This window comes from Coriobacteriia bacterium (genome assembly GCA_016649875.1).
Classification (GTDB): Bacteria; Actinomycetota; Coriobacteriia; order WRKU01; family JAENWW01; genus JAENWW01.
Map to the genome: position 1 here is coordinate 1 of JAENWW010000007.1, position 84,483 is coordinate 84,483.

110 protein-coding genes and 4 tRNA genes are annotated in these 84,483 nt (G+C 53.3%); 98 read left to right on the top strand and 16 right to left on the bottom strand.

The annotated features are described in order from the left end of the window. Window positions 1–43 precede the first annotated feature (43 nt). Complete coding sequence (locus JJE36_03610) at window positions 44–226, bottom strand: hypothetical protein (GenBank protein ID MBK5211383.1); 183 nt, start codon at window positions 224–226, stop codon at window positions 44–46. A 45-nt stretch (window positions 227–271) separates the two neighbouring features. Between JJE36_03610 and JJE36_03615 the strand changes: the two genes are divergently transcribed. The 3 genes from JJE36_03615 to JJE36_03625 all read left to right on the top strand — a co-directional run bounded on the left by JJE36_03615 (window position 272) and on the right by JJE36_03625 (window position 1,006). Beyond that, window positions 272–736 carry an MFS transporter gene (locus JJE36_03615; GenBank protein ID MBK5211384.1) on the top strand — a complete coding sequence of 155 codons (465 nt, stop codon included), beginning with the start codon at window positions 272–274 and terminating at the stop codon, window positions 734–736. A gap of 99 nt (window positions 737–835) precedes the next feature. Continuing rightward, window positions 836–911, top strand: a tRNA-Glu gene (locus JJE36_03620). Window positions 912–931: 20 nt separating this feature from the next. Next, window positions 932–1,006, top strand: a tRNA-Val gene (locus JJE36_03625). Between the two features lie 65 nt (window positions 1,007–1,071). Here the strand turns inward: JJE36_03625 and JJE36_03630 are convergent. Further along, complete coding sequence (locus JJE36_03630) at window positions 1,072–1,434, bottom strand: hypothetical protein (protein ID MBK5211385.1); 363 nt, start codon at window positions 1,432–1,434, stop codon at window positions 1,072–1,074. Window positions 1,435–1,719: 285 nt separating this feature from the next. On the opposite strand from JJE36_03630, the gene JJE36_03635 reads away from it, so the two are divergent. From JJE36_03635 to JJE36_03695, 13 genes are all read left to right on the top strand, one after another. Continuing rightward, on the top strand, window positions 1,720–2,079 hold the full coding sequence (locus tag JJE36_03635; GenBank protein ID MBK5211386.1) for a type II toxin-antitoxin system RelE/ParE family toxin: 360 nt from the start codon (window positions 1,720–1,722) through the stop codon (window positions 2,077–2,079). 5 nt (window positions 2,080–2,084) lie between these two features. Then, window positions 2,085–2,369, top strand: a complete 285-nt coding sequence (locus JJE36_03640) for an XRE family transcriptional regulator (protein MBK5211387.1) — start codon at window positions 2,085–2,087, stop codon at window positions 2,367–2,369. A 94-nt stretch (window positions 2,370–2,463) separates the two neighbouring features. Then, entirely contained in the window at window positions 2,464–2,781 is a 318-nt protein-coding gene (locus JJE36_03645) for a HigA family addiction module antidote protein (GenBank protein ID MBK5211388.1), read from the top strand. Between the two features lie 457 nt (window positions 2,782–3,238). Next, window positions 3,239–3,925: a hypothetical protein gene (locus JJE36_03650; GenBank protein ID MBK5211389.1), complete on the top strand. Its 687-nt coding sequence runs from the start codon at window positions 3,239–3,241 to the stop codon at window positions 3,923–3,925. A gap of 171 nt (window positions 3,926–4,096) precedes the next feature. Further along, window positions 4,097–4,453, top strand: a complete 357-nt coding sequence (locus JJE36_03655) for a hypothetical protein (GenBank protein ID MBK5211390.1) — start codon at window positions 4,097–4,099, stop codon at window positions 4,451–4,453. A gap of 431 nt (window positions 4,454–4,884) precedes the next feature. Continuing rightward, the gene (locus tag JJE36_03660) at window positions 4,885–5,466 is read left to right on the top strand and encodes a hypothetical protein (protein MBK5211391.1); all 582 of its coding nucleotides are present in this window, start codon (window positions 4,885–4,887) and stop codon (window positions 5,464–5,466) included. Window positions 5,467–5,582: 116 nt separating this feature from the next. Beyond that, a complete protein-coding gene (locus tag JJE36_03665; GenBank protein ID MBK5211392.1) occupies window positions 5,583–6,248 on the top strand; it encodes a hypothetical protein in 666 nt (221 codons plus the stop codon). A gap of 429 nt (window positions 6,249–6,677) precedes the next feature. Beyond that, complete coding sequence (locus JJE36_03670) at window positions 6,678–7,997, top strand: transglycosylase domain-containing protein (protein MBK5211393.1); 1,320 nt, start codon at window positions 6,678–6,680, stop codon at window positions 7,995–7,997. Between the two features lie 96 nt (window positions 7,998–8,093). Next, the gene (locus JJE36_03675; protein MBK5211394.1) at window positions 8,094–8,759 is read left to right on the top strand and encodes a hypothetical protein; all 666 of its coding nucleotides are present in this window, start codon (window positions 8,094–8,096) and stop codon (window positions 8,757–8,759) included. Between the two features lie 151 nt (window positions 8,760–8,910). Then, window positions 8,911–9,117, top strand: coding sequence for an AbrB/MazE/SpoVT family DNA-binding domain-containing protein (locus JJE36_03680; GenBank protein ID MBK5211395.1), 207 nt, complete (start codon window positions 8,911–8,913; stop codon window positions 9,115–9,117). Further along, a complete protein-coding gene (locus JJE36_03685; protein ID MBK5211396.1) occupies window positions 9,114–9,494 on the top strand; it encodes a type II toxin-antitoxin system VapC family toxin in 381 nt (126 codons plus the stop codon). Before JJE36_03680 ends, JJE36_03685 begins: the two co-directional genes overlap by 4 nt. 144 nt (window positions 9,495–9,638) lie before the next feature. Then, window positions 9,639–10,478, top strand: coding sequence for a hypothetical protein (locus JJE36_03690; GenBank protein MBK5211397.1), 840 nt, complete (start codon window positions 9,639–9,641; stop codon window positions 10,476–10,478). Window positions 10,479–10,508: 30 nt separating this feature from the next. Further along, the gene (locus tag JJE36_03695) at window positions 10,509–10,646 is read left to right on the top strand and encodes an XRE family transcriptional regulator (protein MBK5211398.1); all 138 of its coding nucleotides are present in this window, start codon (window positions 10,509–10,511) and stop codon (window positions 10,644–10,646) included. 124 nt (window positions 10,647–10,770) lie between these two features. On the opposite strand, the gene JJE36_03700 is transcribed toward JJE36_03695, so the two are convergent. Genes JJE36_03700 through JJE36_03710 form a run of 3 tightly spaced genes read right to left on the bottom strand, consistent with a single transcriptional unit; the run spans window position 10,771 to window position 13,574 of the window. Then, on the bottom strand, window positions 10,771–11,652 hold the full coding sequence (locus JJE36_03700; GenBank protein ID MBK5211399.1) for a metallophosphoesterase: 882 nt from the start codon (window positions 11,650–11,652) through the stop codon (window positions 10,771–10,773). 58 nt (window positions 11,653–11,710) lie between these two features. Then, complete coding sequence (locus tag JJE36_03705) at window positions 11,711–12,433, bottom strand: ABC transporter ATP-binding protein (GenBank protein ID MBK5211400.1); 723 nt, start codon at window positions 12,431–12,433, stop codon at window positions 11,711–11,713. Further along, a complete protein-coding gene (locus JJE36_03710; GenBank protein ID MBK5211401.1) occupies window positions 12,426–13,574 on the bottom strand; it encodes an ABC transporter permease in 1,149 nt (382 codons plus the stop codon). The genes JJE36_03705 and JJE36_03710 overlap by 8 nt, the downstream gene beginning before the upstream one ends. A 145-nt stretch (window positions 13,575–13,719) precedes the next feature. On the opposite strand from JJE36_03710, the gene JJE36_03715 reads away from it, so the two are divergent. The 3 genes from JJE36_03715 to JJE36_03725 all read left to right on the top strand — a co-directional run bounded on the left by JJE36_03715 (window position 13,720) and on the right by JJE36_03725 (window position 16,026). Next, window positions 13,720–13,796 (top strand) — tRNA-Asp (locus JJE36_03715). Between the two features lie 185 nt (window positions 13,797–13,981). Further along, a complete protein-coding gene (locus JJE36_03720) occupies window positions 13,982–15,226 on the top strand; it encodes an aminopeptidase (protein ID MBK5211402.1) in 1,245 nt (414 codons plus the stop codon). After that, window positions 15,214–16,026 (top strand): DUF975 family protein, encoded by an 813-nt coding sequence (locus JJE36_03725; protein MBK5211403.1) that lies wholly within the window; start codon window positions 15,214–15,216, stop codon window positions 16,024–16,026. Before JJE36_03720 ends, JJE36_03725 begins: the two co-directional genes overlap by 13 nt. Before the next feature lie 94 nt (window positions 16,027–16,120). Here JJE36_03725 and JJE36_03730 read toward each other — a convergent pair whose 3' ends face one another. After that, window positions 16,121–16,624, bottom strand: coding sequence for a methylated-DNA--[protein]-cysteine S-methyltransferase (locus JJE36_03730; protein MBK5211404.1), 504 nt, complete (start codon window positions 16,622–16,624; stop codon window positions 16,121–16,123). 132 nt (window positions 16,625–16,756) lie between these two features. Here JJE36_03730 and JJE36_03735 point away from each other — a divergent pair, with 132 nt between their 5' ends. The 19 genes from JJE36_03735 to JJE36_03825 all read left to right on the top strand — a co-directional run bounded on the left by JJE36_03735 (window position 16,757) and on the right by JJE36_03825 (window position 31,864). Continuing rightward, window positions 16,757–17,497, top strand: a complete 741-nt coding sequence (locus tag JJE36_03735) for a hypothetical protein (protein MBK5211405.1) — start codon at window positions 16,757–16,759, stop codon at window positions 17,495–17,497. After that, window positions 17,494–18,714, top strand: a complete 1,221-nt coding sequence (locus tag JJE36_03740) for an AAA family ATPase (protein MBK5211406.1) — start codon at window positions 17,494–17,496, stop codon at window positions 18,712–18,714. The genes JJE36_03735 and JJE36_03740 overlap by 4 nt, the downstream gene beginning before the upstream one ends. Next, window positions 18,705–20,030, top strand: a complete 1,326-nt coding sequence (locus JJE36_03745; GenBank protein ID MBK5211407.1) for a CpaF family protein — start codon at window positions 18,705–18,707, stop codon at window positions 20,028–20,030. Before JJE36_03740 ends, JJE36_03745 begins: the two co-directional genes overlap by 10 nt. After that, the gene (locus JJE36_03750; GenBank protein MBK5211408.1) at window positions 20,012–21,016 is read left to right on the top strand and encodes a type II secretion system F family protein; all 1,005 of its coding nucleotides are present in this window, start codon (window positions 20,012–20,014) and stop codon (window positions 21,014–21,016) included. Before JJE36_03745 ends, JJE36_03750 begins: the two co-directional genes overlap by 19 nt. Before the next feature lie 122 nt (window positions 21,017–21,138). Next, entirely contained in the window at window positions 21,139–22,002 is an 864-nt protein-coding gene (locus JJE36_03755; protein ID MBK5211409.1) for a type II secretion system F family protein, read from the top strand. Window positions 22,003–22,049: 47 nt separating this feature from the next. Beyond that, window positions 22,050–22,229, top strand: coding sequence for a hypothetical protein (locus tag JJE36_03760; GenBank protein MBK5211410.1), 180 nt, complete (start codon window positions 22,050–22,052; stop codon window positions 22,227–22,229). A 10-nt stretch (window positions 22,230–22,239) separates the two neighbouring features. Continuing rightward, window positions 22,240–22,467, top strand: coding sequence for a hypothetical protein (locus tag JJE36_03765; GenBank protein ID MBK5211411.1), 228 nt, complete (start codon window positions 22,240–22,242; stop codon window positions 22,465–22,467). Window positions 22,468–22,495: 28 nt separating this feature from the next. Further along, window positions 22,496–22,945, top strand: a complete 450-nt coding sequence (locus JJE36_03770) for a hypothetical protein (protein ID MBK5211412.1) — start codon at window positions 22,496–22,498, stop codon at window positions 22,943–22,945. Window positions 22,946–22,951: 6 nt separating this feature from the next. Continuing rightward, a complete protein-coding gene (locus JJE36_03775; GenBank protein ID MBK5211413.1) occupies window positions 22,952–25,084 on the top strand; it encodes a hypothetical protein in 2,133 nt (710 codons plus the stop codon). After that, on the top strand, window positions 25,081–25,542 hold the full coding sequence (locus JJE36_03780) for a hypothetical protein (GenBank protein ID MBK5211414.1): 462 nt from the start codon (window positions 25,081–25,083) through the stop codon (window positions 25,540–25,542). The genes JJE36_03775 and JJE36_03780 overlap by 4 nt, the downstream gene beginning before the upstream one ends. Then, complete coding sequence (locus JJE36_03785) at window positions 25,539–25,871, top strand: DUF192 domain-containing protein (GenBank protein MBK5211415.1); 333 nt, start codon at window positions 25,539–25,541, stop codon at window positions 25,869–25,871. Before JJE36_03780 ends, JJE36_03785 begins: the two co-directional genes overlap by 4 nt. After that, window positions 25,868–26,338, top strand: a complete 471-nt coding sequence (locus tag JJE36_03790) for an FHA domain-containing protein (protein ID MBK5211416.1) — start codon at window positions 25,868–25,870, stop codon at window positions 26,336–26,338. The genes JJE36_03785 and JJE36_03790 overlap by 4 nt, the downstream gene beginning before the upstream one ends. Window positions 26,339–26,404: 66 nt before the next feature. After that, window positions 26,405–26,695, top strand: coding sequence for a Veg family protein (locus tag JJE36_03795; GenBank protein ID MBK5211417.1), 291 nt, complete (start codon window positions 26,405–26,407; stop codon window positions 26,693–26,695). Window positions 26,696–26,767: 72 nt separating this feature from the next. Continuing rightward, window positions 26,768–27,733 (top strand): 4-(cytidine 5'-diphospho)-2-C-methyl-D-erythritol kinase, encoded by a 966-nt coding sequence (gene ispE / locus JJE36_03800; GenBank protein ID MBK5211418.1) that lies wholly within the window; start codon window positions 26,768–26,770, stop codon window positions 27,731–27,733. A 49-nt stretch (window positions 27,734–27,782) separates the two neighbouring features. Beyond that, window positions 27,783–28,583 carry an NTP transferase domain-containing protein gene (locus JJE36_03805; protein MBK5211419.1) on the top strand — a complete coding sequence of 267 codons (801 nt, stop codon included), beginning with the start codon at window positions 27,783–27,785 and terminating at the stop codon, window positions 28,581–28,583. An 18-nt stretch (window positions 28,584–28,601) separates the two neighbouring features. Then, window positions 28,602–28,675: transfer RNA gene (locus JJE36_03810), tRNA-Gln, on the top strand. 207 nt (window positions 28,676–28,882) lie between these two features. Further along, window positions 28,883–30,316 (top strand): bifunctional UDP-N-acetylglucosamine diphosphorylase/glucosamine-1-phosphate N-acetyltransferase GlmU, encoded by a 1,434-nt coding sequence (gene glmU / locus JJE36_03815; protein ID MBK5211420.1) that lies wholly within the window; start codon window positions 28,883–28,885, stop codon window positions 30,314–30,316. Continuing rightward, window positions 30,316–31,269, top strand: a complete 954-nt coding sequence (locus JJE36_03820) for a ribose-phosphate pyrophosphokinase (GenBank protein ID MBK5211421.1) — start codon at window positions 30,316–30,318, stop codon at window positions 31,267–31,269. The genes glmU and JJE36_03820 overlap by 1 nt, the downstream gene beginning before the upstream one ends. 25 nt (window positions 31,270–31,294) lie before the next feature. Next, window positions 31,295–31,864 carry an aminoacyl-tRNA hydrolase gene (locus JJE36_03825; protein ID MBK5211422.1) on the top strand — a complete coding sequence of 190 codons (570 nt, stop codon included), beginning with the start codon at window positions 31,295–31,297 and terminating at the stop codon, window positions 31,862–31,864. A 47-nt stretch (window positions 31,865–31,911) separates the two neighbouring features. On the opposite strand, the gene JJE36_03830 is transcribed toward JJE36_03825, so the two are convergent. Next, window positions 31,912–33,144, bottom strand: coding sequence for a peptidoglycan DD-metalloendopeptidase family protein (locus JJE36_03830; GenBank protein ID MBK5211423.1), 1,233 nt, complete (start codon window positions 33,142–33,144; stop codon window positions 31,912–31,914). 181 nt (window positions 33,145–33,325) lie between these two features. Between JJE36_03830 and JJE36_03835 the strand changes: the two genes are divergently transcribed. Together JJE36_03835 and gltA are read left to right on the top strand one after the other, a co-directional pair. Next, complete coding sequence (locus JJE36_03835; GenBank protein MBK5211424.1) at window positions 33,326–34,165, top strand: sulfide/dihydroorotate dehydrogenase-like FAD/NAD-binding protein; 840 nt, start codon at window positions 33,326–33,328, stop codon at window positions 34,163–34,165. Then, complete coding sequence (gene gltA / locus JJE36_03840) at window positions 34,153–35,586, top strand: NADPH-dependent glutamate synthase (GenBank protein ID MBK5211425.1); 1,434 nt, start codon at window positions 34,153–34,155, stop codon at window positions 35,584–35,586. Before JJE36_03835 ends, gltA begins: the two co-directional genes overlap by 13 nt. A 57-nt stretch (window positions 35,587–35,643) precedes the next feature. Here gltA and JJE36_03845 read toward each other — a convergent pair whose 3' ends face one another. Further along, window positions 35,644–37,008, bottom strand: coding sequence for a PFL family protein (locus tag JJE36_03845; protein ID MBK5211426.1), 1,365 nt, complete (start codon window positions 37,006–37,008; stop codon window positions 35,644–35,646). Between the two features lie 72 nt (window positions 37,009–37,080). Then, window positions 37,081–37,383: an ACT domain-containing protein gene (locus JJE36_03850; protein MBK5211427.1), complete on the bottom strand. Its 303-nt coding sequence runs from the start codon at window positions 37,381–37,383 to the stop codon at window positions 37,081–37,083. A 9-nt stretch (window positions 37,384–37,392) separates the two neighbouring features. Between JJE36_03850 and JJE36_03855 the strand changes: the two genes are divergently transcribed. After that, window positions 37,393–37,593 (top strand): DUF951 domain-containing protein, encoded by a 201-nt coding sequence (locus JJE36_03855; GenBank protein MBK5211428.1) that lies wholly within the window; start codon window positions 37,393–37,395, stop codon window positions 37,591–37,593. An 85-nt stretch (window positions 37,594–37,678) separates the two neighbouring features. On the opposite strand, the gene JJE36_03860 is transcribed toward JJE36_03855, so the two are convergent. Beyond that, window positions 37,679–38,845 (bottom strand): hypothetical protein, encoded by a 1,167-nt coding sequence (locus JJE36_03860; protein MBK5211429.1) that lies wholly within the window; start codon window positions 38,843–38,845, stop codon window positions 37,679–37,681. A gap of 84 nt (window positions 38,846–38,929) precedes the next feature. On the opposite strand from JJE36_03860, the gene JJE36_03865 reads away from it, so the two are divergent. The 28 genes from JJE36_03865 (at window position 38,930) to secY (ending at window position 54,591) form a co-directional block, all read left to right on the top strand. Further along, entirely contained in the window at window positions 38,930–39,238 is a 309-nt protein-coding gene (locus JJE36_03865) for a hypothetical protein (protein MBK5211430.1), read from the top strand. Window positions 39,239–39,261: 23 nt separating this feature from the next. Further along, window positions 39,262–39,630, top strand: a complete 369-nt coding sequence (locus JJE36_03870; GenBank protein MBK5211431.1) for a hypothetical protein — start codon at window positions 39,262–39,264, stop codon at window positions 39,628–39,630. 116 nt (window positions 39,631–39,746) lie between these two features. Continuing rightward, window positions 39,747–40,307 carry a nitroreductase family protein gene (locus tag JJE36_03875; protein MBK5211432.1) on the top strand — a complete coding sequence of 187 codons (561 nt, stop codon included), beginning with the start codon at window positions 39,747–39,749 and terminating at the stop codon, window positions 40,305–40,307. A gap of 199 nt (window positions 40,308–40,506) precedes the next feature. Then, window positions 40,507–40,884 (top strand): 30S ribosomal protein S12, encoded by a 378-nt coding sequence (locus tag JJE36_03880; GenBank protein MBK5211433.1) that lies wholly within the window; start codon window positions 40,507–40,509, stop codon window positions 40,882–40,884. A gap of 54 nt (window positions 40,885–40,938) precedes the next feature. Beyond that, window positions 40,939–41,409 (top strand): 30S ribosomal protein S7, encoded by a 471-nt coding sequence (gene rpsG, locus JJE36_03885; protein ID MBK5211434.1) that lies wholly within the window; start codon window positions 40,939–40,941, stop codon window positions 41,407–41,409. A gap of 26 nt (window positions 41,410–41,435) precedes the next feature. Further along, window positions 41,436–43,526, top strand: a complete 2,091-nt coding sequence (gene fusA / locus JJE36_03890) for an elongation factor G (GenBank protein ID MBK5211435.1) — start codon at window positions 41,436–41,438, stop codon at window positions 43,524–43,526. Window positions 43,527–43,592: 66 nt separating this feature from the next. Further along, window positions 43,593–43,901 carry a 30S ribosomal protein S10 gene (gene rpsJ, locus JJE36_03895; GenBank protein ID MBK5211436.1) on the top strand — a complete coding sequence of 103 codons (309 nt, stop codon included), beginning with the start codon at window positions 43,593–43,595 and terminating at the stop codon, window positions 43,899–43,901. Between the two features lie 141 nt (window positions 43,902–44,042). Continuing rightward, window positions 44,043–44,663: a 50S ribosomal protein L3 gene (rplC, locus tag JJE36_03900; protein MBK5211437.1), complete on the top strand. Its 621-nt coding sequence runs from the start codon at window positions 44,043–44,045 to the stop codon at window positions 44,661–44,663. Between the two features lie 31 nt (window positions 44,664–44,694). After that, window positions 44,695–45,321, top strand: a complete 627-nt coding sequence (gene rplD / locus JJE36_03905) for a 50S ribosomal protein L4 (protein MBK5211438.1) — start codon at window positions 44,695–44,697, stop codon at window positions 45,319–45,321. Then, a complete protein-coding gene (gene rplW / locus JJE36_03910) occupies window positions 45,321–45,611 on the top strand; it encodes a 50S ribosomal protein L23 (GenBank protein MBK5211439.1) in 291 nt (96 codons plus the stop codon). Before rplD ends, rplW begins: the two co-directional genes overlap by 1 nt. Window positions 45,612–45,746: 135 nt before the next feature. Continuing rightward, window positions 45,747–46,577, top strand: coding sequence for a 50S ribosomal protein L2 (rplB, locus tag JJE36_03915; protein MBK5211440.1), 831 nt, complete (start codon window positions 45,747–45,749; stop codon window positions 46,575–46,577). 21 nt (window positions 46,578–46,598) lie between these two features. Further along, on the top strand, window positions 46,599–46,871 hold the full coding sequence (gene rpsS, locus JJE36_03920) for a 30S ribosomal protein S19 (protein ID MBK5211441.1): 273 nt from the start codon (window positions 46,599–46,601) through the stop codon (window positions 46,869–46,871). 3 nt (window positions 46,872–46,874) lie between these two features. Then, the gene (rplV, locus tag JJE36_03925; protein MBK5211442.1) at window positions 46,875–47,213 is read left to right on the top strand and encodes a 50S ribosomal protein L22; all 339 of its coding nucleotides are present in this window, start codon (window positions 46,875–46,877) and stop codon (window positions 47,211–47,213) included. A gap of 2 nt (window positions 47,214–47,215) precedes the next feature. Next, window positions 47,216–47,923, top strand: coding sequence for a 30S ribosomal protein S3 (gene rpsC / locus JJE36_03930; GenBank protein ID MBK5211443.1), 708 nt, complete (start codon window positions 47,216–47,218; stop codon window positions 47,921–47,923). Next, on the top strand, window positions 47,923–48,348 hold the full coding sequence (gene rplP, locus JJE36_03935) for a 50S ribosomal protein L16 (protein ID MBK5211444.1): 426 nt from the start codon (window positions 47,923–47,925) through the stop codon (window positions 48,346–48,348). Before rpsC ends, rplP begins: the two co-directional genes overlap by 1 nt. Beyond that, entirely contained in the window at window positions 48,349–48,561 is a 213-nt protein-coding gene (gene rpmC, locus JJE36_03940) for a 50S ribosomal protein L29 (GenBank protein MBK5211445.1), read from the top strand. It begins immediately after the preceding gene. A 17-nt stretch (window positions 48,562–48,578) separates the two neighbouring features. Beyond that, window positions 48,579–48,839 carry a 30S ribosomal protein S17 gene (rpsQ, locus tag JJE36_03945; GenBank protein ID MBK5211446.1) on the top strand — a complete coding sequence of 87 codons (261 nt, stop codon included), beginning with the start codon at window positions 48,579–48,581 and terminating at the stop codon, window positions 48,837–48,839. A gap of 80 nt (window positions 48,840–48,919) precedes the next feature. Next, a complete protein-coding gene (rplN, locus tag JJE36_03950; protein MBK5211447.1) occupies window positions 48,920–49,288 on the top strand; it encodes a 50S ribosomal protein L14 in 369 nt (122 codons plus the stop codon). A 13-nt stretch (window positions 49,289–49,301) separates the two neighbouring features. Further along, on the top strand, window positions 49,302–49,619 hold the full coding sequence (locus JJE36_03955) for a 50S ribosomal protein L24 (GenBank protein MBK5211448.1): 318 nt from the start codon (window positions 49,302–49,304) through the stop codon (window positions 49,617–49,619). A gap of 108 nt (window positions 49,620–49,727) precedes the next feature. Beyond that, window positions 49,728–50,276, top strand: a complete 549-nt coding sequence (gene rplE / locus JJE36_03960) for a 50S ribosomal protein L5 (GenBank protein ID MBK5211449.1) — start codon at window positions 49,728–49,730, stop codon at window positions 50,274–50,276. 54 nt (window positions 50,277–50,330) lie between these two features. After that, a complete protein-coding gene (locus JJE36_03965; protein ID MBK5211450.1) occupies window positions 50,331–50,516 on the top strand; it encodes a type Z 30S ribosomal protein S14 in 186 nt (61 codons plus the stop codon). Window positions 50,517–50,642: 126 nt separating this feature from the next. After that, a complete protein-coding gene (gene rpsH, locus JJE36_03970; protein ID MBK5211451.1) occupies window positions 50,643–51,041 on the top strand; it encodes a 30S ribosomal protein S8 in 399 nt (132 codons plus the stop codon). Between the two features lie 23 nt (window positions 51,042–51,064). Beyond that, a complete protein-coding gene (gene rplF, locus JJE36_03975; GenBank protein MBK5211452.1) occupies window positions 51,065–51,601 on the top strand; it encodes a 50S ribosomal protein L6 in 537 nt (178 codons plus the stop codon). A 54-nt stretch (window positions 51,602–51,655) separates the two neighbouring features. Then, window positions 51,656–52,027 (top strand): 50S ribosomal protein L18, encoded by a 372-nt coding sequence (locus JJE36_03980; protein MBK5211453.1) that lies wholly within the window; start codon window positions 51,656–51,658, stop codon window positions 52,025–52,027. An 8-nt stretch (window positions 52,028–52,035) separates the two neighbouring features. Then, complete coding sequence (gene rpsE / locus JJE36_03985) at window positions 52,036–52,545, top strand: 30S ribosomal protein S5 (protein MBK5211454.1); 510 nt, start codon at window positions 52,036–52,038, stop codon at window positions 52,543–52,545. A gap of 2 nt (window positions 52,546–52,547) precedes the next feature. After that, window positions 52,548–52,748 carry a 50S ribosomal protein L30 gene (gene rpmD, locus JJE36_03990; GenBank protein MBK5211455.1) on the top strand — a complete coding sequence of 67 codons (201 nt, stop codon included), beginning with the start codon at window positions 52,548–52,550 and terminating at the stop codon, window positions 52,746–52,748. 140 nt (window positions 52,749–52,888) lie between these two features. Then, entirely contained in the window at window positions 52,889–53,332 is a 444-nt protein-coding gene (gene rplO / locus JJE36_03995; protein MBK5211456.1) for a 50S ribosomal protein L15, read from the top strand. Window positions 53,333–53,334: 2 nt separating this feature from the next. After that, window positions 53,335–54,591, top strand: a complete 1,257-nt coding sequence (secY, locus tag JJE36_04000) for a preprotein translocase subunit SecY (GenBank protein MBK5211457.1) — start codon at window positions 53,335–53,337, stop codon at window positions 54,589–54,591. An 83-nt stretch (window positions 54,592–54,674) separates the two neighbouring features. Here secY and JJE36_04005 read toward each other — a convergent pair whose 3' ends face one another. Continuing rightward, window positions 54,675–54,950: a hypothetical protein gene (locus JJE36_04005; protein MBK5211458.1), complete on the bottom strand. Its 276-nt coding sequence runs from the start codon at window positions 54,948–54,950 to the stop codon at window positions 54,675–54,677. A gap of 38 nt (window positions 54,951–54,988) precedes the next feature. Beyond that, window positions 54,989–56,266 carry a DNA polymerase IV gene (locus JJE36_04010; GenBank protein MBK5211459.1) on the bottom strand — a complete coding sequence of 426 codons (1,278 nt, stop codon included), beginning with the start codon at window positions 56,264–56,266 and terminating at the stop codon, window positions 54,989–54,991. Window positions 56,267–56,465: 199 nt separating this feature from the next. Here JJE36_04010 and JJE36_04015 point away from each other — a divergent pair, with 199 nt between their 5' ends. From JJE36_04015 to JJE36_04090, 16 genes are all read left to right on the top strand, one after another. Continuing rightward, on the top strand, window positions 56,466–57,095 hold the full coding sequence (locus JJE36_04015) for an adenylate kinase (GenBank protein MBK5211460.1): 630 nt from the start codon (window positions 56,466–56,468) through the stop codon (window positions 57,093–57,095). Between the two features lie 7 nt (window positions 57,096–57,102). After that, a complete protein-coding gene (gene map / locus JJE36_04020) occupies window positions 57,103–57,858 on the top strand; it encodes a type I methionyl aminopeptidase (protein ID MBK5211461.1) in 756 nt (251 codons plus the stop codon). A 52-nt stretch (window positions 57,859–57,910) separates the two neighbouring features. Then, entirely contained in the window at window positions 57,911–58,138 is a 228-nt protein-coding gene (infA, locus tag JJE36_04025; protein MBK5211462.1) for a translation initiation factor IF-1, read from the top strand. Window positions 58,139–58,284: 146 nt separating this feature from the next. Further along, window positions 58,285–58,398, top strand: coding sequence for a 50S ribosomal protein L36 (gene rpmJ / locus JJE36_04030; GenBank protein MBK5211463.1), 114 nt, complete (start codon window positions 58,285–58,287; stop codon window positions 58,396–58,398). A 12-nt stretch (window positions 58,399–58,410) separates the two neighbouring features. Continuing rightward, window positions 58,411–58,785 carry a 30S ribosomal protein S13 gene (gene rpsM / locus JJE36_04035; GenBank protein MBK5211464.1) on the top strand — a complete coding sequence of 125 codons (375 nt, stop codon included), beginning with the start codon at window positions 58,411–58,413 and terminating at the stop codon, window positions 58,783–58,785. A 2-nt stretch (window positions 58,786–58,787) separates the two neighbouring features. Beyond that, window positions 58,788–59,186, top strand: a complete 399-nt coding sequence (gene rpsK, locus JJE36_04040) for a 30S ribosomal protein S11 (protein MBK5211465.1) — start codon at window positions 58,788–58,790, stop codon at window positions 59,184–59,186. A 24-nt stretch (window positions 59,187–59,210) separates the two neighbouring features. Continuing rightward, on the top strand, window positions 59,211–59,837 hold the full coding sequence (gene rpsD / locus JJE36_04045; protein MBK5211466.1) for a 30S ribosomal protein S4: 627 nt from the start codon (window positions 59,211–59,213) through the stop codon (window positions 59,835–59,837). Between the two features lie 33 nt (window positions 59,838–59,870). Then, complete coding sequence (locus JJE36_04050; GenBank protein ID MBK5211467.1) at window positions 59,871–60,809, top strand: DNA-directed RNA polymerase subunit alpha; 939 nt, start codon at window positions 59,871–59,873, stop codon at window positions 60,807–60,809. Window positions 60,810–60,822: 13 nt separating this feature from the next. Further along, a complete protein-coding gene (gene rplQ / locus JJE36_04055) occupies window positions 60,823–61,173 on the top strand; it encodes a 50S ribosomal protein L17 (GenBank protein MBK5211468.1) in 351 nt (116 codons plus the stop codon). A gap of 107 nt (window positions 61,174–61,280) precedes the next feature. Then, window positions 61,281–62,687 (top strand): tRNA lysidine(34) synthetase TilS, encoded by a 1,407-nt coding sequence (gene tilS, locus JJE36_04060; protein ID MBK5211469.1) that lies wholly within the window; start codon window positions 61,281–61,283, stop codon window positions 62,685–62,687. 73 nt (window positions 62,688–62,760) lie between these two features. Beyond that, window positions 62,761–63,315 carry a hypoxanthine phosphoribosyltransferase gene (gene hpt / locus JJE36_04065; protein ID MBK5211470.1) on the top strand — a complete coding sequence of 185 codons (555 nt, stop codon included), beginning with the start codon at window positions 62,761–62,763 and terminating at the stop codon, window positions 63,313–63,315. 155 nt (window positions 63,316–63,470) lie between these two features. After that, entirely contained in the window at window positions 63,471–65,405 is a 1,935-nt protein-coding gene (gene ftsH / locus JJE36_04070; protein MBK5211471.1) for an ATP-dependent zinc metalloprotease FtsH, read from the top strand. Between the two features lie 39 nt (window positions 65,406–65,444). Next, window positions 65,445–66,011 (top strand): GTP cyclohydrolase I FolE, encoded by a 567-nt coding sequence (folE, locus tag JJE36_04075; protein MBK5211472.1) that lies wholly within the window; start codon window positions 65,445–65,447, stop codon window positions 66,009–66,011. Window positions 66,012–66,034: 23 nt separating this feature from the next. Then, complete coding sequence (folP, locus tag JJE36_04080) at window positions 66,035–67,384, top strand: dihydropteroate synthase (protein MBK5211473.1); 1,350 nt, start codon at window positions 66,035–66,037, stop codon at window positions 67,382–67,384. Between the two features lie 133 nt (window positions 67,385–67,517). Continuing rightward, the gene (gene panB / locus JJE36_04085; GenBank protein MBK5211474.1) at window positions 67,518–68,378 is read left to right on the top strand and encodes a 3-methyl-2-oxobutanoate hydroxymethyltransferase; all 861 of its coding nucleotides are present in this window, start codon (window positions 67,518–67,520) and stop codon (window positions 68,376–68,378) included. A 3-nt stretch (window positions 68,379–68,381) separates the two neighbouring features. After that, window positions 68,382–69,266, top strand: a complete 885-nt coding sequence (locus JJE36_04090) for a pantoate--beta-alanine ligase (protein MBK5211475.1) — start codon at window positions 68,382–68,384, stop codon at window positions 69,264–69,266. Window positions 69,267–69,324: 58 nt separating this feature from the next. Here the strand turns inward: JJE36_04090 and JJE36_04095 are convergent, their stop codons facing one another. Next, complete coding sequence (locus tag JJE36_04095) at window positions 69,325–70,398, bottom strand: nitronate monooxygenase (protein ID MBK5211476.1); 1,074 nt, start codon at window positions 70,396–70,398, stop codon at window positions 69,325–69,327. 279 nt (window positions 70,399–70,677) lie between these two features. On the opposite strand from JJE36_04095, the gene JJE36_04100 reads away from it, so the two are divergent. Then, window positions 70,678–72,183 (top strand): biotin--[acetyl-CoA-carboxylase] ligase, encoded by a 1,506-nt coding sequence (locus tag JJE36_04100; protein ID MBK5211477.1) that lies wholly within the window; start codon window positions 70,678–70,680, stop codon window positions 72,181–72,183. Continuing rightward, window positions 72,176–72,763: a biotin transporter BioY gene (locus JJE36_04105; protein ID MBK5211478.1), complete on the top strand. Its 588-nt coding sequence runs from the start codon at window positions 72,176–72,178 to the stop codon at window positions 72,761–72,763. The genes JJE36_04100 and JJE36_04105 overlap by 8 nt, the downstream gene beginning before the upstream one ends. Here the strand turns inward: JJE36_04105 and JJE36_04110 are convergent. Together JJE36_04110 and JJE36_04115 are read right to left on the bottom strand one after the other, a co-directional pair. Beyond that, the gene (locus JJE36_04110; protein ID MBK5211479.1) at window positions 72,730–73,812 is read right to left on the bottom strand and encodes a HAMP domain-containing histidine kinase; all 1,083 of its coding nucleotides are present in this window, start codon (window positions 73,810–73,812) and stop codon (window positions 72,730–72,732) included. The genes JJE36_04105 and JJE36_04110 overlap by 34 nt on opposite strands. 48 nt (window positions 73,813–73,860) lie before the next feature. After that, window positions 73,861–74,568 carry a response regulator transcription factor gene (locus tag JJE36_04115; GenBank protein MBK5211480.1) on the bottom strand — a complete coding sequence of 236 codons (708 nt, stop codon included), beginning with the start codon at window positions 74,566–74,568 and terminating at the stop codon, window positions 73,861–73,863. Between the two features lie 212 nt (window positions 74,569–74,780). On the opposite strand from JJE36_04115, the gene JJE36_04120 reads away from it, so the two are divergent. The 11 genes from JJE36_04120 (at window position 74,781) to JJE36_04170 (ending at window position 84,314) form a co-directional block, all read left to right on the top strand. Further along, the gene (locus JJE36_04120) at window positions 74,781–75,548 is read left to right on the top strand and encodes a type III pantothenate kinase (protein MBK5211481.1); all 768 of its coding nucleotides are present in this window, start codon (window positions 74,781–74,783) and stop codon (window positions 75,546–75,548) included. Next, the gene (locus JJE36_04125) at window positions 75,545–76,171 is read left to right on the top strand and encodes a transcriptional regulator (GenBank protein MBK5211482.1); all 627 of its coding nucleotides are present in this window, start codon (window positions 75,545–75,547) and stop codon (window positions 76,169–76,171) included. The genes JJE36_04120 and JJE36_04125 overlap by 4 nt, the downstream gene beginning before the upstream one ends. Beyond that, complete coding sequence (locus JJE36_04130) at window positions 76,150–77,076, top strand: quinate 5-dehydrogenase (protein ID MBK5211483.1); 927 nt, start codon at window positions 76,150–76,152, stop codon at window positions 77,074–77,076. Before JJE36_04125 ends, JJE36_04130 begins: the two co-directional genes overlap by 22 nt. 164 nt (window positions 77,077–77,240) lie before the next feature. Then, a complete protein-coding gene (locus tag JJE36_04135; protein MBK5211484.1) occupies window positions 77,241–77,927 on the top strand; it encodes a cytochrome c maturation protein CcmE in 687 nt (228 codons plus the stop codon). 19 nt (window positions 77,928–77,946) lie between these two features. Beyond that, window positions 77,947–80,037, top strand: coding sequence for a cytochrome c biogenesis protein CcsA (ccsA, locus tag JJE36_04140; GenBank protein MBK5211485.1), 2,091 nt, complete (start codon window positions 77,947–77,949; stop codon window positions 80,035–80,037). Between the two features lie 41 nt (window positions 80,038–80,078). Beyond that, window positions 80,079–80,795 carry an ABC transporter ATP-binding protein gene (locus tag JJE36_04145; protein MBK5211486.1) on the top strand — a complete coding sequence of 239 codons (717 nt, stop codon included), beginning with the start codon at window positions 80,079–80,081 and terminating at the stop codon, window positions 80,793–80,795. 23 nt (window positions 80,796–80,818) lie between these two features. Next, the gene (locus JJE36_04150) at window positions 80,819–81,571 is read left to right on the top strand and encodes a heme exporter protein CcmB (protein MBK5211487.1); all 753 of its coding nucleotides are present in this window, start codon (window positions 80,819–80,821) and stop codon (window positions 81,569–81,571) included. Window positions 81,572–81,641: 70 nt separating this feature from the next. Further along, a complete protein-coding gene (gene ccsA, locus JJE36_04155) occupies window positions 81,642–82,418 on the top strand; it encodes a cytochrome c biogenesis protein CcsA (GenBank protein ID MBK5211488.1) in 777 nt (258 codons plus the stop codon). A gap of 8 nt (window positions 82,419–82,426) precedes the next feature. Continuing rightward, window positions 82,427–82,624, top strand: coding sequence for a CcmD family protein (locus JJE36_04160; GenBank protein MBK5211489.1), 198 nt, complete (start codon window positions 82,427–82,429; stop codon window positions 82,622–82,624). A gap of 40 nt (window positions 82,625–82,664) precedes the next feature. After that, window positions 82,665–83,513 carry a cytochrome c biogenesis protein CcsA gene (gene ccsA, locus JJE36_04165; protein ID MBK5211490.1) on the top strand — a complete coding sequence of 283 codons (849 nt, stop codon included), beginning with the start codon at window positions 82,665–82,667 and terminating at the stop codon, window positions 83,511–83,513. Window positions 83,514–83,540: 27 nt separating this feature from the next. Then, the gene (locus JJE36_04170; protein MBK5211491.1) at window positions 83,541–84,314 is read left to right on the top strand and encodes an SDR family oxidoreductase; all 774 of its coding nucleotides are present in this window, start codon (window positions 83,541–83,543) and stop codon (window positions 84,312–84,314) included. An 85-nt stretch (window positions 84,315–84,399) separates the two neighbouring features. Here JJE36_04170 and JJE36_04175 read toward each other — a convergent pair. Continuing rightward, a partial coding sequence (locus JJE36_04175) for an IS3 family transposase (GenBank protein MBK5211492.1) occupies window positions 84,400–84,483 on the bottom strand: 84 nt, incomplete at its 5' end.

The following is an 84,483-nucleotide window of genomic DNA, read 5'->3' on the forward strand; positions in this document are numbered from 1 at the left end:
CGTAAATGCAGCATGTAACATCTTAGCGGCCGGGCAGGCCGTACTAGCCTGTGGAGAGATAGTGCAACCAGACTTCTCGATGAATCAGGAACCCGCCGAAGCGATTCAAGCATACGCCTGAACGCCGTAGGAATCCCCGTCTGTTCACGGCGGGGAGGATGTCAAGTCCGCTGAGCCATTCAGCATAGAACTGCACGGCCTGCCGAGCGAAGACCGATGAACTCAAGCGATTCTGATACCTCCTCGTTTCAACGTAACGCTTCCCCTCTTCGTGACTGACACGTTGCACAGTACCGCCGGCGTGTTCACCGTGCTGTATTCGGTTTTCGGTGTCGGGGCGGTCATCTGTGCTTTTATCGTCGCGCGCAGGAGCATGGTGCGCATGCACCACATAATCATCGGTGCCGTCGCTTTGGGAATTTCGATGCTCTTGCTTTCGGCGGTCCCCGGAGTTCTCTTCGCCATACCTGCCGTATTTTTGGTGGGCATGGGGAGCATCCTCTATTTGACCGCCGCAAATGCGATTGTGCAAATCGAGGCTCAATCCGATATGCACGGTAGGGTTATTTCTTTGCAAACGGTCGTCGCAGGTGGAGCCACACTGGTCGGTGCGCCGTTGCTCGGTTGGATTGCCGATACGATGGGCGGGAGGATGCCGATTCTCATCGGAGGGCTTGCGAGTCTCGTTGCGGCCGCTTTCGGCTATTTCGCCCTCAAACGATATGGCGCCCGATAACGAGGAATAATTATTTTTCGGTTGAAATCCGGGTAATGCGTTGTTAGAATGGTTAGGCTTGTTCGACTGCCGAGGTAGCGAAGTCGAAGTCTGCAAAAGGCCCCCATCGTCTAGCGGCCAAGGACTCCGCCCTTTCAAGGCGGCAACACGGATTCGAATTCCGTTGGGGGCACCATCCATCCACTACCGGCACTTGGGCGATTGGCGCAACGGGAGCGCAGGTCCCTTACAAGGACAAGGTTACAGGTTCAAATCCTGTATCGCCCACCACCCGAAATACAAAGAGGACCGCTGAGGTCCTCTTTTTTTGTCGAACATTCCCTTGTCGAGAAAGCTTACGCGTGGCATCCGGAGACGTTCGAGTTCGTCGAGGTGGTGCACGAAGTACCCGAGACGGGACAATGTCCGATTATTTTGCTTGACGTGTTCGTCGAGGAGCTCGTCAGGGCACCGGATCCCGATGCGGAGCTCGACGCCTTCGCCGTTTTAGTCGTCGTCTTCTTTTTCGTTGATTTCGACTTAGACGAAGACTTCGGGCTCGTCGAAGCGGTATCGGCCGCAGCGCTTGCTACGGTGATGGTACTCGGATTAGATGCGGCTCCGGTTGTCGGAGGTATCGTTTTAGCTGTGCTCGCCAGCGCCAAGGCGCCAAACATTATGATTCCTAGCCCGATACTGATTATTCTTCTTTCTTTCATGATGACACCTCTAATCTCTTTCTCATGGGCAACAGCGTGCTCACTTAAAAGGTTCGTTTCCATGCGCACTAACAAGTATTCGGGCGCACAAAGCCGACTGCAATACACCTCATGAAGCGCGCACTATTTTTCTACAAGTTGCACATAGGTTGAGTGGATATGTTTCTATTCCGATGTTTTATACGCGCTGTCGACCCCCGATGTGCCGCGCATCTTATTCGGTCGCGCACTCTCTGCTCGTTCGGCCGTGTTTGCGAATTGCACCAAAAGTGGTACACTCCTTGCATGGTTGATGATGAGAGCAGAGACTTTATCCTGTCCGTGCGGTTTTTCCGCTCGGCTGCTGGGAACGAGCCTGTTCGTGAGTGGCTCTCGGGTCTCAAACGCGAGGACCGCAAGGCTATCGGTCAGGACATCAAGACTGCACAGTACGGCTGGCCGCTCGGCATGCCGCTCATCCGCAAGCTCGAACCGGGGCTCTGGGAGATCCGCTCTCACATCCCGGACGGCATCGCCCGGGTGCTGTTCACGGTGGGTGACGGCGTCATGGCCCTCCTCCACGGTTTCGTGAAGAAGAGCCAGAAGATACCACCGGCCGACCTTAAGACCGCACAACAGCGGCTCGCGGACCTGCGAAAGGAGTGAAACGGATGAAGAAGGAACACATCGGCAGCGACTTCGACGACTACCTGAGAGATGAGCGTCTGCTTGAGGGTGCGGAGGCGACCGCCGTCAAGCGGGTCATCGCCTTCCAGATATCCCAAGAGATGGCGCGGTGCAACCTCACCAAGTCGGAAATGGCTCACCGTATGAAGACGAGCAGGCCTGCACTCGACCGGCTGCTCGATCCGGCCAATCCGGCGGTGTCGCTTTCCACTTTGGAGCGTGCTGCTGCGGCGGTTGGGAAGCGACTCAAGGTCGAACTTTCGTCATAGGGTGGCTGCTCTGACAAGCGCATGTGTTTCAGGTTCATCGATGGGGATGCCTACGAAGTCGAAGTCTGTGACTACCATTGAGATGAGGTGTGATATGAATATCGCCAACACAGGACAGATGAAGCGTCGTCCCACACATCCCGGTGAGATGCTGCGTGAGGATTTCCTGCCGGACTACGAGTTGACCGTCACCGGACTTGCGACGACCGTGGGCGTCTCTCGGCAGTCGATTAACGAGCTGCTCCGTGAGCGCCGCGCGGTGACTACCGAAATGGCGTTGCGACTGTCTCGGCTGTTCGGCAACTCGCCCGAGTTTTGGCTCAACGCCCAGCAAGCGGTCGATTTATGGGATGCCTCTCAGGCTATCAAGGACGATGTGGCACGTATCAAACCACTGAGCGTCGCGAAATAAGTGCATGCAGCAGACGCGGCAAGAGGTAGACTTTGGTGGAATGCATCGGCTCGCAGGTTATACGCAACACGTTAGAGCGACGCGTGATCTTCTCGGTGCCAAAGCATCAAGGTTTACGGGGGGAACGGACCGGAAGTCCTCGGCAAGAGATCGGTCGTCGCGATGTGACCGGGGAGCGAAGCGCCCTTTCGTCTCACGGTCCCGCGAGTGCTCGGCGCGGAGCAGCGTGCGTGTGATGGAGAGTATGGGGATCGGGCTACCTGCGGGACGTGGCCATCTCAGGTATCAAGGTCTGTGGGCGCTGCTCTAACAAGCGCATGCAGCTGACGCGCAAGAGGTATACTTTGGTGGACGGCATCGGCGCGCAGCTGATGCGCAAATACGTTAGGCAGGGTGCGAGCTGGGACGTAGCCACTGCCACTCAGAGAGCATCGATCGGCCTAGGCTTGGGGGAATCATGAATGATGATGTGAACAGCATGCCCACGGATGAGGCTCCTGTGGCGGAGCGGAAGGCTGGGATGTCCTTCCGCAACCCGTGGGTCTTGGGTGCGGTGGCGCTGCTTCTTGGCGCCACATTGTCCTCAGTCGGTAACTCCTCAACCATCTCGGGCTTGCGGCGGGATCTCGCCGCATCCAACTCGAAGTTGGCCACGGGAACAGGAGAGAGAGACGCACTCTCGCGACAACTTGTAGACACGAAGGCACAACTTGTTGCCGCTCAGGCGGCACCGGCTGAGCCCGCCGCGGCGCAACCCGTTGCCGTCGAGGCACCCAACACTCAGGAGGCTGCCTTCCGCTCGGCGTTCACAGAGGGCAGAGCTGAGCTGCTGACTGTTCTGGAAGATGATGACAACGTCGAGAGCGTGGACAAGCTCGCATACGATGCAAAGAAGAAGGTGGTCATTGTCGACATCACTTCTGCTTGGGCTTCCCCCGACAACCAGGAGGATGGGGCATGGGCACTCACTCGTGCGATGGCCGAACTGTGGACGCCAGACACCGGGGCCTGGTGGCAAGATGACTTCCTGCCTGGATTCAAGCTTGTTAACAGCGGCAAGATCTACCAGTGTTCCGGATCCTTCATGGTGAAGCTCGGAGATGCCTCCGCTTCGCGCGGCGACTGGAAGAAGGAGACCAAGTAGGGTGGCTTGCCGATAGCAGCGTTGGCGTTCTTGGTCAGATGATTCCGGCGTGCTCACCTGCCTAACCAAGGCATCAAGCTGACGCGCATAAGTCCTCGGCTAGAATGAAGCCCTGAGGCGCGCAGCTTATGCCTCAGCAGTTAGGTAGAGCGGGTTGGACAAGGGGGGCAAATGTCGACGGTCTCAAATATCAAAGACGGCTTGCAGGTTGCACTCGACCTAGCAAACGCCGCTAACCGGGTCGGTGACGTTGCGATGTTGATTGAGACGCAGCAGCAGGTCCTTCAGATACTCGACGAGAACCGACAACTCCGTGATCGTGTGGCTGAACTCGAGGACGAACTCGCGATGGACTCACAGCTTCACAGGGAGGGACTGTCCTACTACGTTCAAGAGGATGACGGCTCGAAGACGGGACCAGTCTGTCTCGGCTGCTACAAGCGAGATCGCGTGGTGTCCAAGCTCGTTCAGTCGTCACTAAGTGACGTCTTCTGTGGTCGGTGCAAGGAGACCTACTACCTCGACTAGGCCTGCACCCGCCTACCTAACAGGCGCATGCAGCTGACGCGCAAGAGGTATACTTTGGTGGACGGCATCGGCGCGCAGCTGATGCGCAACACGTTAGAGCGACGCGTGATCTTCTCGGTGCCAAAGCATCAAGGTTTACGGGGGGAACGGACCGGAAGCCCTCGGCAAGAGATCGGTCGTCGCGATGTGACCGGGGAGCGAAGCGCCCTTTTCGTCTCACGGTCCCGCGAGTGCTCGGCGCGGAGCAGCGTGCGTGTGATGGAGAGTATAGGGATCGGGCCACCTGCGGGACGTGGCCGTCTCAGGTATCAAGGTCTGTGGGCGCTGCTCTAACCAGCGCATGCAGCAGACGCGGCAAGCGTTAGAATGATGGAAGAAGATGGGCGCGCAGCTGATGCGCAAATACGTTAGGCGGAATCGGGAGGTTTGGTATGAGGGGATTTGTCCGTAGCGTTGCCGTGCTCTCTATCGGTCTGGTTCTCGGTCTTCTGGTGCAGGGTTGCAGTGGCGCCAGTGACCAATCCGATGCGGGTCAGAGTTCCAGTCCTGACCTGTCCTCTTCTGCGACCCCGGTCGAGAATTCCCTCCTCAAGACTGATGGGTGGGGTGACATTCGAATCGGAGCCACCGAATCCCAAGTCAGTGCCGTCCTGGGAGAGCCCGCCTCACAAGAGGATTTCCCAGAGATGAATGGCGAGTCAGCTGTTGTGTTCTACAACTACTTCGACGCAGGCATACAGGTTAGTTTCATCAAGCCCAGCATGACGGTAGGCGCGGTGTTCTTCTATGCGGGCACAGGCGACCACTCGGAATACTCGCGGTTTGCCGGAGACATGGACAAGGGCATGTCCTGGGCAAGTTCGCCGGATGAAGTTCTCGCGGCTTATGGCAGTCCAGTGAATGACTACCAAAGTGATGACGGTGGACTTGAGTGGCGCAGGCTGGCCTATCGCGATATCAGCTTCCGCTTCCAGAACGGGGAGCTTGAGACGGTTGCCGTCGGTGCAGACTGACGCCAGACGATCCGCCTAACAAGCGCATGCAGCAGACGCGGCAGGCGCTAGACTGAAAGCAAGGCATTGGCGCGCTGCTGATGCGCAATCGCGTTGGGCGCACCCAAGGAGGTCTTGTGACTGCGTTGATGTTCGTATTCAGCAAGGATAGCGTCGTCATTGGGATGGATACGCTCGCGGTCTTGCCAGATGACAAGTCGCCTCACAAGTATGCGTCAAAGGCTTTCATGCTGCCTCACCTTGGGGCCGTGATTTGCGGCACTGGGGTCTTCCAGCTACCACTCGACTGGTACGTGGACATCCAGTCGAATTTGATCGCTCGTGACATGGACTTCATGAATGAGATCGCTCCTGATCGCCTCAGGCAGATATGGTCACGCATCGGGGCTCCAGGGACTTCAACCGTCTACCATTTCGGATACTCGCCTGGTGAAGACGCCTACGTCGGTTACGCCTTTCGTTCTACGAATGACTTCATCGGTGAGCGGCTTGAGTATGGGATTGGCATCAAGCCCGCGCTCGATGAGCTGATAACGATTGCCGGCGAAATGGTGGATGAGCCGGATATTTGCGCTGTGATCGTCAGCCTGATCGAGAGCGCTCGGGCGCTGGATGACAACTTGCCCGTCGACGATCGAGTCGGCATCGGTGGCGAAATCCACCTGCTGACACTGACTGCCGGGCGGCAGATTGGCTGGGTCGTGCGTCCGTGGCCGGACTTCGAATCGCTCTACGACCAGATGCTGGACGCGCTTGGCAAATCGAATGCGATGGCTGAATAGTCCTGGTCGGGCGCCCAACAAGTGCATTCAGCAGCCGCGCAGAAGCGCTAGACTTGGTGGAAGTCATTGGCTCGCAGGTTATACGCAACACGCTAGAGCGACGCGTGATCTTCTCGGCGTCAAAGCATCAAGGTTTACGGGGGGAACGAACCGGAAGTCCTCGGCAAGAGATCGGTCGTCGCGATGTGGCCGGGAGCGATGCGCCTTTTCGTCTCACGATCCGGCAAGTGCGCGGCGCGGAGCAGCGTGGGTGCGATGGAGGGTCTGGGGATCGTGCCACCTGCGGGACGTGGCCGTCTCAGGTATCAAGGTCTGTGGGCGCTGCTCTAACCAGCGCATGCAGCAGACGCGGCAAGTGTTAGAATGATGGAAGAAGATGGGCGCGCAGCTGATGCGCAATCGCGTTAGGCAGACCGAAGGGCGGGCAGAGTGGGCGACGACGTTGGGCCGCTTCAAAAGTACTTTGGGCGCTACTCGCTTGAAGCCCGGGATGTTGCGCTCGTCGAACTCGAAGAGTCGTTGCGCCAAGCGGGCAACCAGTCCCAGTTCTACGGGCAACTCGCGAATGTGCTCCTCGCAGTATCAACGATTGTTGGCTCGCTTCTAGCCGCGTCATCGCCTCCCGCGCTCGGGAGTCTTAGCCAACCACAGCGGATGTTTATCACTGTCGCGGCGTCGGCCATCTTGGCGGTCCTGCTGATGTTCTTTGCTGAGATACAGAAGACGATTGTGCTCAGCTCCAGGAAAGTCGTGACGTTGAGATGTGCGCTTGGTCTCGACTACACGCACCTCCAGCTGACGCTCCAGAACTGGAGAATCGAGGGAGCCACCAATCCCTTTGCCATTCGGCTATTTCCCGGATGGGGCTCGCCAGCCGCCTTCCCGTTCTGGGTGGTGTGCGCGATCATCACCGGCGGGTGCTACTTCTTCCTTCGTGACCTTCAATTCACCGTCGAACAAACTCATGTAGTCATCGCCTGGTGGATCAGCGCCGTGCTGGTCTGTGCCGTTCTCGGAGTCCTCTTCCGCCAAAGATTGCTTGATATCCACGAGACTCTGCGGTTGAGAATTATCTACATCATTGCGGGCCTGCTGAGGATTCGGCTCCTTACTGACTTCGCCGGCGTTCTCTTTCGAGGCAAGCTAGCGGTGTCAGAGATGCGGCGCTTGGGTTTTGAATCGAAGTGGCCCAAGAAGCTCGTAGTGGCGTTGGAGGACAATCGCTTCTACGAGCATGGGGGTGTGGATCTCCGGGCTCTCGGGCGAGCAGTTCTCTCCCAGTTCGCTTGCTATCGAAGGTCGCACCACGCTAGTCGAAGTGGCGCGTCGACGCTGACGATGCAGTTGGCGCGGACACTACTTGTGGAGGAGTACAGCAAGACGGCAAGACGCAAGCTGATGGAGATACTGCTGGCCACCTGGCTAGAAGATCAGTTCACTAAGAACGAACTGCTGGATCTCTATCTCGTGTCGGTGCGTTTTGCGACAGACGTCAACGGCCTTCCCGCAGCAATCAAATACTACTTCGGCTCGGCCAAGAAGCGCTCGACTTCCCCGCAAGAGGCGTTTCTTCTCATTGAACGCCTGTCAAATGTTCGAAATCGCATTCTCTCTGACAAGATTGCAGCCCAAATAGGATTGGCGTGTGAACGTGTCGAGGGCTTTGACTCTGAGGGCGTCTCGACACTGTACGAGGTGCTCGTATCGAAGCAGATACTAGATGGCCATTTTGGAAGCGCGGCTGCCTAACAAGCGCATCAACACGACTCGCACGAGGTTATCGTACTAAGAGAGGCGCATCGCTCGCGCGTTATGCGCAACACGTTAGGTGGACCAGGGGGAGACTTGCATTCGCAGACGCTTCAAGAACTCTTGAGCGAGCTCTACTCGGACTCAGAGTGTCAGATCATTCATGCGATGTACCCTGGCAGCAAGCTAGACCTCGCGGTCTTCACTGGCTTCGATTACGCCATAGCTGGCCCAAGCGTTCTCACCATTGCGCAGCCCGGATTCGGCGGCGGCACCCTCAACATGCCAGGTCAAGGTGTGGGGCGCTACACAATTAGCGACCGTGAGGTATTCCGGCCGCTTCAGTACGCATCCGCCCATCTGATGATGGTGCGTGAAGATGCATCGTGGCTTGCCAGGTCAGTTGTCGTGGAGAGCGCCGCCCACATCGAGGCGTTACTGAAGCGCGTTGGTCGCAGGCCGCGCCTGCCCTTTGGCGCTCTGCTTCACGAGAAGTCGGTTGAGGCCGCACTGGACGAGATAACGTACGGGCAGGCTCGTCGTTTCGCACCCATCAACAACTCGGCGAAGCACGATTTCGATCACCCAAAGGACACTCACATGTTCTCGTATGGTGACGCGCTGTCCGCGTATTTCATCTGCAGGCGGCTCGCCATGCAGATTTACCCACTGGCTGCGCTCAGCACCGACATGAGTGTCTTTGAGTGCCCTCCGGCTGGCTTCGACCCAGTGACGGGCCACCTAACAAGCGCATCCAACTGACGGCCAGGAGCGCTAGACTTGTTGAGGGCGCATGAGCCGCAGCTGATGCGCAATCGCGCTAGTCTGAACCCTGTCAGCGTCGCCTTGCAACAGGGGTCTCCCAACGATATACTGTGAGTTGTACGATATTGGTATCGATAAGGAGTACGTCATGACGACGGTCACAATCTCGCCCAAGTTCCAGGTTGTTATCCCCAAGAGAATCCGCGAAAGGCTCGACCTTCACCCGGGCCAGCAGGTGCAAGCCATCGAGTACGGCGACCGCGTCGAGTTCGTACCGGTACGCCCGATTGCAAGCATGCGCGGGTTCCTCGCAGGTATCGACACCACCGTTCCGCGCGATGAGGATCGACTGTGAACGTCGTCGACTCATCAGGGTGGCTCGAGTTCTTCACCGCAGGGCCCAACGCAGGCTTCTTCGCGGTCGCGCTTGAAGCGATCGATGAACTCATCGTGCCCAGCGTGAGCATATATGAGGTCTTCAAGCGAGTCCTGCAACAGCGCGGTGAGGGTCCGGCGCTTCAGGCTGTCGCGCTCATGCAACAGGGCAGCGTCGTTGATCTGACCGCATCATCAGCGCTGGCTGCTGCCCGGTTGAGCGTCGAGGTAGGAATCCCGATGGCAGATGCGATCATCCTATCGGCCGCTCGTGCCAACAGCGCCACGTTCTGGACCCAGGATGGGCACTTCGAGGGGATGGAAGGTGTCGAGTACGTCTCGGCGCGGTCAGACTAACCAGCGCATGCAGCAGACGCGGCAAGCGTTAGAATGATGGAAGAAGATGGGCGCGCAACTGATGCGCAAATACGTTAGGCGGACACCGGTTCATGGCACCGAGATCGTAGAGCATTCGGAATCTTCGAGGCAAAGGGGGAAGCAGTGAGCGACTCAGGAACGAAAGCAGGGGTTCACTCCGACAGTTGGAGCTACCGATTGGGAAGATGGTGGCGTCGACACCCAATAGGTCGTTGGGTTGCTGTCGGTGCGGTCGCCCTCTTGTTTGTTGTTGCCCTGGCTATTCCTGGTACGCCCAACGAGCCGAGCGACACAATCGCGATGCCAGCATCGTCTAGTGACCTTAAGGGCGATAACTACAAGGACGTAGTGACCAAGTTGAAGTCTGCCGGTTTCGCCAGCATTGATACAACATCGATGGATGACTTGGTCACTGGCTGGTTGACAAAGGATGGAGAGGTCGAACGGGTGTCTGTCAACGGCGAGACTGAGTTCGACGCCGACAGCAGATTCCCGAAAGGCGCGAAGATAGTCATTACCTATCACACATTTCCGACGAAGGAACTGGAGAAGGCTGCAGAGAGCAGCCCCGCGCCAGAACCAGGCGAGGCTGCAAAGAGCAGCCCCGTGCCAGACGAACCAACGCCATCGGCGGCGAGCACCAGCGACCTCGCCAAGCGTACTGAAACGGCCTACCTAGCGGCCTTCGGAGTTGATTCGATCGACAAGCTGGGTGAGCTGGGGGGCGTGGAGGACACTCTTGTTCCCTTCATCGTCAGCTTCGAGGATGCGGGATGGGACACGGTCAAGGTTACGGTCCAAACGAACAACGTAACTGAGGGAGAGCTCAAGCAAACTGCGATGGCCATTCACTCGCTAATCGGCGAGCAGATCAAAGACCTCAATAGGGTCGAGGTTTGGACAGCGAATGGTGAGCTGTATGGAGCCAGCAACAGAGCGGAAGTTCCTATGCTGAATCAATGACACCTCAGAAGATTACTCACCAAGTCGGAAATGGCTCACCGCATGAAGACGAGCAGGCCTGCCCTCGACCGGCTGCTCGATCCGACCAATCCGGCGGTGTCGCTTTCCACTCTGGAGCGTGCTGCGACGGCGGTTGGTAAGCGGCTCAAGGTCGAGCTTTCGTCATAGGGTGGCTGCTCTGACAAGCGCATGTGTCAGACCCGTCTGCTCGGGCGTCTCGTGCCATTTGCGTGCCTTGCGCGCACAAGATGCCCTGAACCCCCGCGGGTCAGGTTTTCCAGCCTGATACTGATTATTCGCCTTCGTCGAGGTTGGTGATTTCTTGTGGGCCCCTCGACAGCTCGATGATGTGGATTTCTGCAGGGGCGTAAAACCTGATGGGGAATCCGATGGTCCCGACTCCGTTGGTGACCAGTATCGGCACGTCGTCTTCAATTCGCCAATCTTTCAGATAGCGTTTCCCGTGATCTGTCGGTGCGTACGCCCATTTGCCGAATCCGGTGATTTGTCCCGCATGGGTATGGCCGGCAAGCGCCAGGTCGAATCCGCCGAGATTGTCGTTGGGCAAACCGTCGGCGAATATATCGGGATTGTGGCTGATCATGATGGCGAATTCATTTTGGTCGATGCCGGTGGCCGTCTCCTCGAGGTTCGGCTTTCCCGCCCATAAATCGTCGACGCCGGCTATATTGACTCCTGCCCCGTTGTGCTCGAAACGTATATTGGCGTTGCGCAGAAGTGTCACTCCCGCCTCGGCCATGAGACGATCGGCATCCGCCTCGGTTTCCCAATAGTCGTGATTGCCCATGACGGCATACGTCCCATAACGTGCCTCGAGGTTTTTGATGGCAGGATAGAAATATTCGTTGCCGCGGAAGTGCCCGCCGACGTAGTCGCCACCGAGCAAAATGACATCGGCATGTTGTTCGTTTATGAACGTGACGAGGTTTGCCATTCCCCTATGGCGTAAAGGCAGGCCGGCGTGGATGTCGGCTCCGAAGAATATTTTGAATCCTTCGAGGCGCGGATCGAGATCGGGAATTCTGAGTCGAATGTGGCGGATGCACAGATCCTTGGCTTCGGACACGACACGATAAAGGAAAAGTAAGAGAAATACAACAACTGCCGTCACGACAATGATTGCAACGTGGTAGTGCTGAAAAAAGGCAGACACGGGAGTGCTCCTCGGTATCGTGAAAATCACACATCGGAAATAGGCTGGCTACGTTTCATTATGCCTTGTTTTTATCGTCGACAAGTACTCCGTCGGCAATTTCGATTATACGGTCTGCGCGTCGGGCGATGGTGTAATCGTGCGTAACGAACACAAATCCCGTACCGAACTCTTTGTTGATTTCGCGGAAAAGGTCGTAGACGGTCTCCGTGTTCTTCGAATCCAAGTTGCCGGTCGGTTCATCCGCCAAAATCAAGGAGGGGCGGTTCGCGAGTGCCCGGGCGATGGCGACGCGCTGTTTTTGCCCGCCGGAAAGCTCGTTGGCGTTCTTATGCTCGAGGCCTTTCAAGCCGAGCAGGTCGAGAATTTCCTCGACGCGGCGAACGGCATCATCGGAAGTATCTCTTTGCGCGATTCGCAACGGCATGAGCGCATTCTCGAAAACGGTGAATTCCGGGAGTAGGTAATGGAACTGGAATACGAATCCTATCATCTGATTTCGCAACGCCGATTTCTCGATTTTCGATAGTTTCGAAAGAGGCTTATCTCGGAGAAATATTTCGCCGGATGTCGGTGTGTCGAGAAGGCCGATCATATTCATCAGCGTCGACTTGCCCGAACCCGATTGCCCTATGATCGCGGCGAATTCCCCTTCATGGATGGTGATGTTGGCATCTTTGAGCGCGTGCGTTGCGTTTGATCCCTCGCCATAGGTTTTTTCGAGATGGTCGGTCCGTATGAGCTCGCGTGAAACGCTTGCGTTATTTTGTGCATTATCCATTTTGAATGACCTCGATCGGGTCGAGACGAGTCGTTTTGACGATCGGTACCGCGGAGCTGAGCATTGCGACGAGAATGCCGATGATCCAAGAGCCGACCATGAGCCCCGGTTGCAGAACTATGGTAAAGGTTGCAGGCATGAGACCGAACGCTTTGACGGCGAGGAAAGACAGGATGAGACCCATCGTCGATCCTCCGATTCCGAGTCCGAGCGCTTGGAAGAAGAAAATTGCCCCGGCATTTCTATCCGACATGCCCATCGCCTTTAAAATGCCGATCTGCTTCATTTTCTGCACAGCCGCGACGGCAAGCGTCGATGCGATACCTATGGCTATCGCAATCAGCACGAAACCTTGTATGAGATAACTCGACATGGATTGGCTGGTGAGCCCTTTGAGCAAATCTGCATTCTGTCCCTGCCATTCGGTTATCTTCAATTCGGGAAACTGCGTTTTAAGCCAAGCTACGGTATCCTTCGAAGTAAACGGATCGATGAATTGAGCCTGGACGGCGCTATACTCATCGCTGCGCCAACCCAGCAGGTGCCGGACGGTCTCACCGTTTGCGAATGCTTGTCGCTCGTTGAACACGGCCGATCCGATGTCGAAGATGCCGGCGACGGTAAACGTTTGGGTGCCACCCGTTTGCATTCTCAACACAATGCTATCGCCGAGTTTTACGTTTTGAGCAGTTGCGAAGTCTTTTCCCAGAAAGATGTCTGTGGTGCCCAACTTCGCCTTCGGAGTGATCAGGTGGTCGGTGACACGGTAAACGCCGTCGAGATCTTTGAGCGTGCCTCCGATAAGTGAGAGCGAGGTGGATTCGGTGTCATTGCTGTAGAGGGTCGTGGTCGTTCTGACGGGGAGGATCGAGGACTGCGCGATGGTCTTTATGCCGAGGGCGTTTTTCAAATGGGCGTTCAGGACGATCGGGTCGGAATTCTTCGCAGCTTGCAAGGTGATTTGCGGACTTGTGCCGATGGTTTGGTCTATGAGAGAATTTTGTAGCGATATGATGAGCGTCCCGACGAAGATTTGCGTGGTTATGCCGATGGCGATACCGCCCATGATGAAAAACGACTGAACCGGTTCCGACTTGAGGAACCTCAGCGCAATGAGCAGGGAAAGTTTCAATGATTTCATGCAGATGAGTATACCTGTCCGCGGCCTTTTCGTGGATAGACGAGGGAAAGTATTTTTCATTTTTTTTCATACAAACTAGACATCTATGGCGCAACACGGTATCATTTTCATTCGCTGTTCTTTTATTGACGGCGATGCCTTCTACGGGGGTATAGCTCAGCTGGTTAGAGCGCTGGCCTGTCAAGCCAGAGGTCGCGGGTTCGAACCCCGTTACTCCCGCCACTGCACTTTCAAGCGCCTTCACGGGTGCTTTTTATTTGTCGTTTCCCCAGGAATCGTCGTCATTTGCTGCACATATCGACTCATTCTCTTATAGTAAAGATGTGGCATTGTATGAATTCCGCCTTCGCGTGGATATTTAGAATTTTTTACGACGGATCCGATGTAATTTTTTAGAAAGGATAATGATGAAAAAAGCAGTTTCGAATTTGAATGAACGTCTCCAAGAGTATGCGAAGCTTCTCATCGTGCGCGGGGTCAACCTCCACGCCGGACAAACGCTGATATTGAGCGCGCCGATCGAGGGTGCCGAGCTCGCTAGAATGGTCATGCGCCAAGCCTATGAAGCCGGCGCAAAAGACGTCATCACGCGCTGGAACGACATCCCCGGCGGCGAGCTGCGCATTCGTTACGCCGAGAAGGAAACTCTCACCGATATCCCGCAGTGGTTTGCCGATTCATACAACGACTATGCGAATGAGAACGCGGTTTATTTGCACCTCGATACCGAGTTTCCTCCGCCGGTCGGTCTCGATCCCGAGAAACTCGGCGCCAGTCGCGTCGCGCGCATGAAAGCAACCGAAAAGATGAGCGATGCCCGTATGAAGGGGGTCGTTCGTTGGAATATAGCAAGTGTCGCGACGATTCCTTGGGCCTCACTCGTTTATCCTGAGCTTTCGCAAAGCGAGGGGCTCGCTGCTCTCTGGTATGATGTGCTGCTTTGCACCCGCTGCCTTAAAGGAGATCCCATCGCCGCATGGGATGCACATGTTGCTCGAAACAACACGTATCGCGATAAGCTTAACGAGGCTCGTTTCACCGAGTTGCACTTCAAGAGCGGTTTGGGAACCGATCTGACCCTCGGCCTCCCCGAGGGGTATCATTTCGCCGGCTCGCAAGAAAACGGTGCGAACGACGTGCCGTTTATCGCCAATATGCCCAGTGAGGAGATTTTCGCCGCTCCGCATCGTGACAAGGTCGACGGTGTGGTCGTGGCCTCCAAGCCTCTCTTTTATAACAACGTGCTCGTAGAGGGCCTCAGGTTCGAATTCAAAGACGGCAAGGTCGCACATTTTTCTGCGGATAAAGGTGCCGAGATCATCGAGCATCTTTTGGCCACCGATGAAGGAGCGAAGCATTTGGGTGAGGTCGCGCTGGTGCCTTTCGATTCGACCGTGCAAAACACCGGAAAACTCTTTTTCACCACGCTTTACGATGAAAACGCCGCCTGTCACTTGGCGCTCGGTGAAAGCTATCCGGAGTCGATTGAAAACGGCCAGAGTATGACCAAGGACGAGCTCCTCGCAAAGGGGATGAACCAGTCGCTCGAGCATGTCGACTTCATGTTCGGTACCGCCGATCTCGAAATCATCGGCACGACGGAGCAAGGCGAAGAAATTGCAATTTTCCGAGAGGGAAATTGGACGATATAGAGATACGACCGAGCGCACCGAAGAAGCACACGACCGTTCGCGCCCGCAAAGGGCGCAGAGGAGAACACGATATGGATTCGCTCAACAGGGCAGATATTAAGAAAACGGCGAAATCTGCGTTGCGTGCGCAGACGTCGACCATGGTGTTGGCGTATTTGATACTGACGCTCATCACTACGACGTTCGTTGGTTTGTACGAGGCAATTTTCAGCTCCTCGCAACCCGCTGTGAACCCGACGGCGGGAATGTGGTTGAGCAGCATGGTCTTTAATTTCGTGATCGTCATTATCGCCGGTGTCCTCCGGATAGGCTTTGTGAAGATGTCGCTTGCTGCGTTGAGAGGCGAGCAACAATCGACGTCGGATGTGTTCGGTGTATTTAAGGATTTCGCCCATGTAGCGGGACTCGTTTTTGTGACGTTGGTGAAGATTTTTCTCTGGTCTTTGCTGTTTATCATTCCCGGAATCATCGCGCAGTATCGCTATGCGATGGTCTACTACATTTACTTGGAGAATCCGGAATTGACCTACGATGAGACGCTGAAACTTTCGAGCGATATGATGCGCGGTCACAAATTCGAGTTGTTCGTTTTCCAGCTCAGCTTTTTCCTCTGGGTTCTACTCGGTATCGTGACGTTCGGTCTTGCCATGCTTTGGGTCGGGCCCTACATGCAGATCGGCGAGGCGGAGTTTTACAATCGCTTGAAAGCATCGGCGATACCGGCCCCGGCAGACGATGTGCATCCGGAGGCATTGTCGTCCGAGGAGCCCGTTGTCGCTTCGAACGACAGTGCCGAATAAGCGTTACCGTAGAACTAGTATTTTCACTGTAAGCTGAGCTAAGAACTGCATAAGCCCCGCACTTTTTGTGTGGGGCTTATTTTGTGACTTTACGCTATCGTTGCTCCCGTTCGAGAAGCGCTACCTTTTTCGAAAGACCGCCGGCGTAGCCGATCAATTTTCCATTGCTGCCGATTACGCGGTGACAGGGTACGACGATGGCGATGGGGTTTTTGTTGTTGGCTCCTCCGACGGCGCGACAAGCCTTCGGGTTCCCGATTCTCTCTGCGATTTCTTTATAGGTTGCAGTCTCGCCGTAGGGGATGGTCGTGAGTGCCTGCCAGACTTTTTGCTGGAAATCGGTGCCGGTAGTTATATCGAGATCGAGATCGAACTCCGTTCTCTTCCCGGAGAAATATTCTTCGAGCTGCGAGATCGCCCGATCTACGTGATATTTTTCAGTGGCGGTCCCGCTATTTTTCCAGCAGTTTGCTTCAGCCGAATCTTGAGTAAGCTCGGTATCCCCACCTACAAAAAAATCAAGACAGGTAATCCCTTTTTCGCTTGCAGAGATAACAAGCGGGCCGAGCGGGGATTTCATTATTTTCGTGTAAGACATGGAGGCATACCTTTCTCGTGCTTTCCAGTATCCCCGAGAATTCATCAATTGTTAAGGTACCGCACAGAAAAGATTCAGAGGTGTGAAAGCTGTCCATGGCATCATGGCTGTACTCGATGAAAGGATGCGGTTATGGCTCTTGATAAGCGTGCGACGCTCGGTGTGGTCTTCGGTTTGTGTGCTTTAGTCGCAGCCGGTGGATTCGTGTGGGGGATCACGACTTCCTCCGAACGCGATAATCGCATCCTTTTTGAGAGGTATGGGGGCGATATCGTCGAAGTCTGCGTTGCGACAAAAGACATCAAGGCCGGCGAACTCATATCTGATAAAGAAATAAAGACGAAGTCGTGGGTGGCTTCCCTCCTTCCCGAAAAAGCGGTGCTTGGCCGTAATCGACTCGCTATTCGAAATAAGAGGGCGAGCGAACATATCGTAAAAGGCGAGCCGATTTCCTTGCTTCGCGTAAAAGATAATGCGAACAAAATGGATGAAATACCGGAAGGGTGTACCGCGATTACGCTGCAGACCGACCCCGTACGTGCGCTCGGAGGGCAGGCGAAAGCGGGAATGTATGTGACGCTCTTGGATACTTCGGACACCGATCGTACGAGTATTTTGGCTGAACATGTCGAGGTCTTGGTCTCGAGTACGGAAACCGATTCAAAAAGAAGCGGCACGTTGATCGGGTCTTCTTCGGCTCCGGATATCACATGGATAACACTGTCGATTCCCGACGAACTTGTTGCGCAGGTAGCCGCCGCTTCATCGGCGAACGCGACCTATATCGTCATGCCGAAAAACTCCGATGCCAAGTTATCGTCACTGGTGGAAGCGACCTCGGCAATCGAACTTGCGCCGAGGACAGAAAAATGAGCGAGATAATTGCGATTGTAACCTCCGATTCGCGGGAACGATCCCGCTTGGAATTTCTCGCGAAACAGAGAGGACCCGGTGAGGTCCACTTCTATTCGAGTGGTGCAGAACTTTTCGAAGCGCTCAACACCAAGGAAAGCCGCCGAGAGGGTATAGCGATTGTTGGAAATACGGTGGGTGACATCGCACCGCTCAATCTCGTCGATGCTCTCCGCAATGAATTCACCGGCATGCGAGTCATCGCCATTTTGGCAAACCGTGACGATGGGCTGGTGAATAAAGCGATGCTTGCGGGTGCAAGCGCTGCGGTTGAGGAAGGTTGTAGAGAAGAAGATCTCAACCTTGCGATTGAGAGAGTCTCTCGATCCCGACTGTATGTCCCCGAAACAGCAGGACTTGCTCGGAAACGAGGGGAGGAGCTCGGGAAGCGGGGAAACGTTGTGACTTTCGTCGGTGCAAAGGGTGGGTGCGGACGTTCGACCATTGCGTGCTTGTTGGCGGAGCAGTTTTCTTCCGATGGGGTGAACGTGGCTCTCGTCGATTTCGATTTGCAATTCGGCGATCTCGGCTTCTTATTCAATAGAATACAGGGCCCGACTATTCTGGAAATGATGCAAGGTATTACAGCGACTGTCTCTTCCGTCGCTCGGTATGGTCGACCGATTCATGAGAATCTCACCCTGTTCGCGCCTGATCCCGCTCCTGAAAAGGCAGAGCTTCTGAATGGACTTGTGCGTACATGCATCGCTGCCATCAGACGTGAATATGATCTCGTATTGGTGAACACGGGCGCATTTTGGACGCTATTTCATGCAGAAGTTCTAGATGTGAGCGATCAGGCCGTGTGTGTTTGTGAGCAGAGTATCGTTTCAATGCGCGCGACCGTTCAATTGCTGGGGCTTTGTTCAAAGCTCGGAATTCCTGCTAAGCAGTTCATTTTTGTGGCGAATAGAATGCAAAGCCGAGGATTATCGCAAAATGACATCGCATCCGGAATCGACGTCGAGAAAGTGATTCCCATCGCAAATGCTCCGCAAGAGTTCTCAATGATATTCGAAGGCGGCAATATTGCCGAGGCCTTGGAACTCATGCTCAAGCGAGATGACGGTATTCAGGTGCTTTATGAACATCTTGCCGGGAAAATGGGAATTTCGGTTAGGAATGTTGAGAACATGCGGTCGGCTATGCATAAAAACTCGAGGTGGTTATGGAAATGAACACTTTGCTCGGGCGTATACAGCATGATGACAAGCCCGATTTGAAAAATTCGCTTGTGGATATTGTGACGAATGAGCTCTACAGAATAATCCCGTCTCAAAAAATCGCAAGTCTGATTGTCGAGAACCCAACGGGAGCTCGAAAAGAATTGGAGCATATTTTACATGAGATAACCGTCAAGCCACCGTGCAAAATTATCGATTCGGCACGACGCGGTGAAGTCGTCGGAAAAGTCATTTCGGCAATTCTCGGGTTCGGTCCAATCGATGATTTACTCGATGACCCTTCGGTTACAGAAATAATGGTCAACGGCGGAAAGAAAATATTCTTCGAACGCGATGGACGTCTTTACCAATCAAGTTTTTCTTTTAAGAACGATCAAGAGGTTCGTACGATTATCGACAGGATTATATCTCCTCTCGGGCGCAGAATCGATGAGCGCACACCTATGGTGAATGCGCGTCTGCCGCAGGGGCATCGTGTCCATGCGGTTATTCCGCCCTTATCTTTGGACGGCCCCATTTTGACGATTCGTAAATTTCGGGATGAGATTTTTGATTTCGAAGAGCTTACTCGTCTCGGTACGATGTCTCCTCAACTTTCCCAATTGCTTCTTTGGTTGGTGCAGGCAAGAAAGAATATCGCAGTGACGGGGGGCACCGGTTCCGGTAAAACCACGTTGCTCAATGCCTTGTCCAATGCAATCGACATTCATGAGCGAATTATCACCATAGAGGATTCCGCGGAGCTGAAGTTCGAACGCCATCCGCACGTGATCCGTCTGGAGAGCCGGCCGGCCAATCTCGAAGGGAAGGGCGCGGTTACTATCAGGGAATTGGTGATAAACAGTCTGAGGATGCGTCCGGACAGAATCGTCGTCGGTGAAGTTCGCGGTGCGGAGGCACTCGAGATGCTCCAAGCGATGAACACCGGACATGACGGTTCGCTGACGACTCTTCATGCGAATTCTGCTGATGAGGCGGCGGGAAGGCTCATCACCATGGTCGGGTATGGCGCTCAGTTGCCGCATACACAGATACTCGCGCAAATAGCTTCGGCATTCGATGTTATCGTCCATCAAAGCAGATTCGCGGATGGAGTGCGAAGAATCACTGAAATTGCTCTTGTGAAAGGAGTTTCGGAAGACGCATGTTTGCTCGAACGAATCTGCTCCTATGTTCAAGAAGGAAAAACTCTCGAAGGAAAAATCCAAGGACATTGGGACTTTTCTTGCAATGAGAAGCTTATGCAAGAGTTCATTGTCAAGGGAATTGCTTCGGATTCGGAGGTGGATCGATGGGTTTCACAGTTGTAGCGTGCGGTATTTTGTTCGTCATTTGCATAACTTTCGCCGGGTTTCTTTGCGGTCGGTTTTTGGCAGCTTATTTGCACAATAACGAGATGAAAAAATCTTCGCTTTTACGCGCAGGGAGCACATTTTCCAACGGAGCCGATCAGGATGCTCCGACCGTAGGCGTGCGCAACATTTCTGTACTCGTTTCCCTTCTCGAGCGACTTCCCGAAATATTCCCCGGCAAAAGAGTGGTTCCGGCCACGTGGGAACACTATGTAGATGGCGTTCTCTCTCGTGCCAATATCGATGCTGAAGGTGGGACCTTGCTGAAGTGGTCGTTGGTGCTGATTTCTTGTGTCATGTTGTTATCGATTATTTTGCGTCATGCACTTTTTGGTCTTTTGATTTTGGTGACATTCTACGTGATTTCAGTGCTTTATTTAACGAGGCGTTCAGAAAAGACAGCGCAATTGTTGCGCACGCAATCTATAGATTTTGCCGATGACTTGTCTGATTCGCTGAGCGCAGGTCGTTCGCTTTCCCAAGCGATTCTTGCATCTTGTGAAAATGCCAAAGAGCCTATGGGCGGAATCATCAAAGAAATGGTGGCTTTAGTGAATTATGGGTTTTCTGCCGATGAGGCCTTTGAAAAATGCGCTCGAGAAACCTCCCGGCCCGAACTCCATACGCTGGCGGCTGCAATCAGAATTCAATATCAATCGGGAGGAAATATTCGAAACGTACTTGCTGAGTTTTCTTCTCAGATGAGGCAGAACCTTCTTTTCGAGCAAAATTTGAAGACGCAAACGGCTCAAGGACGACTTTCGGTCCAGGTGGTCGGATTCGTTCCACCCATTCTCGTCGTTGCTATGAATTTTCTCATGCCGGGGTATTTTGCCGCGTTCTTTGCAAACCCTGTGGGCAAGGTCTTATTTTATTTCGCGGTGGGGCTTGATCTCATCGGTTTATTGGCAGTCCGAAATATTATGAAAATTTCGATTTCCTAAAGGACGTGGCTATGCATTTTGATGTGATGACAACTGTTTTCGGAATTGCGGGCTCGCTTTTCTTTGGTTTATTCGTGCATTCGATGTATTCAAATCATACGGAGAAGCATCGATATCATGGCATGGCACTCGAACGAATCCATGGCGGCTTTCACGGAGAGGATCGCGAACGTGCTTGCTCCCATCGGAAGGTCATGGCGGCGCTCCAAGCCGTTTTGTGCTTTTTCGAAAATCATCCGGTTATAGGTGCTCCGGTAGAAGTTCTTGCTCGCGTGCGGGAGGGGCTGCAAACCGAGACTCTGCAAAAGGTAAAGGAATCGCGTGTCCTGCATTCGTATATGGACCCGCTCTCCTTTCGTCAGTACAACACGCTTGTTTCTGCGAGCTCGGCAGGCTTTGGTGTGGTCATCGGAGTATGCGGGCTTGTTTTGGGATCCTTTTACTCGATTTGTTTCTGTGTCGGCGGGATGTTTCTTTTCTCTCAATTGGTTGATCGAGCCCTACTTCGGCTTGCTGATAAAAAGCGAGAAACCTATGAACGAGATCTTGCCGGAATGATGAACATGATTGTTCTCGGAGTAGAAGCCGGAGCGACATTCGATACAGCCTTCGGTTCGTATGTCGATAGTTTCGATGCCCCGCTCGCGCTTGCTTCTCGCAAGACCTATCGCTCCTACATTTCCGGTGTGCGCTCGCGAAGCGATGCGCTTGACGAGCTCGCCAAGGAAATCGATTCGGAAATATTTTTCCGGTTTATCGCAACGATAAAAAGAGCGCTGTATCTCGGTAGTCCCCTATCGCTTGCTCTCGACGATCAGTTGAGCGATATACGTGCCTATAGAAAGGAAAAGGTTGAAGAGGAGATAGCGAAAAAGCCGGTGAAAATCCTCCTCCCACTCGGAGTATGCATTTTACCTGCAATGCTGATTTTGCTTTTGGGGCCGATTTTGATGGAGGTGATGCAAGGAATAAATATGGGTGCTTAGCAAACGGTAAGGAAGTTCATATCCATTGGAAGAGGAAGGAAAGGACCATGCAACTCTATTATTATTTGAGGTCTTACTTCGGGGAAGATTCGGGGCAAGGAATATCTGAGTATCTCATTATCCTTGCAGTTGTCGTAATCGCAGCCATCGGACTGGCGACGAAATTCAACGCAGCGCTCACCGGCTTGTGGGGGTCGATAACCAGCCAGATTTCACTAATCACCTAGTGGCGTCGAGATGAAACGACTTGAGGAGTCCTCCGGGCAGGCGGTTCTCGAATACCTCATCGGATCCTTCTTGGTTGCGATTATTCTTCTTGCACTTGCCGGTGTTTGGCACGGATGGCGTGAAGAAGCGGTAAGACAGGACTCTATGCTGGGAAAAACTTTTACCTCCGCGCCCTATTCAAATTCATCATCGATGGGAGGGAGTGCACAAGGTGCAAAAGACATTCTCATGCATTAGGGTCTTTCGAGCAGAGGAGGGTCAAGCCATGGTCGAGACCCCGATTGTGATTTCTGTAATTTGCCTCATGATTTTCATGCTTCTCCAACCTGCGGTGATGCTGATTGGGAAAATGATGGTCGGCTATACCGTCGGGTGTGTCGCTCGCGTCGCGGCAACCGATATTTCCTACGGGGGTGCGAATCACTCGGCATTGCTTAAAGCATATGCCGCCGATAAGCTCAGCGCCTTGCCACAAACCGATTTATTTTATGTACCGGGCTCTCTCCAAGTGAGCGTGGATGGAAATCCCCGGTCAGATTTTTTTAAAGTATCCGTCTCTATAAAACAAAAGCCTCTGCCACTTGTGGGAGCGGCTTTGAAAAAAGATGCCGCCGGATTGTTGGTGGTTTCCTCCAGTACGAAAATATGGGGCGCTCAGTTGCAGGTCGACCCCTCGTATGGGGAAGGACCGTTGATCGTCGGGGTTCGAAGGTGATGCGAAATGCTGAGATTATTTAAAAACGATGAGGGTTCGACTGCGCTGACGGTCGTCGTATCCATCGTGCTCGTCGTCGTTCTCGTTGCCTTTAGCATGCAATGGTATTGGGTCAATTCGTCATCTGCCGATGTTCAGTTCATGGCAGACATGGGAGCGGTCGGTGCGGCGGATGCCATTGCAAAAACAGTAAGTGTCATACAGGTTATCGATGCGGTGATGATGTCTTTGAACCTGTTCGGACTTGTCATACACGCGACCGTCCTCGTGGCAGGTGTGGCAAGTGTCGTCGGTGCACCCGTCGGGGGTGCTGCAATGGCGCCGTTTTTGGAGCGATCCGTCGCGTTTGATAAAGATTTCGTCGAAGCAAGGCGAAAATTTTCCGATGCGGTCTATGGAGCTGCGCAAAAGATATCCGATGCCGCGCCGTACCTCGCTTTGGGGTATGCTTCGAATCTCGTGGCTCAGAACGCATCCGCACGAGATTCATTCAATAAATCGAGCTACCACGTAATTACGATTCCGTTCCCTGCGAAAGGAGTGGTGACGCGCAGTGATTTTTCCGAGACGGAAGGAGAACTCGTCTCATCAATCGAGAAAACATCGAACAGTAACAAAACGGATGCCACAGATTTAAAAGTTCTTGATGAAAAACTTCAGACTGCCATCGATGAATGTTATTCCGCCGATATCTACAAGGCAATCGGTGTGCCTCGTGCACGCTGGAATCCGTCACAGTCATTGGCCGATTTCAAAGGAGAGTTCGAAAAGGTCGCTGCGCAGGTGCAAGGAGTCGGTTACTCCGCAAACCCCATCGATGAGTCATCACAAAGCGCTCGGTTGAGTTTGGAAGAGATATACAATCGCGATCTCAAGTCTGTGACGGATTCGGTTCGTTCTCGGGTGCAGGATGCCATCGGGGAGGAACCGGTGGCGGATGGACCGATGACATCGGTTCAAGTGGACATCGATGAGCTCTACCGTGTTTGGAGCGAACAACAAGTGTATTTGCTCGAACATGAGACGGGCCGGCGTAAAGCGTACCATTGCGACCAAGAATGCAGCGGTCTTGCAAACGCGAGTGAGGTACTGCAAACAGTGGATATTTCTGCGGTATATGGGGATGCGGATCATCCTCCGTGCTCCGTGTGCCGTCCTTTTTCTTGGGCTGCGGTTCAGTCGTGGCGTCAGAATTCATCGAGCTTTCTGGAAGCGTGGAACTCTGAAGCTTCGGCGATTCGATCCTATGAAGAAATTCGCGCTCTCATCAAAGAAAAGTCGCAAGGAATGCAGGAGCGGACCCGAAATGGATTCGACGAGTTGCTCAAAGCGGCCGAGAAGTATTTAAAAGGTGGCAGACTCACGTATGAACCTGCTGGTTCTCGAGGTATTCTATGCATCGCATATGCAAGCGGTGGGCGCGCGATGCCGGGGTTTACCCTTTCTGAGATCACCAACACAGAGAACGTGGAACTCGGTCCGCAGGTTGCTCTGGCGGCGTCTAAAATAATGCCGGCAAAGGGGCTATACGATATTAAGGCAGGGGTCAGTACGACGAATAATTATTTGAGCTCAGATTCCGGTCGGCTCGGCGGACTCATCTACAATTCGATCGACGGGGATGACTCGATGTTCGGTGCGCTTTCATCGATATGGGTAAAATGCACGCAAGTGTTTACGAATTCGGACAAAAGTCTGTCGCGTATGTTTTCTTCTCTTCCCTGGGGAATCGGAGCGATAGCTGATTCTTTCATGTCGAAACTCATCGCCCTTGCGGGCGTGGAGCCACCCGATATGCGCTCCTATAAACCGTTTTTGGTCAATACGGCGACAATCGGAGATCCGAGCCGCCCTGATGCCGAAGGCAGGTTTTTCACTGCGCTGCGGGCTTCAAAAAAGGCTTTGGAACAATCGGGCGGACTGAATGCGACGGGTTTGAAAGAAGTAATCAGCGAATCGGTGTCGGGCTATGAAACCGATGCGGGGAGTAGGATACGCAATGTTTTGCCCGTAGCCGCTTCTGGAAATGCGATAAATCTTCCCTTCCATATCAATTATTCTCAGGTAGTCCAAACATCGGTCATGTGGCTGAAAAGTAATGTATTGCTGGTACTTTCAGCAATACCTGATGGGTCGTGAAGCATATGAAACCAAGCGCGACGAGCGTATCCGATACGTATCATGGCGATTCCGGACAAATGGTCGCGGAGCTTTTCACGGTCATTCCGGCGTTTCTGCTTGTTTTGATAGTCGCTTGCAATCTCTTTATGTTCGTCAGCATAGCGGCCAAAAGCGATCGGATGGGAAATGAGATCGTGCGTGAATTGTACCAGTCGAATACCAATTCTTATGTTTCCACCCAAGGTATCAAGAAAAATGCTTTGGACTATCCCTGGCCTTCGAAAGTGCAGGTTGTTTGTTCGGTGTTCGGGTCTCCCTCAACCCTTGTTCCTTCGGGAAGGGAGGTGCAGACGGGAATCATTTTTTATCCGTTCAAGATGAGATATACCCAAGGAAAATTGCCCCAGACGGTGCTGAGTATAAAGAGAATCAAGCATTCATATATTCCGGCCTGGTTCGCCGGAGTGCTGCCATGACGGTAACGTTGCGGGTTCGTCAAGCGACGACATTCATATCACGGCTCAAAGGACTGCTGGGTATGAAGGAGTTTCCGCTTGGGGTAGATGCATTACTTCTCTCTCCGTGCAATGCGATACATACCGTCGGAATGGGCTTTGCGATAGATCTTGTATTTTTGGATTCACACAATAAAGTGATTCGAGTTGTAAAGAATATTTTCCCGGGCAAACTTTATGTCTCCGAACCTGGAGCAAGATCGGTATTGGAAATGGCTGCCGGACACAGCAGCTACATAAATCTTTGTGACACGATCATAACGAATACTTTTCAGGAGGATGCATCATGAAAACATGTCCGATTTGCGGAGCGCGTGCGGTTGAAAACGCAACTACCTGTTTCGAATGTCTCTATAGCTTCATCGAGATGTCGATCAGCCCGGTTGAAAAAGAGGAAGAGCGAGAAGAAATCGCCGAGGTCCCATCCAAAAAATCATTTGAGAATGCACTTTCCGGTGAGCATGCGGGCGATATTTTTCTCGAACTGTGGAAAAAGGGCAGACTGCAAAAGAAATTTATTTCCCACAACGGATCCCTCTACATCGGATCGGCGGGTTTCAACGATGTTTTTCTTAAATCGAGTCGCGTGGCTAAGCGGCAGTTGCATCTTTACAGGCAGGACGGAGACATGTACCTCGATATCTTGGATTTTTCGTATCCTGTATTTCTCAACGGACAAGAACTCGATGGGGCAGTCCCCGTGAAAGCCGATGATGCCATTTCCTTGGAAGACGTTCGTCTGGTCGTGTCTTCATAGACCGGACACTCTGTAAGTCTTCTGACCGTGTTATACTGGTTCCTTGTCATATAGGAGGTTTTCAGTATGGAATTGAATCGTCTTGCCGAAGCAGAAGGCGACATTCGCACGGTCCTCGAAGACATGACCGGCTCAATCGTGTGTATTCGCGCGAACATGGGTCGTTCGAAAGTAATGGAGTGCCAAGGTATGATTTTGCAGACTCATCCATCGGTGTTTTTGGTGGAAGTCCGCAAGAAAAGAAATCGTCGTGCACGCGCTTCATACAAATATGTCGATGTATTGACCGGTTCGGTGGAGCTATCGCATCCCGAAAGTGGAGAACCGGTATTTCCTTGGATTGAGTGCTCGAATTAAATCGCAACGAATAAGCGCAAGGTGTCTTGCGCTTTCCTTTGTCTCAAAATTAAACGGTAGAACTGAGGAAGTATGAAGGTATTTTCCCCAGCAAAAATAAACTTGGCGCTCAATGTCGGCGCAAAAATGAGAGATGGCTACCACCGGGTGGATTCGGTGTTTCATACACTCGCTTTCGGCGATGTCGTTGCAGTGGAGCCGTCTGAAAAGCTGAATCTCACGTGCTCGGTGAATCTCGGAATTGCACCTGAAAATAACCTTGCTTACAAAGCGGCGGTTTTGTTCGCGCGTGAAACAGGTACATCGAGCAACTATTCGATACATATCGATAAGCGCCTGCCGCACGGAGCCGGTCTCGGCGGTGGTTCTTCGAACGCAGCTGCAGTTATATATGCTCTTGCAGTGGCGGATGGCATCAACCCGGTCGGAACTCTCTGTATGCGAATCGCCGCTTCTTTAGGGTCCGATGTCCCTGTCTTTCTCGCTCCGACGGGAGCGAGTGTCATGACGGAGCGAGGTGAAGTTCTCGAGGAGTCTTTGCCTCCGGCAACAGGCGTTCCCGTCGTGTTGGCAATGCCTCGCAATCTCACCGTTTCGACGGCTCGGGTGTACAAGGCTTTCGATGAAAGCCCTCTACCGATACGGAGTATGGAGTTGCTTATCGGTATCCTTCATGATTTCGTCGAAGTGGATGCTCAACGCGACTTGCTGATGACGAGCCATGCGGGTATGGCGCGGCTGTTGGCGGGAGAGGTCTATAATAACTTGGCGGCTGCATCCGTTGCAGTCGAACCGAGTATCGGAGATGCGCTGTTGTTTTTAAAAACCCAGCGCGAAAGTCTTTGTGCAGAGGTCTCGGGTTCCGGTTCGTGCGTGTTCGCGCTCTGCGCGACGCCCGAACAGGCGGAAGCACTGCAAAAAAAGTGTGTGGAGTACGGGTTTTTTTCAGTAGCGACATCGTTGCGCTCTCAGGGTGTGACGAAAATAAACGAAGTGAGTACTATCGGTGGAAAGCCCGGCGTGAAACTTCCACAATAGATTGGGATTTGAATAGGGGCCTCATCGGTTTGCAGAAAGCGAATATATTGTGACGAAATATACACTTACACCCGAACATGAAAATACCGTCGATGTGATTGTTCTCGGCGGCGGCGACGGCGAGCCGGTCGATTCGATTACTCCGGTCAAAGGACTTGTCAAAGTACTCGACAAGTCGATGATCGAGTGGGTCGTCGATGCACTGCGCGAAGCAAAATCCGTGAGGGAAATTGCAATCGTCATTCCTGATGCGAAGTATATCGGCGATGAACTGAAGACGAAAGTCAACCATATAGTCGAGTGTGATAAGTCGTTTACCGATAATGCGCTGGCCGGAGCGGATGTTTTGAAAAACGATCTTCATATTCTTGGTGTCACCGCCGATATTCCGGCGCTCACTCCCGAGGCGGTCGATGATTTCGTCGAGCAGACACTCCGAGCGAATGTCGATTTCGCGTATCCGCTTATTCGTAAAGAACACCTGGAAGAACAGTTTCCGGGTTCTGTTCGTACCTATATAAAAATCAAAGGCGGTCCCGTCACGGGTGGGAACTTCTTTTTGGGTTCGCCTGAGTTCAAACTGCGTATCAAAGATACGCTCCAGCAGCTTTTCGAAACGCGCAAGAATCCTTTGAAGATGGTCCGCACGGTGGGGCCTCGTTTTGTGTTCAATTTAGCGAGCGGAAAACTCGATGTCACTGAAGTCGAAAAGAAAATGGGCGAGTTGCTCGGGGGACCCTGCGCAGCGATTTATACCGAATATGCGGCAATCGGAGCCGATGTCGATAAGCCCGTCGACCTCGAGGTGATTGAAGCGGCGATTCTTGCCACACACCGCTCTATCGTGTAAAGTATTATTTTGTCACTTTGGGATATCGTCTAATGGCAGGACTCTGGCTTTTGGTGCCAGCTATCTAGGTTCGAATCCTGGTATCCCAGCCATTGAAATGCGATAGCACCGACCATTTCGGTCGGTGCTATTTTATTGTTGGATAATTGTGCACGTTTTTCTCAAGATATGTATGCGACGTCCAAAAAGCGTTTCGCGAAATGCGGCGCGTTTTCTTTTGCTAGAATGGTAGGGCACGCAACAGTTCGGTTGCATTAATTTATTTCGCAAAGGCGTGTACGCGATAGGAGATTTTCCATATGCCAACGATTGCACTCATCCTCGCCGCCGGCCAGGGTACTCGCATGAAGTCGAAAACGCCGAAAGTGATTCATAAAATCCTCGGTATCCCTCTGGTTGAGTTCGTCATCGATGCCGCGCAAGAGGCCCAGTGCGAGGATATAGTGGTCATCACCGGGCATCAAGCCGAGGAAGTCGAGGCGGTGCTCCCTGCGAGAGTTCATGCTGTTCGCCAGGCGCAACGTATAGGGACGGCGAATGCCGTCGGTGTCTCGAAAAAAATAGTCGAAAAACTTGCCGGGCGCTCATTGATGGCCGATTCAACCGACCCCGATAACGGGATTCTCGTCGTTTTGTCGGGGGATGTTCCTCTTCTCAACGCTCAGACCATCGAGGAGTTAATCAAGCACTGCAAAAAAACCCACTCCGCAATGACCGTTCTGACGGCCATTTTGCCTGATTCAAACGGCTACGGGCGTATCGTGCGAAACGAAGCCGGCGACGTCGAACGTATCGTCGAGGACAAAGATGCCTCCGAAAAGGAACGTTCCATAAAGGAAATCAACACGGGAATCTATTGCTTCGCACTCGATAATTTATACGATCGTCTCGATCGCATCGACAATGACAATGCTCAAGGGGAGTATTACCTGACCGACATCCTCGCTCTGCTTCTCGCAGACGGTGAGCGTGTCACGGCGTTGCCTGTCAAGGAGCCGGCTGAAGTCGGCGGCGTGAATACTCGCGTTCAGCTTGCGCAAGCGACCGCACTCATGCAAGAGCGTATCAACACGCGGCTTATGACTGCCGGCGTCACGATGGTCTCTCCGGCGACTACGTGGATTTCTCCGCGGGCCGTCATAGCGGCGGATACGGAAATTCTGCCGAACACGCACATTCTCGGCGCTTCGTCTATCGGCGAGGATTGCATCATCGGTCCCGACACCCGTATCATCGACTCCACCGTCGAGAAGGGGGCCCGCATCGACTCATCGATAATTCTGGCATCGACGGTCGGTGAGGCGGCCAACATCGGTCCGCGCGCTTACCTGCGGCCGGGGTGCGTTCTCGAAGCCGATACGAAGGTGGGAACCAGCGTCGAGCTCAAAGCGACTCATCTCGGTCGCGGCAGTAAAATTCCTCACCTGAGCTATGTCGGCGACGCCGACATCGGTGAGAACTGCAATCTCGGCGCCGGCACGATAACGTGCAATTACGACGGATACACGAAGTCCAAGACGATCATCGGCGACAATGTGTTTATCGGTTCTGATACAATGCTTATTGCGCCCGTCACCATCGGAGACGGTGCCACCATCGGTGCATCGAGTGCCATCACGAAAGATGTGCCCGAAAATGCGCTCGCGCTCGAACGCAATGAGCAAAAAATCATAAAAGACTGGGCTGCCAGAAGGCGCTTGAAGAAAAATATGAGAGAGGAAGCGAAACAATAATGGATAGGCGCATGTTGCTCTTTTCCGGAACCGCCAATCACCCGATTGCCGAGGAAATCGCTCAGCAGTTGGGGACGGAATTGGGGAATATTAAAATTCGCCATTTCGCAAACGGTGAGATTTATGTTCGCTTTCTCGAGTCGGTGCGTGGCGCCGACGTCTTTTTGATTCAATCCATCTCAGCACCGGTCAACGAATCTCTCATGGAGCTCCTCATCATGATTGATGCGGCGAAGCGCGCGAGTGCCGGACGCATCATCGTGGTCATGCCTCATTACGGTTATGCGCGTCAAGATAAGAAGAGCGCGGCGCGAGAGCCTATCACGGCAAAACTCGTCGCCGATCTCGTTTCGACCGCAGGTGCCACCAGCATCATCACCATGGATTTACACCAAGGCCAAATTCAGGGATTCTTCGATATTCCGGTCAATCACCTGACGGCGATCGGGATTCTCGCCGATTATTTCGAGAGTCTCAAGCTTGAGGATATGGTCGTCGTGAGCCCCGATGTCGGACGCGCGAAGGCATGTAAAAAACTCTCCGATATGCTCGGCTGCGGTTTGGCCATCATGCATAAGGGCCGCCCCGACCATAATCTCGCCGAAATCAATCACGTCATCGGTGACGTCGAGGGCAAGACATGTATCATGACAGATGATATGGTCGATACCGCCGGCTCGATTACCGAGGGAGTTCGCGTGCTCAACGCGAAGGGCGCCAAAGCGATTTATGTCGGCGCGACTCACGGCATTTTCTCTCCTCCCGCCTTCGAGCGCATCGAGAGTGCTCCCATCGAGCAGCTTGTGGTCACCAACACGATTCCCGTACCCGAAGAGCGCCTCACCGGGAAAATCAAAGTGCTCTCGGTCGCGCCCATGTTTGCTCGCGCAATTTCCGCAGTCTATAACTACGGCAGCGTTTCGGATTTGTTCGACCCCGACTTTCAGCTTTAGAAGAAAAGCAGAGGCGATACGTCACATGACCTATTTGATTGCAGGTCTCGGCAATCCCGGCGAGGAGTACGCGCTCACGCGTCATAACGCCGGTTTCATGGTCGTCGATGAATTGGCACGTCGTCATAATGCCCGTTACTGGAAGAGCGAGGGGGGTGCTTTGACGAGCGAAGTGAGCTTCGGAGAGCACGACATCATTCTCGTAAAGCCTCAAACGTTCATGAATCTTTCGGGATCGGCGCTCGCCAATGTGGCGAAAACCCACGGGGTCGAGTCGGACGCCGTAATCGTCGTTCACGACGAACTCGACATCGATGCCGGGACCGTGCGGCTCAAGTTCGACGGGGGACACGCAGGGCATAACGGCTTGCGCTCGATTCACGAGAAGCTGCAAACATCCGCCTATGCGCGTGTGCGCGTCGGCATAGGACGACCGCCGGGACGCATGAAAGCGGCGGATTATGTTCTCGCGGCGCTGCGTAAAGAGGCGGCCGAGGATTTGGCAGTGGCAGTGCAAACCGCCGCCGATGCCTGCGAGGAAATCGTGTGCACTTCGTTTGCCGCGGCGATGAATCGCTACAACACGACAAACTGACCGAACGACATCGCTGCGCAGCGATGCATACATTTAATTCGATAGCACTAATAAGACAGTGGGTTTTTCGGAGTTCCGTTGACGCGGACTTCCCAGTGACAGTGCGGACCGGTGGAGTTTCCGGTGCTGCCCACGGTACCGATGCGCTGTCCGGCTCTCACTTTTTGTCCGACGGAAACTTTGATGCCTCCGGATCGTTGATGGGCATAAAGCGTCGTGACACCGTTACCGTGATCGATGATGACGGTGTTGCCGTAGCCCCCGCGGTATCCGGCCGAGATGACCGTCCCGCTTGCTGCGGCCAAGATTGTCGAACCGGATGGGGCTCCGATATCGACTCCCGTGTGAAGCTCGCGCCCGTGATAGGGGCAAATTCGAGGACCGAAGTTCGACGTGACCCGGTGCGATGCGGGGATCGGCCAAGTCATGCTGCCGTGGAAAACTCCGCTTCCGTTCCCTTTGAGTTGCGAGGCGAGCCTTGCCGCCGTCGCCTCTTCTTCTTCGGCGAGTGCGCGCAATTTCGTGGCGTCGCCTTGCGCATTTTGCATCAAAGTCGTCTTTTGATCTTGGGCTTGTTGCGCGCCGAGTGCCGAGTTTTGCCGACTTGCTTTCAATTGCTTGAGATCGGTTGCGGTTCTGACCGCCTCATCGGTTTTGTTTTGTGCCGACTCGACTATTTTGTCGAGCTGTATTTTATTGTTGTCCAACTTGCGCTTCGACAATGCCAAACCGGCGGCTGTCTCGCTGTTCGAGGTGAGAATCCGGTTGGCGAATTCCGCGCGTGTGATGAAATCGCCCATGTCAGAAGACCCGAACAAGAGATCGAGAAAATAGTCGCTCCCCTGTTTATAGGACTGTACGACACGAGAAGAGAGTTGTTTTTGCTGGGTCCGGTACTCCGCCGTCGTGCTGGCGATTTGGCTGGTGAGCTCCACTTTTTGAGTTTTGAGCGCGCTTAACTCTGCAGTGAGTCGTCCGGCATTTCGAGATGCTTTAGCGATTGCAGAGTCGTAGCCGGCGGCCTGCTTCGCGTAGTTTTCCGCCTCCGCATCGAGCTGAGCAACCTCTTTTTTCAAAGCGGCGGCTTCGTTGTCTTTGGCTGCGGCCTGCATGCGTGCAGCGGCGGCTTTCGATTTGAGGGAGCTCACGCTGCCCCACGCGAAATCCCGTGGAGGGATATATGTCGAAAACAGTGAGGCACATATCAAAATCGCGAGCCCAGAGCGTCGCATCTGCGGCGTGAGGAAGCGAGCATATTTTTTTACGAGGGCAAACGTCATGAAAACAATCCTTTTGCGGTAAATTATCAAAAAACCGCGCTGTGCTGGGGTAGCATGAAGAGAGAATTAATTGACTACCGTCAGTATAATGTCCGATTGGATCCATAAACTACCCCGCGCATTCTTTTGTTGTCGAAAAGTAACCAAAGGGTACTTCTGCGAGTTTTGGAGAAATATTCACATGTTCAACGTTCTTGCCAAGAGGCAACTTTCAGAAGCGGTGTTCGAAATCACCGTCGAGGCTCCCGAAATAGCCCGTAAGGTTCAAGCCGGGCAGTTTCTCATCATCCGCGCGACTGAAGACGGCGAACGTGTGCCGTTTACTTTTTCGGATTGGTCTGCTGAGGAAGGTTGGATAAAGTTCATTTTTATGAAAGTGGGCAAAACTTCCCATCTCATTTCGCACCTCGAACGCAATGACGTTATAGCAGACGTAGCCGGTCCTCTCGGAAACCCCACGGAGATCGAGGACAAGAGCCGCATTGCAGTCATCGGCGGTGGCGTCGGCTGCGCGGTGGCCTACCCGGTCGCGCGCGCGCTGTGCGATGCGGGAGCCGAGGTCACGGTGATAATGGGCGCACGAAAGGGAGAATTGCTCATTCTCAAAGAAGAGTTCGAGGCGTTGCCTCTCAAGGATTTCATCATTATGACCGATGACGGCAGCGCCGGCGAAAAAGGTCTCGTCACAGCTCCGCTCGGTGAGTTGTGCAAAAATGGTGAGCTCGACAATGCTTTCGCGGTCGGTCCGGCCATCATGATGAAGTTTTGCGCGGCCACGACCGGTGAATACGGAGTTCCGACCGCTGTTTCGCTCAACCCGATTATGGTTGACGGAACCGGCATGTGCGGGGCTTGTCGCGTCACCGTTTTCGGGGAAACGAAATTCGGCTGTGTCGACGGACCCGATTTCGATGCGGCGGGTGTCAACTGGAATGAGTTGATGACACGACAAAGGTTATATCAAGAAGAAGAACGCGTTGCCGACGCCGAGTATGCAGGGAGCTGTTCATGCCATATATAGACGGGAAACGCAGGCCTTCTCGTGAGCCGCGTCAGGTGATGGGAATGCAAGACCCGAAAGTTCGCCATCGGAATTTCGATGAGGTCGCGCTCGGCTTCACCGAAGAACAAGCGCGCGCCGAGGCGGACCGCTGCCTCCAGTGTAAAAACCCCACGTGCGAACAAGGCTGCCCGGTCAATGTGAGAATCCGTGATTTCATCGGTGGAATTTTGGACGATGATTTCTGTGGCGGTGTCGCAGCGCTTCGAGAGAGAAACGCGCTCCCTGCGGTTTGCGGTCGCGTGTGTACGCAAGAGACGCAGTGCGAGGCTGCCTGTGTGCTTTCGAAGAAAGGGACACCGGTTGCAATCGGCGGTCTCGAGCGGTTCTTGGCCGATTGGGATAGAAGCCGTGAGCCGGGAATGCGCTGCAAGACGGTTGCGGCTCCCCGCAACGGTAAGCGCGTTGCGGTTATCGGGTCGGGTCCTTCAGGTTTGGCTTGTGCCGGTGAACTGTCGCTTCTCGGCTACGGAGTCACGGTGTATGAGTCCTTGCATACTGCAGGAGGAGTTTTGGCCTACGGTATCCCGGAGTTTCGTCTGCCCAAGTCCATCTTGCAAGACGAGGTCGAGGCGCTGCGCACGGCGCGCGTCGAGTTCAAATTCGACCAGGTCGTCGGGCGAATCACAAACGCGCAAGAGCTTTTGGACGAGCAGGGTTTCAGTGCGATATTTCTCGGCACGGGGGCCGGGCTGCCGATTTTCCTGGGGATTCCCGGAGAAAACCAAAACGGTGTTTTCAGCGCAAACGAGTATCTCACGCGCGTGAACTTGATGCGCGCTTATGATTTTCCCAAGACGGACACTCCCGTGTGGCGGGGAAACCGCGTGGTGGTCATCGGAGGCGGTAATGTCGCCATGGATTCTGCCCGAACGGCGCTTCGTCTCGGCGCCGCCGAAGTTTATTTGGTCTATCGGCGCACCGAAGAAGAAATGCCGGCCCGTATCGAGGAGAGAAATCATGCCAAAGAAGAAGGCGTGATTTTCAAGGAACTTTATGCACCGCTCGAAGTCGTCGGCGACCAAGGCTGGTGCACTGGCTTGCGTGTCCAAAGAATGCGTCTCGGACAGCCCGACGCAAGCGGCAGACGCAGCCCCATGCCGATTGAAGGTGAGGAGTCCGTCATCGAATGCGATACCGTGATTTCAGCGGTTGGGACGCGTGCGCATCATTTAGCCGGTAAGATCAGCGATGTCAAAATGACGGATCGCGGCTACGTCGAAGCCGATGACGACGGGCGCACGAGCAATCCTCGGATTTTTGCCGGGGGAGATATCGTCACGGGAGCTGCAACGGTTATTTTGGCAATGGGTGCCGGTAAAAAAGCGGCGCACGCAATCGATGAGTATGTGAAGAACCGACCCACGGGTGCAAAGGTTTAGCATATGACGCAAGAGTCCGTGGTGAAAATCGCCGTGGTGGATATTTAGAAAGAATCGTCAGTTTTTGAGCGCTTGTAACGGAGCCGGTATCCGCCCGCCTCGGTGCGCGAAAATACTTCCCGCATAAGCGTTGACCGGCATGACCGGCGCATATCCGAGCAACCCTCCGAAATTTACGTAATCTCCGACATTTTTCCCGATGGCGGGAATCAGACGCACGGCGGTGGTCTTGGAGTTCACCATGCCGATTGCGCACTCATCGGCTATGATGCCGGCTATCGTTTCAGTCGAAGTGTCTCCGGGAATGGCTATCATGTCGAGCCCGACAGAGCAGACTGCCGTCATGGCTTCGAGCTTCTCGATGGTCAAAGCGCCGCGCTCGGCCGCCCGAATCATATTCGCATCTTCGGAGACGGGGATGAAAGCACCGGAAAGACCGCCGGCGCTTGATGTTCCCATGGCGCCGCCCTTTTTCACCGCATCGTTGAGGAGCGCGAGTGCGGCCGTGGTCCCGGGCCCGCCACAGGTGCCCACGCCGATGGCCTCTATGATTGCCGCGACCGAGTCGCCTTCAGCCGGTGTCGGGGCGAGAGATAGGTCGACTATTCCCATATTGGCGTTCATCCGTTTTGCGGTTTCCCGTGCGATGAGCTCGCCTACGCGCGTGATTTTGAAAGCCGTCGATTTCACCGCTTCCGCCACGGTGGTGAGGTCGGCGTCTTGGGGGAGGTTGGCGAGCACGGCACGTACGACGCCCGGTCCGGAAATGCCCACATTGATGGAGGCGTCTCCTTCTCCGGCATTATGTACCGCTCCCGCCATGAAAGGATTGTCATCGACCATGTTTGCAAACACGACGAGTTTGGTACAAGCGATGGAATCTCGGTCGGCGGTTGCCTCCGCACACAATTTAATGGTTTCGGCCATGGTGAGCACGGCGTCCATGTTGATGCCGGCACGCGTGGAGGCGACGTTGACCGAAGCGCACACGCGATCGGTTGTAGAGAGTGCCTCCGGCAGTGAGGCGATGAGTTTAGCGCTGCCGGCACCGATGTTTTTGTGGACGAGTGCGGAAAATCCGCCGATGAAGTCGACACCGACCTCATGCGCCGCACGGTTGAGCGCAAGCGCGAAAGGCGTCGCATCGTTCGTGTCGCACGTTGCCATAAGCTGGGCGATGGGAGTGACGGAGATGCGTTTGTTCACAATCGGGACGCCGTACTCGCGTTCGAGTTGTTCGGCGACCGATACGAGATTCTTCGCCGATGCGACGACGTGTTCATATACGCGCTGTGCGGCGACATTGATGTCACGGTCGGCGCAGGTCCGCAGCGACAAACCGAGCGTTATCGTGCGCACATCGAGGTTCTGCTTTTGCACCATTGTCAGAGTTTCGATGATTTCATCCTGGGTGATATACATGGGAGTCCTTGCGTGAGAGGGAGCGGGCTTATCGAGTGAGGCGGGGCCGGTGATTTCGTTCGGCCGAGCGGATCAAATACGATGCATATAACGGAACACATCGCTTTTTTGCAGATTGATTTGTACGCTGAGCTTTTCTCCGCAGGCATTGAGCTCTTCTTGGAGATCGGCGAACGGTTTGATATCTTCGTGCAGAGTGACGATGAGTGTCATGGTGAACATGTTCGTCAATATGGATTGGTGTATGTCCTCTATGTTCGCACCGCCTTCGGATAAAACGCTTGCAACGGAGGCGACGATGCCTTTTTGGTCGATTCCCAATACGGTGACGATTGCCGTGTCATTCATGCGGTCTCCTCGGTACGCTTCGTTTATACTTCTTGTATGGAATATGATACAACAGTGCCCGCTTCGGACTTAAACATCGGCGACACCGTCGTCTTGAAAAAAGCGCACCCTTGCGGAGGACGCGCCTGGAAAATCACGCGCATCGGCGCGGACGTCAGTTTGCAATGTGAACAATGCAGGCACGTCGTCATGCTCTCGCGCTCGGAACTCGACCGCCGTATGGTGCGGCGGAACTGAATTTCTGCGGCACAATCGAAGCTAACCCCTGTAGGTTTAAAGCCACTCTCAATGAGAACCCGTCTCATCGACTCCTTGTGTGGTCTCAGTTGCCTTTGACTGCATGGCGTCGCTTGTATTCGGCGGTTGTCGTGTCGTTGAGTTGGATATGGGCGTGGTTGCCTCCATCGGGCGCATACGTACCGAGCTGATTGCGCACATAGGCCGACATTTTTCTGACGCGCGCAAGGGGGGTGACTCCTCCGACTACGGTCTCGCCCCTTTTTACGTAGGGGGATTTCACATGGATGAGAACGATTTCAAGGCTCGGGTACCCGACGGGTCGTATGTGGATTTCATAATCTTCGACTTTGTTCTCGTAGTTATACGTGCAAACTTTTGTGACGGTGCCTGTGACAGGCGCGAAAACAAGACTGCTCGACGCAGCCCCGCAATCGATGGCGGTCATTGCCGAACCGCTCCTTCCCGTGCGCCAAAATTTGAGGGCGGAGCCGCACAGGAGCGCATTATTCCCCGTTTGTTGAACGGTTTTGTCGCGCTTGCTCCCCGTATCCTTTTCCGCCTTGCTCAAATCTTCAAACGGCATATGCGTGCTCAGCGGCAATGCATAAGAATAGCTTGCTTGATGGAATGCGACCTCGGTGAGATTTTCCACGCTTACGGGAAGGTGAATTATAACGCCTTTGTAAGTTGCGAGTTGCGGCGTCGGATTTGCGCTCGTCACCCCGAGCGCGACCGCTTCTTGCGCGATGCTTTGAAGCCTCGCATCCGCGGTGGAGCCCACCGATGCGACGGCGGAAGTGTCTGTCGACGATGTATCCCCTGCGTAGAGGGAATTCGTGCTCGCATACGCCGCCGGGACCTTATTTTGTGAAACGCTCGACTCCACTCCCGACCGGTTCGCAATTTTTCGACCGATTGCGTCGGTGTGTTTCATCCAGAGTATTCCCGAGAGGAAGAGAAGCACCAAACATATGCCCCCGATAGTCATGAGGCGATTGACGGTCTTGCGCTTTTCGGCTTGACGTATTTCGTGCCTGGATTGGAGTCTGATGCCGGCATCCCGTGTCGGGCGCAGACCGGCGCTCTTTCCGAATGCGTTGTCCCATGCCGGCTTGTTGCTCTTGATGACCTGCGGTTGCTCGTTGTCGCGTCTTTGTGCATTCGTCCGAACGGTGCGCTTTTTAGGCCGGACATGTTCACGGCGCGTCGAAAATTCAGAGGAATGTCTTGAGTGTTTCGATTTGTACATATTATAAGTATAACTTACGCAGTCACATCATGGCTTGTCGGCTATAATCAATTCATCGTCCTACCTATTTTCGTTGGAGCAATTGTGAAAAAAGGATTAAAGATAAAGGCAGCGGAAGAATTCGGGCAGACGCTGGTTGAGGATGCACGGGCTCAGGCACAAGAGACGGTGGATGAGGCGCTTGTAAAAGCAGTATCGATTGTCTTCGAAATGCGCGAAAAGGCCCTCAAAGAAGTACGGACATACGGTTCGAAGTATGTACTTGAAGCTCAAAACGATGCCGAACAGATGCTTATCGACGCTAAAAAGAAATCTGAAAAACTGACGATCCTCGCCGAGAAGAATGCCGATGACGCCATCGGGAAAGCCCTCGCCTTGATAACGCGACGGTAGGGAAGGAAGAACGTTATAACGGTATGGCATTTTCGGATAAAGTTGAAATCATACAGGCAAATGCTCAGCGTGAAGCGCGTTCCATCATCGATGGAGCGCAACTGATTGCTGAAAATAATATCAAACAGGCGCTTCAAGAAGCTGACATCGAGCATGCGCGAATGTTGAAAGAAGCTGAATTTCAGGCGAAACAGGAAGCTCAGAAGATTTCGTTTGACGGCCGCACGGCCGCACGAGAGCATATACTTTCGGTTCGGGCAGCCCTCGTAGAAAACGCCGTGAGTAGGTTCGCGCAGATGCTGAAGGATAGAGAGCCCGAGGAACTCGTGTCGGCGCATCGGCAAGAGCTCGAGACACTTTTCGGTAGGGAACTGTTTCGTGAAAAGAAATAATCGGAGTCCCTCATTTCCGCCGCTTGACGTATCTATCATTCGCGGTTATCGTCGGTATTGGAATCGATTATGAATTCAGGACTGTGCCGTCTCGGTATTGACTGAGGAGATACAAGATGTTGGATGTAATAAAAAACAGGAGAAGCGTCAGAAGCTATCTGGATAAAGAGGTTTCCGAAGAGGATATAACCGCGCTTGTCGAAAGCGCGCGACTCGCACCCTCGGCCAACAATATGCAACCGACGCGTTTCATCATAGTGCGCTCGCTTGAAACGAAGGCGGCTCTCGTCGCCGTGGACCACAACCAGCAATGGATGTTGCAAGCACCGGTCATCATCGTGGCGGTCGCCGATCCGTCCGGTTGGAACGATCGTCCGCTGGGACAGTATGAAGAAGGCACTCCTTCAGATGAACAGACTCCCGGGCTCTATCTGAAATATATAATACGGGATGCGGCGATTGCCATTGAAAACCTCATTCTCGAAGCCGAGGGCAGGGGTCTCTCGTCCTGCTGGACGGGTTGGTTTTCCCAGGCCGACGTTCGTCCCCTGCTCGCCATTCCCGCCGACAAATATGTGTGCGGAATCATCACGGTGGGGTACAGCGACAGTCGCTCGCAACCTCGTCCCCGTAAAGATCTCGCCGAAATCCTCATGTACGAAAAATGGTCCGAATGACAGTGGTTTTTCGGCATTCTGTTTCAGGTTCGGGTTCGCAAGTGGATACGCCCGGTGCCGTGGTGTTTGACAAGCCTGCAAAAAACTAGTATCGTTTTACGTTGCGACTTTCTCTGGGGTCTTTGTGTTATGCTGCGCATCGAGGTGCCCCGGTTAAAAGTTAGAAAAAATTGTATTGTATCGACGAAGGGAACTTAAGTTGCCTACCATTAACCAGCTGGTCCGCAAGGGCCGCCGTAAAGTGGAAGAGAAGAGTAAGACCCCAGCGCTCAAGGGTAATCCTCAGCGCCGTGGTGTTTGCACTCGTGTCTACACAACCACACCGAAAAAGCCGAACTCGGCACTGCGCAAAGTATGCCGTGTTCGCCTGACCAACCAGATGGAAGTTACTGCTTACATTCCCGGTATCGGTCATAACCTGCAAGAGCACTCAATCGTACTCGTACGAGGCGGTCGTGTTAAAGACCTTCCTGGTGTGCGCTACAAGGTTATCCGCGGTGCACTCGACGCCGCATCCGTAAGCGACCGTGCTCAAGCACGCTCACGCTACGGTGCCAAGAAGCCAAAGAGCAAGTAGTAATTAACCGTTCATGAGCCCGAAAGGCTCTTACCATCTGGAAGGATTGCCCCTATGCCAAGGCGCGCACCAGCTGTTCGTCGCGAAGTTACGCCGGACGCCAAGTATAACAACCGTCTTGTCACCCAGCTCACCAACAAAGTGCTTTGGGATGGCAAAAAATCAGTGGCCGAATCGATCGTTTACGGTTCGTTCGACATCATTGAAGAGAAGACCGGCAGCGATCCGTTGTCAGTTTTCAAGACAGCAATGGATAATGTCCGCCCTACGCTCGAGGTTCGTCCCAAGCGTGTCGGTGGATCCACCTACCAAGTGCCTGTTGAGGTGAACGCTCGTCGTTCGACCACACTCGCAATTCGCTGGATTGTCGAATATTCGCGTAAGCGTCGCGAGAACACGATGGCCGAGCGCCTCGCCGCAGAAATCATGGATGCTGCAAATGGCATCGGTTCCTCGGTTAAAAAGCGTGAAGACCTATACAAGATGGCTGAAGCGAACCGTGCGTTCTCGCACTATCGCTGGTAGTTTGAATAGATAAGGCAAATGAGAAAATGGTAAAAACTTATCCACTAGATAAGACTCGTAACATCGGAATCATGGCGCACATCGATGCTGGTAAAACAACCACCACCGAGCGCATTTTGTTCTACACCGGAAAAACTCACAAAATCGGTGAGGTTCACGAAGGTGCGGCTGTCATGGACTGGATGGAGCAAGAGCAGGAGCGCGGTATCACCATTACCTCGGCTGCGACGACTTGTTTCTGGAAAGACCATCGCATTCAAATCATCGACACCCCCGGTCACGTCGACTTCACCGTTGAAGTGGAGCGCTCGCTGCGCGTACTCGACGGCGCGGTCGCGGTGTTTTGTGCGGTAGCCGGTGTCCAGCCTCAGTCTGAGACCGTATGGCGCCAAGCGCATAAATATGGTGTTCCCCGTATGGCCTACGTCAACAAGATGGACCGCACCGGAGCAAACTTCGATAACGTCATCGCAATGATGGACGATCGTCTCGATGCCCATCCCGTCGCCATCCAGCTTCCGATCGGTGCCGAGGAACAGTTCGCAGGTCTCATCGATCTCGTCGAGATGAAAGCCATCTTCTTCGCAGAGGATGACAACAATTCACATCCGATCGAGGGAGATATCCCCGCGGACTATCTCGAGGCGGCCGAAGAGGCACGCCAAGCGATGATCGAGGCTGCCGCCGATTCCGACGAGGGCCTCATGGTGAAAGTTCTCGAAGAGGAAGAAATCACCGTTGCCGACATCAAGACTGCAATCCGTAAGGGCTGCATCGCCTCAGAACTCACGCCGGTCATTTGCGGCTCTTCTTTCAAGAATAAAGGCGTTCAGCAAATGCTCGATGCGGTTCTCGACTATCTGCCGAGTCCGCTCGATATTCCCGCAATTCACGGTATCGATCTGGAAACCGACGAGGACACGACGCGCCCGCCCGATATAAAAGCACCGTTTGCCGCTCTCGCATTCAAGGTCATGACAGACCCGTTCGTCGGGAAGCTTACGTATTTCCGTGTGTATTCCGGTCAGCTCGAGTCAGGTTCTTATGCGCTCAACAGCACAAAGGACAACAGAGAGCGCATCGGCCGTCTTTTGCAGATGCACGCCAACACCCGTCAAGATATCACCGTTGCGCAAGCCGGTGACATCGTTGCGGCCGTCGGATTGAAGAACACCACCACGGGCGACACGCTTTGTGATGAAAATCATCCCGTGCTGCTCGAGTCGATGGTGTTCCCCGATCCTGTCATCGACATCGCCATCGAGCCTGCGACCAAAATCGAGCAAGAAAAGCTCGCCACCGGTCTTTCTCGTCTCGCCGAAGAAGATCCGACCTTCCGTGTGCGCACCGATACCGAGACGGGTCAAACCATCATCGCCGGTATGGGCGAGCTTCACCTCGAAGTCATCGTCGACCGCCTGTTGCGTGAATTCAAAGTCGAGGCAAACGTCGGTAAGCCGCAAGTCGCTTATCGCGAGACCGCCGGTCAGCGTGTCGATCGTCAGGACACCAAGTTCGCCCGTCAGTCGGGTGGACACGGTCAGTATGGCCACGTTGTCATAAACTTGATTCCGCAAGAGCATGGTGGCGGTTATGAATTCGATAACAAAATCGTCGGAGGTTCCATTCCGAAAGAATTCATTCCTTCGGTCGATAAGGGCATCCGAGAGGCTTTGACATCGGGTATACTGTCGGGATTTCCGACCGTGGACGTTAAAGTCGAGCTGATCGACGGTTCATATCACGAAGTCGACTCTTCGGAAATGGCCTTCAAAATTGCCGGTTCGATGGCAATCAAAGAAGCGATGCGCAAATCGCACCCGGTTTTGCTCGAGCCGGTCATGGAAGTCGAAGTCACCACTCCTGAAAATTACATGGGCGATGTCATGGGCGACTTGAGTTCACGTCGCGGACGTATCGAAGGCATGGAGCCTCAGGGCAATGCTCAACTCGTACGTGCTAAAGTGCCTCTTTCCGAGATGTTCGGTTACTCGACCGATCTTCGTTCGAAGACGCAAGGACGTGCCGTTTACTCGATGACGTTTAAGGCGTACGAACCGGTGCCCAAGTCGATCGTTGAGGAAATCGCCGCTAAAAACGGTGGATATTCAGACTAGTTGTTAACCCCGGGAGGGCTCGGCAATCATGCTCGGGTTCACTGGATTAAACGAAAGGTAAGTATAGTGTCGAACCAGAAAATAAGGATTCGCCTCAAAGGTTACGATCACGAGATTGTAGACCAGTCGACTAAGAAGATTGTGGATACCGCGATCAGTACCGGCGCAAAGGTAATCGGACCCATTCCGTTGCCGACTTCTCGTAACCTTTATTGTGTGATCCGCTCACCGCACGTAAACAAGGATTCACGCGAGCATTTCGAGTTGCGCACACATAAGCGCCTCATCGAAATCATCGATGCAAAGCCCAAGACCGCCGATGCTCTGAGTCGTTTGGATCTTCCTGCGGGTGTCGAGATTGAGATTAAAGCGTAAGCTTTCTTTGTGGTATCATATGCACTTGCGTGTTTTGGGGTAGTGAGGACATGCGTGTATCTGTTATAGAGGTGACCCGCTGAGAGCAGCACCATGGGGGTGCTGGAGTGTCTCACGATCACACGAGCAAAAGGATGTGTTATGAGCAAGACTATTCTCGGCCGAAAGCTGGGAATGACCCAAGTCTGGACTGAAGAGGGAAATCTTCTTCCGGTCACGGTCATCCAAGCAGGCCCCTGTGTCGTTACACAGGTAAAGACCATCGTTACGGATGGCTACAACGCCATTCAAATCGGCTTCGGCGAAATCGCCGAAAATAAAGTGAATAAGCCTCGTGCCGGACACTTTGAAAAAGCCGGTGTCGATCCCGTCAAGTATCTTGCCGAGATTCGCCTCGATTCCACTCCGGAGAATAAAGCCGGCGACAGCATCGACGTGGGAATTTTCGCAGATACCAAGAAGGTCAACATCTCGGGCGTCAGCAAAGGTAAGGGCTTCGCCGGTGTCATGAAGCGCCATAACTTCAAGGGCGGTCCCGGCGGACACGGTTCGCACTTCCACCGCGCTCCGGGTTCTGTCGGCCAGGCTTCAACTCCTTCGCGCGTTTTCAAGGGGCAGAAACTTCCCGGTCACATGGGAGTCGATAAAGTAACCGTACAAAACCTCGATGTCGTAAAAATCGATGTCGAGCAAAACTTGCTCATCATAAAGGGTGCCGTCCCTGGCGGCAAGGGTGCATTGCTCACCATCAAAATGGCGTAGCACCTAAGTCAGAGACACAAGGAGAAACACAATGGCAGTAGTAAATATTAAAGATGTAGCAGCGGACAAGACCCGCAACGAAAACATCGACGACGCAGTCTTCGGGATTGAGCCGAACGTTTTCGTTGTACATCAAGTTGTTCGCAGCCAGCAAGCAGCATTGCGTGCCGGTACCCATGAAACTAAAACTCGCGCTCGTGTAAGCGGCGGCGGCAAGAAACCATGGCGTCAGAAGGGTACCGGTCGCGCTCGTCAAGGTACCATTCGTGCCCCACAGTGGGCAGGCGGTGGCGTCGTCTTCGGTCCTCATCCTCGCAGCTATGCGTTCAAGGTTCCGAACAAAGTCGTCAAGCTCGCCATGCGTTCGGCGCTTTCCTCGAAGCTCTTCGATGAGGTTCTCTTCGTCGTTGAGAACTTCAAATTCGACAAGCCTTCCGCTAAAGATGCCTCTGCGATTTTGAAGAATCTTGGTCTCGAGGATCGCAAGATAACCATTCTCGTTGAAAACGAAAACGACAATGCGTATCTTTCTTTCCGCAACCTCGATCGTGTTCGTGTTCTCTTCGCGTATGAGGCAAACACCTACGATCTTGTTGACAATACGGCAGTTCTTTTCTCTGCTGACTCACTAAGCTGGGTTGGGGAGGTGCTCAAGTAATGTACGATCCACGTCAGATTATCATTCGCCCCATCGTATCGGAGAAGTCTTTTGATATCATGGAGGAGCAGAACCGCTATACTTTTGAGGTAGCGAAAACGGCGACGAAACCGCAGATTGCAAACGCAATCGAAACGATTTTCGAAGTCAAGGTCCTCAAAGTCAATGTGATGAATGTTTCGGGAAAGCCCCGTCGCGTTCGTCAAGCTCTTGGAAAGACGCGTAGTTGGAAAAAGGCAATCGTCTCCTTAAAAGCCGGCGATACCATCGAAATTTTCCCCAACGCATAGTCAATGTATGCCTCTTAAGTGGGGGGCATGAGGGTGCTCGCGTCCGCAACTTAATGGACACGCTCGGCACCGTGGTAGTCCGGCGTCAGACCGCAACGTCCCGTACGGTCGGGCCATCGGACGGAAGGAGTTGAAATGGGACTAAAGAAGTATAAGCCGACTTCACCGGGTCGTCGCGGCATGTCAGTTTCTGACTTTGCAGAAATCACGTGTACGACCCCTGAGAAGTCCTTGCTTGAGCCACTACCTAAAAATGGTGGACGTAACAACAACGGACGTATTACCGTTCGCCACCAAGGTGGAGGACATAAGCGTCGTTATCGTGTAATCGATTTCAAGCGTCGCAAAGACGGCGTACCCGCCAATGTTGCAACCATCGAGTACGATCCGAACCGCTCGGCTCGTATCGCCTTGTTACACTATGCGGACGGTGAGAAGCGCTACATCCTGTGCCCTAAGGGACTCGAGGTAGGAGCCAAGGTCGAAAGCGGCCCGGAGGCAGACATCAAGCCCGGCAACACGTTGCCGCTTTCAGCGATTCCCGTCGGTACCGTCGTTCACGCTGTTGAGATGCAGCCCGGTAAAGGTGCGGCTCTCGCTCGTTCGGCCGGAACTTCGATTCAGCTCATGGGTAAAGAAGATACGTACGCTATCCTTCGTATGCCCAGTTCCGAGACGCGTCGCGTGCTTTTAACTTGTCGCGCTACCATCGGTGAAGTAGGTAATGCCGATCACGCCAACATCGTCATCGGCAAAGCTGGCCGTAAGCGTCACATGGGCGTTCGTCCGACGGTTCGCGGTACGGCCATGAACCCCGTCGATCACCCGCATGGCGGTGGTGAAGGCAAGAACAAGTCAGCCGGTCGTCACCCCGTTACGCCGTGGGGCGTTCCGACGAAGGGCCATCGTACCCGTTCGAAGAATAAGCCATCAGATCGCCTCATTATCAGGCGTCGTAAGAAATAACAGACGAGAGGAGTATTTAAGATGAGCAGAAGCCTCAAAAAAGGACCGTTCGTCGAGGCTCGTCTATTAGGACGTATTCAGGCGATGAACGAATCCGGCGACAAGCGAGTCATCAAGACTTGGTCGCGCAGTTCGACTATCTTTCCGGAGATGGTCGGCCACACAATCGCGGTCTATGATGGCCGCAAGCACGTACCTGTTTATGTAACCGAGTCTATGGTAGGGCACAAGCTTGGTGAGTTTTCACCATCTCGTACATTCCGTGGACATGCTAACTCGAAAAAGGAGGTTTGACGTATGCAAGCAAAAGCAATCGCACGTTTTCAGCGTATAGCACCTCGTAAGGCTCGTATCGTCGTCGACCTCGTTCGAGGCAAGTCGGTTGAAGAGGCACGTGGAATCCTGAAGTTTTCAACGCGAGATGCATCCGAGGTTGTTGAGAAAGTCGTCAACAGCGCAACTGCAAACGCTGCGAATCTGCACGACATTAAATCAGACGAGCTTTTCATCAAGGAAATATTCGTTGATGAGGGCCCGACCATGAAGCGCATCCAGCCTCGTGCACAGGGTCGCGCCAATCGAATCAACAAGCGCACCTGCCACATCACCGTGGTCGTTGCAACGAAGGAGGCGTAACTATGGGCCAGAAAGTATGTCCGATCGGACTGCGCCTGGGTATTACCGAGAGTCACCGATCACGTTGGTACGGCGGCAAGGATTACGCCAAGATTCTCGCGAACGATATCAAGCTCCGTAGCTTCCTCAAGACACGCCTCGAGCGTGCCGCCATTGCGAGCATCATCATCGAGCGCAAAGGCGAGAAAACCGAGATTGAAATCTGGACCGCACGCCCGGGTATCGTCATCGGTAAAAAAGGTTCTGAAGTCGACGTGCTCCGCGCGGAACTCGAAGCTATCGCTGGCGGTATCGTTGACATCAAGATTGTCGAAGTGACTCGTCCCGAGATCAACTCCACGCTCGTGGCACAGTCGGTTGCCGATCAGCTTATCGGTCGTGTGGCGTTCCGTCGTGCGATGCGCAAGTCTGTTTCAGCTGCCATGAAGAGCGGCGCACTCGGTATTCGTATCCAGTGCAGCGGTCGTCTCGGCGGTGCCGAAATGGGACGTCGCGAGTGGTATCGCGAGGGTCGTGTGCCTCTTCACACGCTTCGCGCCAAAATAGATTACGGTTTTGCCGAGGCAAAAACCACCATGGGAATCATCGGCATCAAAGTTTGGATCTTCCATGGTGAGGTTCTCCCCGGGCAAAAGTCTCCAAATCCATCGATTGAGGGTACCCGCGCACCGCGCAGTCCTCGTCGCGGTGGTAATAGGAGGGATAAATAATGCTGAGCCCAAAACGTGTTAAGCACCGTAAGGTGCAGCGCGGTTCGATGAAGGGTAGCGCCAAAGGCGGTACCAAGGTGACATTCGGTGAATTCGGTCTTCAGGCTCTTCAGCCGGCGTGGATCACCGACCGTCAAATCGAAGCCGCCCGTGTTGCAATGACTCGTTACATGAAGCGTGGCGGTAAGGTCTGGATTACGATTTTCCCGGACAAGCCTGTTACGAAGAAGCCTGCCGAAACCCGCATGGGTTCAGGTAAAGGTAACCCCGAGTTGTGGGTCGCCGTGGTGAAACCGGGTCGAGTAATGTTCGAGATCGGTGGCGTTGATGAGGCGACGGCTCGCGAAGCTATGCGACTCGCTGCCCATAAACTCCCGATCAAAGTGAAATTTGTTACCCGTGAAATAGCAGACGGGGAGGCATAAATGAAACCAGTAGAAGTACGCGGGCTCGATGAAGCCGCATTGGAAACAAAATTGAAGGAAAGCCGCGGGGATTTGTTCAATCTTCGCTTCCGCCTTGCCACGGGTCAAATGGATGACACCAACAAGATCGGTCGCATCAAGAAGGACATTGCGCGCCTTCAAACTGAAATTCGTTCCCGTCAACTCGCTGCCGCAAAAAGCGCTGAGAACTAAGGGAAGTGAGGAACATTATGACTACCGATCGTAATAGTCGCAAGGTTCGTCAGGGAGTCGTTGTATCGGCTTCCGGCGACAAAACTTGTGTTGTTGAAATCAAAGAGCGCAAGAAGCACGAAACCTACAACAAGATGATTACCCGTACCAAGAATCTTCATGCTCATGATGAGCAGAACGAGGCCGGTATCGGTGACACCGTTTCTATCATGGAAACCCGTCCGCTTTCGAAAATGAAGCGTTGGCGTCTTGTTGAGATTATTGAGAAAGCTAAGTAAGCAAGTATTTGGACCATGTGAGTCGTGAATGTGTGCATCCGCACACCGCTGATGTGCTCACAGTTTTGAGAGGTTGAACGATGATCCAAGCAGAGACCAGGATAAAAGTCGCCGACAACTCGGGCGCACGTAAGCTTTTGTGCATCAAAGTTCTCGGTGGTTCGAAGCGCCGCTATGCTTATGTCGGCGATGAAATTATTTGCACGGTGAAAGAGGCGTTGCCAAACGGCGCCGTCAAAAAGAGCGAGGTAGTTCGTGCCGTGGTCGTACGTACCAAAAAAGAGGTGCGTCGCCCGGATGGTAGCTACATCAAGTTCGATGAAAATGCCGCCGTCGTAATCGATGATCAAGGTAGCCCACGCGGTACACGTATCTTCGGCCCTGTAGCTCGTGAGCTTCGCGAGAAGCGCTACATGAAGATCGTTTCGCTCGCTCCTGAGGTTCTTTAAGGAGACCTGCACAATGACGAAACTAAACATTCGCAAAGGCGATAAAGTAGCAGTTATCGCCGGCAAAGACAAAGGCAAGGAAGGTCGCGTTCTTGCAACGTTCCCTTATAAGGAGCGCATACTCGTCGAGCATGTCGCCGTTGCCAAAAAGGCTACTCGTCCGACGCAGCAAAATCCGCAAGGCGGCATCGTCGACATGGAGTTGCCCGTGCACGTGAGCAACTTGATGATTGTTTGCCCGAAGTGTGGAATGCCCACTCGTGTTTCGATCAAGCGCGAAGATGGCGTACGCACCCGTGTTTGCAAGAAGTGCGGCAACGATATCGACTGACATCGACTAATGACGGTCGATTTGGTAAAATGGCTCCTTGCGTGATTGCAGGGAGGCACAGGTTCAGAAATCCTGTGCTTAAAGCCCCAGAAGAAAGGTTTTGTGAAGATGGTCCCAAGGCTTAAAGAGAAATATGATAAAGAGGTTGCTTCTGCTCTGAAAGAGCAACTTGGTTTCAACAACGTGATGGAGATTCCGCATCTCGAAAAAATCGTCGTCAACATGGGCGTGGGTGCTGCGGTCACCGAATCCAAGCAGCTCGACGCCGCCATGGAGGACCTTCGTGTCATCACAGGCCAGCAACCGATGATTACTCGTGCCAAGAAGTCCATCGCGAGCTTCAAAATCCGTCAGGGAATGCCTATCGGCTGCAAAGTGACACTTCGCGGCGACCGTATGTGGGAGTTCTTCGACCGCCTTTTGGCAACCGCGATTCCTCGTATTCGCGACTTTCGCGGACTTTCTGCGAAGAGTTTCGACGGACGTGGCAACTACTCGATGGGTATTACCGAGCAACTCATTTTCCCCGAAGTCGAATACGATAAAGTCGACCGTACTCGTGGTATGGATGTCACGTTTGTGACGACCTCGCAAAACGATGAGGGCGCAAAGGCTCTGCTCGATGCTTTCGGTTTCCCTTTCAAGGGTGAGAAGTAAGAACGATTCAGTAATTTTCGGCACATTAGGTGCCGTGAAATTGGAGGTTAGAAAGTGGCTAAGAAATCGATGATCGCTAAGGCTGCGAGAACTCCGAAGTTCTCAAGTCGCCGTCAAACTCGTTGCACTCGTTGTGGCCGTCCACGCAGCGTATATCGCCAGTTTGGACTTTGCCGCATCTGCTTGCGCGAGTTGGCAAGTCGTGGCGAGCTCCCCGGTGTACGTAAGGCAAGCTGGTAATTCATTCAATATTTGTTACCGCGACGTACTTACGTATCCCGTAGAGATTCGTATGAGTAGCGCGTATTCCACGGGTTTACGCGAACCTCAGCACGGTATCATCCCGAACCATAGGAGGAAAAAACAATGAGCATGACAGACCCGATCGCCGATATGCTTACTCGCGTTCGTAACGCGAATAGTGCTGTCAAGGCGACCTGCTCGATGCCTTCAAGTAAAAAACTTGTCGACATTGCAAAGGTACTGAAAAAGGAAGGCTACATAATAGCTTTCCAAGTAGCCGAGGGTACTCCGGTCAATACACTTGAGATTACCTTGAAATATGGCTTGAAGAAGGAGCGTACCATCACCGGTATCCGCCGAATCTCAAAGCCTGGTTTGCGTGTATACGCGAAAAAAGATGACCTGCCTCGCGTTCTCGGAGGTCTCGGTATTGCAATAATTTCTACCTCACAAGGCGTAATGACGGACCGTGCCGCTCGCAAAGCGGGCGCCGGCGGCGAAGTCATCGCTTACGTCTGGTAATCGATCCGGGAAGGAGAGCACTTATGTCACGTATTGGTAAGATGCCTATTCCGGTTCCTGCCGGCGTAGAAGTAACAATCAACGGTCAAGACGTTACGGTCAAAGGTAAGCTCGGAGAGCTGTCCCGTACCTTCGTCGACGAGGTCACCATTACACGCGAAGGCGACGAGATCATCGTTGCTCGCAAGGAGGAAACTCGCGAGGCTCGCTCATTGCACGGTCTCAGCCGTTCGCTCCTCAATAATATGGTAGTTGGCGTCACCGAAGGCTACGAACGCAACCTGGAAATCGTCGGTGTCGGTTACCGTGCCGTCCTTAAAGGCAAGGATCTCGATCTTGCGCTCGGTTACAGTCATCCTGTGATCATCACGCCTGAAGACGGCATTACATTCGAAGTCCCTGTCCCCACACAAATTAAAGTCAAGGGCATTGATAAGCAGCGTGTCGGCCAAGTTGCGGCAGACGTTCGTAAGTGGCGTAAGCCTGAGCCCTACAAAGGCAAAGGTATTCGTTATGCAGGCGAGCATGTCCGTCGTAAGTTGGGCAAGGCTGCTAAGTAGTAAAAGCACCCGTCCGGGGTTACAGTCCCGGTAAATGCGAGGAGAAGAGCTTAAATGAACAAAATGAAGGCAAAAGTTGCTTCGTTGGCACGACGCCAGCGACGCGTGCGCGCAAAGCTGACCGGGACCGCGGAACGTCCGCGTCTCCGAGTGGTGCGTGGTAATGCACACATCTCTGCTCAACTGATTGATGATGTCGCAGGTAAGACTTTGGCTGCTGCTGCTTCCAACGAGGCAGAGCTTTCAAAGAAGCTTAAGAACAACGGTAGCAACATTGCGGCTGCAAAGCTCGTCGGTGAGACCGTCGGTAAGCGTGCGGTAGAGGCGGGTGCCACGGAAATTCTTTTCGATCGTGGCGGTCACGTCTATCATGGTAGGGTAAAAGCTCTCGCGGACGGCGCTCGTAGTGCCGGCCTTAGATTCTAGGAGGACTCATGGCGCGTAGAGAAACACAGGTTTCTGAGCTCCAGGAGAAGGTTGTCCAGATCAACCGAGTTTCAAAGGTTGTAAAAGGTGGACGACGTTTCTCTCTGAGCGCTCTTGTAGTCGTAGGAGATGGCAAGGGCAAGGTAGGCGTAGGTATGGGCAAGTCCGCCGAAGTGCCCAATGCCATTAAAAAGGGTATCGATGATGCCAAGAAGAACATGTTCACGGTTCCTGTCGTCAACGGTACGCTTCCGCATGAAGTTATCGGCGAATTCGGCGCAGGACGCGTACTCCTCAAGCCGGCAGCACCCGGTACCGGCATCATTGCCGGTGGTCCGGTTCGAGCTATTCTCGAGCTTGCCGGTGTGACCGATGTCTTGAGCAAGTCGCTCGGTTCCGCTAACGCTCTCAACATCGTCAAGGCTGCGGCTGCCGGTTTGCAGTCTATCCAGTCTGCGCAAGATGTTGCCGATCGTCGCGGTTTGACCGTCGAAGAAGTATACGGTCAGGAGGGTTAATGATGGTTGCAAAGAAAGCTACCCAAAAGACTCTGAAGATTACTCAGGTGAAAAGCTCAATCGGCTACAAATCCGATCAAGGAGCTACGTTGAAGGCTCTCGGTCTGAAGCGAATAAGCGACTCGCGCGAACAAACCGATACGCCGGCGATTCGTGGGATGATTTTTAAAGTGAAGCACCTCGTCAAGGTGGAAGAGCTTTAAAACGGTGTTTTTGCCAACCCGACTTAACCGTCGGGTTTTGGCGTGTTAGAAGTAATGTGTAGGTAGTTGCCAGCGGCGAGCTGCTGGTGTGGGCAAAATGGTTTGCCCTAGAGAAGCGCACACAAGGAGATTAAAAGATTATGCAGATTCATGATTTATTCCCAGCCCCCGGTTCACGCAAGAGCCGTAAACGCGTAGGTCGCGGACACGGTTCAGGCCACGGTAAGACATCCGGTCGCGGTGCAAACGGACAACTTTCACGTGCAGGTGGAGGAAAAGGCCCAGGATTCGAGGGTGGACAACTTCCGTTGTATATGCGTCTTCCTAAATTAGGAGGGTTCACGAGTCGCAATCGTGTCGAATACGCCGTCGTCAATGTCGGGCGTCTCGAAGAATTGTTTGCTAACGGCGAAGTGGTAACCGCCGAGGCCCTTGCGGAGAGAGGCGCCATTCGTTCGGCGCTCAAAGCTCCCGTAAAAGTGCTCGGTGACGGTGAAATCACTAAAAAACTTACTATTAAAGTCGACAAGGTTTCAAAGTCTGCTCAGACTAAAATTGAAGCCGCAGGAGGGACGGTCGGTTAATCGTGCTTTCCGCTATCGCTAATGCTTTCAAGGTTCCGGATCTTCGCAAGAAAATCCTGTTTACCTTGATAATCGTTGCGCTCTACCGGATTGGGTGTTTTATCCCCGTCCCGGGTGTGAACTTGGATGCGATTGCTTCTCAAGTCAGCGGCAGCGCAGCTCTGGGCATGCTCAGCATGTTCACCGGTGGTGCACTTGAGAACTTTGCCGTGTTCGCAATGGGCATCATGCCCTACATCACCGCATCGATTATCATGCAGCTCCTTCAGGCGGCCGTACCGACTCTTGAAGCACTTGCAAAAGAAGGCGAATCGGGACAGCGTAAGATTACCCAATATACCCGTTACCTCACATTGGGTATCGGTCTTTTCGAGGGAGTCGCTTATCTCGGTTTGTTCCGTGGCTCCATTGTGCAATCGGCGGCAATCCCGCCAGTTGTGACGAGCATAATGATCGTCGCTTCGTTGCTTGCCGGTACCGCCTTGATCATGTGGCTCTCGGAGCTCATCACACAGCGCGGTGTCGGAAACGGCATGTCGATCATCATATTCGTGAGTATCGTCGCTCGTTTTCCTCAGGCTTTGGCAAGTTCCTTGACTTTGAAAAGCGTGCCGGCGACCTTGTTCATTTTGTTCGTCGTTTTGTTCGTTATCGCCGCGGTCATTTTCATCGATCGCGGTCAGCGCCGGATTCCCGTTCAATACGCCAAGCGCGTGGTGGGACGTCGTGTATTCGGAGGGTCGGGAACGTATATTCCCCTGAAGGTGAACGGGGCAAACGTCGTGCCGATTATCTTTGCAATCGCGCTTTTGCAGGTTCCGGTTCAACTTGCGCAGTTTTTCCCGAAAGTCGGATGGATCACGACAGTTTCGAATGCCGTCGCCTCCGGCCCGGTCAACTGGACGATTACGTTTGCTCTCATCGTATTCTTTTCATACTTTTACACGGCGCTCATCTTCAACCCGCTCGAGCTTTCGGATAACCTTCGCAAGCAAGGCGGATTCATTCCCGGCATTCGACCGGGGGCGCAGACAACCGCTTACATCGAGCGTGTCATGAACCGCATCGTTTTGCCGGGTGCGCTCTTCCTCGGTATCATCGCAGTCGGAACTTCGATCCTGTTTGCGACGACCGGTAACACGCTCGTTCAACAGTTCGGCGGTACCTCGATTTTGATTATGGTAAGCGTTGCACTCGAAACCATGACGCAGGTCGAAAGCCAGCTGAAGATGCGTCATTACGAAGGGTTCTTCAAATAGGCGAAAGAGTTCTATATACGTAATTGAAAAGAACGGCCTCGGCATTGTGCGGGGGCCGTTCTTTTCTTCCGCAAGATTACATTTCAAGACCATTTCTCCTCGACGAACCACGCGGGATCTTCAAAGTAGAGGTGGGAATCACGTTCTCCGATTTTGCAGAGGTAGCGGATGCCACGGCCACCGACGCGTAGCGACGCCGCTCGCCGCACGTCGAGAATTCGGGTGATTTCGAAAACGCGCCCATCATCCCATGTGATGGAAAGGGGGGTGATGCCGCCCTCTGTGTCGTACCGCGCGACGACCTCGACGTAGTGCTTGCGCCGATTCGGTTCTGTATTATTTTGTGTCCCATCCTGCATTCAGTCGTTCGTTCCCGTCGTCATCGTAGTGCAGCGCGTTAATTATTGAAGAATCCTATCGGATGTATGATGTTATCGCGCTTCACATCGGCCTCGTTTATGCTTGTGTTGCAAAGCGATGTCGCGCGCCTGACGATATGGTTCCCGAAGCGTCTGCGCAATTCATCGATTGCGGTATCCAAACACTCCATGCGGCAGCGATCCGCCTCGGGTAAGAAGAGGTCGAGCTGCATCGGGGCGTCGGCATCGACGAAGTCGGAGGCGCGAATACTAATCGCACGCAACGGGTGGAAATCGTCGATGTGATGGTTTTCTTCCAAAAGCCGAAAGGCGCATGCGGCTATTTCCGCTGTGATGTTGCTCGGCGCGACCAGTTTTGCCTGTCTTGTGAAACTATGCAAATCATCGGAAGTGCGCGGGGATACGCTCACGGTCCGTGCCTTTACTTTGTGCTCGCGCATCCGATGAGCCACTGATTCGGCCAACAGGTACACGAGAGCTTTCGCATCGCTTCGAGTGGTTATGTCGTGCGGTGTCGTGAGGCCGTTTCCGATACTCTTCATCTCATAATCGACGCCGGAGCGCAGAGGGTCGAGAACCTTGACGGGTGAACTGTCCTCTCCGCGTGCAAAGCTTTGCAAAATGTACCCCATTTTTCCCAGTCTGTTCGTCAGGCGCACCGTCGATGCTTGCGCGATTTCTCCTATGGTGAAAATCGCGCAAGCTGCAAGCTTTTTCTTCGTCGCCGGTCCCACATAAAGCATTTCTTCGGCCGGTGCGTTCCATACGATTTCACGATAGTTTTCACGGGTTATGCAGGTTATGGCATCCGGCTTTTTGTAGTCGCTGCCGAATTTGGCGAATACTTTGTTCCAGCTGACGCCTATGGATACCGTCACGCCCAGTTCGCTTTTCACCCTCTGGCTGATTTCTTGCGCGATAGTGAGAGGCGGGCGGCCGAGAAGTCGCATCGAACCGGTGAGATCGAGCCAAGCCTCGTCGGGGCCGAAAGGTTCGACTTGATCGGTGTAGTCGTAATAGATTTCGCGTGCCAATCGCGAGTATTCCAAATAAAGACGATAGTTGGGAGGAACGACTACGAGTGCCGGGCATTTGCTACGGGCCGACCACAGCGTTTCGCCACTTTTAACGCCGCACTTCTTGGCGATTTCATTCTTCGCGAGCACTATACCGTGACGGCTATCTTCGTCGCCTCCGACCGCGACGGGTTTATCGCGGAGCTCCGGGTTATGAAAGCATTCGACATTCGCATAAAAACAATTCATATCTGAATGCAAAATCACTCGATCAGCCAATGGTTCCTCCCCGTAAGCGAACATCTGTTCGTATAGTATGACTCGAAAGAGAAAAGGAGTCAATACGTTTGTGAGCTATTCATGCCTTCTCGCCATCAGAGCACCGCGTACGGGGCGAAAGTTGTTGTATCATTTACGGAGGCCATAAAGCGTGTGCTGAGGTTCGCGCTTACTCTATCGACGTTGAAAGGATTTCTACATGAACATCGTTTTACTCGGCGCGCCTGGTGCGGGAAAAGGTACTCAGGCGAAAAATATCATCGACAAGTACAAGTTGCCACATATTTCAACCGGTGACATCTTGCGCGCAGCCGTCGCAAACAAGACGGAGCTCGGATTGGAAGCCAAGAAGTTTATGGATGCCGGCGACCTCGTTCCGGATGCGGTCGTCATCGGATTGGTCAAAGACCGCCTGTCACAAAAAGATACAGGAGAAGGGTTCATCCTCGACGGTTTCCCCCGCACGACCGCGCAGGCCGTCGCGCTCGATGAAGAGCTCGCCGATTTGGGCAAATCGATTTCGGCGGCAATCGCTGTCGATGTCGATTCCGAGGTCATCATCGGTCGTCTCACTTCTCGTCGCACGTGTCGCGCATGCGGACGTATCACCTCGGAATCGGAAGGAGCCGCCTGTTCCGTTTGTGGCGGCGAGCTCTATCAGCGTGAAGATGATAATGAGAAGACGGTGCGCAATCGTCTCGATGTCTATGCGAAGTCGACGTTGCCGCTTATCGATTATTACGGTGGAAAAGGTGTGCTTCACACAATCGACGGCGATCGTCCCGTCGCAGTCGTGTGGGCAGACGTAAAAGCAGTTTTGGAGGCCTAAGCTCGTTTTGATTATCATCAAGTCGAAAAGTGAACTTGAAGTCATGAAAGAGGCCGGGCGCATCAGCGCTCGGGCTCTTCGCATTGCGTGTGAATCCGCGAAGCCCGGCATGTCGACAGCCGAGGTCGATTCAATCGCTGAAGAGGTGATCAGAGCCGAGGGGGCAATACCGGCTTTCTTGGGGTACGGCGGTTTTCCGGCAACGATTTGCGCAAGCATCAACGATGAGGTCGTACACGGTATTCCTTCGAAACACACGAAACTTCGTGAAGGAGATATCCTTACCGTCGACGTCGGTGCAATTTTCGAGGGCTATGTGGGCGATAACGCCAATACCGTCGGAATCGGGCACATCGATTCCGAGTCGCAGCGACTGATCGATGTGACGAGGAAAGGTTTGTATGCCGGAATAGCGCAGGCCTTCCTCGGCAATCATCTCGGTGATGTGAGCGCCGCAGTCGGTGCCGTCGCCGATGAAGCCGGCCTTGGAATCGTGCGTGAATATGTCGGCCACGGCATCGGCAGAGATATGCATGAGGATCCGAATATTCCCAACTATTACGATCCGTCAATCGGGTCGGGGCCGCTTTTGAGAGTCGGGATGTGCTTGGCAATCGAGCCCATGTTCAACCTAGGCGAGGACGCTGTCAAAACACTTCGCGATGGGTGGACCGTCGTTACGCGCGATCATAAATATTCGGCTCAAATCGAGCACACCATCGCCATTACCGAAGATGGACCCGTTATCTTGACGCAAGAGTGATGATGGTGGTACTATTAACCTTCGCGTGTCCCTGTATGTTTTAATTTAAGGAATGTTTGTGGCAAAAAAAGAAGAGGCAATCGAACTGGAAGGCACCGTCGTCGAGGCCCTGCCTAATGCAACGTTTAGGGTGGAACTTGAAAACGGGCACAAAGTTCTCGGGCATATTTCGGGTAAAATGCGTATGCACTACATTCGCATACTTCCCGGTGATAAGGTGACAGTCGAACTTTCTCCTTATGACTTGGCACGTGGGCGTATTACTTATCGTTATAAGTAATTTTTCCACGGTGCGATAGTTCGACGTACTCCTGCGATTTTTGGCGGGAATGCGGTGTGCACACTCGTATGATAGGACAATAATCGTCTGCGGTTGGACGAGGAGATAGATTTCTTTAGTTAAGGAACCGAAAGGAAGTTAAAAAAATGAAGGTACGTCCTTCGGTCAAGAAAATGTGTGACAAATGTAAAATTATCCGGCGCCATGGTCGCGTGTTCGTCATTTGTGAGAACCCGCGCCATAAACAGCGTCAGGGCTAGGAGGAAGCACACGTGGCTCGTATTATCGGTGTCGACCTCCCGCGCGACAAGCGTGTTGAGATCGGCCTAACTTACATCTATGGTGTCGGTTTGACCACTAGCCAAAAGATTTTGGCAGAGACTGGAATAAATCCAGATACCCGTGTTCATGACCTCACCGAAGAAGAGGTCACAGCTCTCCGTGAATACATTGACAAGCACTTTACCGTCGAGGGCGACCTCCGGCGCGAAGTGAAGCAAAACATCAAGAGACTCATGGAGATTGGTTGCTATCGTGGCCTTCGCCACCGCAAGGGACTCCCGGTCCGCGGTCAACGCACCCACACGAACGCTCGTACTCGCAAGGGTCCGAAGCGCCAAATCGGTGCTAAGAAGAAGGGCAACTAACAATGGCAACGAAGAAAAATGCACGTACTCGAGTAAAGCGCAGCGAGCGTAAGAACATCGCCGTTGGACAAGCTCACGTCAAGAGTACTTTTAACAACACGATTGTGACTATCACCGATCCGCTGGGCAATGTCATTGCATGGCAATCCGGTGGTACCTCAAACTACAAGGGTTCACGCAAGTCAACCCCGTTCGCAGCCCAGCTCGCTGCAGAGGCGGCCGCAAAGACCGCCCAAGAGCACGGTATGCGTAAAGTTGCAGTATTCGCCAAGGGCCCCGGCTCCGGTCGCGAGACTGCCATCCGTTCACTGCAGGCCGCTGGACTTGAAATTGCAAGTATCCAGGACTGCACGCCCGTTCCGCACAATGGATGTCGCCCGCGCAAGCGTCGCCGCGTCTAATATAGTCGAGAGGAGTGCCTAGTTATGGCACGTTACACAGGGGCGGACTGCCGTCTGTGCCGCCGCGAGGGAGAAAAACTCTTCCTTAAAGGCGACCGTTGCTTTGGCGATAAATGCGCCATTGAGCGTCGTCCTTACCCGCCTGGACAGGCCGGTAAGAAGCGTCCGCGCGACAGTGAATACCGCATTCAGCTTCGTGAGAAGCAAAAAACTAAGCGTATGTACGGCATGCTCGAGAAGCAATTCCGCGGTTACTACGTATTGGCGAGCCGTCAAGACGGCATTACAGGTGAAAACCTGCTTCGTCTTCTTGAGATTCGTCTCGACAACGTCGTCTACCGTCTCGGTTTTGCCCGTTCTCGCGATGAGGCACGCCAGATTGTCAGTCACGGTCACATCACCATCAACGGCAAGCGCGTGAACATCCCGTCATACCGCGTTCGTCCGGGCGATTTGGTTGCGATTGCTACGAAGTCAAAGGACCTCCTTATCGTTAAGGCATCCATCGTTGCGTCAGAGCGTTCTAGTGTTCCGGGATGGCTTGAAGTTGACATTGAGAAACTCCAGGGAAGCGTTATCGCGCTTCCGAACCGTGATCAGATCGATATCACGGTCAAAGAGCACCTCATCGTCGAACTTTATTCCAAGTAATTATGAATCGTAAGTAAGTTCAGGAGGCTTAATATGACAGAGTTCATGAGGCCCGCTGTCACGGCAGATAAGTTGGCAGACAATGTAGCTCGCTATGTTGTCGAACCGCTTGATCGGGGCTTTGGCTATACTCTAGGCAATGGTATGCGTCGCGTACTGTTGTCATCACTTGAGGGTGCCGCTGCTACTTCGATTCGTATCGATGGTGTTCAGCATGAGTTTTCGACCATTAAAGGCGTTCGCGAAGATGTCACCGACATCGTTCTCAACGTCAAAGGTTTGATTTTTGCTGACACCGGTATCGGTGAAGAAGCAGTCACGGCAAGCCTTCGTGCAGAAGGTCCCGGTGTCGTAACCGGCGCCGACTTGGCTGTTCCTTCAGAGTTTGAGTTGGTTAACCCAGAGCACGTTATTGCAACGCTCAACGACAAGGCCGCGCTGTCCATGCAAATGCGCATCGGCACCGGTCGCGGTTATGTGACCGCCGATCGCAACAAGAGCGCCACCGACGAAATCGGCGTTATTCCGGTTGACTCTTTGTTCTCGCCGGTCATCCGTTGTACCTATACGGTTGAAAACACTCGCGTCGGTCAGCGTACCGACTACGAGAAGCTTACTCTTGAAGTTGAGACAAACGGCTCGATTGAACCGGACGATGCGATTGCACGTGCCGGTCGAATCATCAACGAGCATATGCAGTTGTTCGTTGCGCAGACAATCGCACCCATCGATGAGGATTCGATTTTCGTCGAGATCGATGAGACCGACAACGGTCGACTCGATACTCCCATCGAAGACTTGGATCTCTCGGTTCGTGCGTATAACTGTTTGAAGCGTCAGGGCGTCAATACCATCGGCCAACTGGTCGAGTGCAGTGAGAACGACCTTCTCAACGTACGAAACTTTGGCGCTAAGTCAATTGAAGAGGTCAAAGACAAGCTCGTCGATATGGGCTTGGGTCTTAAGGCTTAAAGGAGAATTGTAAATGAGGCACCTTAAAAGAGGTCGCAAACTCGGAACTGACTCAGCGCATACCAAGGCTATGCTTAAAGGCCTTGCCGTTGCAGTTTTGACACACGACCGCATTAAGACTACCGAGACCCGCGCTAAAGAGGTTCGTTCGCTGGTAGATAAGGTTATTACTCTCGCAAAGAAAGGCGATGTCTATTCACGTCGTCTCGCCATCACCGCCATCGGTGACAAAGAGATCGTAGCCAAAATCTTTACCGCTGCCGAGCGCTTCGCGGGTCGCGAGGGTGGATACACTCGCATCCTTAAGCTCGGACCTCGCAAGGGCGATGCAGCTCCCATGGTCATCATGGAACTCGTCGACTAGGCGAAGTACCTATGCTTATAGGCTGGTGAAATCTAAGTGGGCCCCATTCAGGGGTCCACTTTTCCATTCATTCTGCATGTGAGACGCTATACCGATATACTTGAATCATGGAAAATCTTATAGCAAAAATCAAACAGACAATAGAGCGCGAATCCCTGTTCGCTCCGGGTGACACGGCGCTGGTTATGCTCTCGGGCGGTGGCGATTCGGTGGCGCTGTTACGCGTGTTGACAATACTTGCCGGCGAACTCGAAATCGACGTTCATGCGTTGCATGTCAATCACCTCATTCGTAAAGAAACGGCGAGCGCCGATGAGGCATTCGCCGTTGCGCTCTGCGAGGAACTCGGCGTGTCTTGTACGGTGCAGCGTGTCGATGTGGTGGCTTTCGCGCAAAAGGACGGATTAAACCTCGAGGATGCCGGCCGCAGGGTCCGTTATGCCGCGGCCGAAAAGCTCGTCGAACAGCTCTGCGAGGATAAGAATGCACGTCGTTCGCAAGGTAAAATCGTGACCGGTCACTCCCGCGATGACCGCGTCGAAACATTTTTCTCGCGAGCGCTTTTCGGTGCCGGTACCGGGGGACTCGGCTCCACGCATGCCAAGCGGGGTGCAATCGTGCGTCCGCTCATCGGATGCGACCGCAGGGAGTTGCGTGAGTGGCTCGAATCGCTTGGATTTTCTTGGTGCGAAGACGAGTCGAACGAGGATGTCACCCGTACGCGCGCGTTCATCCGTACAAACATCATTCCCGCATGTGAAGAGCTCAACCCGTCATTTCGCAGTGCCTTGGAACGCACCATGAATCTTCTTTCTGACGATGATACGTTGCTTTCCACTATGGCGAATCAATTCGCTCGGGATTTTTCCGATGACCGCGTGGTCGGTGAACATATCGTATTCAACATAAACTTCATGCGCACACTCGAACAGACCATGGCTCGTCGCACGCTCCGCAGCGGGATTTTGCAAATGTTTCCCGAGGCTTCTCGGATAGACGCGTCTCACATTCAAAATCTCGTCGACCATTTCGACTGTGATAGTTATGTGCAGGATTTGCCCGACAACCTGCGCGCCGAGGTAAGGTACGGTACACTGAAAGTCAGCAAAAAACGTCCCATCGAGACGTGGGAGGATACCATTCTCAATGTCGATGGTGAAACCGACCTCGGAGCGGCAGGGAAGTTGTACCTCGAAGAGGTGGGAGTCGACGAAATTTACGTCGACCTCTTTTCGGCGACGGTGGATGCTGATGTGTTCTTGGGTTCGCTTTCCGCGGGCCCCGCTCGCATCGGAGAAAGAATGCACCCCTTGGGGATGGAGGGAAGCAAGTTGCTTTCCGACGTTTTCATCGATGCGAAAGTTCCCAAGGAACAAAGGGCTCTCGTGCCGATTGTGCGTGATGCTTCGCAAGTAGTTTGGGCTGCCGGGCAAACACTCGATGACCGTTATAAGATTACGCAAGAGACGAAGCGCGCCTGGCGAATCGAGTGGGTGACAAGAGAAGAGTTATGAACGCGGCCAATGCAAGAGCACTGACCATATCTTAAAGGCAGTTTATTTTTGATGGGGAGAGGACCGACTTTACATGCATGAGATACACCCCGATATCGCAAAGGTGTTCATCACCGCCGAGGAACTTGCGGCTCGCACGAAAGCGATGGGTGCTGAAATAACGCAAGATTATCGCGATAAAGACGTAATTCTCGTTGCGGTTTTGAAAGGTGCGGTGTATTTCCTTGCCGACCTTTCGCGCGAACTGGACTGTGATTTCGAGATGGACTTCATGGCCGTCTCCAGCTATGGAAATCAGCGTGATTCCTCGGGGGTTGTCCGTATCCTCAAGGACCTCGATGTGGAACTCGCCGACCGTCATGTTTTGATTGTCGAAGACATACTCGATACCGGCCTCACGCTGAAGTACCTCATGCGAAATTTCGAAGCACGCGGTGCTGCATCGGTCGAAGTCGCGGCGTGTCTTTTGAAGGACCGCGACCGTAGCGGTGAGAACGAAATTGAGGTAAAGTATGTTGGTTTCACCATTCCTAACGAATTTGTAGTCGGCTACGGACTCGATTATGCGGAGCGCTACCGAGGGCTTTCCTATATCGGTGTGCTCAAGCCTGAAGTTTACTCTGATTAAGGAGATTACCCGATTTGAACAGCAAGAATTTTAAAACAGTCGTTATATACTTGGTGATTCTTGCCGCTTTCGCGTGGCTTGTCGCCAGTCAGCTCGACGGGTCGGTTACCGCCAATAAAACACCTATCAAACTCGAAACCGGCACGTTTGTGTCCATGGCTCATGACGGGCTCATTCAGTCGGCGACGTATGTGACCGAAGACGGCACACTCACGGGAACGTATTGGGAATCCGACGCGGCAAAAAGCAAAGCAATCGCACACGGATGGACGGGGGATTCGGTATCTCCGACCGCTACGGTGCAAACGACCGGCAGTAAAACTTCGGATACCGGCCTACTGTCGTTGTTCTCCGGCGGCACGCCGACCGCCCCGACGACCCCGGCGGGTCTGGGGAAATTCAAATCCTCTTGGGCGGGACCGGATTCGTTTACCGAGTTCGCGCAAAAAGATCTTCTCGGTAAATTCACCATCGATAACTCCGGCCCGAGTATCTGGGTGACGATTCTGACTTCTGTACTGCCCTTCATTCTCTTGGCGGGAATCATGGTGTTTTTCCTCAGCCAGATGAACGGCGGAAACGGTAAGGTAATGAGCTTCGGCAAGGCGAAGGCGAAGCGCAACAATAAGGAAAGCAAGCGCGTCACCTTCAAAGATGTCGCCGGAGAAGTCGAGGCGATTCAGGAACTCGAAGAAATCAAAGAGTTCTTGGCCAACCCGGCACGATTCCAAAAACTCGGAGCGAAAATTCCGAAGGGAGTCTTGCTGGTGGGCCCTCCAGGCACCGGCAAGACGTTACTGGCTCGTGCAGTCGCCGGCGAAGCCGACGTGCCGTTCTTTACGATTTCGGGCTCCGATTTCGTCGAGATGTTCGTCGGAGTCGGCGCAAGTCGTGTCCGTGACTTGTTCGAACAGGCGAAAGCCGAGAGTCCTTCGATAATCTTCGTCGACGAAATCGATGCAGTCGGACGCCGTCGCGGCGCCGGACTCGGTGGTGGGAACGACGAGCGTGAGCAAACGCTTAACGCGATGCTCGTCGAAATGGATGGTTTCGAAGTCACCGACAATGTCATTCTCATCGCTGCGACGAACCGCCCCGACATTCTCGATCCGGCGCTTTTGCGCCCCGGTCGTTTCGACCGCCAAATCGTCGTCGATCGTCCCGATCTCAAAGGGCGTGAGCAGATTTTGGAAATTCACGTCAAGGATAAGCCGATTGCAAAGGATCTCAAGCTTTCCGTGCTCGCCCGACGCACGCCTGGTTTCACCGGCGCCGACTTGGCCAACCTCGTCAACGAGGCGGCCCTGCTTGCGGCACGTCATAATAAGGTGGAAATCGACATGGAGGAGCTCGAAGAAGGAATCGACCGCGTGATGGCCGGTCCCGAGCGCAAAAGCCGTTTGATTTCTGAAAAAGAGAAGAGAATCATCGCTTATCACGAGTCCGGACATGCGATAGTCGGGCATGTCTTGCCGGATGCGGACCCCGTTCACAAGGTGAGCATCATTCCACGAGGCCGTGCGCTCGGTTTGACATGGCAATTACCGGGCGAGGATCGTTTCCTCGAGTCGAAGCGTGAGTTGACCGACAATATTGCGGTTCTTCTCTCCGGTCGCGCGGCAGAAGATATCGCCATCGGAGATGTCACGAGCGGTGCTTCAAACGATATCGAGCGTGCGACGAAAGTAGCAAAGCAAATGGTCACTCGCTTCGGAATGAGCGAAAAGCTCGGACCGCAAGCATACGGTGAGGCCGAGCACGAAGTGTTCCTCGGCCGCGACTTCTCCGCCAACGCCGATTACAGTGATGCAACGGCGGCCATCATCGATAACGAGGTTTCTCGTTTAGTGACGGACGGTTTCGCCCAGTCGCATGCACTTTTGCTCGAGCGCAAAGAACAGCTCGATCTCATGGCCTCCTTGTTGATCGAGCGTGAAACGCTCGAAGGCGATGCGCTCAAGGCGATTCTCGACAATAAGTGGGATGAATATCTTGAGTCGCACACGGGAGAAGAAGTTCCCGTCGAAGCCGCCGAGGGACCCGGAATCATCTTCGCGCCCCAAGACAGTGAAGTAAACGATGAGGCATAAATCGTAATTTGTAACACCTACCGATGTGAGAGTGCGCGTATGGATAAGGCAAAAATCGAAGAGGGCGTAAGACTCATTCTCGAGGGGATCGGGGAGGATACCGCTCGCGAGGGGCTTTTGGACACTCCGAAACGTGTCGCGAACATGTATGAGGAAATCTGTGCCGGGCTCGAGCAAGATCCGGCGGAGTATTTCAATGTGCTCTTCAACGAGGACCATCAGGATATGGTTCTCGTGAGAGACATTCCGCTCTATTCGATGTGCGAGCACCATCTCGCTCCTTTCTTCGGGGTGGCGCACATCGCCTACATTCCGGGCCCGTCCGGGGAAATCTGTGGGCTCTCCAAGCTTGCGCGCGTCGTGGATGCTTACGCGCGTCGGCCTCAGATACAGGAGCGACTCACTTCTCAAATCGCGGAGTGCATCGTGGAAAACCTCCATCCGTTGGGGATGCTCGTGGTCATAGAGGCCGAGCATCTCTGCATGTCGATGCGCGGTGTGAGAAAGCCCGGGACGAAAACGGTGACGTCGGCGGTTCGCGGATCGTTTCAAACGGATTCGCGAACGCGCGCAGAGGCCATGGCTCTCATAGGCTCGAGAAAATAATCGAACGTAAGAAGTCAATACATATGAGTTCAATCTGGAAATGCGCCGAGTATGAGATCGACACGGGCACACCCCAAATTATGGGGATTGTCAATGTCACCACGGACTCGTTCTCAGACGGTGGCGCCTACATCGATACACAGACAGCTATAACGCATGCCGGCGAACTCATCGCCCAAGGAGCCACGATCCTCGATATCGGAGGTGAGTCGACTCGTCCGGGCTCGAGTGCTGTCAGTCCCGAGGTTGAGACGGCTCGCGTCGTGCCGGTCGTCGAAGGTCTAGCAGGTTGTGGTGTGCCGATTTCGGTGGATACGCGCAACGCTGAAACAGCGCGTGCCGTCATCGCCGCCGGAGCACACATCATAAACGATATATCCGGTTTCACCGACCCTGAAATGATTGATGCCGTCGCGGGCAGCAAAGTCGGCCTCGTCGTCATGCACATGAAAGGGGAGCCCAAATCGATGCAGACCGATCCGGTCTATGATGACGTCATCCGCGAGGTTTGCACCTTCCTTGAGCAACGCAGCACCGAATTGCAGCGTCACGGCATAGATCGCGGTCGCATTTGTTTTGATCCCGGGTTCGGTTTCGGCAAAAACTATGAGCATAATCTCCTTTTGCTGGGGGATATGGACCGCATCGTGAATCTCGGCTATCCGGTGCTCGTCGGAGTTTCCCGCAAAAAGTTCATCGCACGTCTTTCCGGTATCGCCGAGCCTGCATTGCGCGACATTCCTTCTGCGCAAATCGCGCTTGACCTCATATATCACGGAGCGTCAATCGTTCGGGTTCACAACGTCGAGGAAACGAAAACCGCAATCGAACGGGAAAGCAAGCCGGTGTCGGCCTATATCGCTCTGGGCACCAACATCGGTGACAGACTGAAGAATTTACGGAACGCAGTCGGTCATTTACGGCGGATTCCGCACGCGAATATTACGAATGCCTCGCAGGCGCTCGAGTCGGAGCCGGCATATAAAACAGACCAACAAAGTTTCGGCAATGCCGTTGTGAAACTGGAAACCTCACTCGGGATGTTCGCTCTTTTTGCAGAAATTCAATATATCGAGCAAAAAATGAGCCGTGTCAAATTGGAGGAGAACGGTCCGCGCATCATCGATTTGGATCTTTTGCTTTATGGAGACACGATATATAAAACTCCCGAGCTCGAGGTCCCCCATGCGGGTATCGCAGAGAGGGCGTTTGTGACAGAGCCCCTCCTTGAAATCGAGCCAAACCTCATTTTGCCGGATGGAAGGGTGGTGGCACGCGCAAAGGCCGAGAGGGGGCGCGTGCGAGGCGTTATCGGTGAAATCACACCGAAAATGGGCGCTGCAAGCACAGAACAAGGAATGTCGTTGATGTAAATGGTGTGCAAGCTCTGAAGGTTTTGTTAAACCTGCAATAATAGAAGAAGGTAAGAATAATTTCCGAACAGGAGGACCGCGCAGACCCGAACAACGGCTGCGACGGCGTACCGGACAGGAGCTCGAAATAATCATGGACACGATAAACGTCGATCACCGCATAACCGTAAAAGATTTAACACGAATGAAAGCCCGGCGTGAGCCGATCGTCATGTGTACGGCGTACGATTTTCACTCAGCACGTCTCGTCGACGAAGCCGGCATCGATTCGATTCTCATCGGTGACTCTATGGGTATGACCATGATGGGATATGATTCGACGGTTCCCGTCACTCTCGACGACATACTCTTTTCCACCAAAATCGTTTCGCGCACTTCTCATCACGCCTTTGTGATCGCGGATATGCCTTTCATGAGTTTTCAGGTGTCCTATGAAGAGGGCATGCGCAATGCCTCCAGATTGGTCAAAGAGGGTGGCGCGCAGGCAGTGAAGCTCGAAGGAGCGACCGATCTTACGCTCAAGCTCACCGGCGGACTGAGCCGGGCCGGTATTCCCGTCATCGCGCATCTCGGGCTCACTCCTCAATCCATCAACACTCTCGGCGGGTATTTTTCGCAGGGTCGCGCAAAAGAACCGGCGCTGCTCCTGGTACAAGAAGCGCACAAAGTCGAAGAGGCGGGCGCTTCTGCCGTGGTTTTGGAGTGCATTCCGACAGAGCTGGCTGCACACATCACCGCATCGCTCTCCATTCCCACAATCGGTATCGGAGCCGGAATCGGTTGTGACGGTCAGGTCCAGGTATTTCATGACTTGATGGGTTTGGGCACCTTTCAGCCCAAACACGCAAAGCGATATGCCCATGTGGAGGAGATTGCCGCTGACGCTCTTGGGCGGTTCTTGTCTGAGACGAAGGCCGGGGAGTTTCCCGGCGAAGAACAATCGACGCATTTGGCATCCGACGTGGCACAAAGCATCGAAGAGCTGAGGAAATGAAGAATGCATATATTTAAGACCAAGTCGGCGGTTCACGGTTTCAGTGAGAACGCACATAGTGCGGGAAAGACCGTCGGATTCGTGGCGACCATGGGCGCCCTTCATGAGGGGCATTTGACATTGGTCCGTTACGCGCTCATGCAAAATGACATCGTCATAGTATCGATATTCGTGAATCCCACGCAATTCGGACATGATGAGGATTATTCGCAATACCCGCGCACTCTCGAGGAGGACTGTGTGCTCCTCGAAGAACTTGGGGTGCACGGCGTCTTCGCCCCGACGGCGGGCGAGATGTATGACTCCACCATCGAGCAGATGAACGCCAACGACGGGGGATTGACGAGAACGCAAATTAACCCCGGCGAACTGGCGACTCTGTGGGAGGGTGAATTGCGCCCGGCGCACTTCGCCGGTGTATGCCTCGTGGTGGGAAAGCTTTTGAACATCGTGAGGCCTAATCGTGCGTATTTCGGCGAGAAAGATTATCAGCAACTCGCAATCATTCGGCAGCTCGCCGCCGATCTCGACCTTTTCGTCGAAGTGATCGGAGTGTCCATCGAGCGCGCCGACGACGGTCTTGCCCTTTCGAGTCGCAATCGTTATCTCAACGTCGAGCAACGCAAGGGGGCATGTTCGTTGTACGAATCGATTGTGCTCGCGCAATCTTTGTGTGCCAAAGGTGAGGTGATGTGTGCCGAGATCGTGCGCGACGTTACCAATTATTTGACGCTTCGATGTGATGGCATGCTTTCCATCGGGTATGTTGCCATTGTGGACCCGATGACGCTGAAACCGCTCGAGTCGGTTATCGACGAGGGGCGTCTTTTGATTTCGGTTCAGCTCGACGGCATACATCTCATAGATAATGCGCTTATCTGCGCGTGAAGCGATTTGAGCTCAAAGAAAGCAGGTGACGGCAGGGGGAGCCATCTGATTAAATTTATTATAAAGCCGCCTCTGCCTCAGATACCAGCTCTTCCATAAGCTCTTTCACGGGCACTATTTTATCAACTCTGTAAGCATTTGTACCAACGAAGATAAGTCCTTCGTCAACATTTCCTTTTACTGCTTCTATTAATGCTTTTGTAATACAATAGGGGGTATTTTTAGGGTTACAAGTTTTAATGCAGTTAAAGCATCTCTTAACTTGAATGTCTCCCCTGGAAACTTCATCCAAAAATTTATTTCCAACAGCTCTTCCCGGCATCCCCACAGGGCTTTTTATTATCCCAATATCTTCTTCTTTAGCATGTATATAAGCCATTTTAAATTTAATATCCGCATCGCATTCATCAGTTGCTGCGAATCTGGTAGCCATCTGTACTCCAGCTGCTCCTGCCTTTAAACATTTTGCAATATCTTGTCCGGTATAAATTCCCCCAGCTGCAATCACCGGTATTTTCTTGTTATATTTCTCTTCATAGGGCTTTAAAACTTCAATAACTTCTTTAACAATCCCCGTTAATTCATAGTTTTCTATTTCATCAAGCTGTTCTAATTTAAAACCTAAATGTCCTCCGGCTTTTGGGCCTTCTACGACTACTGCATCAGGTACATATGAGTATTTCTTATCCCATACCTTTGAAATAAGTGCCGCTGCCCTTCCTGAAGAAACAATAGGAGCAGCCTTTGTAGCTGAGCCTTTCACCATTTCAGGCAAATCCATGGGAAGTCCAGCTCCTGAAATTATCAGGTCGATTTTTTCTTCAACGGCGGTGATTACCATTTCTCTGTAATTATTCATGGCAACCATTATGTTAACGCCTATTATTCCATTAGGGCTAAGCGTTCTCGCTTTTCTAATCTGACTTATCAGGCCTCTTATATTTGCTTCTTTATTATTAGTTTCAAAATCCTCTTCCATATACCCTATCTGAGCTGCGGATATTATTCCGATTCCGCCCTCGTTTGCAACTGCTGATGCGAGAGATGACAGGGATACTCCAATACCCATTCCTCCCTGAATTATAGGAACTACAACTGTTAAATTGCCAATTTTAAGTGAAGGTAATTTCATTGCAGCAACTCCTGGTTTATTGTATTTTATAAGATAAAATTACTTTGATATTCAAAGTATATATGAGGACAGAAGGCATGTCTAGTAAAATTTAAACCGATCTGAATATTCTCCTGCACTATTTGTGCGGATATAGTCATCTTCTTTACATTCCTTTTTATATTCAGCATTTATCTTTATATTTAGAAGAGGAGATTCTAAAGGGTAATTTGTTTTAAGACAGATGATGCGCTTATCTGCGCGTGAAGCGATTTGAGCTAAAAGAAAGCAGGTGACGGTATGGGAAGCCAGCTGATGCAATCCGTTCTGCCTCTTTATAATTGGCTGGCCGGAATAATGGTGCCTTGGGGTCTCATGGTTCTTTTTGCGCTTTCTTTTCTCGAGAGTCTTTATATCATCGGATTATTCACCCCGGGCGAAGTGACGGTCGTTGCCGCCGCTCTTGTGGCGGCGGGGAGCAAAACTCCCCTTTGGGCGGTTCTTGCCGTGGCGGTGCTCGGTAATATTTCGGGTGTCGCGTTCGGATATTACGTCGGTCATAAGTTCGGGCTTACGAGGATGCGAATTTTGATGGAGAAGTTCGCCGTCACGCGCATCGGGCGCTGGACTAAAACCGATCCGGGATTGATCGATGACATCGCCGAATATTTTGAGAAACACGGTCAGATGACGGCATTCGGGGCGAGGTTCGCGTATGGGGCGAAGAGCTTCATTCCTCCGATTGCCGGTGCGACGCACATGGGTTTCTCGTCGTTTATCTTAAGCTCTTTTCTGGGCGGTCTGATTTATAATGTGGGGCTGGTCGCCGTCGGATGGGCACTTCGGGTTAACGCGCCGCTCGCTGCCACGATTATGAAATCAATCGGGTGGTTTGCCGCGATGATGGTCGTCATTTTGGGCGTTTTCGGGTTCGCGATGATCAGGCGTTACGCAAAAGCGCGCAAGATGAGGTTTTTGGAGAAACATGATATTCCCCATGAGATACCGCAATCGGTGGCTCGTCGTTTTTGGAGAGAGATACAATTCATCGAGGAGGTATCCTCCACCAACGACTACGCGTATGAATCCGCGATGAGGGGACAGGCTCCTCCGGCAGCTTACATCGCCGCCCGCCAGACAGCCGGACGTGGCCGATTGGGCCGCACATGGGAATCTCCGAGAGGCAATGTGTATTTGTCCATGCTTCTCGAAAAAACGCCACCGCAGCAGGGGAACGAAGGCGAGATAGGGTCGTTGTCGCTCTTGACGGCGATAGCCGTCGGACGTGCTTTCCGGAAAATATTTTTTGAAAAGGGCAAGCCCGAACTCGTCGATTCGCTTAAAATAAAGTGGCCGAACGACATCTATATCGGCAAACTCAAAGCGTGCGGCATTTTGCTCGAGGCTCGTTCCGGATTCATCATCGTCGGAGTGGGAGTCAACAATATCCGTGAATCGGCGGGTTCTGTTGCATTTTTGAGTGATTTCGGTATCGATATCACCAACAAACAGCTTGCGTATGATATTCTTGATAGCTTCGAGGACATGTATTCGGGTTGGTTGGAAAGCGGTTTCATACCGTATCTCGAAGAGTATACGAACTTCGAAAAGAATGTATCACGGTACGTAGAGGTGTTCGATACTGCCGGCAATCTTCTCGACGCGGGATATTGCGTCGGGTTCACTCCATCGGGGCATATGATTCTGGCCGATGGGATTGAGAGCGATTCGCCGTCGGGACACAGCAATGAACGAGAAATATCTTCCGGTGATGTCACGTTGAAAAAGGGGACTGCACATGAATGAAATTGCAAAAGAAAGTACCGTCAGAATCAATGCGCGTTTGCAGTCGTTGACGCTTATCGCCCTTTTCGCCGCGCTGATTGCAGCGTCTTCGCTTTTTGCGGCGTTTGTGTATCCGATTCCTTTTACGCTTCAAACGCTCTTCGTCATTCTTGCCGCGCTGCTGTTGACACCGGCTCAGGCGACGGGCGCGATGGCGCTCTACGTCGGTATCGGGGCCATCGGACTGCCGGTATTTTCGGGCGGCCGCGGTGGGCTCAGTGTGATTGTAGGACCCACCGGCGGGTACCTCTTCGGATTCATCGTCGCCGCTTGCGTCGGCTCATACCTGATGGGGCGCCTGCGTAAGACGCAGGTGAATGCGTTCATCACTCGTGGGATCGTGGCACTTCTCGTGATTGCGCTCGTCGATACATTCGGCGTCGCCTGGATGATGGCTTCTGCGGGTATGTCTTTTAACGCCGCCGTCGTTGCGGGAGTCGTTCCCTTCATCGTTCCCGATGTGCTCAAAGGTATCGTCGCCGTCGTTTTGGCGAGTGCGCTTTGTCGCTATATGCCTATGTCGGGGGGAACCGGCAAGTAGATGGTGAACTGAGTCCCTCCGCCGACGCGATTTTCGACTTCGATCGTACCGCCGTGGACATCGATGATGGCTTTCACGATTGAAAGCCCGAGCCCGGCACCTCCGCGATTGCGGGCGCGGCTCAAGTCGGTTCTGAAAAAGCGGTCGAACAGGTGGGGGATGTTTTCCGCCGGAATTCCGGGACCGTTATCACAAATCGCCATGATGGCGAACCTGTCGACATCCACAAAACTCTTCGCAGGTATCTGCGATCCGAGCTCATTGCGATAAGCGCTCGAAAACTCCACCCATACACGGCCGTTGTCGCTTACCATGCGAGTTGCATTGTCGATCAGGTTTGCCACGACTTGTTGGATTCGATCGATGTCGCCCAAGATGTCGGGGCTCGTTCCCTGGATGGAAAAGTTCACACCGCGTGCATCGAAAAGGGGATCGAGCATGCGCGCTGCGCGCATGACGGCTTCACGCGGATTGAATTTCCGTAAGGGCAATTCCGTCGAGGACCCTTCGATACGTTGTAGGGTGAGCAAATCGTTTGCGAGGCGCGAGAGCCGTTCGGATTCGGCGGCGATGGTGGAAAGAAAGCGAACCTGATCGTTGGGGGGCACGTTGCCATCGAGAAGTGTTTCGGCGGCGCCCCGGATTGCGGTCAAGGGTGTGCGCAGTTCATGGGAAACATCGGATACGAATTGCATCTGACGTTTCTCTTCGGTATTCAGCGCCGAAATGGCCTGCTCCGCCTCGGCGGCCATTTTATTGAAACCGTCGACGAGTGCGCGAGCCTCTTTGGTGCTTGCGCCACGTGCGCGAACGGAATGGATACCGCTGTTAAACGAGTTGATTGCGCTGACGAGGTTGTCGAGATTGGATACGTTCTTCCGGGCAGTATCATCTGCACTTATCCAGCTGAGCACTCCCATTCCGATGGCTACGACGAGCACGAGAATCCAGCCCCATTTGAAACGAGCCGCCAAAAGGGCGACAAACACCATGGCTCCGATTGAGAGTAGCGCATACGTGCGCAGAGCATTTCTGAAACGCTCACGCATACTGTTTCTGCTCGGGCTCAAAAGACCTTCCGACTTTCTGTGTTCGGTTTACTCGGTGCGAAAACGATAGCCATAGCCCCTGACGGTTTCCACGAGGGAAGAATCGACTTTAGCGGCCTCGAGTTTATCTCTGAGGCGCTTGACATGCGTGTCGACCGTTTTCGTCTCGACCAGATATTCCCAGCCCCACGCATCACGAAGCAGTTGCTCGCGCGAGAGCACGCGTCCGGCATTGTGCATGAGGCAACTGAGGAGCTCGAATTCACGAGGAGTCAAGTCGATGGGTCCGGCTTCGCTCGTCGCGTGATGTGCGGCCTCATCCAAGATGATGCCTCCGACCTCGATGCTTATCGGAGCGGAGCCGTTGACGCCTTTGGTCTCAGTGTGGGCGCGACGAAGGAGTGCTTTGACGCGTGCGGAAAGTTCGCGGATGCCGAAAGGTTTTGCGAGGTAATCGTCTCCTCCGATTTCGAGACCGACGACTTTATCGAGTTCGGTATCGCGTGCGGAAAGGAAAAGAACGGGGACCGAAGAAGTGGCGCGGATGCGCTTGCATACTTCATAGCCATTCATTCCGGGAAGCATGACATCGAGTACCACTAAGTCGAAAGGCGTTGCGGTGACCATTTCGAGCGCCGTATCCCCGTCATTTGCAACGCCGACTTCGTAACCCTCTTTTTTGAGGTTGTAGCTCACGAACTCGGTGATGGAAAGTTCGTCATCGACGATGAGAATTTTGAGTGGCTGATCAGACATTACGCTATCCCTTCGAAGATTTTTTATGCACCATATGACATCTGCGAATGCGGGTAAAAATCAATGCAACCTTTGAGCGGTGGTACTATATGTATACGAAGCCGTATACAACGGCGCAAAAACGAACGACGGCAGCAATCGAAAATGCGTTCCTTTTTCGCTGCCTATTACTAAAGAATGATACCACAGGCAGCCTTATGACAGGAAGAACAGTGCTCTTAGCCATCGATGTCGGAAACACTCAAACAGTAGTCGGTTTACACACGGACGGCCGTTGGATTTCGTCATGGAGACTCGCCACCGATCCTGCTTGCACTCCCGATGAGCTCGAAGTGAAAATGAACGATTTTTTCACTTTTCACAAGATCGATGTCGCGATAATCGATACGGTGATCATCGCCAGCGTCGTTCCACCGCTCACGTCAGCATGGGCCGACTTGGCCCGCATGATTTCGAACGCTCGCATTCTCACCGTCGGTCCCGGCATTAAAACCGGTTTGACCGTCGGCATTCTGCATCCGCACGAACTCGGGGCCGATCGAATCGCCAATGCGGTCGGTGCGGCTGAACTCTACGGAGCACCCGTCATCGTCGTCGATTTCGGCACGGCGACCAATCTCGATGTCGTTACCGCCGATGGAATCTATAAGGGCGGTGTCATATCTCCCGGCATTGCGACGAGCGCCGACGCTTTGTTCCGCCATGCGGCCCGCTTGAGCGCCGTGGATTTGGAGGCACCCGCCCACGCGCTCGGCACCAGTACGTCGACCGCGGTGCAGTCGGGGCTCATTTTCGGCGAGGCGGCAAAAGTCGACGGACTCGTGAACCGTATCTGGAGCGAGCTCGGCTATAAAACGAAAGTAATCGCCACGGGAGGTCTGATGGGTCTGGTGGCTCGCTACTGCGAATGTATCGACGAGTCCAACGAGATGCTCACCCTCGAGGGCTTGCGCGTGATTGCGCAAAGGAACGTGAAATGATGGATCTTTTTCGTATAGGCGACAAAGTAATCAGCAAACGTAAAATCGACGATGCTCTCAAAGATTTGCTTATGCGTCGCGCAAACGGGGCGACACAAAAGGAAGCCGCTGCAGCTGTACGCGTTCCTCGCACGTTCGTATCAAATGTCGAGACGCTGGGGACCATTCGTACCGGCAAGAAAATCGCGTTCATCGCATTTCCCCTTTCGAACGCCGCCGAGGCGACCGCTCTGGCAGAGCACTACGGTATCGATTTGACGCTGGTTTTTTCTCAAACCGAGCGAAAGCACGTCGAAGAAGAACCGGCTTCGGATATTTTCAATCGAATGATCGATACGATCGCCGCGCTCAAAAGTTTCGATGCAGCGGTCATAGCGGCGAGTGACTACCGAATCGAAACGTTTAGAAACGTGCTCGATTTAGAGGTGATCGGACTTCCCCTCGGAAAGTCGCCGTTGTTAAAAGATCAGGAACTCGATCTCGGTGAGCTCGAAGAGCTTTTCATCGCTCTCACGACGAAAACCGATGAATCATCGCGTAAGACGACAGCTGCATATGCGGCGACCGGCGAAGGCCCGACCGGCTTTCAGATTGCAAAGAGGTGGCTCTCATCAAAGAAATAGTCAGCGTATCGCTCGGTTCGAGCAGTCGCGACCACGAGGTCGTCGTATCCGTTCTCGGACAAGAGATATCGATGAAACGCGTCGGTATGGACGGCGATCTCACCGCCATGCGAGACAAACTGATCGAATGTGACGAAAATCGCAACATCGACGCCATCGGCATCGGGGGATGCGACATTTTTCTCAATGCCGCCGGGAGACGCTACTATTTCCGTGAAATCAAGAAAATGGTTTCTTGCATCGCGAACACTCCGGTGGTCGACGGGTCGGGGCTCAAAGGCGCCGTCGAGGCCGATACCGTTCGTTTCATGCAAGAGGAGCTTGGAATTTCGTTTCAGGGAAAGAACATACTGGTGACTTCTGCAATCGATAGGTGGGGAATCGCGATGGCATGCGCTGATGCCGATACCCGAGGTGTCGTTTCGTATGGAGACCTTTTGTATGCGCTCGACATTCCGGTAATGATACACAGTAAAAAAGTGCTCACCACGGCGACGCGCATTCTTGCACCCTTGGCGGCCCAGCTTCCTTTCAAATGGCTTTATCCGAGCGAGTCGGATTCCTCGACCGAGATCAAACGAGGTGCGAAAACCGACAAACTGTATTACGATGCCGACATCATCGTGGGCGACTATAAGTATGTGGTTCAATACATGCCCGACGACATGAAAGAGACAATCGTGGTGACCAATACGACGACGGAAAGCGACCTGGAGTTGTTGCACTCATGCGGCGTGAAAACGGTTGTGACGACCACGCCTCGACTGGACGGTCGATCGTTCGGGACGAACGTGATGGAGGCCATGCTCGTCGCTTTGGCCGAGTCGGATAAGGCGCTTACGACGGAACAATATCTCGCATATCTCAAGCAGGCGAACTTCAAACCGAGCGTCAGCACAAGGTAAAGTATCAGCACATCTTTCAAACACACATTGCGCAACCGTACATGATATTATCTATACCGTTCAGGCAACACCCCAGATAAAACATTCCGTTTATGACAAGGGGCACACATTGCACTGTCGTGTGCTGCTTTGTATGACGACCGCCGAGCCGAAGAGAGGCACAAATGAACAAACGCGCGCGCAACAGGCTTATCGGCATTACCGCAATCATACTCATCGCCATCGTGGCGATTATCGCGACGGTGGGACTGCGTGGAGGCACCGCCTCGAACGTGACGGTTAAAGAAGCGACATCCGATAAGAAGAACATCGGGAAACGCATCAAGGTCGGCGGCGTCGTCATCACCGGCTCATGGGATAAAAAGACCAATCCCATGACGTTTAAGATTCGTGATGAAAAAGATACAGCCGGAACCGGGACTCAAATCACCGTCATTTATTCGGGCACGGCTCCTTCGACGTTCGGCGACGGTGTCACGGCGATCGTCACCGGTGAGTTGGATGCGAGCAATACCATCAAAGCCGGTGAAATGATTACCAAGTGTCCTTCGAAATACGAATCTGCTACGGGCGCTTATACGGTTAAAGACTTGAAAGCTCGCGCCGATACGATGAAGAATATCCCCGTGAAGATTTCGGGTAAAGTCAAAGCGGGAACAATCGTAGCTCCGGGCGGAGCCGTGCGCTTCACCGTTCTTGATGCCACCGGAGGAACCGACGAAATCAATGTCGCGTACGACGGGGCACTTCCCAACGGTATGAAAGACGGCTCGACCGTCGTGTTGACCGGCGAACTCAACGATGCCGGAGCATTCGCGGCTACAAACGTCGCCCTCGAGGGTGCCAAGTAACCAAAGAGAGGTACTGGATATGTTGACATTGGGTCAGATAGGATTGGGGCTTGCACTCGTTGCGACCGTGCTCGCGGCAGTGTTCTTCTTGTTCGGACACCTGCAAAAAGGGGCCGATAAAAGTCTTTCGCGTATCGGCTACTACCTTACGTTCGCCGGCGTCGCCGGCCTCACGATTTCGGTGGTGATCATCACCGTCTCGTTTTTCACCAAAGACTACAGCATCTCTTACGTCGCCACGCAACATACGACGGACGCGTCATCCCTCGCGTGGCTTTACAAGCTTGCGGGCTTGTGGGCCGGCCGGGAAGGCTCGCTGCTGTTTTGGACATGGCTCATGTCGCTTTTTGCGGGTTACGTAGCGTGGAAGAGCGTAGCAACCGAGGATGAACTCGGCAACATGGCATTGATGATTATCAACACCATCATCGCTCTTTTCACGGTGGCGATGATTTTCTCCACACCGAACAATCCGTTCGTGGCGACGCCTGCCCAGTATTTGAGTAATGGAATGCTTGTCGGAGCGGCTGCTCAATGGGGGATGAGCCCGCTGCTGCAGCACTGGGCTATGATTTTGCACCCGCCGGCGCTCTTCATCGGCTATGCCGGTTTGACGGTTCCGTTCGCTTTCGCCATGTCGACGCTTATCATCAACGATTCATCCGATCGCTGGATAAGGTGGTCGGACCGCATCACGATTTTTTCATGGCTGTTCCTCGGCATAGGAATCGGTTTGGGCGCCATTTGGGCCTACGTCGTGCTCGGATGGGGCGGTTATTGGGGGTGGGATCCTGTCGAGAACGCCTCGATTCTGCCGTGGTTCATCGGTGTCGCGATGATTCACAGCTTCACCATGTACCGTCGCAAGGGCGGATTCAAACGTTGGGCGATTATGAGCACGGCGATCACATTCGCCATGGTCGTTCTGGGCACGTTCATCACCCGCTCCGGAATCGTTCAGTCGGTGCACGCCTTTGCACCGGATAACTTGTCGTTGTGGCTGTTCCTCTTCATCATCGTGGGTTCCATCGCGGCCGGGGTCATCGGTCTCGCCGTTCGTTGGAAAGAATTCGCCGGAGCCGACGATTTCGATTCGTTGACCGGGCGCGAGGCGGCTTATTATTTCAATAACGTTTTGATGCTCGTCGCATCGGTTGTCATCGCCTACATGACGGTTGCTTCGGCGTTGCCGAAATGGCTGCCGTTCGGGGGGCAATCCTTGGGAGCGGTCGCCTATGACCTCATCGCCCGACCGGTCGGTATTCTCTATCTGGTCCTTATGGCGCTCTGTCCCGCTCTTTCATGGGCGCTTACCGACGGCGCGACATTTTGGAAGCGCATCAAGTGGCCGTTGGTCGCCACTCTCGTGATGTTCGGATTGTTGGTCACCGAATGGCTGGTCAACCTTCGCCCCGTGTATGCCGATATGGTTGCACTCGGTGGAGATACGGCGAAAGGCTTCACGTCGTTCGGGCCACAAATCGTTTACGATATTTTGACGCTTCTCGGATTCTTTTTCGCCTCGTTCGTCATTTGCAACACCGTTGCCCTTTTCGTTCGCGGCGTGAAAGCTCGCATGGGCGGGCGCGGTGAGGGAGTCGGTACGGCGCTTGGCGCGGTATTCTTCAAAGCGCGCAGCCAATCAGGTGGTTATTTGGCGCACATCGCCATCGGTATCATCGTCATCGGTCTCATCGGTTCGTCGATGTATGTCAGAGATGTTAACTCGACCATCCAAGCAAAGGTCGGTGAGACGGTTCAGGTCAGCAACTATGCGTTCACCTATACCGGGAGCAAAGAGGTCACCAAGAGCAACGGCGATGTCGACAAGAAGGTCTATCTCACCGTTAAAAAAGACGGTAAACAAATCGGCGTAGTCACTCCTTCGTTGACCATGTTTGCGGCACAAGGCCAATCTCGCCTCAACGCGGTGGTGCTCACCGGACCGCTTCGCGATATCTTCGTCGTCTTTCAAGGGGATGTGAACGGCACGCTTTCACTCGATGTCAAAATCAACCCGTTGATTTGGTTCGTGTGGATCGGCTTTATACTCCTGCTCATCGGAGCGGGACTTGCGGCGTGGCCGAAAAGGAAAGCAATTACTGCTTAAGGAATACAGGGGAGGCACGTTGAGTGTCTGACATCAATGAAATAGAATTCGCGCTGGAGGTTCGGGATGTGTCCCGAACCTTCGGGGCGCGTAAAGCACTGAATAAGGTGAGTTTCGATTTGCCGAAAGGTGCTTTTCTCTCTATCTTCGGACCCAACGGCGCAGGTAAAACGACGCTGCTTCGCACGCTTTCGACACTGACTCAGCCTTCGCGCGGAAGTTCTGCGAAAGTGCTCGGTCTCGATGTCGTTAAAGATGCCGTCGAACTTCGGGAGCGTATCGGTATCATCAGCCACAATCCGCTTCTCTATCCGGATTTGACGGCGCAAGAAAATCTCGAGTTTTTCGCCGAACTCTACTGCATCGAACATGAGCAAGAGCGAATCGACGAGCTTCTTTCGGCGGTGGGACTTAAGCATCGCAGTCTCGATCTCGTACGCACATTCTCGCGTGGAATGACGCAGCGCCTCTCGATTGCGCGCGCTTTGCTCGCCGATCCGGAGATCATTTTTCTCGATGAACCCTATTCGGGGCTCGACCCCCACGCCATGGATATTCTCGATCAGCTCATCGCTCAAATTCGCGATAAGCATACGTTTGTCATGGTGAGCCATGATTTGGAAAAAGGACTCGAGCTTTGCAGCCATGCGCTCATTTTAGCCAAAGGCCAAGTCGTGCTTTTCGAAGAGCGTAAAGATATCGACAAAGAACAATTCAGCAAGACTTATCGTGAGACCGTCGGATTGGGGGTCTCCTAATGGCGCGTGAACTCGATTACGTGATGATGAAAAAGCCGAAAAGCGAACCTGAAAAGAGGAGCGGTTCCCTCAATATCTCAGGTTGGCGTCAGTTTAAGGCGATTTTGCGCAAAGACATCGTCATCGAACTTCGTACCAAAGAAATGATAACTTCGATGGGCCTGTATGCTTTGCTCGTCTTGGTTATTTATTACATAGCGCTTTCCAACGCCGGTTCGAGCTTCGAAACACAACGGATTGCCGCCGGACTTTTGTTCTTAGCGATAGTGTTCACTTCGATGCTCGGATTGAACCGCTCGCTCGTGCATGAAGTCGACCAGGGGTGCCTTGAGGCGCTTTTACTTTCGCCGATCGATCGGCCGATCATCTTTTTCGGCAAAGCGGTCGGTAACCTGATATTTCTGCTGATTGTCGAAGTGTTCGTGACACCGCTGTTTTATTTCATATTCCTCAGCTCCGCGAAAATGCAAAATAGCGGGCCGGTGTGGATGGTGGCCCTCGCGCTGGTCGTCGGATCCATCGGCATTGCCGGTGTGGGAACATTGCTTGCCACCATGTCGGTGAACACCAAAGGCAAAGACTTCATGCTTTCGGTCATGTTCATACCGATTATGTTTCCTTTGCTGCTCGCAGTCGTCGCGGCGGCTTCTCAGGCGATTATGGGCGATCCCGGCTACGTGAAGGTGTTCTGGCAAATGATTGCAGCTGCCATCGCTTACGATGCCCTCATGATCGGCGCATCGTTTGCGCTCTATGAATTCATTTTGGAAGCCTAAAGGCGGCGTTGTTTCGTCTGCCTTTGCGTTAAGATAGATACAACTTGTTGTGATTGTGAAAGGAGAGCGCGTGAAAAAGCAAATAAAAACCGCCGTCATTCTCATGCTCGTCGGCGGTTTGCTCACCGCAGCTGCGTTTCTCATGGCGTTCTACACAGCCGAAGTACAGACCTTCGGCACCGTGAACCTCACCAAGGCTCAAGCGGCGGCTTCGAATACGGTTTTCGAGGTGGCGCCGGCGAACTTGCAGCCGATCGACGGTACGATAAACTACCTCAGACCGTGGCTCAGCCAAAAGATTTTCTACTTCCATGTACCGTTAGCCGAGGCATCGTTCTTGATATTTACCGTGGCGGCATTTTTCGCAATTATGTTCTTGTCCAAACGGCGCAAAAGTTTCGACACCAAATCGCGTATCGCGATGGAGGTTGCTTTTCTTTTTGTGATAGCCACGATGATAACCGGCGATCTTTGGACGAGGGCGTCGTGGGGAATGTGGTGGGATTGGGATCCTCGGCTCACCACGTATCTCATCATGATGCTTTTGATGCTCGTATATTTCGTGTTGCGCAATTCAATCGAAGACGAGGAGCGCCGAGCGATGTATGCTTCGGTCTTTTGCATCATCGCTTGGATCGATGCACCGATTTCATTCTTCATCACGAGAATCATTCCTTCACAGCATCCCGTCGTGTTCAATTCGGGAATGGCATCTTCGAATTTGGTGCCGTTCATCGTCGCGCAAGTGGGGATGATTATGATAGGTTATGCGATATATACGCTTCGCGTTGGTGAGGAACAAAGTCGCGAGCGCCTCGAAATCATCAAAGAAGCGATTGAGAACTAGGAGAGACCATGTTTGAAACTGCAACGAACTCAGAACTCTATAAGCTTGTCTTGCAAGATGCCCCTTATGTCATTTGGGCGTATGCCATTTTGTGGATTGCCCTGTGTGGATATGTAACTTTCATCTTGCGCCGCATGCTTAAAATCGAGAAAGAAATCGACGTGCTCAGCGATACCGTGGGCATTGTAAAAGAAGAAAGCAACTAGTATTTTTCGCAAGCAAGCATCACGGAGGTGAAGAAGTAACATGGATAAAGTCTCGGTAGCTCTCTTTTGGGTGGCATTCGCCGGTCTGGCGGGATCATCTGTGCTTTTCAGCTATGAGCTCATACAGCGTCGGGCGGGTACCGTTCCGGCGAAAATGGTCGCGGCGATATCCCTTCTCATACTGACCGTTTCCATCGGATTGAACTCCATGGCCAACAAAGGGACTCCTCTGACCGGCGGAAACGAATTGATTTTGGCCGCTTGGGCTTTGCTCGTCCTCTTCTTCCTCATCGAATACGTGCTGAAATTTAAAAAATATGGCATCGCTTTGGTTCCGGTTGCCGTCATTCTCATGGCTGTTGCGCAACTGGTCGGACGTGCGGAAGGCGATATTGCCCCGGTTTCCGCCCTTCTCGGAGAGCAGATGCAAGGGCTCGGTGTCGGGTTTCATGTACTGCTCATCGTATTTGCGAACATGCTATTCCTCGTCGCCGCCATTGCGAGTGCCCTCTATCTCTACCAAGACAAACAACTCAAGACTCATTCGACGAGTTTGCTTTCACGCCGCTTGCCGGCGCTCGCCAATCTGGAAAAGCTCGCTTCACGTTCGGTGACCATCGCGCTCCCCGTGTATCTCGCCGGACAGTTGCTCGGTGTGATTCGTGCGATAAACGTCGATGCCGCCGGATGGTGGTCCGATCCGCGCGTCATGATGTCGGCCGCTGTTCTCATCGTGTTCGTCGTGTTCTCGGTTCTCACCATGCGTAACAAGATGAGCGGTCGCACCACCTCATGGATTGCCGTCGTCGGCGGTATCCTCGTGATCGTCTTGATGATCATCGCGCGTACGCTTCCTGTCGGGTTCCATGTTTTCGGAAACATTATCTAGCTTATTTCTCACACCAAGGAACACCTTATGAAAATTTTCATCACCGGGGGCAGTAGTGGAATCGGACTCGCCACGGCTGTGCTTTATGCGAAACGGGGTGCGACGGTGACTATCGCCGCACGCAGCCTCGATCGACTTGAAAAAGCAAGCGCCGGTCGCTTTGAAACGGTCGTGCTTGACGTTACCGATGAGGAATCGGTTGCTCGGGCGACATCGAAATATTGTGCGGAGCACGACGGACCGCCCGATATTTTGATCAACTGCGCCGGTGCCATGATTCCCGGTGAGTTCATCACGATGCCGAAAAGTGATTTCGATGAAAATGTCGAGGCGGATTTTTCGGGCACCGTCAACATGTGCCGTGCGTTCGCGCCGGCGATGTGCGCACGCAAAAGTGGGCACATAGTCAACGTGGCATCGGTCGCCGGGTTCCTCGGGATCTACGGATATACGGGATATTCTGCAGCAAAATTCGCCGTCATGGGCTTCAGCGAAGCACTCCGCTTCGAGCTCGAGCCGCTCGGCGTCAGTGTCAATGTCGTGTGTCCTCCCGATACCGACACGCCCGGGCTCGCCAAAGAGATCGGCATGCGTCCACCTGAGACCGATAAGGTCGCCGGTACCATCAAGGCGATATCGCCCGAGTTGGTCGCCGCGAGCATGGTCAAGGGAATCGATAAAAACAAGAACACGATTATTATCGGGGCGACCTCGAAACTCTATGCGCGTCTGAAAGGTTTGTGGCCGGAGTTGTTCTATTGGATCGTCAGTTCCGATGTCCGCAAGGTGCAAGGTCGCTAACTGCAGTTCGGGATGCGATGTCTGGTGCTGTGTAAATTGACAAGGTAAACGCAATTCGGGGGGTGCGGACGTTTTTCTGGACTTTTTAGGCCGCCATACTGAGGCTTTGCCGATATTCCATGGGACTCAGTCCCCCTAAAGACATCTTAATACGCTTCGTATTGTACCA

What these genes read in the sequence shown, in the direction of transcription:
- JJE36_03630 (MBK5211385.1), bottom strand. Translation starts at nt 1,434, where the DNA reads ATGAAAGAAAGAAGAATAATCAGTATCGGGCTAGGAATCATAATGTTT.
- JJE36_03635 (MBK5211386.1), top strand. Translation starts at nt 1,720, where the DNA reads ATGGTTGATGATGAGAGCAGAGACTTTATCCTGTCCGTGCGGTTTTTC.
- JJE36_03640 (MBK5211387.1), top strand. Translation starts at nt 2,085, where the DNA reads ATGAAGAAGGAACACATCGGCAGCGACTTCGACGACTACCTGAGAGAT.
- JJE36_03645 (MBK5211388.1), top strand. Translation starts at nt 2,464, where the DNA reads ATGAATATCGCCAACACAGGACAGATGAAGCGTCGTCCCACACATCCC.
- JJE36_03650 (MBK5211389.1), top strand. Translation starts at nt 3,239, where the DNA reads ATGAATGATGATGTGAACAGCATGCCCACGGATGAGGCTCCTGTGGCG.
- JJE36_03655 (MBK5211390.1), top strand. Translation starts at nt 4,097, where the DNA reads ATGTCGACGGTCTCAAATATCAAAGACGGCTTGCAGGTTGCACTCGAC.
- JJE36_03660 (MBK5211391.1), top strand. Translation starts at nt 4,885, where the DNA reads ATGAGGGGATTTGTCCGTAGCGTTGCCGTGCTCTCTATCGGTCTGGTT.
- JJE36_03680 (MBK5211395.1), top strand. Translation starts at nt 8,911, where the DNA reads ATGACGACGGTCACAATCTCGCCCAAGTTCCAGGTTGTTATCCCCAAG.
- JJE36_03695 (MBK5211398.1), top strand. Translation starts at nt 10,509, where the DNA reads ATGGCTCACCGCATGAAGACGAGCAGGCCTGCCCTCGACCGGCTGCTC.
- JJE36_03705 (MBK5211400.1), bottom strand. Translation starts at nt 12,433, where the DNA reads ATGGATAATGCACAAAATAACGCAAGCGTTTCACGCGAGCTCATACGG.
- JJE36_03710 (MBK5211401.1), bottom strand. Translation starts at nt 13,574, where the DNA reads ATGAAATCATTGAAACTTTCCCTGCTCATTGCGCTGAGGTTCCTCAAG.
- JJE36_03720 (MBK5211402.1), top strand. Translation starts at nt 13,982, where the DNA reads ATGAAAAAAGCAGTTTCGAATTTGAATGAACGTCTCCAAGAGTATGCG.
- JJE36_03730 (MBK5211404.1), bottom strand. Translation starts at nt 16,624, where the DNA reads ATGTCTTACACGAAAATAATGAAATCCCCGCTCGGCCCGCTTGTTATC.
- JJE36_03735 (MBK5211405.1), top strand. Translation starts at nt 16,757, where the DNA reads ATGGCTCTTGATAAGCGTGCGACGCTCGGTGTGGTCTTCGGTTTGTGT.
- JJE36_03740 (MBK5211406.1), top strand. Translation starts at nt 17,494, where the DNA reads ATGAGCGAGATAATTGCGATTGTAACCTCCGATTCGCGGGAACGATCC.
- JJE36_03745 (MBK5211407.1), top strand. Translation starts at nt 18,705, where the DNA reads ATGGAAATGAACACTTTGCTCGGGCGTATACAGCATGATGACAAGCCC.
- JJE36_03750 (MBK5211408.1), top strand. Translation starts at nt 20,012, where the DNA reads ATGGGTTTCACAGTTGTAGCGTGCGGTATTTTGTTCGTCATTTGCATA.
- JJE36_03755 (MBK5211409.1), top strand. Translation starts at nt 21,139, where the DNA reads ATGGCACTCGAACGAATCCATGGCGGCTTTCACGGAGAGGATCGCGAA.
- JJE36_03760 (MBK5211410.1), top strand. Translation starts at nt 22,050, where the DNA reads ATGCAACTCTATTATTATTTGAGGTCTTACTTCGGGGAAGATTCGGGG.
- JJE36_03765 (MBK5211411.1), top strand. Translation starts at nt 22,240, where the DNA reads ATGAAACGACTTGAGGAGTCCTCCGGGCAGGCGGTTCTCGAATACCTC.
- JJE36_03770 (MBK5211412.1), top strand. Translation starts at nt 22,496, where the DNA reads ATGGTCGAGACCCCGATTGTGATTTCTGTAATTTGCCTCATGATTTTC.
- JJE36_03775 (MBK5211413.1), top strand. Translation starts at nt 22,952, where the DNA reads ATGCTGAGATTATTTAAAAACGATGAGGGTTCGACTGCGCTGACGGTC.
- JJE36_03785 (MBK5211415.1), top strand. Translation starts at nt 25,539, where the DNA reads ATGACGGTAACGTTGCGGGTTCGTCAAGCGACGACATTCATATCACGG.
- JJE36_03790 (MBK5211416.1), top strand. Translation starts at nt 25,868, where the DNA reads ATGAAAACATGTCCGATTTGCGGAGCGCGTGCGGTTGAAAACGCAACT.
- JJE36_03795 (MBK5211417.1), top strand. Translation starts at nt 26,405, where the DNA reads ATGGAATTGAATCGTCTTGCCGAAGCAGAAGGCGACATTCGCACGGTC.
- ispE (MBK5211418.1), top strand. Translation starts at nt 26,768, where the DNA reads ATGAAGGTATTTTCCCCAGCAAAAATAAACTTGGCGCTCAATGTCGGC.
- glmU (MBK5211420.1), top strand. Translation starts at nt 28,883, where the DNA reads ATGCCAACGATTGCACTCATCCTCGCCGCCGGCCAGGGTACTCGCATG.
- JJE36_03820 (MBK5211421.1), top strand. Translation starts at nt 30,316, where the DNA reads ATGGATAGGCGCATGTTGCTCTTTTCCGGAACCGCCAATCACCCGATT.
- JJE36_03825 (MBK5211422.1), top strand. Translation starts at nt 31,295, where the DNA reads ATGACCTATTTGATTGCAGGTCTCGGCAATCCCGGCGAGGAGTACGCG.
- JJE36_03830 (MBK5211423.1), bottom strand. Translation starts at nt 33,144, where the DNA reads ATGACGTTTGCCCTCGTAAAAAAATATGCTCGCTTCCTCACGCCGCAG.
- JJE36_03835 (MBK5211424.1), top strand. Translation starts at nt 33,326, where the DNA reads ATGTTCAACGTTCTTGCCAAGAGGCAACTTTCAGAAGCGGTGTTCGAA.
- gltA (MBK5211425.1), top strand. Translation starts at nt 34,153, where the DNA reads ATGCCATATATAGACGGGAAACGCAGGCCTTCTCGTGAGCCGCGTCAG.
- JJE36_03845 (MBK5211426.1), bottom strand. Translation starts at nt 37,008, where the DNA reads ATGTATATCACCCAGGATGAAATCATCGAAACTCTGACAATGGTGCAA.
- JJE36_03855 (MBK5211428.1), top strand. Translation starts at nt 37,393, where the DNA reads ATGGAATATGATACAACAGTGCCCGCTTCGGACTTAAACATCGGCGAC.
- JJE36_03860 (MBK5211429.1), bottom strand. Translation starts at nt 38,845, where the DNA reads ATGTACAAATCGAAACACTCAAGACATTCCTCTGAATTTTCGACGCGC.
- JJE36_03870 (MBK5211431.1), top strand. Translation starts at nt 39,262, where the DNA reads ATGGCATTTTCGGATAAAGTTGAAATCATACAGGCAAATGCTCAGCGT.
- JJE36_03875 (MBK5211432.1), top strand. Translation starts at nt 39,747, where the DNA reads ATGTTGGATGTAATAAAAAACAGGAGAAGCGTCAGAAGCTATCTGGAT.
- rpsG (MBK5211434.1), top strand. Translation starts at nt 40,939, where the DNA reads ATGCCAAGGCGCGCACCAGCTGTTCGTCGCGAAGTTACGCCGGACGCC.
- fusA (MBK5211435.1), top strand. Translation starts at nt 41,436, where the DNA reads ATGGTAAAAACTTATCCACTAGATAAGACTCGTAACATCGGAATCATG.
- rplC (MBK5211437.1), top strand. Translation starts at nt 44,043, where the DNA reads ATGAGCAAGACTATTCTCGGCCGAAAGCTGGGAATGACCCAAGTCTGG.
- rplD (MBK5211438.1), top strand. Translation starts at nt 44,695, where the DNA reads ATGGCAGTAGTAAATATTAAAGATGTAGCAGCGGACAAGACCCGCAAC.
- rplW (MBK5211439.1), top strand. Translation starts at nt 45,321, where the DNA reads ATGTACGATCCACGTCAGATTATCATTCGCCCCATCGTATCGGAGAAG.
- rplB (MBK5211440.1), top strand. Translation starts at nt 45,747, where the DNA reads ATGGGACTAAAGAAGTATAAGCCGACTTCACCGGGTCGTCGCGGCATG.
- rpsS (MBK5211441.1), top strand. Translation starts at nt 46,599, where the DNA reads ATGAGCAGAAGCCTCAAAAAAGGACCGTTCGTCGAGGCTCGTCTATTA.
- rplV (MBK5211442.1), top strand. Translation starts at nt 46,875, where the DNA reads ATGCAAGCAAAAGCAATCGCACGTTTTCAGCGTATAGCACCTCGTAAG.
- rpsC (MBK5211443.1), top strand. Translation starts at nt 47,216, where the DNA reads ATGGGCCAGAAAGTATGTCCGATCGGACTGCGCCTGGGTATTACCGAG.
- rplP (MBK5211444.1), top strand. Translation starts at nt 47,923, where the DNA reads ATGCTGAGCCCAAAACGTGTTAAGCACCGTAAGGTGCAGCGCGGTTCG.
- rpmC (MBK5211445.1), top strand. Translation starts at nt 48,349, where the DNA reads ATGAAACCAGTAGAAGTACGCGGGCTCGATGAAGCCGCATTGGAAACA.
- rpsQ (MBK5211446.1), top strand. Translation starts at nt 48,579, where the DNA reads ATGACTACCGATCGTAATAGTCGCAAGGTTCGTCAGGGAGTCGTTGTA.
- rplN (MBK5211447.1), top strand. Translation starts at nt 48,920, where the DNA reads ATGATCCAAGCAGAGACCAGGATAAAAGTCGCCGACAACTCGGGCGCA.
- JJE36_03955 (MBK5211448.1), top strand. Translation starts at nt 49,302, where the DNA reads ATGACGAAACTAAACATTCGCAAAGGCGATAAAGTAGCAGTTATCGCC.
- rplE (MBK5211449.1), top strand. Translation starts at nt 49,728, where the DNA reads ATGGTCCCAAGGCTTAAAGAGAAATATGATAAAGAGGTTGCTTCTGCT.
- rpsH (MBK5211451.1), top strand. Translation starts at nt 50,643, where the DNA reads ATGAGCATGACAGACCCGATCGCCGATATGCTTACTCGCGTTCGTAAC.
- rplF (MBK5211452.1), top strand. Translation starts at nt 51,065, where the DNA reads ATGTCACGTATTGGTAAGATGCCTATTCCGGTTCCTGCCGGCGTAGAA.
- JJE36_03980 (MBK5211453.1), top strand. Translation starts at nt 51,656, where the DNA reads ATGAACAAAATGAAGGCAAAAGTTGCTTCGTTGGCACGACGCCAGCGA.
- rpsE (MBK5211454.1), top strand. Translation starts at nt 52,036, where the DNA reads ATGGCGCGTAGAGAAACACAGGTTTCTGAGCTCCAGGAGAAGGTTGTC.
- rpmD (MBK5211455.1), top strand. Translation starts at nt 52,548, where the DNA reads ATGGTTGCAAAGAAAGCTACCCAAAAGACTCTGAAGATTACTCAGGTG.
- rplO (MBK5211456.1), top strand. Translation starts at nt 52,889, where the DNA reads ATGCAGATTCATGATTTATTCCCAGCCCCCGGTTCACGCAAGAGCCGT.
- JJE36_04005 (MBK5211458.1), bottom strand. Translation starts at nt 54,950, where the DNA reads ATGCAGGATGGGACACAAAATAATACAGAACCGAATCGGCGCAAGCAC.
- JJE36_04015 (MBK5211460.1), top strand. Translation starts at nt 56,466, where the DNA reads ATGAACATCGTTTTACTCGGCGCGCCTGGTGCGGGAAAAGGTACTCAG.
- infA (MBK5211462.1), top strand. Translation starts at nt 57,911, where the DNA reads ATGTTTGTGGCAAAAAAAGAAGAGGCAATCGAACTGGAAGGCACCGTC.
- rpmJ (MBK5211463.1), top strand. Translation starts at nt 58,285, where the DNA reads ATGAAGGTACGTCCTTCGGTCAAGAAAATGTGTGACAAATGTAAAATT.
- rpsK (MBK5211465.1), top strand. Translation starts at nt 58,788, where the DNA reads ATGGCAACGAAGAAAAATGCACGTACTCGAGTAAAGCGCAGCGAGCGT.
- rpsD (MBK5211466.1), top strand. Translation starts at nt 59,211, where the DNA reads ATGGCACGTTACACAGGGGCGGACTGCCGTCTGTGCCGCCGCGAGGGA.
- JJE36_04050 (MBK5211467.1), top strand. Translation starts at nt 59,871, where the DNA reads ATGACAGAGTTCATGAGGCCCGCTGTCACGGCAGATAAGTTGGCAGAC.
- rplQ (MBK5211468.1), top strand. Translation starts at nt 60,823, where the DNA reads ATGAGGCACCTTAAAAGAGGTCGCAAACTCGGAACTGACTCAGCGCAT.
- tilS (MBK5211469.1), top strand. Translation starts at nt 61,281, where the DNA reads ATGGAAAATCTTATAGCAAAAATCAAACAGACAATAGAGCGCGAATCC.
- hpt (MBK5211470.1), top strand. Translation starts at nt 62,761, where the DNA reads ATGCATGAGATACACCCCGATATCGCAAAGGTGTTCATCACCGCCGAG.
- ftsH (MBK5211471.1), top strand. Translation starts at nt 63,471, where the DNA reads ATGGCTCATGACGGGCTCATTCAGTCGGCGACGTATGTGACCGAAGAC.
- folE (MBK5211472.1), top strand. Translation starts at nt 65,445, where the DNA reads ATGGATAAGGCAAAAATCGAAGAGGGCGTAAGACTCATTCTCGAGGGG.
- folP (MBK5211473.1), top strand. Translation starts at nt 66,035, where the DNA reads ATGAGTTCAATCTGGAAATGCGCCGAGTATGAGATCGACACGGGCACA.
- panB (MBK5211474.1), top strand. Translation starts at nt 67,518, where the DNA reads ATGGACACGATAAACGTCGATCACCGCATAACCGTAAAAGATTTAACA.
- JJE36_04090 (MBK5211475.1), top strand. Translation starts at nt 68,382, where the DNA reads ATGCATATATTTAAGACCAAGTCGGCGGTTCACGGTTTCAGTGAGAAC.
- JJE36_04095 (MBK5211476.1), bottom strand. Translation starts at nt 70,398, where the DNA reads ATGAAATTACCTTCACTTAAAATTGGCAATTTAACAGTTGTAGTTCCT.
- JJE36_04100 (MBK5211477.1), top strand. Translation starts at nt 70,678, where the DNA reads ATGGGAAGCCAGCTGATGCAATCCGTTCTGCCTCTTTATAATTGGCTG.
- JJE36_04105 (MBK5211478.1), top strand. Translation starts at nt 72,176, where the DNA reads ATGAATGAAATTGCAAAAGAAAGTACCGTCAGAATCAATGCGCGTTTG.
- JJE36_04110 (MBK5211479.1), bottom strand. Translation starts at nt 73,812, where the DNA reads ATGCGTGAGCGTTTCAGAAATGCTCTGCGCACGTATGCGCTACTCTCA.
- JJE36_04115 (MBK5211480.1), bottom strand. Translation starts at nt 74,568, where the DNA reads ATGTCTGATCAGCCACTCAAAATTCTCATCGTCGATGACGAACTTTCC.
- JJE36_04125 (MBK5211482.1), top strand. Translation starts at nt 75,545, where the DNA reads ATGATGGATCTTTTTCGTATAGGCGACAAAGTAATCAGCAAACGTAAA.
- JJE36_04135 (MBK5211484.1), top strand. Translation starts at nt 77,241, where the DNA reads ATGAACAAACGCGCGCGCAACAGGCTTATCGGCATTACCGCAATCATA.
- ccsA (MBK5211485.1), top strand. Translation starts at nt 77,947, where the DNA reads ATGTTGACATTGGGTCAGATAGGATTGGGGCTTGCACTCGTTGCGACC.
- JJE36_04150 (MBK5211487.1), top strand. Translation starts at nt 80,819, where the DNA reads ATGATGAAAAAGCCGAAAAGCGAACCTGAAAAGAGGAGCGGTTCCCTC.
- JJE36_04160 (MBK5211489.1), top strand. Translation starts at nt 82,427, where the DNA reads ATGTTTGAAACTGCAACGAACTCAGAACTCTATAAGCTTGTCTTGCAA.
- ccsA (MBK5211490.1), top strand. Translation starts at nt 82,665, where the DNA reads ATGGATAAAGTCTCGGTAGCTCTCTTTTGGGTGGCATTCGCCGGTCTG.
- JJE36_04170 (MBK5211491.1), top strand. Translation starts at nt 83,541, where the DNA reads ATGAAAATTTTCATCACCGGGGGCAGTAGTGGAATCGGACTCGCCACG.